This is a genomic window from Aliirhizobium smilacinae (genome assembly GCF_006335145.1).
Lineage (GTDB): Bacteria > Pseudomonadota > Alphaproteobacteria > Rhizobiales > Rhizobiaceae > Neorhizobium > Neorhizobium smilacinae.
On the sequence record NZ_VDMN01000003.1, the window covers coordinates 171,847 to 282,403 of the forward strand.

115 protein-coding genes, 1 tRNA gene, 1 other RNA gene and 3 pseudogenes (2 of these 120 running past the window's edge) are annotated in these 110,557 nt (G+C 59.2%); 75 read left to right on the forward strand and 45 right to left on the reverse strand.

Going from position 1 to position 110,557, the window contains the following annotated elements; genetic code table 11:
• Positions 1 to 720: the 3' portion of a ferrochelatase gene (gene hemH, locus FHP24_RS15475; RefSeq protein ID WP_139677132.1), read on the forward strand. 315 nt of this gene lie to the left of the window's left edge; only the last 720 of its 1,035 coding nucleotides appear in the window; its start codon lies beyond the left edge, outside the window; its stop codon occupies positions 718 to 720.
• Positions 721 to 742: 22 nt separating this feature from the next.
• Positions 743 to 1,432, forward strand: coding sequence for an SDR family NAD(P)-dependent oxidoreductase (locus FHP24_RS15480; RefSeq protein ID WP_139677133.1), 690 nt, complete (start codon positions 743 to 745; stop codon positions 1,430 to 1,432).
• An 11-nt stretch (positions 1,433 to 1,443) separates the two neighbouring features.
• Here the strand turns inward: FHP24_RS15480 and queC are convergent, their stop codons facing one another.
• Positions 1,444 to 2,154, reverse strand: a complete 711-nt coding sequence (queC, locus tag FHP24_RS15485; protein ID WP_139677134.1) for a 7-cyano-7-deazaguanine synthase QueC — start codon at positions 2,152 to 2,154, stop codon at positions 1,444 to 1,446.
• Positions 2,155 to 2,293: 139 nt separating this feature from the next.
• On the opposite strand from queC, the gene FHP24_RS15490 reads away from it, so the two are divergent.
• Positions 2,294 to 3,325, forward strand: a complete 1,032-nt coding sequence (locus FHP24_RS15490; protein WP_139677135.1) for an SPFH domain-containing protein — start codon at positions 2,294 to 2,296, stop codon at positions 3,323 to 3,325.
• A 4-nt stretch (positions 3,326 to 3,329) separates the two neighbouring features.
• The gene (locus tag FHP24_RS15495) at positions 3,330 to 3,794 is read left to right on the forward strand and encodes an NfeD family protein (RefSeq protein ID WP_139677136.1); all 465 of its coding nucleotides are present in this window, start codon (positions 3,330 to 3,332) and stop codon (positions 3,792 to 3,794) included.
• Between the two features lie 152 nt (positions 3,795 to 3,946).
• Here the strand turns inward: FHP24_RS15495 and FHP24_RS15500 are convergent, their stop codons facing one another.
• A complete protein-coding gene (locus FHP24_RS15500; protein WP_139677137.1) occupies positions 3,947 to 5,818 on the reverse strand; it encodes a M3 family oligoendopeptidase in 1,872 nt (623 codons plus the stop codon).
• A gap of 194 nt (positions 5,819 to 6,012) precedes the next feature.
• Here FHP24_RS15500 and FHP24_RS15505 point away from each other — a divergent pair.
• From FHP24_RS15505 to FHP24_RS15510, 3 genes and pseudogenes are all read left to right on the forward strand, one after another.
• A pseudogene (locus tag FHP24_RS15505) lies at positions 6,013 to 7,198 on the forward strand (sigma-54-dependent transcriptional regulator); the annotation flags it as partial.
• 155 nt (positions 7,199 to 7,353) lie between these two features.
• Positions 7,354 to 7,566 (forward strand): annotated as a pseudogene (locus FHP24_RS29425) (helix-turn-helix domain-containing protein); the annotation flags it as partial.
• 177 nt (positions 7,567 to 7,743) lie between these two features.
• The gene (locus FHP24_RS15510; RefSeq protein ID WP_246091771.1) at positions 7,744 to 9,630 is read left to right on the forward strand and encodes a DUF882 domain-containing protein; all 1,887 of its coding nucleotides are present in this window, start codon (positions 7,744 to 7,746) and stop codon (positions 9,628 to 9,630) included.
• 50 nt (positions 9,631 to 9,680) lie between these two features.
• Here FHP24_RS15510 and FHP24_RS15515 read toward each other — a convergent pair whose 3' ends face one another.
• The 4 genes from FHP24_RS15515 to FHP24_RS15530 form a co-directional block, all read right to left on the reverse strand.
• Positions 9,681 to 10,952, reverse strand: coding sequence for a flavin monoamine oxidase family protein (locus FHP24_RS15515; RefSeq protein ID WP_139677140.1), 1,272 nt, complete (start codon positions 10,950 to 10,952; stop codon positions 9,681 to 9,683).
• Positions 10,953 to 11,034: 82 nt separating this feature from the next.
• Positions 11,035 to 11,313 carry a DUF2312 domain-containing protein gene (locus tag FHP24_RS15520; RefSeq protein ID WP_139677141.1) on the reverse strand — a complete coding sequence of 93 codons (279 nt, stop codon included), beginning with the start codon at positions 11,311 to 11,313 and terminating at the stop codon, positions 11,035 to 11,037.
• 192 nt (positions 11,314 to 11,505) lie between these two features.
• A complete protein-coding gene (locus tag FHP24_RS15525) occupies positions 11,506 to 11,814 on the reverse strand; it encodes a DUF1244 domain-containing protein (protein ID WP_139677142.1) in 309 nt (102 codons plus the stop codon).
• Positions 11,815 to 11,837: 23 nt separating this feature from the next.
• Entirely contained in the window at positions 11,838 to 12,629 is a 792-nt protein-coding gene (locus FHP24_RS15530; protein WP_139677143.1) for an N-formylglutamate amidohydrolase, read from the reverse strand.
• A 322-nt stretch (positions 12,630 to 12,951) separates the two neighbouring features.
• Between FHP24_RS15530 and FHP24_RS15535 the strand changes: the two genes are divergently transcribed.
• The 3 genes from FHP24_RS15535 (at position 12,952) to FHP24_RS15545 (ending at position 15,371) form a co-directional block, all read left to right on the forward strand.
• The gene (locus FHP24_RS15535; protein WP_112454589.1) at positions 12,952 to 13,335 is read left to right on the forward strand and encodes a DUF1036 domain-containing protein; all 384 of its coding nucleotides are present in this window, start codon (positions 12,952 to 12,954) and stop codon (positions 13,333 to 13,335) included.
• Positions 13,335 to 14,774, forward strand: coding sequence for a pyruvate kinase (gene pyk / locus FHP24_RS15540; RefSeq protein WP_139677144.1), 1,440 nt, complete (start codon positions 13,335 to 13,337; stop codon positions 14,772 to 14,774). The genes FHP24_RS15535 and pyk overlap by 1 nt, the downstream gene beginning before the upstream one ends.
• Positions 14,775 to 14,846: 72 nt before the next feature.
• Positions 14,847 to 15,371, forward strand: coding sequence for a GNAT family N-acetyltransferase (locus tag FHP24_RS15545; protein WP_139677145.1), 525 nt, complete (start codon positions 14,847 to 14,849; stop codon positions 15,369 to 15,371).
• 10 nt (positions 15,372 to 15,381) lie between these two features.
• On the opposite strand, the gene FHP24_RS15550 is transcribed toward FHP24_RS15545, so the two are convergent.
• The 6 genes from FHP24_RS15550 to FHP24_RS15575 all read right to left on the reverse strand — a co-directional run bounded on the left by FHP24_RS15550 (position 15,382) and on the right by FHP24_RS15575 (position 19,210).
• Entirely contained in the window at positions 15,382 to 16,428 is a 1,047-nt protein-coding gene (locus FHP24_RS15550; protein WP_139677146.1) for an alpha/beta fold hydrolase, read from the reverse strand.
• Positions 16,429 to 16,450: 22 nt separating this feature from the next.
• A complete protein-coding gene (locus FHP24_RS15555; protein ID WP_139677147.1) occupies positions 16,451 to 17,077 on the reverse strand; it encodes a hypothetical protein in 627 nt (208 codons plus the stop codon).
• Between the two features lie 93 nt (positions 17,078 to 17,170).
• A complete protein-coding gene (ykgO, locus tag FHP24_RS15560) occupies positions 17,171 to 17,296 on the reverse strand; it encodes a type B 50S ribosomal protein L36 (RefSeq protein WP_132271586.1) in 126 nt (41 codons plus the stop codon).
• 129 nt (positions 17,297 to 17,425) lie between these two features.
• Positions 17,426 to 18,505, reverse strand: a complete 1,080-nt coding sequence (locus FHP24_RS15565; protein ID WP_139677148.1) for a 5-(carboxyamino)imidazole ribonucleotide synthase — start codon at positions 18,503 to 18,505, stop codon at positions 17,426 to 17,428.
• Positions 18,502 to 18,996 (reverse strand): 5-(carboxyamino)imidazole ribonucleotide mutase, encoded by a 495-nt coding sequence (purE, locus tag FHP24_RS15570; protein WP_139677149.1) that lies wholly within the window; start codon positions 18,994 to 18,996, stop codon positions 18,502 to 18,504. The genes FHP24_RS15565 and purE overlap by 4 nt, the downstream gene beginning before the upstream one ends.
• A 10-nt stretch (positions 18,997 to 19,006) precedes the next feature.
• Complete coding sequence (locus tag FHP24_RS15575) at positions 19,007 to 19,210, reverse strand: YdcH family protein (RefSeq protein WP_139677150.1); 204 nt, start codon at positions 19,208 to 19,210, stop codon at positions 19,007 to 19,009.
• Between the two features lie 229 nt (positions 19,211 to 19,439).
• Here FHP24_RS15575 and FHP24_RS15580 point away from each other — a divergent pair, with 229 nt between their 5' ends.
• A complete protein-coding gene (locus FHP24_RS15580; protein WP_139677151.1) occupies positions 19,440 to 19,616 on the forward strand; it encodes a YdcH family protein in 177 nt (58 codons plus the stop codon).
• Positions 19,617 to 19,776: 160 nt separating this feature from the next.
• Here the strand turns inward: FHP24_RS15580 and FHP24_RS15585 are convergent, their stop codons facing one another.
• Positions 19,777 to 20,544 carry a sulfite exporter TauE/SafE family protein gene (locus tag FHP24_RS15585; protein ID WP_139677152.1) on the reverse strand — a complete coding sequence of 256 codons (768 nt, stop codon included), beginning with the start codon at positions 20,542 to 20,544 and terminating at the stop codon, positions 19,777 to 19,779.
• Between the two features lie 129 nt (positions 20,545 to 20,673).
• Here FHP24_RS15585 and FHP24_RS15590 point away from each other — a divergent pair, with 129 nt between their 5' ends.
• Positions 20,674 to 21,327 carry a thiamine phosphate synthase gene (locus tag FHP24_RS15590; RefSeq protein WP_139677153.1) on the forward strand — a complete coding sequence of 218 codons (654 nt, stop codon included), beginning with the start codon at positions 20,674 to 20,676 and terminating at the stop codon, positions 21,325 to 21,327.
• Positions 21,328 to 21,334: 7 nt separating this feature from the next.
• On the forward strand, positions 21,335 to 22,414 hold the full coding sequence (locus FHP24_RS15595; RefSeq protein WP_139677154.1) for a tetratricopeptide repeat protein: 1,080 nt from the start codon (positions 21,335 to 21,337) through the stop codon (positions 22,412 to 22,414).
• On the opposite strand, the gene FHP24_RS15600 is transcribed toward FHP24_RS15595, so the two are convergent.
• Complete coding sequence (locus FHP24_RS15600) at positions 22,411 to 22,755, reverse strand: DUF1648 domain-containing protein (protein WP_180356019.1); 345 nt, start codon at positions 22,753 to 22,755, stop codon at positions 22,411 to 22,413. The two genes, FHP24_RS15595 and FHP24_RS15600, sit on opposite strands and share 4 nt — an antisense overlap.
• A gap of 188 nt (positions 22,756 to 22,943) precedes the next feature.
• On the opposite strand from FHP24_RS15600, the gene FHP24_RS15605 reads away from it, so the two are divergent.
• From FHP24_RS15605 to FHP24_RS15620, 4 genes are all read left to right on the forward strand, one after another.
• Positions 22,944 to 23,744 carry an inositol monophosphatase family protein gene (locus FHP24_RS15605; protein ID WP_139677156.1) on the forward strand — a complete coding sequence of 267 codons (801 nt, stop codon included), beginning with the start codon at positions 22,944 to 22,946 and terminating at the stop codon, positions 23,742 to 23,744.
• A gap of 121 nt (positions 23,745 to 23,865) precedes the next feature.
• Positions 23,866 to 24,915, forward strand: coding sequence for a flagellar motor protein MotA (locus tag FHP24_RS15610; protein WP_139677157.1), 1,050 nt, complete (start codon positions 23,866 to 23,868; stop codon positions 24,913 to 24,915).
• Positions 24,916 to 24,918: 3 nt separating this feature from the next.
• Positions 24,919 to 25,950 carry a peptidoglycan -binding protein gene (locus tag FHP24_RS15615; RefSeq protein ID WP_139677158.1) on the forward strand — a complete coding sequence of 344 codons (1,032 nt, stop codon included), beginning with the start codon at positions 24,919 to 24,921 and terminating at the stop codon, positions 25,948 to 25,950.
• A gap of 3 nt (positions 25,951 to 25,953) precedes the next feature.
• Entirely contained in the window at positions 25,954 to 26,172 is a 219-nt protein-coding gene (locus FHP24_RS15620; RefSeq protein ID WP_139677159.1) for a hypothetical protein, read from the forward strand.
• Positions 26,173 to 26,183: 11 nt separating this feature from the next.
• On the opposite strand, the gene FHP24_RS15625 is transcribed toward FHP24_RS15620, so the two are convergent.
• Both FHP24_RS15625 and FHP24_RS15630 read right to left on the reverse strand, forming a co-directional pair.
• Positions 26,184 to 27,440 (reverse strand): glucoamylase family protein, encoded by a 1,257-nt coding sequence (locus tag FHP24_RS15625; RefSeq protein WP_139677160.1) that lies wholly within the window; start codon positions 27,438 to 27,440, stop codon positions 26,184 to 26,186.
• Between the two features lie 22 nt (positions 27,441 to 27,462).
• Positions 27,463 to 29,250 carry an ABC transporter transmembrane domain-containing protein gene (locus FHP24_RS15630; RefSeq protein WP_394344636.1) on the reverse strand — a complete coding sequence of 596 codons (1,788 nt, stop codon included), beginning with the start codon at positions 29,248 to 29,250 and terminating at the stop codon, positions 27,463 to 27,465.
• A 276-nt stretch (positions 29,251 to 29,526) separates the two neighbouring features.
• On the opposite strand from FHP24_RS15630, the gene rpmE reads away from it, so the two are divergent.
• Both rpmE and FHP24_RS15640 read left to right on the forward strand, forming a co-directional pair.
• Entirely contained in the window at positions 29,527 to 29,748 is a 222-nt protein-coding gene (gene rpmE / locus FHP24_RS15635; protein ID WP_003506183.1) for a 50S ribosomal protein L31, read from the forward strand.
• An 89-nt stretch (positions 29,749 to 29,837) separates the two neighbouring features.
• On the forward strand, positions 29,838 to 30,362 hold the full coding sequence (locus tag FHP24_RS15640; RefSeq protein ID WP_139677162.1) for an AAA family ATPase: 525 nt from the start codon (positions 29,838 to 29,840) through the stop codon (positions 30,360 to 30,362).
• Here FHP24_RS15640 and rcdA read toward each other — a convergent pair whose 3' ends face one another.
• From rcdA to FHP24_RS15655, 3 genes are all read right to left on the reverse strand, one after another.
• Complete coding sequence (gene rcdA, locus FHP24_RS15645; protein ID WP_139677163.1) at positions 30,363 to 30,875, reverse strand: protease adaptor protein RcdA; 513 nt, start codon at positions 30,873 to 30,875, stop codon at positions 30,363 to 30,365.
• Positions 30,876 to 31,303: 428 nt separating this feature from the next.
• A complete protein-coding gene (locus tag FHP24_RS15650) occupies positions 31,304 to 31,495 on the reverse strand; it encodes a DUF1192 domain-containing protein (protein WP_139677164.1) in 192 nt (63 codons plus the stop codon).
• Positions 31,496 to 31,497: 2 nt separating this feature from the next.
• Positions 31,498 to 32,769 carry an MFS transporter gene (locus FHP24_RS15655; protein WP_139677165.1) on the reverse strand — a complete coding sequence of 424 codons (1,272 nt, stop codon included), beginning with the start codon at positions 32,767 to 32,769 and terminating at the stop codon, positions 31,498 to 31,500.
• A gap of 202 nt (positions 32,770 to 32,971) precedes the next feature.
• Between FHP24_RS15655 and FHP24_RS28755 the strand changes: the two genes are divergently transcribed.
• Positions 32,972 to 33,133, forward strand: a complete 162-nt coding sequence (locus FHP24_RS28755; RefSeq protein ID WP_180356020.1) for a hypothetical protein — start codon at positions 32,972 to 32,974, stop codon at positions 33,131 to 33,133.
• Here the strand turns inward: FHP24_RS28755 and FHP24_RS15660 are convergent, their stop codons facing one another.
• The 5 genes and pseudogenes from FHP24_RS15660 to FHP24_RS15680 form a co-directional block, all read right to left on the reverse strand.
• The gene (locus tag FHP24_RS15660) at positions 33,134 to 34,051 is read right to left on the reverse strand and encodes a PhzF family phenazine biosynthesis protein (protein ID WP_139677166.1); all 918 of its coding nucleotides are present in this window, start codon (positions 34,049 to 34,051) and stop codon (positions 33,134 to 33,136) included.
• 184 nt (positions 34,052 to 34,235) lie between these two features.
• Positions 34,236 to 35,261: a class I fructose-bisphosphate aldolase gene (locus tag FHP24_RS15665; protein WP_139677167.1), complete on the reverse strand. Its 1,026-nt coding sequence runs from the start codon at positions 35,259 to 35,261 to the stop codon at positions 34,236 to 34,238.
• A 194-nt stretch (positions 35,262 to 35,455) separates the two neighbouring features.
• Positions 35,456 to 36,658 carry a phosphoglycerate kinase gene (locus tag FHP24_RS15670; protein WP_139677168.1) on the reverse strand — a complete coding sequence of 401 codons (1,203 nt, stop codon included), beginning with the start codon at positions 36,656 to 36,658 and terminating at the stop codon, positions 35,456 to 35,458.
• 133 nt (positions 36,659 to 36,791) lie between these two features.
• Positions 36,792 to 38,615 carry a potassium/proton antiporter gene (locus tag FHP24_RS15675; protein ID WP_139677169.1) on the reverse strand — a complete coding sequence of 608 codons (1,824 nt, stop codon included), beginning with the start codon at positions 38,613 to 38,615 and terminating at the stop codon, positions 36,792 to 36,794.
• Between the two features lie 785 nt (positions 38,616 to 39,400).
• A pseudogene (locus tag FHP24_RS15680) lies at positions 39,401 to 40,764 on the reverse strand (transposase).
• A 181-nt stretch (positions 40,765 to 40,945) separates the two neighbouring features.
• Here FHP24_RS15680 and FHP24_RS15685 point away from each other — a divergent pair.
• Complete coding sequence (locus FHP24_RS15685; protein ID WP_139677170.1) at positions 40,946 to 41,479, forward strand: hypothetical protein; 534 nt, start codon at positions 40,946 to 40,948, stop codon at positions 41,477 to 41,479.
• A gap of 193 nt (positions 41,480 to 41,672) precedes the next feature.
• Here FHP24_RS15685 and FHP24_RS15690 read toward each other — a convergent pair whose 3' ends face one another.
• The 4 genes from FHP24_RS15690 to tkt all read right to left on the reverse strand — a co-directional run bounded on the left by FHP24_RS15690 (position 41,673) and on the right by tkt (position 46,469).
• Positions 41,673 to 41,909 carry a hypothetical protein gene (locus FHP24_RS15690; RefSeq protein WP_139677585.1) on the reverse strand — a complete coding sequence of 79 codons (237 nt, stop codon included), beginning with the start codon at positions 41,907 to 41,909 and terminating at the stop codon, positions 41,673 to 41,675.
• A gap of 139 nt (positions 41,910 to 42,048) precedes the next feature.
• Entirely contained in the window at positions 42,049 to 43,044 is a 996-nt protein-coding gene (locus FHP24_RS15695; protein WP_180356021.1) for a GGDEF domain-containing protein, read from the reverse strand.
• A gap of 358 nt (positions 43,045 to 43,402) precedes the next feature.
• Positions 43,403 to 44,413 carry a type I glyceraldehyde-3-phosphate dehydrogenase gene (gene gap / locus FHP24_RS15700; RefSeq protein ID WP_139677171.1) on the reverse strand — a complete coding sequence of 337 codons (1,011 nt, stop codon included), beginning with the start codon at positions 44,411 to 44,413 and terminating at the stop codon, positions 43,403 to 43,405.
• Between the two features lie 82 nt (positions 44,414 to 44,495).
• Positions 44,496 to 46,469: a transketolase gene (gene tkt, locus FHP24_RS15705; protein WP_139677172.1), complete on the reverse strand. Its 1,974-nt coding sequence runs from the start codon at positions 46,467 to 46,469 to the stop codon at positions 44,496 to 44,498.
• A gap of 322 nt (positions 46,470 to 46,791) precedes the next feature.
• Here tkt and FHP24_RS15710 point away from each other — a divergent pair, with 322 nt between their 5' ends.
• From FHP24_RS15710 to FHP24_RS15760, 11 genes are all read left to right on the forward strand, one after another.
• A complete protein-coding gene (locus FHP24_RS15710; RefSeq protein ID WP_139677173.1) occupies positions 46,792 to 47,064 on the forward strand; it encodes a DUF4164 domain-containing protein in 273 nt (90 codons plus the stop codon).
• A gap of 12 nt (positions 47,065 to 47,076) precedes the next feature.
• Positions 47,077 to 47,454: a cell division protein ZapA gene (locus tag FHP24_RS15715; protein WP_139677174.1), complete on the forward strand. Its 378-nt coding sequence runs from the start codon at positions 47,077 to 47,079 to the stop codon at positions 47,452 to 47,454.
• Between the two features lie 63 nt (positions 47,455 to 47,517).
• Positions 47,518 to 47,676, forward strand: a non-coding RNA gene (gene ssrS / locus FHP24_RS15720) — 6S RNA.
• Between the two features lie 118 nt (positions 47,677 to 47,794).
• Entirely contained in the window at positions 47,795 to 49,294 is a 1,500-nt protein-coding gene (locus FHP24_RS15725) for a sensor histidine kinase (protein ID WP_180356022.1), read from the forward strand.
• Positions 49,291 to 49,734 carry a response regulator gene (locus tag FHP24_RS15730; protein WP_139677175.1) on the forward strand — a complete coding sequence of 148 codons (444 nt, stop codon included), beginning with the start codon at positions 49,291 to 49,293 and terminating at the stop codon, positions 49,732 to 49,734. The genes FHP24_RS15725 and FHP24_RS15730 overlap by 4 nt, the downstream gene beginning before the upstream one ends.
• Positions 49,735 to 49,743: 9 nt before the next feature.
• Complete coding sequence (locus FHP24_RS15735) at positions 49,744 to 50,775, forward strand: sensor histidine kinase (protein WP_139677176.1); 1,032 nt, start codon at positions 49,744 to 49,746, stop codon at positions 50,773 to 50,775.
• 207 nt (positions 50,776 to 50,982) lie between these two features.
• Positions 50,983 to 52,269 (forward strand): hemolysin family protein, encoded by a 1,287-nt coding sequence (locus FHP24_RS15740; RefSeq protein WP_139677177.1) that lies wholly within the window; start codon positions 50,983 to 50,985, stop codon positions 52,267 to 52,269.
• Entirely contained in the window at positions 52,269 to 52,868 is a 600-nt protein-coding gene (locus FHP24_RS15745) for a 5-formyltetrahydrofolate cyclo-ligase (protein ID WP_139677178.1), read from the forward strand. Before FHP24_RS15740 ends, FHP24_RS15745 begins: the two co-directional genes overlap by 1 nt.
• A 2-nt stretch (positions 52,869 to 52,870) precedes the next feature.
• Positions 52,871 to 53,695, forward strand: a complete 825-nt coding sequence (locus tag FHP24_RS15750) for a TIGR00282 family metallophosphoesterase (RefSeq protein WP_139677179.1) — start codon at positions 52,871 to 52,873, stop codon at positions 53,693 to 53,695.
• A gap of 96 nt (positions 53,696 to 53,791) precedes the next feature.
• On the forward strand, positions 53,792 to 54,148 hold the full coding sequence (locus FHP24_RS15755) for a hypothetical protein (protein ID WP_139677180.1): 357 nt from the start codon (positions 53,792 to 53,794) through the stop codon (positions 54,146 to 54,148).
• 159 nt (positions 54,149 to 54,307) lie between these two features.
• A complete protein-coding gene (locus FHP24_RS15760; RefSeq protein ID WP_139677181.1) occupies positions 54,308 to 55,159 on the forward strand; it encodes an MBL fold metallo-hydrolase in 852 nt (283 codons plus the stop codon).
• A 27-nt stretch (positions 55,160 to 55,186) separates the two neighbouring features.
• Here the strand turns inward: FHP24_RS15760 and FHP24_RS15765 are convergent, their stop codons facing one another.
• Positions 55,187 to 55,699, reverse strand: a complete 513-nt coding sequence (locus FHP24_RS15765) for a pyridoxamine 5'-phosphate oxidase family protein (protein ID WP_139677182.1) — start codon at positions 55,697 to 55,699, stop codon at positions 55,187 to 55,189.
• A gap of 137 nt (positions 55,700 to 55,836) precedes the next feature.
• On the opposite strand from FHP24_RS15765, the gene FHP24_RS15770 reads away from it, so the two are divergent.
• Positions 55,837 to 56,583, forward strand: coding sequence for a YebC/PmpR family DNA-binding transcriptional regulator (locus tag FHP24_RS15770; RefSeq protein WP_139677183.1), 747 nt, complete (start codon positions 55,837 to 55,839; stop codon positions 56,581 to 56,583).
• Between the two features lie 55 nt (positions 56,584 to 56,638).
• Here FHP24_RS15770 and FHP24_RS15775 read toward each other — a convergent pair whose 3' ends face one another.
• Positions 56,639 to 57,640 (reverse strand): LLM class flavin-dependent oxidoreductase, encoded by a 1,002-nt coding sequence (locus tag FHP24_RS15775; RefSeq protein WP_139677184.1) that lies wholly within the window; start codon positions 57,638 to 57,640, stop codon positions 56,639 to 56,641.
• A 103-nt stretch (positions 57,641 to 57,743) separates the two neighbouring features.
• On the reverse strand, positions 57,744 to 59,099 hold the full coding sequence (locus FHP24_RS15780; RefSeq protein WP_180356023.1) for a methyl-accepting chemotaxis protein: 1,356 nt from the start codon (positions 59,097 to 59,099) through the stop codon (positions 57,744 to 57,746).
• A 181-nt stretch (positions 59,100 to 59,280) separates the two neighbouring features.
• Here FHP24_RS15780 and ruvC point away from each other — a divergent pair, with 181 nt between their 5' ends.
• The 10 genes from ruvC (at position 59,281) to FHP24_RS15830 (ending at position 64,090) form a co-directional block, all read left to right on the forward strand.
• Positions 59,281 to 59,790 (forward strand): crossover junction endodeoxyribonuclease RuvC, encoded by a 510-nt coding sequence (ruvC, locus tag FHP24_RS15785; protein ID WP_139677186.1) that lies wholly within the window; start codon positions 59,281 to 59,283, stop codon positions 59,788 to 59,790.
• Positions 59,791 to 59,856: 66 nt separating this feature from the next.
• A complete protein-coding gene (locus FHP24_RS15790) occupies positions 59,857 to 60,120 on the forward strand; it encodes an AbrB/MazE/SpoVT family DNA-binding domain-containing protein (protein ID WP_139677187.1) in 264 nt (87 codons plus the stop codon).
• Positions 60,101 to 60,526, forward strand: coding sequence for a type II toxin-antitoxin system VapC family toxin (locus tag FHP24_RS15795; RefSeq protein ID WP_139677188.1), 426 nt, complete (start codon positions 60,101 to 60,103; stop codon positions 60,524 to 60,526). Before FHP24_RS15790 ends, FHP24_RS15795 begins: the two co-directional genes overlap by 20 nt.
• A 13-nt stretch (positions 60,527 to 60,539) precedes the next feature.
• The gene (ruvA, locus tag FHP24_RS15800) at positions 60,540 to 61,154 is read left to right on the forward strand and encodes a Holliday junction branch migration protein RuvA (protein WP_139677189.1); all 615 of its coding nucleotides are present in this window, start codon (positions 60,540 to 60,542) and stop codon (positions 61,152 to 61,154) included.
• Between the two features lie 55 nt (positions 61,155 to 61,209).
• Entirely contained in the window at positions 61,210 to 61,470 is a 261-nt protein-coding gene (locus FHP24_RS15805) for an AbrB/MazE/SpoVT family DNA-binding domain-containing protein (RefSeq protein WP_139677190.1), read from the forward strand.
• Complete coding sequence (locus FHP24_RS15810) at positions 61,467 to 61,865, forward strand: PIN domain-containing protein (RefSeq protein WP_139677191.1); 399 nt, start codon at positions 61,467 to 61,469, stop codon at positions 61,863 to 61,865. The genes FHP24_RS15805 and FHP24_RS15810 overlap by 4 nt, the downstream gene beginning before the upstream one ends.
• The gene (gene ruvB, locus FHP24_RS15815) at positions 61,862 to 62,902 is read left to right on the forward strand and encodes a Holliday junction branch migration DNA helicase RuvB (protein ID WP_139677192.1); all 1,041 of its coding nucleotides are present in this window, start codon (positions 61,862 to 61,864) and stop codon (positions 62,900 to 62,902) included. The genes FHP24_RS15810 and ruvB overlap by 4 nt, the downstream gene beginning before the upstream one ends.
• A 31-nt stretch (positions 62,903 to 62,933) precedes the next feature.
• Positions 62,934 to 63,422, forward strand: coding sequence for an NUDIX hydrolase (locus FHP24_RS15820; RefSeq protein ID WP_342782348.1), 489 nt, complete (start codon positions 62,934 to 62,936; stop codon positions 63,420 to 63,422).
• Positions 63,423 to 63,477: 55 nt separating this feature from the next.
• Complete coding sequence (locus FHP24_RS15825) at positions 63,478 to 63,699, forward strand: hypervirulence associated TUDOR domain-containing protein (RefSeq protein ID WP_139677194.1); 222 nt, start codon at positions 63,478 to 63,480, stop codon at positions 63,697 to 63,699.
• Positions 63,692 to 64,090, forward strand: coding sequence for a hypothetical protein (locus FHP24_RS15830; protein WP_246091775.1), 399 nt, complete (start codon positions 63,692 to 63,694; stop codon positions 64,088 to 64,090). Before FHP24_RS15825 ends, FHP24_RS15830 begins: the two co-directional genes overlap by 8 nt.
• Here FHP24_RS15830 and FHP24_RS15835 read toward each other — a convergent pair.
• The 3 genes from FHP24_RS15835 to FHP24_RS15845 form a co-directional block, all read right to left on the reverse strand.
• Entirely contained in the window at positions 64,084 to 64,965 is an 882-nt protein-coding gene (locus FHP24_RS15835; RefSeq protein ID WP_139677195.1) for an NAD-dependent epimerase/dehydratase family protein, read from the reverse strand. The genes FHP24_RS15830 and FHP24_RS15835 overlap by 7 nt on opposite strands.
• On the reverse strand, positions 64,962 to 65,789 hold the full coding sequence (locus FHP24_RS15840) for a glycosyltransferase (RefSeq protein WP_139677196.1): 828 nt from the start codon (positions 65,787 to 65,789) through the stop codon (positions 64,962 to 64,964). Before FHP24_RS15840 ends, FHP24_RS15835 begins: the two co-directional genes overlap by 4 nt.
• Before the next feature lie 153 nt (positions 65,790 to 65,942).
• The gene (locus FHP24_RS15845) at positions 65,943 to 67,163 is read right to left on the reverse strand and encodes an NAD-dependent epimerase/dehydratase family protein (protein WP_139677197.1); all 1,221 of its coding nucleotides are present in this window, start codon (positions 67,161 to 67,163) and stop codon (positions 65,943 to 65,945) included.
• A gap of 121 nt (positions 67,164 to 67,284) precedes the next feature.
• On the opposite strand from FHP24_RS15845, the gene ybgC reads away from it, so the two are divergent.
• From ybgC to glmM, 10 genes are all read left to right on the forward strand, one after another.
• A complete protein-coding gene (gene ybgC / locus FHP24_RS15850; RefSeq protein WP_139677198.1) occupies positions 67,285 to 67,734 on the forward strand; it encodes a tol-pal system-associated acyl-CoA thioesterase in 450 nt (149 codons plus the stop codon).
• A gap of 328 nt (positions 67,735 to 68,062) precedes the next feature.
• Complete coding sequence (gene tolQ, locus FHP24_RS15855) at positions 68,063 to 68,782, forward strand: protein TolQ (RefSeq protein ID WP_139677199.1); 720 nt, start codon at positions 68,063 to 68,065, stop codon at positions 68,780 to 68,782.
• Between the two features lie 26 nt (positions 68,783 to 68,808).
• A complete protein-coding gene (gene tolR, locus FHP24_RS15860) occupies positions 68,809 to 69,267 on the forward strand; it encodes a protein TolR (RefSeq protein WP_139677200.1) in 459 nt (152 codons plus the stop codon).
• A 9-nt stretch (positions 69,268 to 69,276) separates the two neighbouring features.
• On the forward strand, positions 69,277 to 70,458 hold the full coding sequence (locus tag FHP24_RS15865) for a TonB C-terminal domain-containing protein (protein WP_139677201.1): 1,182 nt from the start codon (positions 69,277 to 69,279) through the stop codon (positions 70,456 to 70,458).
• Positions 70,459 to 70,488: 30 nt separating this feature from the next.
• Complete coding sequence (gene tolB / locus FHP24_RS15870) at positions 70,489 to 71,796, forward strand: Tol-Pal system beta propeller repeat protein TolB (RefSeq protein ID WP_139677202.1); 1,308 nt, start codon at positions 70,489 to 70,491, stop codon at positions 71,794 to 71,796.
• 201 nt (positions 71,797 to 71,997) lie between these two features.
• Complete coding sequence (pal, locus tag FHP24_RS15875) at positions 71,998 to 72,531, forward strand: peptidoglycan-associated lipoprotein Pal (protein ID WP_139677203.1); 534 nt, start codon at positions 71,998 to 72,000, stop codon at positions 72,529 to 72,531.
• A gap of 198 nt (positions 72,532 to 72,729) precedes the next feature.
• Positions 72,730 to 73,764: a tol-pal system protein YbgF gene (gene ybgF / locus FHP24_RS15880; protein WP_139677204.1), complete on the forward strand. Its 1,035-nt coding sequence runs from the start codon at positions 72,730 to 72,732 to the stop codon at positions 73,762 to 73,764.
• A gap of 14 nt (positions 73,765 to 73,778) precedes the next feature.
• Positions 73,779 to 75,134 (forward strand): tRNA lysidine(34) synthetase TilS, encoded by a 1,356-nt coding sequence (tilS, locus tag FHP24_RS15885; RefSeq protein ID WP_180356024.1) that lies wholly within the window; start codon positions 73,779 to 73,781, stop codon positions 75,132 to 75,134.
• Between the two features lie 102 nt (positions 75,135 to 75,236).
• The gene (ftsH, locus tag FHP24_RS15890; RefSeq protein WP_139677206.1) at positions 75,237 to 77,171 is read left to right on the forward strand and encodes an ATP-dependent zinc metalloprotease FtsH; all 1,935 of its coding nucleotides are present in this window, start codon (positions 75,237 to 75,239) and stop codon (positions 77,169 to 77,171) included.
• Between the two features lie 233 nt (positions 77,172 to 77,404).
• Positions 77,405 to 78,760: a phosphoglucosamine mutase gene (gene glmM, locus FHP24_RS15895; RefSeq protein ID WP_139677207.1), complete on the forward strand. Its 1,356-nt coding sequence runs from the start codon at positions 77,405 to 77,407 to the stop codon at positions 78,758 to 78,760.
• Between the two features lie 12 nt (positions 78,761 to 78,772).
• Here glmM and FHP24_RS15900 read toward each other — a convergent pair whose 3' ends face one another.
• Positions 78,773 to 80,608, reverse strand: a complete 1,836-nt coding sequence (locus FHP24_RS15900) for a glycoside hydrolase family 15 protein (RefSeq protein ID WP_246091777.1) — start codon at positions 80,606 to 80,608, stop codon at positions 78,773 to 78,775.
• A gap of 229 nt (positions 80,609 to 80,837) precedes the next feature.
• Here FHP24_RS15900 and FHP24_RS15905 point away from each other — a divergent pair, with 229 nt between their 5' ends.
• The 5 genes from FHP24_RS15905 (at position 80,838) to FHP24_RS15925 (ending at position 86,780) form a co-directional block, all read left to right on the forward strand.
• Positions 80,838 to 81,677 carry an outer membrane protein gene (locus tag FHP24_RS15905; protein ID WP_139677208.1) on the forward strand — a complete coding sequence of 280 codons (840 nt, stop codon included), beginning with the start codon at positions 80,838 to 80,840 and terminating at the stop codon, positions 81,675 to 81,677.
• 72 nt (positions 81,678 to 81,749) lie between these two features.
• The gene (locus FHP24_RS15910) at positions 81,750 to 82,343 is read left to right on the forward strand and encodes an NAD(P)H-dependent oxidoreductase (protein WP_139677209.1); all 594 of its coding nucleotides are present in this window, start codon (positions 81,750 to 81,752) and stop codon (positions 82,341 to 82,343) included.
• 204 nt (positions 82,344 to 82,547) lie between these two features.
• On the forward strand, positions 82,548 to 83,729 hold the full coding sequence (locus FHP24_RS15915) for a phosphoserine transaminase (RefSeq protein ID WP_139677210.1): 1,182 nt from the start codon (positions 82,548 to 82,550) through the stop codon (positions 83,727 to 83,729).
• 93 nt (positions 83,730 to 83,822) lie between these two features.
• Positions 83,823 to 85,418, forward strand: a complete 1,596-nt coding sequence (serA, locus tag FHP24_RS15920) for a phosphoglycerate dehydrogenase (RefSeq protein ID WP_139677211.1) — start codon at positions 83,823 to 83,825, stop codon at positions 85,416 to 85,418.
• A 288-nt stretch (positions 85,419 to 85,706) separates the two neighbouring features.
• Positions 85,707 to 86,780, forward strand: coding sequence for a Tim44 domain-containing protein (locus FHP24_RS15925; protein WP_139677212.1), 1,074 nt, complete (start codon positions 85,707 to 85,709; stop codon positions 86,778 to 86,780).
• 5 nt (positions 86,781 to 86,785) lie between these two features.
• On the opposite strand, the gene FHP24_RS15930 is transcribed toward FHP24_RS15925, so the two are convergent.
• Complete coding sequence (locus tag FHP24_RS15930) at positions 86,786 to 87,220, reverse strand: DUF1810 domain-containing protein (protein ID WP_139677213.1); 435 nt, start codon at positions 87,218 to 87,220, stop codon at positions 86,786 to 86,788.
• Between the two features lie 98 nt (positions 87,221 to 87,318).
• Here FHP24_RS15930 and FHP24_RS15935 point away from each other — a divergent pair, with 98 nt between their 5' ends.
• The 5 genes from FHP24_RS15935 to FHP24_RS15955 all read left to right on the forward strand — a co-directional run bounded on the left by FHP24_RS15935 (position 87,319) and on the right by FHP24_RS15955 (position 91,371).
• Positions 87,319 to 88,440, forward strand: a complete 1,122-nt coding sequence (locus FHP24_RS15935) for a mechanosensitive ion channel family protein (RefSeq protein WP_139677214.1) — start codon at positions 87,319 to 87,321, stop codon at positions 88,438 to 88,440.
• A 135-nt stretch (positions 88,441 to 88,575) separates the two neighbouring features.
• Positions 88,576 to 89,772, forward strand: coding sequence for a tRNA 2-thiouridine(34) synthase MnmA (gene mnmA / locus FHP24_RS15940; protein ID WP_139677215.1), 1,197 nt, complete (start codon positions 88,576 to 88,578; stop codon positions 89,770 to 89,772).
• Between the two features lie 156 nt (positions 89,773 to 89,928).
• Positions 89,929 to 90,005 (forward strand) — tRNA-Met (locus tag FHP24_RS15945).
• 58 nt (positions 90,006 to 90,063) lie between these two features.
• Complete coding sequence (locus FHP24_RS15950; protein ID WP_139677589.1) at positions 90,064 to 90,732, forward strand: pseudouridine synthase; 669 nt, start codon at positions 90,064 to 90,066, stop codon at positions 90,730 to 90,732.
• A gap of 12 nt (positions 90,733 to 90,744) precedes the next feature.
• Positions 90,745 to 91,371, forward strand: a complete 627-nt coding sequence (locus tag FHP24_RS15955) for a class I SAM-dependent methyltransferase (RefSeq protein WP_139677216.1) — start codon at positions 90,745 to 90,747, stop codon at positions 91,369 to 91,371.
• A 42-nt stretch (positions 91,372 to 91,413) separates the two neighbouring features.
• Here the strand turns inward: FHP24_RS15955 and FHP24_RS15960 are convergent, their stop codons facing one another.
• Positions 91,414 to 92,775 (reverse strand): amidase, encoded by a 1,362-nt coding sequence (locus FHP24_RS15960; protein WP_394344631.1) that lies wholly within the window; start codon positions 92,773 to 92,775, stop codon positions 91,414 to 91,416.
• A 174-nt stretch (positions 92,776 to 92,949) separates the two neighbouring features.
• Here FHP24_RS15960 and FHP24_RS15965 point away from each other — a divergent pair, with 174 nt between their 5' ends.
• Both FHP24_RS15965 and FHP24_RS15970 read left to right on the forward strand, forming a co-directional pair.
• The gene (locus FHP24_RS15965) at positions 92,950 to 93,246 is read left to right on the forward strand and encodes a hypothetical protein (protein WP_139677217.1); all 297 of its coding nucleotides are present in this window, start codon (positions 92,950 to 92,952) and stop codon (positions 93,244 to 93,246) included.
• 138 nt (positions 93,247 to 93,384) lie between these two features.
• Positions 93,385 to 93,789, forward strand: a complete 405-nt coding sequence (locus FHP24_RS15970) for a DUF983 domain-containing protein (RefSeq protein ID WP_139677218.1) — start codon at positions 93,385 to 93,387, stop codon at positions 93,787 to 93,789.
• A 448-nt stretch (positions 93,790 to 94,237) separates the two neighbouring features.
• Here the strand turns inward: FHP24_RS15970 and treY are convergent, their stop codons facing one another.
• The 5 genes from treY to FHP24_RS15995 form a co-directional block, all read right to left on the reverse strand.
• Positions 94,238 to 96,775, reverse strand: a complete 2,538-nt coding sequence (treY, locus tag FHP24_RS15975) for a malto-oligosyltrehalose synthase (RefSeq protein WP_139677219.1) — start codon at positions 96,773 to 96,775, stop codon at positions 94,238 to 94,240.
• Positions 96,776 to 96,783: 8 nt separating this feature from the next.
• The gene (gene treZ / locus FHP24_RS15980) at positions 96,784 to 98,598 is read right to left on the reverse strand and encodes a malto-oligosyltrehalose trehalohydrolase (RefSeq protein WP_246091778.1); all 1,815 of its coding nucleotides are present in this window, start codon (positions 98,596 to 98,598) and stop codon (positions 96,784 to 96,786) included.
• A 97-nt stretch (positions 98,599 to 98,695) separates the two neighbouring features.
• Positions 98,696 to 99,397: a metallophosphoesterase family protein gene (locus tag FHP24_RS15985; RefSeq protein ID WP_246091808.1), complete on the reverse strand. Its 702-nt coding sequence runs from the start codon at positions 99,395 to 99,397 to the stop codon at positions 98,696 to 98,698.
• Between the two features lie 71 nt (positions 99,398 to 99,468).
• Positions 99,469 to 100,263: a nucleotidyltransferase family protein gene (locus FHP24_RS15990; RefSeq protein ID WP_139677592.1), complete on the reverse strand. Its 795-nt coding sequence runs from the start codon at positions 100,261 to 100,263 to the stop codon at positions 99,469 to 99,471.
• A gap of 165 nt (positions 100,264 to 100,428) precedes the next feature.
• Complete coding sequence (locus FHP24_RS15995) at positions 100,429 to 100,650, reverse strand: hypothetical protein (protein ID WP_139677221.1); 222 nt, start codon at positions 100,648 to 100,650, stop codon at positions 100,429 to 100,431.
• 154 nt (positions 100,651 to 100,804) lie between these two features.
• Here FHP24_RS15995 and FHP24_RS16000 point away from each other — a divergent pair, with 154 nt between their 5' ends.
• A complete protein-coding gene (locus FHP24_RS16000; RefSeq protein WP_139677222.1) occupies positions 100,805 to 100,993 on the forward strand; it encodes a DUF3008 family protein in 189 nt (62 codons plus the stop codon).
• Between the two features lie 92 nt (positions 100,994 to 101,085).
• On the opposite strand, the gene hutX is transcribed toward FHP24_RS16000, so the two are convergent.
• Positions 101,086 to 101,604 (reverse strand): heme utilization cystosolic carrier protein HutX, encoded by a 519-nt coding sequence (hutX, locus tag FHP24_RS16005; protein ID WP_139677223.1) that lies wholly within the window; start codon positions 101,602 to 101,604, stop codon positions 101,086 to 101,088.
• 9 nt (positions 101,605 to 101,613) lie between these two features.
• Complete coding sequence (locus FHP24_RS16010) at positions 101,614 to 101,961, reverse strand: antibiotic biosynthesis monooxygenase family protein (RefSeq protein WP_139677224.1); 348 nt, start codon at positions 101,959 to 101,961, stop codon at positions 101,614 to 101,616.
• 162 nt (positions 101,962 to 102,123) lie between these two features.
• Between FHP24_RS16010 and FHP24_RS16015 the strand changes: the two genes are divergently transcribed.
• The 3 genes from FHP24_RS16015 to FHP24_RS16025 are packed head-to-tail and all read left to right on the forward strand — an operon-like array spanning position 102,124 to position 104,875.
• Complete coding sequence (locus tag FHP24_RS16015) at positions 102,124 to 103,011, forward strand: heme/hemin ABC transporter substrate-binding protein (RefSeq protein ID WP_394344637.1); 888 nt, start codon at positions 102,124 to 102,126, stop codon at positions 103,009 to 103,011.
• Positions 103,011 to 104,096 (forward strand): FecCD family ABC transporter permease, encoded by a 1,086-nt coding sequence (locus tag FHP24_RS16020; protein WP_139677226.1) that lies wholly within the window; start codon positions 103,011 to 103,013, stop codon positions 104,094 to 104,096. The genes FHP24_RS16015 and FHP24_RS16020 overlap by 1 nt, the downstream gene beginning before the upstream one ends.
• Positions 104,093 to 104,875, forward strand: a complete 783-nt coding sequence (locus FHP24_RS16025; RefSeq protein WP_139677227.1) for a heme ABC transporter ATP-binding protein — start codon at positions 104,093 to 104,095, stop codon at positions 104,873 to 104,875. Before FHP24_RS16020 ends, FHP24_RS16025 begins: the two co-directional genes overlap by 4 nt.
• Positions 104,876 to 104,884: 9 nt before the next feature.
• Here the strand turns inward: FHP24_RS16025 and FHP24_RS16030 are convergent, their stop codons facing one another.
• Entirely contained in the window at positions 104,885 to 105,241 is a 357-nt protein-coding gene (locus FHP24_RS16030) for a YbaN family protein (RefSeq protein WP_139677228.1), read from the reverse strand.
• 188 nt (positions 105,242 to 105,429) lie between these two features.
• On the opposite strand from FHP24_RS16030, the gene galE reads away from it, so the two are divergent.
• The 6 genes from galE to FHP24_RS16060 all read left to right on the forward strand — a co-directional run.
• The gene (galE, locus tag FHP24_RS16035) at positions 105,430 to 106,419 is read left to right on the forward strand and encodes a UDP-glucose 4-epimerase GalE (RefSeq protein ID WP_139677229.1); all 990 of its coding nucleotides are present in this window, start codon (positions 105,430 to 105,432) and stop codon (positions 106,417 to 106,419) included.
• A gap of 13 nt (positions 106,420 to 106,432) precedes the next feature.
• Positions 106,433 to 106,828, forward strand: a complete 396-nt coding sequence (locus tag FHP24_RS16040) for a VOC family protein (protein ID WP_139677230.1) — start codon at positions 106,433 to 106,435, stop codon at positions 106,826 to 106,828.
• Positions 106,829 to 106,838: 10 nt separating this feature from the next.
• Positions 106,839 to 107,531, forward strand: coding sequence for a uracil-DNA glycosylase (gene ung, locus FHP24_RS16045; protein ID WP_139677231.1), 693 nt, complete (start codon positions 106,839 to 106,841; stop codon positions 107,529 to 107,531).
• A gap of 146 nt (positions 107,532 to 107,677) precedes the next feature.
• Positions 107,678 to 108,607, forward strand: a complete 930-nt coding sequence (locus FHP24_RS16050; protein ID WP_139677232.1) for a ring-cleaving dioxygenase — start codon at positions 107,678 to 107,680, stop codon at positions 108,605 to 108,607.
• A gap of 55 nt (positions 108,608 to 108,662) precedes the next feature.
• Positions 108,663 to 109,283: an alpha/beta hydrolase gene (locus FHP24_RS16055; RefSeq protein WP_139677233.1), complete on the forward strand. Its 621-nt coding sequence runs from the start codon at positions 108,663 to 108,665 to the stop codon at positions 109,281 to 109,283.
• Between the two features lie 87 nt (positions 109,284 to 109,370).
• A protein-coding gene (locus FHP24_RS16060; RefSeq protein WP_139677234.1) for an aldehyde dehydrogenase family protein crosses the window boundary here: on the forward strand, positions 109,371 to 110,557 show its 5' portion. 238 nt of this gene lie beyond the right edge of the window; only the first 1,187 of its 1,425 coding nucleotides appear in the window; it begins with the start codon at positions 109,371 to 109,373; its stop codon lies beyond the right edge, outside the window.

Sequence of the window (110,557 nt, forward strand, 5' to 3'; positions counted from 1 at the left end):
CGGCTGAAGGACCTGCCCAATGTCGTGGTCGACTGGGGCATGCGTTACGGCAGCCCGTCGATCGCGTCGAAGATCGATGCGCTGAAGGCGCAAGGGTGCGACCGCATCGTGCTTTTCCCGCTTTATCCGCAATATGCGGCAGCAACGACCGCGACCGTCAACGACAAGGCGTTCGAGCATCTGATGAAGATGCGCTGGCAGCCGGCGGTGCGCACCGTGCCGACCTATCACGATGATCCGGCCTATATCGAAGCGCTCGCCAATTCGGTTCGCCAGACACTGTCGACTCTCGACTGGGAACCGCAGCTGCTGATCACCTCGTTCCACGGCATTCCGCAATCCTATTTCAAGGCTGGCGATCCGTATCAGTGTTTCTGCCAGAAGACGGCCCGTCTGCTGCGCGAGGCGCTCGGGTATCGCCAAGATCAGCTGCGCATCACCTTCCAGTCCCGTTTCGGGCCGGAAGAATGGCTGCAGCCCTATACCGACAAGACGATGGAAGGGCTGGCTGCCGAAGGCATCAAGCGCGTCGCCATCATGAACCCCGGTTTTGTTTCCGACTGTCTGGAAACACTTGAGGAAATCGCCGGCGAGGCCGGAGAAATCTTCATGCATCACGGCGGCGAGAAATTCGTCCACATCCCCTGCCTCAACGACAGCGAGGGCGGCATGAACGTGTTGGAGACCGTGGTGCGCCGCGAGCTGCAGGGCTGGGTGTAAACCCACGAACACGGAGCGTGAGATGAAAAACGCAATCGTCACCGGCGGCGCGGGCCTGATCGGAACAGGGATCTGCGAGGCGCTTGTCGCCCGTGGTTTCGACGTTGCTTCTTTCGATCTCACCGTCTCCACTCATCCCTCCGACGGTGTCCGCGGTATCGAGTGTGACGTCGCCGACGAAGCATCCGTGGACATTGCCATAGCCGAACTCGGCTGGGATCAGATCGACCTGCTGGTCAACAATGCCGGCGCTACCGCCGGCGCGCTCGGGACCTCGATCCTTGATATGTCCTTTGCCGACTGGCGCCGTGTCATAGACAGCCATCTCACCGGCGCATTCCTGATGACGCGGGCGGTTGTGCCGCTGATGCGGACAGGCGGATCCATCGTCAACATGGCCTCGACCCGTGCTTTCATGTCGGAACCCAATTCGGAAGCCTATGCCGCATCCAAGGGCGGACTGGTGGCGTTGACGCATGCGTTGGCCGTCAGCCTCGGCCCGAAGATCCGGGTCAATGCAGTGGCTCCGGGCTGGATCACTAATGACATGGATCTGAGCGAAGAGGACGAGGCACAGCATCCAGTCGGCCGGGTCGGGCGACCGAAGGATATTGCCGATGCCGTGCTTTATCTGGATGGCGCGGGTTTCGTCACCGGTCAGGTTCTGACGGTCGATGGCGGCATGACAAAGAAGATGATCTATACCGAATAAGCCACCGGCTTTTAACGCACTTCCTCGGCCTTGAAACCTTCTGTCGCGGACTTCCAGAAATCCGGGTCCTCGTAGTCTGTCGGATCATCGACTCCTGCCAGATGGAAGGCCTCGCGGCGCTCGACGCAGGTGCCGCAGCGGCCGCAGTGACGTTCTCCGCCTTTGTAGCACGACCATGTTTCGCCAAACGGGGTGTGGTGTTTTGCGCCGTCTGTCACGATATCCGCCTTGGAGCCGGTGACGTAAGGGGCGAGCAGTTTCACCGAAGCATAACCTTCGAGCGCGTGGCGCTGCATCGTGTCGAAGCTTTCGATGAAGCCGGGGCGGCAATCGGGATAGATGAAATGGTCGCCGCCATGGACTGCAATCGCCACCGCATCCACCTGGCGGGCGGCGGCAACGCCGAAGGCGATCGTCAGCATGATCGCATTGCGGTTCGGCACGACGGTGATGCGCATCGTCTCTTCGGCATAATGACCGTCCGGCACATCGAGGTCGCCGGTCAGCGCCGAGCCGGTGAGCTGGCTGCCGATGGCGCGCATGTCGATGATCTGATGGAAGACGCCGAGGCGCTTTGCAGCGGCTGCAGCAAATTCCAGTTCTTTTCTATGGCGCTGGCCGTAATCGAAGGAGATCAGGCCCATCAGGTCGCCTTTGGCGTCGATGTTATGGGCAAGTGAAACGGAATCCAGTCCGCCGGAGCAGACGACTAAGGTCTTCATGATTGGTGTCCTTGTTTTGACCGGGTAGGCTGCGACCGGTGATGCGGGTGCCTTCTAGACCAGCTTCCTGTGCTTGTGAATGCCGCTTCGGTTGAATAGGATTGGCTGGATTTCAAGAGAATTCATAAGGGAGGCATTTATGAGCTTGGGCGGCTTTGATATTTTCGTCATCGGAATCGTGGTCCTGGCGATCCTGCTGCTGTTCGCATTGGTGAAAACGGTGCCGCAGGGATATTGCTACACGGTAGAGCGCTTCGGCAAATATACGCGCACGCTCGAGCCGGGCCTGAATATCCTGACGCCGTTCATCGAACGGATCGGCGCGCGCATGAACGTTATGGAACAGGTGCTCGACATTCCGACGCAGGAAGTCATCACCAAGGACAATGCCAGCGTTGCTGCCGATGCCGTGGCCTTCTATCAGGTGCTGAATCCGGCTCAGGCCGCATATCAGATCACCAATCTGCAGAACGCCATCCAGAACCTCACCATGACCAACATTCGCTCCGTCATGGGCTCGATGGATCTCGACGAATTGCTGTCCAACCGCGACATCATCAACGAACGGCTGCTGCGGGTCGTCGATGAAGCGGTGCATCCCTGGGGCATCAAGGTCACCCGTATCGAGATCAAGGATATCCAGCCGCCGAAGGACCTGGTCGAATCCATGGCGCGACAGATGAAGGCGGAGCGCGAGAAACGCGCCCAGATCCTCGAAGCCGAAGGATCGCGTAACGCGCAGATCCTCAGGGCGGAAGGTGCCAAGCAGGCCGCCGTGCTGCAGGCGGAAGGCGAACGCGAGGCGGCATTCCGCGAGGCCGAGGGCCGTATACGTCTGGCAGAAGCCGAAGCCAGGGCGACGCAGGTGGTCTCGGAAGCGATCGCGGTCGGTGATGTACAGGCGATCAACTACTTCGTTGCGCAGAAATATACCGAAGCGCTGATCGAGATCGGCAAGGCCAACAATTCCAAGATCGTTCTGATGCCGCTGGAAGCCTCGTCGCTGATCGGTTCGCTCGGCGGTATCGGGGCCATCGCCAAGGAAGCGTTTGGCGACGGCAATGGTCCGGCACCTTCGACGCCGCGCCCGGCAGCGACACGCCCGGCGCGCAGCACGCCGACGGTGACGGCCGTCGTGCCGCCATTTACGCCTCCGACTTCCGAGAGGTGACGTGATGGTGGTCGAACTCTGGAACAGCCTCGGACCATGGGGCTGGTGGATCGTCGGGCTCATCCTGCTCTGCCTCGAACTGATGGTGCCCGGCGTATTTCTGATCTGGATCGGCGCGGCTGCCGTCGTGCTCGGTGCACTGTCGCTGGCTTTGTGGGATTCCGCCTTCTGGGGCTGGCATGTGCAGCTTCTGCTGTTTGCCGTGCTTTCGGTGGTTTTCGCGGTGCTGGGCAGACGGTTCTACAATGGCAAGGGCGCAAAGAGCGACGAGCCCTGGCTCAACCGCCGCGGCGAAAGCCTGATCGGCCGCACGGCAACACTGTCGGAACCTATCCTCGAAGGGCGCGGGCGCATCAAGCTGGACGATACGATGTGGCTGGTCATGGGCCCGGACCTGCCGGTCGGCTCACGCGTACGGGTGGTGGCGTCCAGCGGCCGAGATCTCACGGTGGAGCCGGTGGTGAGATAAGCGCCCCAACACCCTCATTCTTGTGACAAGCACAGGAGTGAGGGACTTGGAGTGCGCCTTAGCCGCAAGTGGACGTTGGAGTTTTCCAACTTTGTGGCGTCCGTCGTGCATTCAACGGCCGGGCTTCACCCGGCCGTATTTCGTTTCAGCTCTCAGGCCAGTTCCTTGTCCAGTGCATCCAGTTCGTCGATCAGGCCTTCGATCATCGACAGGCCCTTGGACCAGAAGGTCGGGTCGGTGGCGTCGAGACCGAAGGGTTTCAGCAGTTCCGAATGGTGCTTGGTGCCGCCTGCCTTCAGGAGTTCGAAATACTTGTCCTGAAAACCTGGTGCCGCGTTCTGGTAGACCGCGTAAAGCGAGTTCACCAGGCAGTCGCCGAAGGCATAGGCGTAAACATAGAAGGGCGAGTGGATGAAGTGGGGGACGTAGGTCCACCAGCTTTCGTAGCCTTCCGAGATTTTGATCGCCGGGCCGAGGCTTTCTGCCTGCACGGAGAGCCATAGCGCCCCGATCTGCTCGGATGTCAGTTCGCCTTCCTTGCGTGCCGTATGGACCTTGCGCTCGAACTGGTAGAAAGCGATCTGGCGCACGACCGTGTTGATCATGTCCTCGACCTTCTGGGCGAGCATTGCCTTGCGCTCACGCTTGTCTTTCGTCTTTTCGAGAAGCGCGCGGAAGGTCAGCATCTCGCCGAAGACGGAAGCCGTCTCGGCCAGCGTCAGCGGCGTCTGGCACATCAGGGCGCCCTGGTCGGCGGCCAGAACCTGATGCACGCCATGGCCGAGTTCGTGGGCGAGCGTCATCACGTCGCGTGGCTTGCCGAGATAGTTAACCAGGACATAAGGGTGGGCAGACGGCACGACCGGATGAGCGAACGCGCCCGGTGCCTTGCCGGGACGGGCAGGGGCATCGATCCATTCCTCATTGAAGAAGCGGCCGGCAATATCTGCCATTTCCGGGGCGAAAGCGCCGTAGGCTGAAAGCACCGTCTCTTTCGCCGTTTCCCACGAAATGACGGCCTTGGGGCTTTCCGGCAGCGGCGCGTTGCGATCCCAGTAGTTCAGCTGATCCACGCCGAGCCATTTCGCCTTCATCGCATAATAGCGATGCGAGAGGCGCGGATAGGCGTCCTTGACGGCGGCGGCCAGCGCATCGACCACTTCACGCTCGACGCGATTGGCCAGATGGCGGCTGTCGGCGATATCGTCGAAACCGCGCCAGCGATCTGAAATTTCCTTGTCCTTGGCGAGCGTGTTGGTGATCAGGGTGAAGACGCGCAGGTTTTCACCGAAGGTTTTCGACAGTGCTGCAGCGGCCTTGGCGCGAACGGCCGGGTCGGCTTCCTGCAGCATGTTGAGCGTGACTTCGAGTGGTTGCTTTTCGCCGTCGATATCGAAACGAAGCTCCGCCATGGTTTCGTCGAACAGCCGGTTGAAGGCAGCGGCCGAGGTCATGGATTTTTCGAGGAAAAGCTGCTCCAGCTTGTCATCCAGCTGGAAGGGCTTGTCCTTCCGCAAGTCCACGATCCAAGGGCGATAATGTCCGGCTGTCGGATCGCGGTCTATGCAGGCGTCCATCACGGCATCGTCGATGCGGTTGAGTTCGAGCGCGAAGAACAGGAGATGCGAGGAGATGTCGGTAAGCTTGGCCTGCGCATCGCCGAAGAACTTGCCGTTGGCGGGGCTTGATGTGTCGGAGAAATAGGTGAGCCCGGCGAAAGAGCCGATCTTGCCGAGCAGATCGTCGAGCGCTTCATATTCGTTCAGCGCTTCGCCGATGCCGCCGGCACCGGTCTTCGTCGCGGCCTCTGCCAGCTTGCCCTTCCATTTCGCTTCAAAGGCAAGCGCATCCATTTCCGATTTCTTCAGGTCGGCGACAAAAGCCGGATCATCCTTGGCGGCATAAAGATCGGAAAGCTTCCAGACCGGCAGGAGACCAAGTGCCGGGTCATTGGCGGAACCCGCTTCGCCATTTCCCGCGGGAGATGCAGCCAAGACCGGTCGGAGCTGCGTAATGCGTTTCATAATGGTCTTTCCTTTCACTCAAATGGGTGCCCGAGGGGTAGCATTTCAGCCCTGATGTCGCCACCCGTCCGTTTTCCGTTCAGACGGTTAAAATGTGAGCTTTTCTCAAAAGGGGATGTTCAAGCCTTTCTGGCACAACCTGAAGCATAAGAGCCCGCAAAGGGTGCACGATGAACGTTGCCGGGAGTTCAAGCATGTCTGCTCATATCCTCGTGGTCGATGACGACCCCATTCAGCGCCGCCTTCTCAAAAATGCCATCGAGCGGCAGGGTTATGTCGCGCATATGGCCGAAAACGGAAAGGCCGCGCTTGATTTCCTCAGCCGCACAAGCGGCGAGGTGAATGTCATCGTGCTCGATCTGATGATGCCGGAAATGGATGGCCTGACATTCCTTGCGGCACTGCGCGAGATGGGCGTCCAGATACCGGTGATCGTGCAGACCGGGCAGGGCAGCATCGAGTATGTGGTCCAGGCAATGCGGGCAGGGGCTTTCGACTTCGTGGTCAAGCCGGTCTCGCCGGAGCGGATCGCAACCTCGATCGGCAATGCACTGAAGCTCGATCACCGTGAGGGCAAGGCCAAGGTCGGCCGTCGCCGGGCCGGTGTGGTCGGCTTCAACGACATCGTATCGGCAAGCCCCGACATGCTGCGGGTCATCGATCTGGCGCAGCGCGCCTCCCATTCCAACATTCCGGTGGTGCTTGAGGGTGAATCCGGCGTCGGCAAGGAGATGATCGCGCGTGCCATCCAGTCGGGCAGCGATCGCGCCGGCAAGCCGTTCATCACCGTCAACTGTGGCGCCATTCCTGCCAACCTCGTCGAGAGCATCCTGTTCGGTCATGAAAAGGGTGCGTTTACCGGTGCTACCGAACGTCACACCGGCAAGTTCGTCGAAGCAGACGGCGGCACGCTTTTCCTGGATGAAATCGGTGATCTACCGCTCGAAGTGCAGGTGAAACTGCTGCGCGCCGTGCAGCAGGGCGAGATCGAAACCGTCGGTGCCGGCCGTGTTCACAAGGTCAATGTGCGGCTGATTTCGGCAACCAACAAGGATCTTATCGAAGAGGTTCGGGCCGGGCGGTTCCGTGAGGATCTCTATTATCGTCTCAACGTTTTCCCAATCACCATTCCGGCGTTGCGTCGCCGCAAGGAAGATATCCCGCATCTGGTCCGGGTTTTCGCCGAACGGTTCTCGGTCGAACAGAAGCTGCCGACCAATCTCGGCGTCAGCGCCGGTGCACTTGCACTGCTGACCTCCTATGATTGGCCGGGCAACATCCGTCAGCTGGAAAACGCCATCTTCCGCGCCATTGTTTTGGCCGAAGGGGACGAGCTGACCGAGCTGGATTTCCCGCAGATCGCCGCGCAAGTGCCTGAATTCCGCAGCCCGGAACTGGCGGCCACCGCTGTTGCCTCGGCATCGCCAACTCCGATTTTCCGTCCGCTTGGCGAGGATCCAAGCTTTCCGCAACCGATGCTGCCGCCGCGCACGATGCGGCCGGATCCTCGGGCGCTTCTGGCTGCTGCCTATCCGGCGTCAGACAACGTCATCGTCAGCACCGATGATTCGGGAGAGGTGCGAAAACTTGCCGATGTCGAGGAGGAACTGATTCGCTTCGCGCTCAAGTTCTATCGCGGTCAGATGAGCCAGGTTGCGCGCAAACTCGGCATTGGCCGCTCGACTCTCTACCGCAAGCTCAAGGATTACGGAATCGATCCGGATGATCCGCTAAAGGAAGCCGCTTGATTAGGGAGTGTTAATTTTCAGGCAAGCAAACGATGGCAATTTGTGTCAATCTCTCTTTAGCACATCATTGACTATATGAGAGATGCTTGTACATGTGTGGCAAATTTGCCATCGTGTGACCGCAATTGTCAGCCAAATGGGACAGCGAGGGACGTTGTCTGCAGGACGGGGATCGCTTTGCCTGATTTGAATGCAAAAGAAACGCCTGAAGGCACGAGCGTTCGCCGCTTCGTTCTCAAGGCTTTCCAGTCGCTGACAAAGCGTGCCGCTACAGGTGCGGCGCTGGCGCTCGTTGCCGCCTCCATTTGGCCCGGATCGGTTAGCCAGGCGGCTGCCGAAAACAGAAGTCTCAAGCTTTATTTCATCCATACCGGCGAAAAGGCCGAAATTACCTTCAAGCGTAACGGCCGATTCGATCCCAAGGGTCTGCAGCAGATCAACAACTTCCTGCGCGACTGGCGCAAGAACGAGCCGACGAAGATGGATCCGCGTCTTTTCGATCTCGTTTGGGAAGTTTATCGCCGCAGTGGCGCCAAGGATTATATCCACGTCGTATCCGCCTATCGGTCTCCAACGACCAACGGGATGCTGAGAGGGCGCTCGCGCAACACGGGCGTGGCGAAGAACAGCCAGCACATGCTCGGCAAGGCGATGGATTTCTATATTCCCGGCGTGAAGCTTGCGACCCTGCGCGCGCTTGCGATGCAGATGCAGGTCGGTGGCGTCGGCTTCTATCCGACATCGGGTTCGCCTTTCGTACATCTGGATGTCGGCGGCGTGCGCGCATGGCCGCGGATGTCGCGCCAGGAGTTGGTGCAGATTTTCCCGAAGGGCAACACGCTGCATCTGCCGGCGGATGGTCAGCCTCTACCGGGCTATGATCAGGCGCTTGCCGATTACAAGAAACGGGTCGGCTCCAATTCGATCGAGATCGCATCGACGGCAGGTGGTGCACCGGCGGCCGAGCGCAAGCGTCGCGGCTTCCTGGCTACTCTCTTCGGCGGCGGTGCCGACGAGGAAGAGGATAACGGCGAAAGCAGCGCGCCGGTCGCGGCATCGCCACGGCCGTCAGCGCCCGCAAGCAGGCCAGCTGACGCAGAGGACGAGGCACCTGCCACTCCGCTGCCGGGTGTGATGGTCGCTTCGGCCGAGCCACGGCAGCAACAGCCTGAAACCATTACTGCGCCTGTTCCGGCCTCACGTCCTGCATTCAGGCAGGATGGCCCGGGTGCGCTTGCAACGGCGCTTTATTCACAGCAGCGCAATCCGGCCCAGGAAGCTCTGGCCTTGCAGGCTGCAGCTTCGGCAAACAGCCGGCCTGAAGGCGAGGATTTCGCCGATCTGACGAAATATTCCGTTCCTGTGCCGACCCTGCTCGGTTCGCGCGGCCTGAAGGCCGATGCGGACACGTCGACGATGATGGCGTCGCTCGGCGATGTCCCGGCTTCGCTGCAGGATATGTCGGGCGTTCCTCTGCCGGCTCATCGGCCGGCGGTTGCTCAGGTTGCATCAGTGATCCCAACGCCGCAATTGCAGTCGCCGCAGCCGGTGCGTGACGAACAGGCTCTGACGCCTGAACTCGTTGCAGCCCTTTCGCGCAGCGTCGATGACGAGCGCAGGCCGGCAGCAAGCATTCGTCCGATCAGCGAAAACACCCGCGCGGCCCAGTCCGCTCCGGTGCCTGCCCCTGCACAGACCCGCAAGCCGGTGGAAGTGGCAGCACTACCGCAGAAGGTTATTCATGCGCCTTCCGCCGCCGGGCAATTCGGTGATGGTTTCGACACACCCAAATGGGTCGCAGCTGCTGCTGCTGCCGTACCGACCAAGGGTGGCCGATCGACGAAACCTGCCATGGCTCCTGCCTCCGGTAATCTGACCAAGGATGCATTGGAAAAATGGGCGCTGGACAACAAGCGTTCAGGCGATGTGGTGTCTGTGAAGGCGCCACGTGTAGTGACCCGGACGCTCAACAGCGAATATTCGGCTGCCTATGCCAATGAAGGCTTCAAGCCGGTTTCGGCTGCGGTTGCCGTCGATCCGAGCCGCTTCAGCGGATCCAACTGACATTCTTTGAATGATGGTCTCACTGCTGGGAATGTGTCCGGTTGACCGGGCTATTTCCTTAGAATCTGCAGAACCGACTGCGCTGCGTTTTTGCCGGCGACAATCGCTCCCTCGACGTAACCGGGGAAGGATGGCGACAGTTCTGAGCAGGCGAAGTTTAGACGCGGCATTCCCTGCAGCAAAACGGCTTCCGCATCCGTCGCGTCGATGTCGGTGATGACGTCGCTATAGGCGCCGTCACTCCAGGCATCATTCACCCAGTCGCGTATGTTGACCGAAGCGGGATGTTTCGCTTCTTCCCCGAGAGCCATCGCAAGTTCCGCGGTGACGAAGGCTGCAAGTTCCGCCTGCGGTTTTTTATGCCACAACGAGGCGAGCGGGCCTCCGAGGAAGACAACTATACCGGCATAAGTGTCGTGGCTGGCGTCGCAGGCATACATGCCTTGTGGATCGCTCCACATCACCGACCCGCTGAGATTTCGGTCCCGCCAGAATGGCCGTTGGTAGCCAACCTGCAGTTTGATGGCGCAGCCCGGTTCCCAGGCCGCCAGTGCCTTGCACAGCTGATCGGGCAGAGGCGGCGAAATTTCGATCCGGCGCGCCATGACCGGCGGGACCGCGAGGATGACCTGCCTTGCCGTCAGTGCGCGACCCTCGACGTCGACCTCCGCCATATCCTCCATCATCGTGATCGAGGTGGCCGGCGCCGACAGTCTCAGGCGGTCGCCGAGGCTTTCGGCGAGCTTTTCCGCCAGTCCGTGCATGGTGTCGCCCAGGAACATTTCGAGCTCCGGGTAAACATTGGTGATCCTGCGGTCGTTCGATACGAGATAGGCGAGTGCGACCTCTTCCGGTGCCCGGCACCAGAGGCCTTTTACAAGTCTGCGAAAGGAGCCGGTCACGTCGGCGGGTATTTCCGTCTGCCGGTCGATCCATTGCCCGACGGTCAGGCGGGCGAGCGCGGGATCGGTCATGTCGAGCGCCAGCATCTCCTCCCGCAGTCGCTCGACAGCGTTCCAGATGGTTTCGCCTCGTTCAGGCGATATGGCAGGCCGATAGGATTGTTCTCCCTCGACATGGGAAAAGACGGTGCGCGCGCCGTACCGCTGCACAGTTTCCATCAGATGCGTCATGTCCCGGCAGAGGAACTGGCCACCGGTGTCGATGCGAATGCCGCTCGGCAGATATTCCGACTCGACGCGCCCGCCGACCCGGTTGCGGGCCTCGATGATAATGACATCGAGGCCTGCCTCTATCAGGTTTACGGCTGCGGTGAGGCCGGTAAAACCTGCGCCGATAACGATGACGTCGTGATCTGCCATGAGAAACTCGGGAAACGAGAAATTGGCTGTGTCAGGCGGAAAAGAAAAAGCCCGCCTTCGAGGGCGGGCTTTGAAAAGCGGATCAGGCGGCTTCTTCCTCTTCGGTGCCAGCGCCCGGGATCATGCCAAGGGCGCTGAGGTAGGTGTCGAGGATGAGATCCTCTTCCATGCGCTCCTGATCGTCCTTCTTGCGAAGGGCGATGACCTTTTTCATGATCTTGGTGTCGTAACCCATCGACTTCGCTTCGCCGTAGACATCCTTGATATCGTCGGCAATCGTCTTCTTTTCTTCTTCAAGTCGTTCGATGCGCTCGATAAAAGCGCGGAGCTGGTCGCGGGCGACGCCATGAGCATCAGACATCGGTGTCTCCTGATTGTGAAATGTCTCTCAGAGCATTTCCGCTTTTCTTCGAAACGCGAAACCGCTCTCTCTCTTTATTCAACGCAATTCCGAAGGCAAAACCGGTTTCCCATTTTGCTGGAATTGCTTGTGTGCTGGTCAAGTGCCGAAAAGCAGGCGCGAGGTCAAGTGCAATCAATCATCGTTGTGATTTCAGCCATGAGGCGGCTTGTTGATCTCGAATGCGGCTTTTTGAGCGTCGTCCGCTTGCCCCTGGTGAAGGTTCTTCCAGTCCTCGTAGGGCATGCCGTAAACGACCTCGCGCGATGCGTCCTTGGAAATATCCAGGCCCGCGTCAGCGGCTGCGTCGCGGTACCAGTTGGACAGGCAGTTGCGGCAAAACCCGGCCAGGTTCATCAAGTCGATATTCTGCACGTCGGTACGCTGGCGCAGGTGCTCGACGAGCCGGCGAAACGCTGCCGCCTCGAGTTCCGTCTGCTGTTCCTTGGTGAGCTCAGTCATGGGAACATCTCCTGTTGTTACCGTTAGGCAGGGTAGGGGCCGGTTCGCGACGGGAAAACATGGTATTCGTGCAATGTGGGGTCTGTGTTGAGCGCGGTAAAGATCGGCGCTAGCCTTCTCGCCCACGCATCCATGCCTGCTTCGTCACCGATCAGGTCCTGCCGGACCTCGAGAAGTGTGTGTGGAATGCCGGGAACCATGCAGTGGCGGTACATCGTGTCGCCCTTCAGTGCGCCGTCATAAGGTTCGTTGTCGCCGACGACGATATCGCCCGCCTCCCGCAGCATTGAAAGCAAGGGCAGGACCGCCCTGTCATCACTGTCCCACAGCACGGCAGTATGCCAGGGCCGCGCGAAATTCTTCCAGAAGGGGGTGAAGGAGTGCAGCGAAAGCACCAGTGGAGCCCGGCCGGAAGCCGATGCCCTGGCGAGTGTCTGCTCGACGGCGCGATGGTACGGCCGGTGATAGGTGTCGAGACGGATCTGCCACTCCTCGTCGGTCATCGGGTGATTGCCGGGAATGATCGCGCCGTCGGAAATCTTCATCACCAGCGTCGGATCGTCCTCACCACGGTTCGGGTCGATCAACAGGCGTGAAAAACAGCCAAGCACGGCCGGAACGCCGAGCATCGCGGCCAGCCTGCGTGTCAGTCCCTCGACGCCGATGTCAAAGGCGATGTGCCTGAGGAAGGCACTGTCGGGCAGGCCGAGGCTGCCATATTGCGGGGGAAGGCGGTTCATGGCGTGGTCTGCTAGAAGCACCATGCCTTTGTCATAGTCGCCGTCTATGATCTCGAACGGTTGGAAATTCTGCATGCTCACGGTCATTTCAAACGATTATGTTGTGGGTCTGGTGATCGCATGGCCCCCGATCCGGCGCAAGAGCGGAGGCTTCTACCTGTCAAAAAGCAAGCCTGGGCAGGGGGATGCAACAATTTTGGGTAGGCCTAGCGGCAGGGCGACGCAATCAACTACAGCTTCGTTGACTTTCTGGCCGTTGCGCGCGAGAAAGTGCCTCCACGATAACCATGGAGTCCTGACGGAAACCGTGCCGATAAAATCGATTAAAATTTATTTTCGTTCGCTCCTTTCCGTTCCGGCGGGTGCTTTCGCCTTTTGCGTAGGTGCACCGCTTCTCATGGCTTCTCCGGCTCATGCAGATTTTCGCGTGTGTAATGGCACGCAGAATCTGGTCGGGGTGGCTATAGGTTATCGTGCCCAGGACGGTTGGAATACCGAGGGATGGTGGCAGGTCCCTGCTTCCACCTGCGCTACTCTGATCGAAGGGGAACTGCAGTCACGATACTATTATCTATATGCCGAAGATGCCGCCCGAGGAGGGCGGTGGACCGGCAATATCAATATGTGCGTCGCCGAGAATGAGTTCAAAATCGTCGGCGTCAATGATTGTTTCACCCGTGGCCACCAGCGCATGGGTTTCAAAGAGTATGATACGGGTCGTCAGGGAAGCTGGATGGTCCAGCTTTCGGACACGCCCGGTTCGCAAGAAGGCCAGAATTGATGAGGCGTAACCGTAAAGTAAAGATCCTAGCCACGCTCGGTCCGGCATCGTCGGATGAGGCAATGATCCAGAAGCTCCACGAGGCAGGCGCCGACCTGTTCCGTATCAACATGAGCCACGCCAGCCATGACATGATGCGCACCTTGATCGAGCGTATCCGCTCGGTCGAGAAGAAGTCGGGACGGCCGATCGGCATTCTCTGTGACTTGCAGGGACCGAAGCTTCGCGTCGGCAAGTTTGCCAACACGAAAGTAACACTGGCTCCGGGCCAGACATTCACGCTCGACAATAACGAGGCGCCGGGCGATGAAACGCGCGTCTATCTTCCCCATCCGGAAATCCTCGAAACCGTAAAGGCGGGCGATCGCCTGCTGATCGATGACGGCAAGCTGGCGCTGAAGGCTATAGAGGCCGACGGCAAGAAGATCGTTTGCACGGTCGTTGCCGGCACCAGCATTTCCGACCGCAAGGGCGTCAGCCTGCCCGATACGATCCTCACCGTCGGTGTATTGACCGACAAGGATCGCGCCGACCTCGATGCGGTTCTGGCCACCGACGATGCAGACTGGATCGCCCTGTCATTTGTACAGCGCCCGGAAGACCTGGTGGAAGTCCGCAAAATCGCGCGCGGTCGCGTCGGCATCATGTCGAAGATCGAAAAGCCGCAGGCGCTTGAGCGTATCGATGAAATCATCGAGCTTTCCGATGCCGTCATGGTTGCCCGTGGTGACCTTGGCGTGGAAATGCCGATCGAAATGGTGCCTGGTATCCAGAAGCAGCTGACCCGTGCCTGCCGCCGTGCAGGCAAGCCGGTTGTAGTTGCAACGCAGATGCTGGAATCGATGATCACGGCTCCGGTTCCGACCCGCGCGGAAGTCTCCGACGTGTCGATCGCCGTATTCGAAGGTGCCGATGCCGTCATGTTGTCGGCTGAATCTGCCTCCGGTCAGTATCCGGTCGAGGCTGTCTCGATGATGGCGTCGATTGCCCGTCAGGTGGAGCAGGATCCGCTCTATCCGAGCATCATCTACGCACAGCGTGCAACGCCGGAAGCCACAGGTTCCGACGCGATCTCGCTTGCTGCCCGCCAGATTGCCGAAACGCTTCAGGCTGCAGCGATCGTCACCTACACACAGTCCGGCACAACCGGCCTGCGCGCCTCGCGCGAGCGCCCGAACGTGCCGATCCTGGCGCTGTCCCCGAACATCAAGACGGCTCGCCGTCTCGCTGTCTGCTGGGGCCTGCATTGCGTGGTGACCCATGACGCGATCGATCTGGACGATATGGTGAACCGCGCGGCGCGCATCACCGTAACGGAAGAGTTCGGCAAGCCCGGCGACCGCATCATCATCTCGGCCGGTGTTCCGCTAGGCACGCCCGGCTCGACCAACATGCTGCGCATCGCCTATATCGGCGCAGATGGCCAGACCGGCGCATAATCGGACTGACATATTTCTGAACTACCAGACGGTCGGAGCAATCCGGCCGTCTGGCGTTTAGGGTGTCATTGCATGAGTGATCCATTGTCTTCCTTCATCCCCCTGATCGAAACCGAACGTCTGAGATTGCGCGCGCTACGCATGGCGGATTGGCCGACCTATGCGGAGTTCATGGCATCGGATCGAGCCGTCCATATGGGCGGGCCACACGCCCAGACGGCGGCCTGGGGCATGTTCTGTTATGATGTCGCGCAGTGGCCTTTGATGGGGCATGGTTCACTGATGATCGAGAACCGTGCTAATGGGTGCTGCGTCGGCCAGGTCTGTATCAATGCCGGTCCTCTGTTTCCCGAACATGAATTGGGCTGGCTGCTTTATCCCGGTTTCGAGGGACGGGGATATGCTTCCGAGGCTGCCATTGCGTTACGCATGTGGGGTTTTGAGGTGTTGGGATTGAAAACGCTGGTGAGCTATATTCACCCCGACAACACGCAGTCTCGCCGGCTGGCCGAAAGGCTTGGCGCGGTGCTGGATGAGGTGGCGGAGCGGCACGATCCCATGGATCTGGTTTACCGGCATATCAGGACGACGGCCTGAGACCACGTTTCTACTTACTCTCGATCGTCATTCCCACGGTGAACGGGCTCTGAACTCCCGATTGTGTGAGGCGAGCTTCGGCCATCCTTGCCAATGCCTGCAGGTCACGATCCATCCCGGCGATCCTTTCTATTGCAGCTACCGCCACGTCGGTGACGACGTAGTCCGGCTTGTGTCCAAGGCCATGGATAACCACCAGCTCGGAGCCGGCAATGTCACGCGCCAGACCTCTCGAGTGAATCTCTTCGAGCACGATCGGATCACTGTCGCCGGTTATGATGACTGTGGGTGCCTCGATCTCCGTGTAGCGCGGAGCAATTCGTGTGACGTAATTCTGGAGGTTGGCGACATCGATCGCATTGTTGCGGAAGTTTTCCGGGCGTAGCACCAGAGCCGGTGCGCCTTCTTCGATATAGCTGTCACGACGCATGTTCGGGCTGAATACGGACTTGGTCGCTTCATCCATCAGAGCCATGCCCGCTGGCAGGCTAAGCAGCCGAGTGAACCACCAGCCCAGATAAGGCGCGGCCGAAACATTGTAGTACCAATCGACGCCGCCCGGCCAGGGATGTGTGGCGGGTGCCAGAAACAAAAGCCCTGAGGTTTTTTCGGGATGGAAGACGGCAAAGCTTGCGGCGATCGCGCCGCCGAAGGAATGGCCGACGATGATTGCCTGGTCGATACCCTTCAACTCCATCAGCCTGGAGATGGCGGCGGCCTGGCCGTCGGGAAAGCCGTTTTCCGGGCCGCCACGCTCCGAATAGCCATGGCCGGGTCTATCTACAAAGAGAAGCTCGGCGCGGCCATCCAGTGCCTTGCGGAAGGCTGTTTCCTGATCCCTCAAATTGCCACTTGCGCCGTGGATGAAAACGATCGGCGGCAAGGCAGGGGTCGGTGGTGCGGGCAGGTGCAGGGCGTTGATCCTGTAGCCGCCAATGTCCGTCAATTCGCCATGTCGCGGAAATTGCTGTTCGATCTCCCTGCTCTTCCAGGCGGTAAAGCCCAAGGCAGCGGCAACGGCGATGGCGATGGCGAATAGGGTGATTGGTACAATCATGCAGGAATGGCCGGAGAATCGTTCAGGTACGGTTGCCGGCGATCTTTTCCGACAGTTTCGATAGGGCTTCCTGCGCGTCCCGATCGGCCGGATAGACGCTGAGATATCGTTCCCAGGCCTTCAATGCCAGATCGTCTTCGTCGGCTTCCATAAGGATACCAGCCATCCCGGCAAGCGCACCGAAGTGGCGAGGCTCGCGTTTCAACACTTCGGCGATATCGGCCATCGATTTGCGCCGGTCACCCATCGTGTAATGCAGCGTCGCGCGGCGATTCCAGCCCTCGGTAAAAGCAGGGTCCAGAAGGGTGACGCGGTCGAGGAAATCGAGCGCAGCAGCGTTCTTCTTTTCCTTGATGGACTCTGCGGACCACTGCATCAGCAGATTGACCGTGGCGCTACCCGAATCGTTCATCTCCGCGATGATCTGGCCGGCAATGCCCTTGGCTTTTTCCGGATTACGTTCACGCTTCAGTGCGTCGAACAACGTGTCGATCGGATTTGCGGTCGAAGAGGCGGACGGATTCGCGTCTGCTGCAAGTGCCTGAGGCACCGCTGTCGGAGGCGGTTCGGCCGGCTGACCCTGTGCATACACAGATGAGGCCAGGACGGCCAGAGCGAGAATCGGGGTGCTTAAAAGCAAATGGCGCATCCGGATAAATTAATCCGGATGCGCCGAAGGTCAAAGCCGAATTGTCGCGCTATCGACAAATTGATTGCCGGCGAGAAAACTCGCCTGCCGCAATCAGCCCTGACGGGCCTTGAAGCGCGGGTTCAGCTTGTTGATGATGTAGATGCGGCCCTTGCGGCGAACCAGACGGTTATCGCGGTGACGAGCCTTCAGCGCCTTAAGCGAGTTCTTGATCTTCATTGTACTGGTCCAGCAGTCTGTGGGCTCAAAGAGCCGCTTGTCTCTAACAATCGAAAGCGCGCCATCTAGTCCCTAAAGGAAGAGGCGCGCCTCAGGTTGGCGTGCAGATAACCCGCGGCTTTCTCCATGTCAACCTTGTGACGAGGTTTTCCGGCCCTTCAATTCGGTGACATGGCCCATCTTGCGGCCCGGACGGGCTTCCGTCTTGCCGTAGAGATGGACAAGCACGTCCTTGGTTGCGAGCCAATCCGGTACGGCCAGGATGTCGTCGCCGATCAGGTTGGTCATCACGCAGTCGGAATGCCTGTCGGGGTCACCCAGCGCCAATCCGGCCACGGCACGCATGTGCTGCTCGAATTGCGAAATGACGCAGGCAGCCTCCGTCCAGTGTCCGGAATTGTGAACCCGCGGGGCAATTTCGTTGGCGATCAGCGTGCCGTCCGCCATGGCGAAGAACTCCATGCCGATCACGCCGACATAATCCAGCGCCGCAAGCAGCTTTTCAGCGGCCTCGCGGGCGGTGGAGGCGGTCGTGGCAGGAATGTTCGCCGGCAGGGTGGATGTGTGCAGGATGCCGTTGCGATGGACGTTTTCGGCCAAATCATAGCAGCGGATCGTGCCGTCTTTGGCGCGTGCGGCAATGATCGATATTTCGCGTTCGAAGGGGACGAAGCTCTCAAGAATCAGCGGTACGGAGCCCAATGCCTCGTAGGCACCCTCAGGCGAGTCGTCGATCGAGCGGAAAACACGCTGGCCCTTGCCGTCGTAACCCATGCGGCAGGTCTTCAGCACGCCCTGGCCGCCGAAATCGGCGAGCGCCGTTTCGAGGTCCTGTTGGCTGTCGACAGCATGGAAACGTGCGGTCTCGATGCCGCAGCCGTTGAGGAAGCGTTTCTCCACCAGCCGGTCCTGCGCGACTTCAAGCGCCTTCGGCGGCGGATAGACCGGCACGGAGCGCTGCAGAGCCTCTGCGGCCGCGACAGGCACGTTCTCGAATTCGTAAGTGACGACATCGCAGCGTTTTGCCAGTTCGGCGAGTGCTGCGGGATCGTCATAGGCAGCGGTGATCTGCTCGTTGGCGACCTGGGCGGCCGGACAATCCGGCTGAGGCTCCAGAATGATGGTGGTGAGATTCAGCCTTGCGGATGCCATGGCCAGCATGCGGCCGAGCTGACCGCCGCCGATAATACCGATCGTCTGAGCCTTCATGCTTCATCCATCGGGTATTCGGCAACGGCTGCGCTCTGGCGGGCGCGCCATTCGTCCAGACGGTAAGCGATGTCGTCATCCGAGAGTGCCAGAACGGCGGCTGCGAGAAGCGCTGCATTGACGGCCCCGGCGCGACCGATTGCCAGCGTGCCGACGGGGATGCCTGCCGGCATCTGCACGATGGACAGAAGACTGTCCTGACCGGAGAGTGCCTTGGACTGAACCGGTACACCAAAGACCGGCAGCGGCGTCATCGAGGCGGCCATGCCGGGCAGGTGGGCTGCGCCTCCCGCGCCGGCGATAATGACCTGAAAGCCAGCGTCGCGTGCGCCCTTAGCGAAATTGAACAAGCGTTCGGGCGTGCGGTGTGCGGAAATGATCCGCGCTTCATAGTCGATCTCGAGAGCGTCGAGTGTTTCGGCGGCGTTCTTCATGGTCTCCCAGTCGGACTGGCTTCCCATGATGATGGCGACGGGCGGTGTCTCGGCCATTTCAGCGTTCCTAAGCGATGATGTCGGGCAGGATCTGGTCTTCGATCTGGGTCATCCTGTCTTTTATGGCGAGCTTTTTCTTCTTCATCCGCTGCACGCGCAGCGCATCGCAGCCGACCTTTATCATGGCATTGATCGCGGCGTCGTAGTCCTCGTGCTCCTGCCGGAGCTTTGCCAGCGCCAGCCGGTTGTCCGCCTGTTCCTGATCGGGCATGTCTTCAAGTCCCCATATCGATCCGGGCTTTTGACCCGGCCCGGCTTAATGCGCAAGCTCCTACCACCAAACCGCGTTAACTGGAAGTTAGCTGAAGCCACGAATTTGCCTCGCTCTTGTCACGAAATCTCCTTCGACAAACGCAGAAGATCGTGTCACACTCCCGTCGTAAACCTGAAGCTTCGGCCGACGGCATGGCCGGAGCAGGCAATAAGGAAGGACATGCCACATGACCATCCAGGCTCATATAGCATCGCTTGAAAAGAAGCACGGCGATCTGGAGGATGAACTCCAGTCGATTCAGTCGGCTCCATCCTCGGACGACCATGAGATCGCCGAACTCAAGCGCCGTAAGCTGCGTCTTAAAGACCAAATGCAGCGCCTCAAGGCGACAACCCGCCACTAGAGGCAGCTAATAGAGCCTGCCGAGGATCTCCATGAGGATTTGGGAGAGATCCAGTAACGGCAAAACAATCAAACCTTTTCTGGTCGTGGTCGTAAGGGCCACGGCCAGAATCGTTTCTGGGGGCAGGATATCTCTTCGTGCCGTATTTATGGTGAGGAGATCAGAACGGCAGACCGTCCCAGAGCAACTTGATGCCGGCGAGGAAGGCGAGGCCGTAGGTCATCGGATAGAAGGTTTCCGCCTTGAGATGCTTGACGACGGCTGCACCGAGCATGGTGGAGACGAGGGCGACGGGGAGAAGTGTCGCAGAAAGCGTCAGGTTATTGCCATCCAGCGCACCAAGAAAGAAATAGGGAATGACCTTCACGGCGTTGACGATGGCAAAGAAGCGGATGCTGGCACCGGTGTAGTTTTTCGGATCAAGCTGCATGGGCAGGACATAGATCTGGAACGGCGGTCCGCCGGCATGGGCGACGAAGCTTGCGTAACCCGACAGTGATCCCCAGAATGTTGCTGCGACCGGGCGGTGAGGGAGAGGGGCGGCAATCGTCCCGCGGCGGCCATAGACCTGCCAGAAATAGCGAGCGGCGAAGAGGATGGTTGCCGAGGCGATCACCACCTTCAGCGCATCATCCGAGACATAAGCCGAAGTCGCCCATCCGAGCGCGATGCCGATCACCCCGCCGGGCATGATCATCAGCAGCGTCTTCGGATCGTTGAATTTGCGCCAGGACCAGAGCGCGACGGCATCCATGAGAATGAGGATCGGCAGGAAAATCGCCGCCGCCTGAACCGGATCAACGACAAGCGACATGATCGGCACACCCAGCAGGCCGATGGCGCCGCCGATACCGCCCTTGGACAGGCCAACGAGCATGACCGCCGGAACGGCGGCGGCGAAAAATGAGAGGCTGGGCAGATCTATCATCGGGCGGGAGACTGCTGGTGGTTGATCCTTCAATCTGTCCGGTCTATCGAATTGCGCAAAGGAAAACGAGTGCGGATGCTGGATGATCGTCAATCCCATCGCCGCACCGTCCAAAAGACGGGAAGAAACATGACTGAACCGGAAAACCGCTGCCGCCTCGTGCTGATCGTGCCCGATGAAGCCGATTCGGAGCGCCAGGCAGGTCAACTGCAGCAGGCGCTCTCCGGCGGAGATGTCGCCTCCGTCATCGTGCCGCAGTATGAGCTTGACGATCAGGCGTTTCAAAAGCGGGCAGAAGTGCTTGTCGAGATGGCCCAGAATGCTGGTGCCGCCGCCATCATTGCCGGCGATAGCCGGGTCGCGGGCCGTGCGAAGGCTGACGGGCTTCACATGTCCGGTTCAATCGAGGAACTGGGCGAAGCGATCGAGAAGTTCACGCCCAAGATGATCGTCGGCGCGGGCGGCGCATCGGAGCGGCATACAGCGCTCGAGATAGGCGAATTGCGGCCGGATTATATTTTCTTCGGTCGCTTCGATGGAGACATCAAGCCGGAAGCGCATCCGAAAAATGTCGCGCTTGCCGAATGGTGGGCGTCGATGATCGAAATTCCCTGCATCGTCATGGGTGGCAATGATGCCGAATCGGTCGTTGCCGTTGCCGAAAGCGGTGCGGAGTTCGTGGCCCTTCGCGGTGCCGTGTTCGAAAGTGCCGATGGTCCCGCTGCGGCGGTTGCGAAGGCCAACGCAGCGCTGGACGAAAAAGCGCCACGGTTTGAGGGTTGATGGTCGCATGCCATCAACGACACGCCTGTTTCGCAATCCGGTTAAAGCAATAACTGCCATGCTGATTTCAGCGGCTGCGGTAACTTCCGTACATGCCCAGTCGAGCCGGGTGGTGACCCGCCCGGTCGGGCCGGATGCCGGTAAGATGGAACAGAAGCAGCAGCCGGATGGCATCGTGCCTTCGGGCGGCGTCGAGCTCTACCGGCGAATGGGGGCCGCATTGCCGGCTCCGCCAAAAGAAAAGCACTACGACGGTAAGGTCGATGACGCTTACGGTGCGTACCAGCGCGGCATGTACATCACCGCCATGAGCATGGCGCTCGAACGGGCGCAGAAGGGCGATGCGGCTGCGCAGACGCTGGTTGCTGTAATGATGACCAAAGGGCTCGGGCTCGCCCGCGACCCCAAGGGTGCCGCGTTCTGGTACGGCCAAGCCGCCGAAGGCGGCGACGCCGCAGCCATGTTCGAATACGCGCTCCTGTTGATGAAGGGGCGTGATGTTACAGCCGACAGGAAAAAGGCTGACGAGTACATGCGCCGTGCGGCGGAGGCCGGAAATTCCGCCGCTCAGTTCAACTGGGGTCAAATCCTGATATCGGGCAACCCCGGTGAAAAGGGGATGGAGCTGGCGCTGCCGTTCTATGAAAAGTCCGCCGAACAGGGGGTTGCCGATGCGCAATATGCCGTCGCGCAGCTTTATATCTCGCTGAGGGAAGTCGCTCCGACTAAAAAAGCGCGGGCTCGCGACTGGATGCAGCGGGCTGCCAAGGCTGGTTACGATACCGCCCAGCTCGATATGGGAATATGGTACGTCAACGGCGTTGGTGGCGATCGGGATTACGACAAGGGTTTCGAATGGCTGAGGATTGCCGCCATGCGCGGCAATGTCGTGGCTCAGAACAAGCTCGCCTATCTCTACATAAACGCGCTCGGCACGCGGCCCAATCCTGTGGAAGCCGCCAAGTGGTATGTTCTGTCCCGCCGCGCAGGTCTGCAGGACGCCGGGCTTGAGGATTTTTATCTCGGTATCAACGAAGATCAGCAGAAACAGGCGATCGACGCTGCCAACAAGTTCAGGCGGAATTAACCCTGGAGCGCCTGCAGCGCGAATAATGCGCTGCGGATGATGAAGCCGTGGCCCACTGCGAGCGCAAGGATGACGAAAAGCCAAATCGCGGTATAGAGCCCCGGCCTGTTCAAGGCCTTGGGGTTGATCGACGGAGACACGACAAAGACGGCGATTGCAAACAGCATTGCGCCGGGCAGCAGGAAGAGCGCGATTGCCGGGCGGGCGAAGTTGTCGGGATTGCCGGAAAAATCGAAATGGATCGGCAACATCACTTCCGGCGGCAGGGCTGACCACAGGCCCAGCGACAGGAATGTCATGGTGATGAGCATGCCGAGGCTGATAAAAAGAGGGATAGGCATGCGCATGGGGCGGTCTCCAATGTCGGGTTCGCCTTCCTTTCGCAGGCTCTGCCACGAATGACAACACTGCCGTTTGACCGCACGACTTGAATTTACCGGCAATCTGTGGTCTTGAAGCCGCCCAATCAACAAAATCAGTCTAGCCCGCTCTCCCGGTCATCCGGATTCCGGGGTTCAAGGATTCCGAAATGGCCCGTTCAGCACTTCTCAATGTCATGGTGCAGGCTGCCCTGAAGGCAGGCAAGTCGCTTACCAGAGATTTTGGTGAGGTACAGAATCTGCAGGTTTCGGTGAAGGGTCCTAGCGATTTCGTATCGCAGGCGGATCTGAAAGCGGAAAAGATCGTCCGTGACGAACTTTTGAAGGCTCGCCCGACCTACGGCTTCCTCGGCGAAGAGGGTGGCGAGGAAAAGGGGACCGACGGCGCGCATCGCTGGATCGTCGATCCGCTGGATGGCACTACCAATTTTCTGCACGGCATTCCGCAGTTTGCCGTCTCGATCGCGCTTGAGCGCAACAACGAGATCGTCGCAGGCGTGATCTTCAATCCGGCGACGGATGAACTGTTTACCGCCGAAAAGGGCGGTGGTGCGTTCCTCAACGATCGCCGTATTCGCGTTGCTGCACGTCGCGTACTCTCCGATTGCGTCATCGGCTGCGGCGTGCCGCACCTTGGCCGCGGCAATCACGGCAAGTTCCTCGTCGAGCTGCGCCACGTGATGGGTGAAGTCGCGGGTGTGCGCCGGATGGGTGCTGCCGCTCTCGATCTGGCCTATGTTGCTGCCGGCCGTCTCGACGGTTTCTGGGAAGCCGAACTTTCTCCCTGGGATGTCGCCGCTGGCCTGATTCTTATTCGCGAGGCCGGTGGTTTCACGTCCGATATGAAGGGCACGACGAACATGTTCGAAAGCCGCACGGTCATCGCCGGTAACGAACTGATCCAGAAGGCACTCGTGGAAGTGGTCAACCGGCCCATTCCCACCCGCTAAGTCCTGTCAGAAAAAACAGTGTTCGCTGATTGATAGTGCACTGTTTTCCAACGCTTGCGCACTTCAATTCGTCGCAATTTTACACTAGCCTCCGCTCAACTTAGCGGAGTCGGGGCGTATTATGGCGAATGCGACGGTGGAAGATCTGGACGAGTCGGAAACGGGCCGCGGCGGCTACAAGCACAAGCTCTCCAATCCCGCATCGTTCCTCTGGACGATGCTCATCTTCCTTATCCTTGTCGGCTTCGTGGCGTCGATCCTGTATCGGCAGGCGGCACACGCGTTCCAGACCAATCCCGGCCTGAATGGCCTGATCCTCGGCGTTCTGGCGATCGGCATCCTGCTTGTCTTCGTCCAGGTTCTCAGTCTGGCGCGGGAAGTGAGCTGGTTCAATTCCTTCCGCGCTGCCGGCGGCAATGCCGATAAGGTCGGGCGCGAACCGCGGCTTCTGGCGCCGATGCGAACGCTGATCGGCCGCCGCCGCAAGGTGTCCCTGTCGACAGTCGCCTATCGCTCGATCCTCGATTCGATCGGGACGCGGCTGGACGAATCGCGCGACACCTCGCGCTACCTCATCGGCCTTCTCGTTTTTCTCGGCCTTCTCGGCACGTTCTGGGGTCTGATCGCGACGATCGGCTCAATCAGCGACGTCATCGGGGCGCTCGATCCTTCATCCAGCGGTTCGAACGACATTCTCGGTGCGATCAAGAGCGGGCTGGCGCAGCCGCTCGCCGGCATGGGCACGGCATTTTCGTCCTCACTGCTTGGTCTTTCCGGATCTCTGATCCTCGGTTTCCTTGACCTGCAGGCGGGCCGTGCGCAAAACCGCTTCTATACGGAGCTGGAAAACTGGCTCTCCTCCGTCACCGACGTCGGATATGACGGGCCTATTTCTGATGGTGCGTCCGCTGGCTCGCTGGACGAGCTCAAGGCGCTGACTGCCGAGCTGCGCAAGCTTGCCGCGGTGCAGATGAGAGCAAGTCAGGATGGCGCCGGCAATGACCGCTCGGCAGCCAGTATCGCCAATCTTGCGGAAGGCATTCAGGGTTTGGTCAAAAACATGCGCAACGAGCAGCAGATGCTGCGCGACTGGATCGAAGCGCAACAGGAAGAATCGAAGGCCATGCGCCGCACCCTTGATCGGCTTTCCGACAAGATCGGGGGGAAATAAGCGATGGCGCTCGCCAAGAACCGCCGTCGCGAACGCACAGTCGATTTCTGGCCGGGGTTCGTGGATGCGCTTGCCACGCTCCTTATGGCCATCATGTTTCTGCTGACGGTCTTCGTGCTGGCGCAGTTCCTGCTCAGCCGCGAAATCACGGGCCGCGACGAGGTGTTGAACCGGCTGAACAGCCAGATCGCCGAACTGACGAACCTGCTGGCGCTGGAAAAAAGCGGCAGCCAGGATCTGGAAGACCAGCTCGCCAATCTGCAGTCATCGCTGGCTGCGGTGGAAAGTGACCGTTCGCGGCTGCAGCAGCTTCTCAATGATGGCGCAGGTGCCAGCACGACGGCGAATGCGCGGGTCGGAGAACTGACCAGCGAGTTGAACAATCAGCAGCAGATCAGCCAGCGGGCAGCCAGCCAGATCGAACTCCTGAACCAGCAGATTGCGGCACTCCGCGCCCAGATCGCAGCCGTCGAACAGGCACTTCAGGCATCCGAGGCGAAGGACGCAACCTCACAGGCACAGATCTCCGATCTCGGCCGGCGTCTGAACGTGGCCCTTGCCGCGCGCGTGCAGGAGCTCAACCGTTACCGTTCCGATTTCTTCGGCCGTCTGCGCGAGATCCTGTCGGACCGGGAAAACATCCGCATCGTCGGCGACCGTTTCGTCTTCCAGTCGGAAGTGCTGTTTCCGGTCGGAGGCAACGAGCTGGACGATGCCGGCCGTGTGGAGATGGACAAGCTGGCGATGGCTTTGCTTGAACTTGCCAAGGAAATTCCGGCGGAAATCAACTGGGTGCTGCGGGTCGATGGTCATACCGATAATTCTCCGCTCTCCGGTACCGGTCGTTACCGTGACAACTGGGAGCTTTCGTCCGCCCGTGCGACTTCGGTCGTGAAGTATCTGATCTCGAAGGGTGTTTCAGCCAACCGCCTGGTCGCGGCAGGTTTTGGTGAATTCCAGCCGATTGCATCGGGCGACACGCCGGAGGTGAGGTCGCAGAACCGCCGCATCGAACTCAAGCTGACGGAACGCTGACCGATGGTTTCGTACAGACAGGATCTCGACGCCTTGATAAAGGCGGTGGCGGACAGTCCACGCCGTGACAACACGGCCTATCATCAGGCAATGGCCGAAGCGCGCGAGATGTTCGACCAGGCGGAAACCGCACTTGGCGGGCCTGTGACCGTCAGGACCAAGACCAAATTGAAGCCGAACGGCAAATATGTGGTGAAGTGGGTTTTCGAGCGCGCCGAATGAGTGCTCCTACATCAGGCCGTGTAATGACCTGATGTGAAACCCAGTCTTTCCAGTCCACGGCGAACTTCCGGCGCCTTCATGAACAGGTTCCATAAAAGGCCGGAGCGGTGGTTCTCGATCATCGCCACGATCGGTCCCTGGTCGATGGCGATATAGGTCGGTGCAAGCCAGTCAATTGCCGGCGCGAAGGCATCGACGAAGCCGAAACTGCCGAACAGTTTTCCGTCCTCATATCGCAGCATGGCGCGCAATCCCTCCTCCACCTCCTTCGGCAGGAAGGGGAAACTCGACAGCGCGGCGCTCGGGGCTATGGCACCCATGTCGGATGTCGGTGAGTTGGCGTTGTAGCCATTCGGCGCTTCCGACGCCGTGAGGCCCCAGACATCGTATTGCTTATAGGCCGGGACGCTGAGGCAATAATCCCGGTTGATCTTCGTATGCGCCACGGCCTGCTGCCAGTAATCAGCATAGCGGTCGGAGAGACCGTGCGGATCGAGCGCGCAGAAGGAATATTGCGACAGGAAAAGCGGGCCGCCGAGAGGTTCGCCAAGGGGGAGCTCGGTGCCGAAATAGCTTTCACCGTTTTTCATCGCGCCGGAGCGCGCCCAGCCCGTGTGGTAGCTTTCCGGCTTGATCGGGTGCGTAACCGAGCCCGCCGCCAGAACGTAGGCCGAAAGCGACTCGTTCCAGCCCTTTATCGGCAGGTTCATCGTCCAGTTATGGATCGGGCTCCAGTGCCAATAAAGCGGGCCGTCATCCTTGCCGCGGGTGAACCAGTTCCACTCGACCTCGTCGAACAGGCGCGTGACAGTTGTCCTCAAGGCCAGCTCGGCTTCCGATGTGCCGGTGAAATATTCCCTCGCGCAGATCAGGCCCTGAAGCAGCAGGGTGGTTTCCACAAGGTCGCCGGCATCGTCATATTGCGAGAACTGAACGGTCTCACTGCTGGCGCCGTCGACCATATGCGCAAATGCGCCGTGATAGCGTGTCGCAAGGCTCAAGCGTTCGAGAATGAGGACGATACGCTCCAGAGCCTCGGCGCGGGTCACCCATTGCCGTTCCGCCGCAACGAGTATCGCCATAAGCCCGAAGCCGGTGCCGCTGATGGAGACCATGTTGGTGGCGATTGCGCCGTTCACCCAGCGCTTGTCGTAGATCAGCTTGCTGTCGGCATGCGCCCCTTCCCAGAAATACAGGAAGGTCTGGTACTGGACACGGTCGAGCAATGTCTCGAGAGGGGCATTCGGGTCCAGTGGCTCGACGATCATGCGGTCCTGTCCTGTTGGGTGATCAGATCGCCGTCGCGCTGCGATGTTCCAGATCATGGAACTGGAGACGCGCCAGCTTGGCATAAAGGCCGCCCTTGGCAACGAGGCTTTGATGCGTACCTTCCTCGACGACGCGGCCGTCTTCCAGGACCAGAATCCGGTCGGCTTTCAGAACGGTCGCAAGCCGGTGGGCGATGACGAGCGTCGTACGGTTTTCCATCAACCCGTCGAGGGCGCGCTGAACCAGCGTTTCGCTTTCGGCATCGAGCGCCGAAGTCGCCTCGTCGAGCAACAGGACCGGGGCGTCTTTCAGGATGGCGCGAGCAATCGCGATGCGCTGCCGCTGGCCGCCGGAAAGCGTGATCCCGCGTTCACCGGCCATCGTGTCGTAACCCTGATCGAGTTTCGCGATGAACTCGTCGGCCTGTGCGGATATGGCGGCGGCGCGTACTGCTTCGCGGGTGGCGCCCGGCATGCCGAAGGCGATATTGTCGTGGATGGATGCTGCAAAGATCGTCACGTCCTGCGGGACGATCGCCAGGCGCGAACGGATGTCGTCGAGCCGGGCATTGCGAAGGTCTATCCCGTCGAGCATCACAGAGCCGGACTGCGGATCGTAAAAGCGCATGAGAAGTGAAAAGATCGTGCTCTTGCCGGCGCCGGAAGGGCCGACGATCGCGACCGTTTCGCCGGCCTTCACCTTCAAAGACAGGCTGTTGAGCGCGATGGCGCTGATGCGGGCGGGATAGGCGAAGGAAACCTGGTCGAACTCGACCTCGCCACGCGCCGGTGCAGGCAGGGCGGCTGGTGTTTCCGGGTCCTTGACGGCCGGGATTTCGTGCAGCAGTTCGGTCAGTCGTTCGGCGGCGCCACCGGCGGCGGAAAGTTCGCCCCATACTTCGGAAAGCTGGCCGAGCGAACTGGCGGCGATCACCGAATACAGCACGAATTGGCCAAGCGTGCCGGCGCTCAGATCACCGGACAATACGCTCTGTGCTCCATACCAGAGAACGCCGACGATAGAGCCGAAGACGAGGAGAATGGCAAAGCCGGTTAGGAGCGCGCGGGAGCGGATTGCGATGCGAGCAGCGTCATAGGCATTTTCGACGGCAAAGGCGTAACGGTCGCTGGCCATCTGCTCGCCGCCGAAGGCCTGGACTGTGCGGGTTGCGGCCACGGTTTCCGATGCAAAGGCCGAGCTTTGCGCCAACGTATCCTGTGCGGCGCGCGAGCGACGGCGGACGGTACGGCCGAAACCGACGATCGGGAAGACGATAAGCGGGATTGCGCCGAGCACCATCGTGGAGAGCCATGGGCTGGTGTAGATCATCATGCCCATGGCGCCGAGACAGAGGATGGTGTTGCGGAGTGCCTGCGAAGCTGCCGAGCCGAATGCGGACTTGATCTGCGTCGTATCCGCGGTCAGGCGCGAGACGATTTCACCCGACTGGTTGACGTCGAAGAAGGAGGCGGAGAGGCGGGTGACATGGGCGAAGACTTCGCTTCGCAGATCTGCCACCACCCGTTCGCCGATGGTGATGACATAATAATATCGCATCGCGCTGGCCAGCGCCAAGAGAATGGCGAGGATCAGCAGCATGCCGAAATAGTTGTTTATGAAATGGCCATCGGATGACGCGAAGCCGTGATCGACCATGCGACGGACGGCGAGCGGAAGCGCAAGTGTCGTTGCGGCGGCGAGGACGAGAAAGAACAGAGCCGAAGCGACCAGTCTTCGATAACGGGAGAGATAGGGGATCAGGCGGGCGAGGGGCTTGAGGCTGCGATTCTTCTTTTCGGTCTCAGACATGTCTGCCACGCGGATCTCCTGCTAGCGAACCGTAATTTTCTACGATACGCAGACTCTAATATTTCAGCGTCCATTGTGCGCCATTGATGTCGGACAAAGAACGCGATAGGGGCCACTCATCTTGGCCCTGCGGGTACTTGTGCTAGTCGCGACCTTCCTGTATAGGCTCCGCATCGAATTGGGAAGCCGTGACCGACGGGTCTGCGGCTTCATTCATTAAAGAGGGTCGGTGATCGCAAAAGCGGCATGGAGACCCCTCAAAGCAGGAATATCGACATGAAGGCTGACATTCATCCCGCTTACCACACCATCAAGGTTGTTATGACTGATGGCACCGAGTACGAAACCCGTTCGACCTGGGGTTCGGAAGGCGCAGTCATGAACCTCGAAATCGACCCGAAGTCGCATCCGGCATGGACCGGCGGCAACCAGCAGCTGATGGACCGTGGTGGTCGCGTTTCCAAGTTCAACAAGCGTTTCGGCGGCCTCGGCCTCTAATCCCCGAATCGTTGGCGGACCTAAAAAAGCCTGGCGAAAGCCGGGCTTTTTTCGTTTTGTGTCATGGCGGAAACGACGGGGAGCGTGCCATGGCTGAGACGACTGCGGATGCGGCTTTTCGTCGGATCGCAATCATGGGAAATGGCGGTTCGGGCAAGACCTGGCTGGCCAAAAAGCTGTCGCTTTGCCTTGATCGTGCTCCGGTTCATCTCGACGATGTTTACTGGCAGCCCGGTCCGCATGGCATCGCACGGGACAAGTCGATCGTGATCGAGGAGATACGGCAGCTCTCGCATACATCGAAATGGCTGATGGAAGGCGTCTATGGCTGGCTGATCGATGTGGTTCTTCCGAGGACGACGCTATTGATATTTCTCGACCTGCCGGAAGATGCGTGCATCGCAAATGTGAGATCGCGCGGCAAGCAGCGGGGAGAAAGCGACGAGAGCTTCGATGAGCTGATCGACTGGGTGTCGAAATACCGCGAGCGGCGCAACAACTGGAATTCGTTCGAAAGCCATTCGCTGATGTTCGAGCAGTTTTCGAACGAAAAAGTGCGGCTCAGAAGCCGCACCGAACTCACCGATTATGCCGAAAAGCTTTCAGTCCGCTGATCAGTTACCGAATGCGGTCTGCAGCAGGTTGAACTGGGCGCGGACGCTGTTTTCATTGTCCGGTACCGAAACGGCGTCCGAAGGCCGGTAGATCTCGCGATCGAGAAGCGCCACGCGATTCTGCAAGCGCAACGAGCGCTCGACGAGATCACGGAAACCTTCAGGAAGCTCGTTCCAGCCCGGTGCGTTGCGATCGACGTTGAAGCCGTCGAGGCGGACCTTGTTCTTTTCGGCCAAGACCTGATCGCGGGACATCTCGCCATTGTTGACGGCGCGCTGCAGCAGCAGCCAGGATGCCATCTGCATCAGCCGGGTCGTCAGCCGCATGGATTCTGCAGCGTAGAGTACAGAAGCGATACGCGGCAGGACCTTCGATGCGGCGCGGCCCGTTCCGTCAAGATAAGTCGCAGTTTCTTCGACCAGGGCCATGCCCTCTGAGTATAGTGTCTTGAACTGCGATGAATTTGCGGCGCGGCCGGCAAAGTTGACGGTATTCAAACCCTGTTCCTGCATGAATGTCATCCTGCTAACGCAATCACGATGAGGCAATGGCGACGTGGGGTGAAAAGTTCCATCGTCGCCCTCATTGACTTGAACATGATCTTTATAATGGAAATCCGCAAGGCGTTTATTAAGGAAAGGTTAATACCCACAAGAAGCGGTAAACCGATGCGGATGTTCTTGTTTTGGAACAGATTTCCGCTAATCGCAAGATGGGCTGAAAAGGGTGTCTCGGCGCTTCAGTAAAGCGGTTTTGAGCCTTGCTCAAAAAAGAAGAGCCGCGGAAAGGCGGCTCTCAAGGTAAAACAGGGAGAAATCAGACCATTCGCCGGGTGGTGAAACTGTCTGAGTCCAGGAAGCCCGGACGTCTCGATAATGTCTATTAATGATTAATATCCACTTAAAATCCCCAGGAGATACTTGGGTATTTGTCGTTAGACTCATTTCTTAAAGAGACTGTCAGCTGCCATTCGGCCGGCTTGTTTCTTCATTTTGTCCGCCTCCAGTCTCTCGATCTCCTGCCTGAGAAGGTCGATGCGGGCATCGAGATCACCCACCGACAGAATCGATAGATCCGAGCCTATCTCGTGGGCGATTTTCTTTGCTGGGCGATCGTCGTCGAAAAATGTCATCCTCAGTTCCTCCGGTCTTCGCTCGTTCCCTCGGCCGGTACCGACCGTGGATCAAGCGCAATCCCTTCCGGCGTCGTCATCGGCGAGGTGGCGGCAGGAGCCACGCTATAGGCGTCGCGATGTTCTGCAGGTACCGGTGCGCGCTGGCGGCTGCGGAAGATGGCGTAGGCGGTGATCAGAATATGCGCGATCGCGGTGACGAGGAAGAGCGCATAGGGTCCCGCCCAGCTCATGACCGGGCCGCCGAGGGTCGGGCCGATGATCGTGCCGATGCCGTAGAGCAGCAGGAGGCCACCGGAAACCTTGACGAAATCTTCCGGCGCAGCGAAGTCGTTCGCGTGGGCGACGGCGATCGGATAAAGCGCGTTCGCTGCGGCGCCGTAGATCGCCACAAGAACGATGATCCCATAGGCATCGGTCGGCCGTACCATGGCGACGACAAGTCCTGCCAGTGCGGCGGCTGCGGAGAGGCCTGCCAGAACATGGCGTCTATCCATGCGATCGGAGAGCCGACCTGCAGGAAACTGCATGATCGCGCCGGCAAAGATGGTGATCGTTACCATCGCTGCGACGGCTCCTTGGGAGAGGCCGGCGCGGCTGGCAAAGACTGCAGCAAGAGTGCCGTAAGCGCCATTGGCGATGCCAATCAGCAGGATGCCTATGCAGGATATCGGTGAGTTCCTGAACAATCCCCTCAGATCCAGCTTGGCGCGTTTGAGCGGTTGCGGCGAGGCGGCCTTGGACAAGGTCGTGGGCAGGGCTGCAACGCTGTAGAGGATGCCGCAGATCATGAATAGCGTCGTCGTCGTGACATCCGAGAAGGGGACCAGCATCTGGCCGCCGACGACGCCGAACAGGGTGATGGATATGTAGAAGGAAAAAATCGTGCCGCGGTTTTCCGGCGTCGCACGCTCGTTCAGCCAGCTTTCGATGATCATCGACGTGCCAGCGGTGCAGAAGCCGGTGATTGCCCTCAAAGTGAGCCATGCGGCCTGATCCACCAGCAGGCCTGTCAGCAACACGTTCAGGCAGATCAGCGCGAGGAAACCTGAAAAGGCGCGAACATGGCCGATCCTGCGCACCACATTCGGGGCGACGAAACAGCCGATGACGAAGCCGGCAGCCCAGGTCGTGCCAAGAAGGCCGAGCGTCTCGTTGGAATAACCTTCCAGAGTGCCCCTCAACGGCAGCAGCAGCCCTTGAAGGCCGTTGCCGAGGAAAAGAAAGAGCGTACCGGTTAAAAGGGCGAGGACGGGAAGAAGATTTCGACTCATCGGCTCACAATAGGTTCGTGTCAAACAATCGGTTGCGCCGTTTCCGCCGGCCAGACATGTTGCGCCTTGCCGAGGAGAACGGTAACGAAGGGTAGGGCGTTCAATTGATTTATATGTCTGCCCCTCCCCAAGCCTATCTGTGGTGTAGTTTAAAAATGTCTACCCTGTGGCGACCAGGGAAAAGACCTTCGCCGGATGATAAATGACCAAAGCAATTTCCATCCTTCTCATCCTCGCCATGGGTGTCCAGATCATCAAGCCGCTCGGCTTTCCCGGCCTCAAGCGACGCACGGATTTCTGGAAGCTGGCGCTTTTCGCATTCGCGATCTGGACCGTTGCCCTGTTGGGGCGTGAGTTCTTCTGATCAATATTCGACACTGCCGCGCATGACGAAGACACATCGGCCGCTGATCCTGACATCGGTGACCTTGCCCTGCTGCTTGATGATGTCGAGTTCTATGACGCTCCTGCGGCCCATCTCCACGCCCTGCTCGATAGTCAGGCGGGTGCGGATATCGGCCTCGGGCATATTGGCAACCAGATAGGCGGCAAGCGCACCTGATGCACTGCCGGTTGCCGGATCTTCCGGGACATCGTCCAGTGGGGCGAACATGCGCGCACGGATATGGTCCGGCCGTGACGGATCGCGGACATAGAGAAACACGGAAAAGCCCAGGCCATTGCCGGGATGGCGGGTCGCTGCTTGGCGGAAAGCGGAGAGGTTGGGGCGGGACCGACCGAGGGCATCCAGGCCATCCAGTTCGGCAAGCACGAAACCGAGGCCGACGGAGGCGAAGATCGGCTCATGCGGATCGGTGCGGACATGTGCTGTATCGATCGAAGCGCAAGCAGCTACCAGATCTGCCGCAACTGTATCTCCGGTTTCAAGTGATCGCGGTGCGCGGATGGAGGTGGCGGTGACCATCCCGCCTTCGCGCTTCAAATCGACCTCGACGAGACCTGCAGCCTCCTCGAAGCGGAGGTTGTCCCCGACGGGTTTACCGAAAATGCTCGCGTTCTGGCCGAGAACATAGGCTGTGCCGACATTCGGGTGGCCCGCGAAAGGGACTTCCATCGTCGGTGTGAATATCCGGACACGGGCGCTGTTGGCGGAGTCCTCAGGCGGTAAAACGAATGTGCTTTCCGAGTAACCGAATTCGGTTGCGATCTGCTGCATCTGCTCTGTAGTCAGGCCGCGGGCATCGGTGATGACCGCAAGCGGATTGCCGGTAAAACGTTCGGCGGTGAAGACATCGACGGTGACGAATTCGACGGTGGGCATGGCATTCTCCAACTCAAGAGAAGCAATGCTAGGCGGGGGCGATGCGGCTCACCAGTCAAACTTTGTGATGGTATCAATTAACGGAAAAACCGCGCCGTTGCCGACGCGGTTTTCTCCCTCCCTGCAGCATCCGCGCCCTTTGGGGCTGCGGACCGGCTGCAACGATTGCGATGAGACAAGCGGATTACGCTGCCTTCTCGAGATCCTTTTTCCAGCTGCCATTGGCGGCAAGCGTGTTCATCTCGGCGCGGTGCTGGAAAGCGCGCTGGCCGGCTGCGACGTTCTCGGACTTGCCGCCCCAGGCCTTGAGGGCGGTTTCCTGCAGCGCGCGGCCATAGGAATAGGTCAGCTTCCAAGGCAGGTCGTAACCGGCAACCATGGCCGACAGGTGGGCCGTTGCTTCTTCCGAGGTCTGGCCGCCGGAGAGGAAGGCAATTCCCGGTACGGAGGCAGGTACGGTCGCCTTCAGCACCTTGACCGTACGTTCGGCGACTTCCTCGACGGACGCCTTGCGGGCCTTGATGCCGTCGATCACCATGTTCGGCTTCAGGATCATGCCTTCGAGATCGACGCGGGCGTCGAACAGATCGGCGAATACGGTCTGCAGCACGTGCTGGGTTACTTCGGCGCAGCGGTTGATGTCATGGTCGCCGGGCGTGCCGTCCATCATCACTTCCGGCTCGACGATCGGTACGATTTCAGCCTGCTGGCAAAGTGCTGCATAACGAGCGAGAGATTGTGAGTTGGCCTTGATCGAACCCCAGCTCGGACGGTGGTCACCGATGGTGATGACGCCGCGCCACTTGGCGAAACGCGCACCGGCTTCGCGATATTTGCGCAAGCGCTCATAAAGGCCATCGAGGCCTTCGGTAATAAATTCATGCGGGTGCAGGGCCATCGGCTTCGCGCCGATATCGACCTTGATGCCGGGGATGGAGCCGGCGGCGGTCATGAGGTCAACGAACGGGGTGCCGTCGGCTGCCTTCTGATAGAGGGTTTCCTCATAAAGGATAACGCCGGAAATGCAGTTCTTCATTGCAGATTCAGTGCGGAACAGCATCTCGCGGTAGTCGCGGCGGCTCTCTTCGGTGGATGCGATACCGATGCTATCGAAGCGCTTTTTGATCGTTCCGGTGGATTCGTCGGCGGCCAGAAGGCCCTTGCCGTTCGACACCATCTTGAGTGCAATATCTTCCAGACGTTCGGTCATTAGTCGATCTCCAACACTTGATATCTGAGCGGATACCAGATGTGGAGCGGAAGTAAATCCGGTGCTAAATATTTGAAACGATTGAATTCAATTCAATCGTTTAAAATATCTAAATATTTTAAACGGGTCTTGAAACGCGAATGCGCGGAGTTATCTCCGCGCATTCTAGTTGTGGTAGAGATGGAAAACGCCGCTCAGGCCGTCTTGGAGAGGACCGCCACGCCGGGCAGTTCCTTGCCTTCCATCCATTCGAGGAAAGCGCCGCCGGCGGTCGAGATGTAGGTGAAGTCATCGACAACGCCTGCATGGTTGAGGGCTGCGACGGTATCACCACCACCGGCGACCGACACCAGCTTGCCGGCCTTCGTCTGTTCAGCGGCGAACTTGGCGGCAGAGACGGTTGCTGTATCGAACGGGGTGATTTCGAAGGCGCCGAGCGGGCCGTTCCAGACCAGCGTGGACGCCTTGGCGATCCATTCGTTGATGGCTTCGACCGACTTCGGCCCCACGTCCAGCGCCATGGCATCTGCCGGGATGGCTTCGATGGCAACGGTCTCGTTTGCGGCATTGGCCTTGAACTCGCGGGCGACGACGGCATCGACCGGGAGGACGATGGCGCAGCCGGCGCTTTCTGCTTCAGCCATGATCGCCTTGGCGGTTTCACCGAGATCATGTTCGCAGAGCGACTTGCCGACATTGATGCCTTGTGCCGCGATGAAGGTGTTGGCCATGCCACCGCCGATGACGAGCGCGTCTACCTTCTTCACGAGGTTCTGCAGAAGGTCGATCTTGCTGGAGACCTTTGCGCCGCCGACGATGGCAACGACCGGACGGGCAGGGGCGCCGAGACCCTTTTCCAGGGCTTCGAGTTCAGCCTGCATGGTGCGGCCGGCATAGGCGGGCAGGTGATGGGCCAGGCCTTCGGTTGAGGCATGGGCGCGGTGGGCGGCGGAGAAGGCGTCGTTGACGTAGATATCGCCGTTCTTGGCAAGCTCCTGCGTGAATTCCGCGTCGTTCTTTTCCTCGCCCTTGTGGAAGCGGGTGTTTTCGAGCAGCAGGATATCGCCGTCCTTCATCGAGGCGACGGCCTTTTCGGCGTCTTGGCCGATGCAGTCGGCAGCAAAGAGGATCTTGGTGCCGAGCACTTCATTGACGGCCGGAATGATCAGCGAGAGCGACATGTCGGCGACCGGCTCACCCTTGGGGCGGCCGAAGTGGGCAAGCAGGATGACCTTGGCGCCCTTTTTCGACAGTTCAAGGATCGTCGGGGCAACGCGCTCGATGCGGGTCTTGTCGGTCACCTTTCCATCGGCAACCGGTACGTTGAGATCGACGCGTACGAGAATGCGTTTGCCTGCGGGGCTGCTGATGTCGTCAATAGTCTTGAATGCCGGCATGGGCTAATCCACTCCTTGAGTGCTGAAATAGGACCGAACGCCCGCAGGCGACCGGCCGCTGAAACTGGGCGGACCATACTATGGTTGCGGCCCGACGCAAGGGTGCCAAGAGCCGCAGTTTCCGGTCCGTGATCTAATGTTGCGGCGGCGGTATCGGCCTGCCGCGGTATTTGCGGATAAGATCGCGCACGCGGTGGGCGATGTCGCGCATGTTGATGAAAATCGGCAGCTTGGTCGTCGGTTCCACCGGCTCCAGCGAGACGCCGATGGAGCGGATGTGGTTCATTTCATCGACTTCGCGGACGATGAGAATGATGGAGCCGAAGCGCATCCGGTCAGCATATTCAGCCTTGCCACCGAGCCGGGCGACCATCAGTTCGCCGACCGTCACGCTCTGCTCCGTGGCTGACAGCAGGCCGGGGCCATACGCGGCGTCGAGTTCCTTGGCGGGGCGGGTGGGCGAAATCGCAAAGGCGCCAAAAAATTCCTCGTCGTTCTCATCCAGAGGCACGCGAGCCGCGAACAGCCGGTCGAGCAGCTTTGTGTAGGTTGGGGCGACGAAGAGATAGACCTGATCGCTTTCCTTCAGCCGGCCGGCATATTGATAACGGATGCTCTTGCCGTCGCGGATGACAAGCGACGGCATGGCCCATCGCGGAATGCGCTCGCCGCTCAGGATGGGGCTGTCCTTGATGACGCGATAGGAAACGAGTTCGTGCTGGGCGGCGCCCGGAAGATCAAGCTCGATCTTTTCCACCGCGCCTATGCGCGGGGGGATGATGAGGCCGAGATAGTTGGCCACCGGTTTGATCGTCCAGCCCTGTACCAAAAGCGAGACAAGCACGATGATGAAGGTGACGTTGAAATAGAGTTCGCCGTTTTCGACCCCGCTTAAGAGCGGCATGATGGCAAGCAGTATGGATACCGCGCCGCGCAGGCCGACCCAGGCGACGAAACCGATTTCCTGCTGGGTGAAGTCATAGGGCAGCAGGCTCAGCCATACCGCAATCGGGCGGGCGGCGAAGATCAGGAAAAGTGCCAGGCCGACAGCGGGCAGGAAAATGCTCGGGAATTGCGATGGCGTGGCAAGCAGGCCGAGCACCAGGAACATGATGATCTGCGCGAGCCAGGTCAGCCCTTCGTTGAAGCGCTTGATCTGCTGCTTGGCGAACATTTTTCGATTGCCCGCATACATGCCGGCGACATAGACGGCGAGGAAGCCGCTGCCCCCCAGCGCACCGGTAAAGGAAAAGACCAGAAGCGCCAGCGTCAGCACAAAGATCGGAGCCAAGCCACGGTCGGAGGTGAAGCGGTTGAGAATGGCGACTATCATCATGCCGCCGAGAATGCCGAAGATGACCCCGAGCCCCATTTCCTCGAAGAAGGTGAGGAAAAAATGCAGGTCGATGCCGGAAAGGCGCTGGCCGGTCCCGATCAGTTCGGCAATCGCGATGGTCAGGAAAATAGCCATAGGATCGTTGGTGCCGGATTCGACCTCGAGCGTGGAGCGCACCTTGTCGCGGATGTTGATGCCACCGATGCGCAGTAGGAAGAAGACGGCTGCTGCATCGGTGGAGGCGACGATCGATCCCAGAAGCATGCCTTCCAGCCAGCCGAAACCGAGAAACAGCGCGGCGGCGAAGGCGAATATGCTGGCGGTCAGGAGGACGCCGACGGTCGCCAGTGTGATGGCCGGTATTGCCGCGATCCGGAAGGAATGGACGGGCGTGATGAAGCCGGAATCGAACAGGATGACGGCCAGAGCCAGCGAGCCCAGCATGAAGGTAAACGGATAGTTGGAGAACTGTATTCCTAACCCGTCGACACCAGCCAAAAGGCCGATCGCCAGGAAGACGAGAAGAAGCGGTGCGCCGAAGCGAAAGGCGAGGAGGCTTGAGAAGGCGGAAACCAGCACCAGAAGAGTGCCGATCAGCAATACGATATAAAACGCCTCCAACGGCCTCGACCTCTTTGTTTGCCACGCTGCTTCCGGCTCGTCGGCAACACCTGAGGGCCGCGAAACCGTTTAAAGGCCGCGGATGCTGTGTCTGAGCGGGGGCAGATCCGGCGAAGCCGGAGCGAATCGTTACGGGTGGCAATTAGGCAGGAACAATTCCGGCAAGAGAAGGGCGGAGTGGAAAAAAGAGGGTCTCATGCCTCGGCGCTTTCAGCTTTTCAACGATCGATGAGCCCACACGAAGGCGGAACCACATTGGGTTAGATAAGGTGGCTCCGCATTCGCAAGGCCTTCCGCATTTTCTCAGGACTTCCGGTCTTGCGGATGATCCTCGAGCCTCGGTTGTGTGAGAAAGCCATGAAGCGTTGGGACGCTTGAGCCGCTTTGCGGCGATTGCGAACATCAATTCCAGATTAATCCTTCTGAAGGAGAATCACAGAAAGCGTGATGTCAATTCAGGTTTACGGAGGCTTGTTATGGTGGGCGGACTTGCCGAAGCCGTACCTTATCTTGTCGTTCTTGTGGCGTTCGGCCTCGTTTGGATCGTTGTGTCACGATACAAGTCGATTCACGATGTTCCGCGCAAGCAACAGGCATTGCTCGGACTAGGCTGGCTTGTTCTAGTTTACTTGTTTATTCTTGCTGTGTCCGAATGACCGCTTAGGGCCGATATCGTTGAAAAACTCGCTGGATTGGCTGCTATTCCGCTCCCTTCTGACCTCTGAGCGGAATAGGTGTGCCATTCAACCCCGCGCTTCAGCGCAGGTTGTCGATCATTGCCGCTCTCAAGCGACAATGACACCATGCAGTGGCTTGAGTTTCGCCAGCCTCCTTAGGTTTTGCGCGGTTGCCGCAAGCAGGAATTCGTCTCGCGCACCGCATGGTCCCCGAAGTCTCAAACGCGCCATCCTCAGTATGCGTTTGAGGTGTGCAAACAGCATCTCGACTTTCTTTCGGCGATGCCGTGACCGCTCGTATTCCGGCGTCGCAGCAATTGCTCGGGCGACATCACGGGCATCTTCATTGAGATCACGCGGTATCTTACGCATCGGCATGTTGGGACAGCAGCGAGGCTTCAGTTCGCAGCGATCACAGTCCTTCTTGCTGGCACGGTAAAGCCGCGTCCCCTCCGCCGTGATCCCTGATCGGGGTGTCGCATAGGTTCGACGGAACTGCTTCAGCTCCTTGCCCGCAGGACAGATGTAGCGATCATGCTCTGCCTCCCATGTGAAGTCGGAACGCGAGAAAGTGCCGTCCGTCCTGTTCGATTTGTCGAAGACTGGGATATGTGGCGCAATCCTTCGCTCCTTGACTAGCCATGCGAGATTGTCGGCAGAACCATAGGCACTATCGGCCGCGAGGTAATCAGGCCGCAAACCGAACCGGTTCTCCGTTCTGTCGAGCATCGTGCGGGATGCTCTGACTTCCGCTTGGCGGATTGCCCGTGTCGCCTCCACGTCCAGAATGACGCCGTGGTCTGTATCGATCAGGTAATTGGTGGCGTAGGCGAAGAAAGCATGGCCTTTGTGGGCACCGGTCCATTGAGCGGCCGGATCGGACGGAGAGATGAACTTTGGCTTGACCGGCGAGGCAGCGCCGAATGCAGCATCATCGAGAACAGCAAGATATTCCTGCACCGAACGGCCAGCGTCTTCTCTGGCTTCCCACTCCGCTCCTGGGACAGAACGTTGCTTGTTGGCATCTGCCGCAATCAAGCTGGCATCAACGGCAAATCCTTCCGCGCCCACCAGTCCTTGCGCAAGGCAGCGCTCCACCACTGTCTCAAACATATGTCGCAGGATGTCGCTTTGCCGGAACCGACCATGGCGGTTTTTCGAGAAGCTGGAGTGATCGGGTACCTTTCCGTCAAGTCCGAGGTGGCAGAACCAGCGATAGGCGAGGTTAAGGTGAACCTCTTCACATAGTCGCCGCTCTGAGCGGATACCCATGGAATAGCCGATGATCAGCACATCAGTTCAGGATCAATCGAAGGACGGCCAGTGCTGCTGTAGAAAGGCTTCAACTGCGTTCTTACGCTGCCGAGTTCGAGATGGCGGTCGATCCCACGCAACATGTGGTCGAGGGGAACGTGATCATCAAGGCAGAAGTCGTAGAAGAGCTGCGCCGGAGCTGTCTGGCATCCCATCATCGCTCAATCCTCCGCAAATCAATGCAACGATTGAATCACGACATCGGTGGTCCAGCAATGCTGATCTTCCAACTTGCGACCGAACGCAGACCCGCATTGTGAGGTCGATGGATTTCAACTTTATCCTGTGTAATGGTCTGCCCAAGTCCTACCAAATTCTGATTTAACCGAGTTCATTTTGATGCCCGATAACGATAGTCAAATCCGCTTAGAAAGTTGCCTTCAGGTACTGGTGGGTTTGCCATTGAGTATTGCCCGCAACGCTGCGGACATGAAGATTTTCCATTTTGGGGAGCTTCAGCCGCATCCTTCAGGCCGAGGAACTGTCGGTCCTTACGCACTACATATTCAATGCCCGTGGCGTCTGGTTGCTAAGGAGACTGTGTTTACGGGGACATCGGATCGCTTTGTCGGTCCTGCTGAAGGAACAGAGGTAAATGATGACGATCCTAAATCGGGAAACCTGCAACTCATCAGAATTGCATCGCTTCTGAAAGGCTACGACGAGACAACCAAGTCCTTCGTGAACACCGCAGAGCAACTCATCGTTATCGCGGCCTACGCAGACAACCTTGGTGGGGCTGACTTGCTGCTATCAGGCGATTACCGCCTCCAGATTTTTCCAGACGGCTCGCTTGAAGAGGATTGGCGCTTTGTCGAGTTGCAGGGGCGTCATATCGTGATCGAAGGCGGTCGCGTGCGGATTGACGAATAGCAATCTGACCATGGCGGCCGCTGGCGCGAGTTTTTCAACGGTATCGGCCGAAAGCTGCCAAATTACCTCGGCAGCACTGCACTGGGATCGGATGATGCAGTTTGTTTGTGTCCGAAAATCAAAGCCTGGTGCCAGGCCTCATTGAAATCCGGTCAGCATTGTGGTGCGACCTCTCCGACTTCGTTGCAAGGCTTCACGAAGCGATGAATTTCACTGTCACGCCGCGCTGGCGAAAGTAGGCCTGCATCAGTTTTCTGCCTGAACGATTGTTCTGAACCAGTTTGGCCGGGTCGAATACGGCCTCTTTCAGCCCTGCATGCGTCAAGGCTGCCTTAAGGGTCGCAATATGCAGATCGATATCTGCGTTGTCCGCCTGGAGCGATTCATAAATGCGGTCTGTTGCATCTGCTACGGTCGGTTCGCTCACGATTGCACTCCTGTTGCTGTTTGGCTGGCGCTTAGCACATTTTTCGCCCTGACCACTATCGTGGCGACGAATGTCCACATCAATGCGTGACGATGGAGTGGGACTGTTACAGTCAAGCCTCGTTCAGGTCGGCAAAATTTTCTCAGGCAACGTCCGCGATCGGGTCGGATATCGGCAATAGCCGAAAACCGTTCTTGCCGGCCGCTTTTACCGCATAAAGGGCCTTGTCCGCTTCGGCGAAAATGTCCTTGGCGGCAATGCCCGGCAGGATCATTGCGGCGCCGATCGAGGCGCTGACCTTGAACTTGTTCGCAGAGGATCCAACCCACCATTCGAGCTTGTCGACGACGCGTTGGCAGACGTGTTCGAGGTCGTTCACCGATCCGTAATCGTGGATGACGGCAAACTCATCGCCGCCGAGGCGGGCGATGAGGGTTGCGTTTGGCACGGCCTGCGAGATTCGTCGGGCAGCCTCCCGCAGGCAGTCATCGCCGGCCTGATGTCCAAGTCTGTCGTTGACGGCCTTGAAGCTGTCGAGATCGATCAGCAGCAGGGCTTTGCGTGCCGAAGCGCCGGAAGCCACCACCTCGTCCAGCATGCTTTCGAACTTTGCCCGGGATGCGAGCCCGGTGACTGCATCCGTTTCGGCCAAAATGCGCAGCTGCTCGAACAGGGTCTTTTCGGCGGTAATATCCTGCTTCATTCCGAACAGGCGTACCGGGATCCCATCCTGCCTTTCGACGATCGCCGTGATCCGGATCCATCTGAGGTCGCCCGTGGCGCTGTTGATCTGGGCGTCGAGGGTGAAACCTTCGCCATCCCGGATCGCGGCGTTGCGGACCTCGGTCAGCTTCCTGCGGGACTCGGGCGTATAGAGCGCGACAGTTGCGGCCCTTGTCAGCGGCGATCGCGGTTCCAGTCCGAACAGTTCATAGACGGTGTCCGTCCAGGTGATCGTCTCGTCGGGGAGGGTACATTCCCAGATACCGATGCGGGCGGCTTTGAACGATTTGTCGAACAGGTTCTGGAGCTGATTGAACTGCTCCGAATTCTCGGAAGTCGGCGGACGTGGCCCATCGGAAGCCAACTTCATTGCGTCGAGAGAGGTTTCGCAATGAGATTGCAAACGATTCGGCATCAATCATCTTCCTGCTTGCCGAGTTCATCTCGGCGCTCTAGCTTTCTGCAGCATGCGGCGAAATCGTTTCACTTCTGTTGCTGAAATCGATGTCGACATTCACAAATTCGCGCTCGCTAATGAAATTTGATACGAAAGCGGTGAGAGTTCGAGAGATGTTGATGCTTCAGGTTGCGAGGTTCTGGAGCGAAATCTTTTCACGAGTGCCGCCGGCAAAAACAGAGCGCTCAGAGCCAGGGCCATGACGGTGCGTTCGAACTACCGCATCCATCTCGATTTCGTTGGAGACCGGATAAACAAAAGCCCCCTGCTTCATGGAAGCAGGGGGCTCGGTGTTGCAGGCGTTTGCGCCTTCGATTTAGAGCAGCTTGCCCAGCGCGACCGAGGTGTCGGCCATGCGGTTGGAGAAGCCCCATTCGTTGTCGTACCAGGACAGAACGCGGACGAAGTTGCCTTCCAGCACCTTGGTCTGGTCGATCGCGAAGATCGAAGAGTGGCTGTCATGGTTGAAGTCGCGGGAAACCAGCGGCTCTTCCGTGTAACCGAGGATGCCCTTCAGCTTGCCGTTGGCGGCAGCCTTGATGGCTTCGTTGATTTCGGCGACCGTGGTGTTCTTCTTGGCGACGAACTTGAAGTCGACGACCGAGACGTTCGGGGTCGGCACGCGGATCGAGGTGCCGTCGAGACGGCCCTTGAGGTGCGGCAGAACCAGGCCAACAGCCTTGGCTGCACCTGTCGAGGTCGGGATCATGGACAGGGCTGCAGCGCGGGCGCGGTACAGATCCTTGTGCATGGTGTCGAGCGTCGGCTGGTCACCCGTGTAGGAGTGGATCGTGGTCATGAAGCCGTGGTCGATTCCGACGGCGTCATCCAGCGCCTTGACGACAGGAACCAGGCAGTTCGTCGTGCAGGACGCGTTGGAGATGACCAGATGGTCCTTGGTCAGCTGGTCGTCGTTGACGCCGAAGACGACGGTCAGGTCTGCGCCTTCGCCCGGTGCCGAGATGATGACGCGCTTGGCGCCGGCCGTCAGATGGGCGGCGGCCTTGTCGCGGGAGGTGAAGATACCCGTGCATTCGAGCGCGATATCGACGCCAAGTTCCTTGTGCGGCAGCTGGGCCGGATCGCGAACAGCCGTGACCTTGATCGGCTTGCCGCCACCAACGGTGATGGTGTCACCATCGACCTTCACTTCGGCCGGAAATTTGCCGTGGATCGAGTCGTAGCGGAGCAGATGGGCGTTGGTTTCAACCGGGCCGAGGTCGTTGATCGCAACAACCTCGATGTCCGTACGACCGGATTCGACGATGGCGCGGAGGACGTTACGGCCGATACGGCCGAAACCGTTAATGGCAACCTTTACAGTCATATGAGCTTTACTCCCTAATGATGGGGCTGTGTTCTAACGCGAGTTGGGACTGCCCTACTTTGATCTAGGGCAGTCCCTGGCATTAAATTTTTGCTTCCGCAGCGGCGACGACGGCGTCAGCCGTGATGCCGAAATGCTTGAAGACATCCTTGGCCGGGCCGGAAGCGCCAAAGCCCTTCATGCCGACAAACGTGCCTTCCGGACCGATGAACGCATCCCAGCCTTCGCGAACGCCGGCTTCGACGGCAATCTTGACCGGCGATTTGCCGAGGATTTCGGCGCGGTAGGCGTCCGGCTGTTCAAAGAACAGTTCGGTCGACGGAACCGAGACGACTCGGACGGTCGTGCCTTTTTCGCCAAGCGTCTTGGCCGCAGCGACGGCGAGTTCGACTTCCGAACCGGAAGCGAAGATCGTCACCTTGGCATCAGCATCGCCGGACAGCGTATAGGCGCCGAGCGTAGAGAGGTTCTTCTCCGAATATTCGGTGCGAACGGTCGTCAGGTTCTGGCGGGTCAGCGCCAGGCCCGACGGGCGATCCTTGGTCGAGATGGCGATCTGCCAGCATTCTGCTGTTTCGACCGCATCGGCCGGGCGGAACATCATCAGGTTCGGGATGGCGCGCAGCGACGCCATCTGCTCGACCGGCTGGTGGGTCGGGCCATCTTCGCCGACGCCGATCGAATCATGCGTCAGGACGTGGATGACACGAATGCCCATCAGCGAGGCAAGGCGGATCGGCGGGCGGCAATAATCCGAGAAGATCATGAAGCCGCCGCCATAAGGGATCAGGCCACCATGCAGCGCGATACCATTCATGGCGGACGCCATGCCGTGTTCGCGGATGCCCCAATGCATGTAACGGCCGGCGAAATCCGTCGGCGTGATCGAATGCATCTGGCTGGTCTTGGTGTTGTTCGACGGCGTCAGGTCGGCAGAGCCGCCGATCGTTTCCGGCAGGAAGCCGTTGATGACTTCAAGCGCGTCTTCGGATGCCTTGCGGGTGGCGATCGTCGGCTTGGTGTCGGCGAGCTTCTTCTTGTAGTCGCTGATGGCGGCGTCGAAGCCGGCCGGCAGGTCGCCGGCAAAACGACGGTCGAACTCGGCCTTCTTGTCGGATTTTTCGAGGCGGCCTTCCCATGCCTTGACGGCATCGGCAGAACGCGTGCCAGCGGCGCGCCATTCGGAAAGGACGTCGTTCGGGACGACGAAGGGTTCGTATTCCCAGTTCAGCGCCTTGCGGGTGGCGGCAATTTCTTCGGCGCCGAGCGGCGAACCGTGAACTTTGTGGCTGCCGGCCTTGTTGGGCGAGCCGAAGCCGATGACGGTCTTGCAGGCGATGAAGGTCGGGCGGTCCGACTTGTGGGCCTGCTCGATGGCGTCGGCAATCGCTGCCTGGTCGTGACCGTCGATCTCGATCGTGTTCCAGTGGACCGCCTTGAAGCGGGCGATCTGGTCGGTCGAATCCGACAGCGACACGGCGCCGTCGATGGTGATCGAGTTGTTATCCCAGAACAGGATCAGCTTGTTGAGCTTCAGGTGGCCGGCAAGCGCAATCGCCTCGTGGCTGATGCCTTCCATCAGGCAACCGTCGCCGTTGATCACATAGGTATAGTGATCCTGCAGGTCGGCGCCGAATTCTTCGCGCAGCTTGCGCTCCGCGATCGCCATGCCGACGCCATTGGCAATGCCCTGGCCGAGCGGACCTGTGGTCGTCTCGATGCCGGTTGCATGGCCATATTCCGGGTGGCCGGCGGTCTTGGAGCCGAGCTGGCGGAAACCTTTGAGATCTTCCACCGTCATGTCCGGGTAACCGGTCAGATACAGGACGGAATAAAGCAGCATCGAGCCGTGGCCGGCCGAGAGGACGAAGCGGTCACGGTCCGGCCAGTTCGGTTTCGTCGGGTCGAACTTCAGGTATTTGGAGAACAGGACCGTTGCCACATCGGCCATGCCCATCGGCATGCCTGGGTGGCCGGAATTCGCCTTTTCGACGGCATCCATGGCGAGGAAACGGATCGCATTTGCCATCCGGTCGTTTTGTTCGCGAGAAGTCATGGCTAATCCACTGTATCCGAGTGTCGGTCAGAGGCCCGTTCAAGGGCCATTTGAGGGAGCGCCTGATCCATATCAGGTGGCGCGAGCAAGTCAACAAAAGCGGGAGCAGAGCTGTCAGATAATGAGCATGTTCACTACCCGCCGCCCAATATGTAAGCAGTCACGCCTAAAAACGATATAAGGCGCTTGATCCACAAGTCGATGATGCCCGGACGGCCGTGGTTTGTTGACCGGCTTTAAAGCGGTGCTTAATCTGTTTTACCTAATGGCGAGGTTTGGCTGCGCGATTCGGCCTGGCTCGCATTCTCACGGGATATAATGGATGCCGGCAGAAAAGACGGTTGAGGTGGCGCTTTCGGAACTCCGCGCAGCGGTAGGTGGTCTCGAAAACGCCGTGGATGCCCGTATCGAGCGTCAGCGCGAGAACCGCGACGTCGATGGCGAAGTCCGTCGCGTTCACGCCGACCGTGCCCGTCTGGCCCAGGAACTCGACCAGTCGCAATTCCGCGCCAATCGGCTGGAAGAAGTCAATCGCGAAGTCTCTCGTCGATTGGTAACCGCCATGGAGACGATCCGCGCCGTGCTCGATCGCTGACTGGAGGAACTCATGGCTCAAATTACAGTCACGATCGACGGCAAGGCCTATCGCATGGCCTGCGAGGAAGGGCAGGAGGATCACCTCACCCAGCTCGCCGACAGGCTCGATCGCTATGTCAATCATCTCAAAGGTCAGTTCGGCGAGATCGGCGATCTGAGGATCACGGTCATGGCTGGCATCATGATCATGGATGAGTTGTCTGAAATGACCCGCAAGGTTTCCGCACTTGAGGCGGAGCTGGATTCGTTGAAGTCCAACCGCGACGGGTCGCTTGAAGTACAGCAGCGCAACGAGCAGGTGCTGGTTTCGACCATTGGCGAACTGGCTGCGCGGATCGAGGGACTTGCAGCAAAGCTCAACGGGCGCGCACCGGCCGAGATCAACTGATCGTCTCAAAAAATTAGATCGCTTGCCACTGGCGCTGCATGCGGATCAAACATATATTGCCGTTGCGATCTATGCTTCACGACAGGAACCACAATCCCTGGGGCCATACTCGATCCAAAGGGAGCTGTCCCTGACCAGGCCCGTGGGCTTGGACATATGGCGCCCACCTACGTTTGTAGGCACCCAGGATCGTAAAAATCCATCGGTTGCCGTGGATCGCACTTTCTCCTTCTTCTTTTCCCAATTGTTGTGCGTGCTTTCCGGCACCGGCCGGATATGCATTGACAATGCCGGCTTTGCGGCCAAGTTCAACCGTCCATCTCAATAGACGGTTTTGTTCATGCCCTTTTCGAATGCCAAGTTCGCCCGGTCCTCGCTTCTGATGCTGCTGATCGGTGCGGGGCTGCTGCTTGCGATCGTGCTGTCGTCGTTTTTCCTGTCGAGCATGACCCGGAACTATTTCGACGAGGTCACCAAGTTGAGGGCGGTGCGCTCGGTCGCTGCCGACATGCTGGTCCTGCTGAATTCGGCGGAGTCCGGCCAGCGCGGTTATCTGCTGGTGCAGAACGAGGTTTTTCTGGAACCCTACCAGAAGGCGCTCGAGGCTCTTCCGGCGCAGGTCGACCGGCTCGATCGTGTCGCGACCAACCAAAATATGGTCAATATACCGCTTGAGGATATTCGCCGGCTGATTGCCGAAAAAGTGACGGAGATGCAGTCCACCCTGAACCTTGCAACCGAAGGCAGGGTCGCAGACGCCGTTGCCATCGTGCGCAATGAATCCGGTTTCGTCGTCATGCAGCAGCTTCGGCAGACGATCGGTGACGTGGTGCAGGAACTGGACGGGCATCTGATAAAAGGCATCGGCGATATCCGCGAAAGTGCGGGAACGCTGCAATATGTTACTCTCGGCGGCGGATTGATGATCATTCTCGTCGTTGGCGGTGCGATTGCAGTGGTGATGCAGCATGTTCGGGAACTCGATCATTCCCGCGCCGAGGTCGAAGAGTTGAACGTCGGGCTGGAAGAGCGCGTCAACGAGCGTACCGAAGACTTGATGCAGGCCAATCGCGAGATCCAGCGGTACGCCTATATCGTCTCGCATGATCTCAGAGCCCCGCTCGTCAATATCATGGGTTTTACCAGTGAACTCGACACCTCCCTCAAGTCGATCAGCAGTTACGTGCTGGCGGATGGAGCGAAGCCGAGTGAAGACGAGGTGCGCGAGGCGCGTCTCGCCGTTGAGGAGGATCTGCCGGAGGCGATCGGCTTCATTCGTTCTTCGACGAAGAAGATGGATGCGCTGATCAACGCTATTCTCAAGATATCGCGTGACGGCCGTCGCGAGTTGAAGCCCGAGCGCATCGATCTCGGGGAGCTTCTGGAAGCGACAGCCGCGAGCGTGCATCATCAGGTCAGCGATTCAGGCGGTGAAGTCAGTATCTCGGTCAATGCGTCCCGTGGCATTTTGACCGACCGGTTCTCGATGGAGCAAATTTTCGGCAACCTGTTCGACAATGCGGTAAAGTACAAACATCCGGAGCGCCCGCTCAACCTGACGATCAAGGCGTTTCCGATGGGACGCAGTGCAGTCCGGATCGAGGTGGCGGATAATGGTCGCGGGATTGCGCCGGAGGACCATGAGCGCGTGTTCGAGCTTTTCCGCAGGGCAGGAGTTCAGGACAAGCCGGGTGAGGGGATCGGCCTGGCACATGTGCGATCGTTAGTTAGAAATTTAGGCGGTGAAATTACTGTGACATCCACGCTGGGCGGCGGTGCGACGTTTGTTATCCGACTGCCCATGGATTTGTCCCAATATGTTAGGAGTAGCGGGCCATGAAAGCTGCCGGCAAGGAAGTCACTATCGTCATGATCGAAGACGACGAGGGGCACGCCCGTCTGATCGAGAAGAATGTACGGCGCGCAGGCGTCAACAACGAGATTATTCCGTTCACTAACGGGACCGATGCGCTTGACTTCATCCTTGGCCCCGATCGATCGGGGACCGTTAGCAGCGATCGTCATCTACTGATCCTTCTCGATCTCAACCTGCCGGATATGTCGGGTATTGACATCCTCGAGAAGGTGAAGTCCAACCCTCATGCGAAACGCCTGCCAGTAGTGATCCTCACGACGACGGACGACGAGCGGGAAATTCAGCGCTGTTACGATCTCGGCGCGAATGTCTATATTACCAAGCCAGTAGAATACGATAGTTTTGCACACGCCATCCGACAGCTGGGCCTGTTCTTTTCCGTGATGCAGATACCCGGACAGTAATGAGAAAAAATGCCGCGAACGATCCTGTATGTTGACGACGATGTCGCCCTGGCCCGTCTCGCGGCACGCCATCTCGGCCGTGCCGGCTACGATGTGATCGCTGCCGTCGATGGCGCCACCGCCATGGCGGCGTTCGAAAAGGGCGGGATCGACGCAGTCGTTCTCGACCACTATCTCCGGACCGAGACCGGAATGGATATCTTTCACCGGCTGCAGGAACGGGGCTGCTCTGCTCCGATCATCTACGTCACCGGATCCAGCGACGCGACGATCGCCATCGAGGCGATGAAGAACGGCGCTTCCGACTATGTCATCAAGACGGTGGGCGACGAGTTCTGGCCTCTGATGCAGAATGCGATCGGCCAAGCGATCTCGACCGCGGAACTGCGCCAGGAAAAAGAGAAGGCAGATCTGGAGATCCGCCTCGGCAAGGAGCGCGCGGAAGTGCTGCTCGCCGAAGTCAATCACCGCGTTGCCAACAGTCTGGCGCTGGTTGCCGCGCTGATCCGCCTGCAGGCCGGCAGCAGCAAGAACGAAGACGTGAAGGCGGCACTGGCAGAAACGCAGGCGCGCATTACCGCCATCGCCGGCATGCATCGCAGCCTCTACACGTCCGACGACGTTCGGCAGGTAGAGATGGACAAGTATCTCGGGACGCTGGTGACCGAGGTGCAGGGCACCGTGGCCGATCGCCAGGGGCCGTCGATCCGGATCGCTGCCGATTGTGTGGCGCTGACCTCCGACAGGGCCGTTTCCGTCGGTATGATCGTCACCGAACTGCTGACCAATGCCTTGAAATATGCCTATCCTCCCGGCACGGAAGGCGAGGTGAGGGTGACGCTTGCTCTTCAAGATGATGGCAAAGCACTTCTGGCTGTCGAAGACGATGGTATCGGCTGGACGGAGGGAGACAGCCCGAAGGGAACCGGCCTCGGCAGCCGTATTGTCAAGTCCATGGCCTCGACACTGGGATCCTCGATCGAATATGTGCCGCGGTCCGTCGGAACACGCGCCGAAATGACCATCGATCTTTCCGTCTGATCCGCTGGCCCCTTCACTTGTTCCAGCCATTGCAATACATTGCCGCCGACCTTATGATTTCCACTCATAGGTGAAGGTGCGCAGTTCCGAGAACCGGTCCACGGTTTTCCGAACTGCGCGCGAGATCACATCTGGAATTCAACGGTAGCCGCCATAAGCGGTCAACGTTTTTGTGCGCAGGATATTGTCCCAGCCTAAGAGCACCTTTTGTTAACCGAAATTTTCATCGTCGTTGCACTCACCGTCCTGAACGGTGTTTTGGCAATGTCGGAACTTGCCGTCGTGTCATCCCGTCCGGTCCGTCTCAGGATCATGGCAGAGCAGGGCAACCGTGGCGCAGCCACAGCCATCAAGCTCGCCGAGGACCCGGGCCGCTTCCTTTCCAGCGTACAGATCGGCATCACACTTGTCGGCGTTCTCTCCGGCGCCTTTTCTGGAGCAACGCTCGGTACACGCCTGACCGGCTGGCTCGAAGCGCAGGGCATGTCCGAAAACCTGGCGGACTGGCTTGGTGTCGGCGGTGTCGTTGTCATCATCACCTACATGTCGCTCATCCTCGGCGAACTTGTGCCGAAGCAGATCGCATTGCGTGCGCCGGAATCCGTCGCGGCGCGTGTCGCGCCGGCCATGAAGCTTGTCGCGACCTTCGGCGCTCCGATCGTCTGGTTCCTCGATATTTCCGGCCGTTTCGTGCTGGCCATTCTCGGTCAGCGAGGCGAGTCCGACGACAAGGTGACGGACGAGGAAATCCGCACCGTTCTCGCCGAAGCACAGAGTGCGGGCGTGATCGAAAGCGGTGAATCCGAGATGATTTCCGGCGTCATGCGCCTTGCCGACCGCACCGCGCGCGGCCTGATGACGCCGCGCCGCGATGTCGAGGTGATCGATACCGAGGATGAACCGGAAGAGATCCGCGCCCAGCTTCGGGCGACGACGCGTTCGCGCCTGCCGGTTCGCAAAGGCAGTTCCGACGAAATCCTCGGTGTGTTGTTCGTCAAGGATGCCTATGATTTCATGGCCGGGGGACGGCAGTTCGACATTCAGTTGGCGATGCGCGACGCGCCTGTCGTGTCCGACCTGACCGGTGCGCTCGACGTCATCCAGGCCTTGAGAAAGGCGCCGGCGCATATGGTTCTCGTTTATGACGAATACGGTCATTTCGAAGGGATCATCAGCTCCGGTGACGTGCTGGAAGCGATTACCGGCGTTTTCCAGGAGAATTCGAGCGAGGAGCCGGCCATCGTCGCGCGTGACGACGGGTCCTTCCTCATCGCCGGCTGGATGCCGGTCGACGAGTTTGCCGATCAGATGGGCATCGCGGTCGATGAAGATCCCGGATACGAAACCGTTGCCGGTTTCGTGCTGGACGAATTGAAGCACCTGCCGGAACTGGGCGAACGCTTCACGGCCCATGGCTGGACATTCGAAGTCGTCGATCTTGACGGACGCCGGATCGACAAGCTGCTGGTCTCTCGCGCAACAGAGAAGTCCTGATGCCGGGCCGATCGATAAAATCCGTGCTGCGGGCCGAAAGGCTCGCAGCACGCGATGCGCTCGATGTCGCGGAACGCGTGGAAAAGAGCCTGTTGCTTGCATCCCATGGCATGGGTGCGATCGATCTGGATGGCCCGACGGTCGTGTCGGGTTTTCTTCCGATCCGTTCCGAGGTGGATGTCCGGCCGTTGATGGACCTTCTCGAAGACCGGGGCGCGCGGATCTGCGTGCCTGTCGTGCTCGACAAGCAGACCATCGTTTTCCGCGAATTCGTGCATGGGGCCGAACTGGTCTCGGGCGTCTTCGGCACCGTCGGGCCGGGGCCTGAAGCGGTCGAACTCGATCCTCAGATCATGCTGGTGCCGCTTGCTGCTTTCGATGCGCGAGGCCATCGGATCGGTTACGGCGGGGGCTATTATGACCGGGCAATTCACCGTTTGCAGCAAAAAGGCATTAACCCGCGGTTGATCGGCATTGCATTCGACTGCCAGGAAGTGGCATCAGTTCCCGATGAACCTCATGATATAAGGCTTCACGGGATACTGACGGAAAGCGGTCTTCGCGATCTGTCCGATGAGGCCATTGCGAAGATTGGATAGGAATGCGCCTTCTCTTTTTAGGTGACATGGTCGGCAAGACCGGCCGCACAGCCGTATGGGAAAAGCTGCCGGGTCTGATTTCCGACCTGAAGCTCGACTTCGTTATCGTCAACGGCGAGAACGCGGCCGGCGGCTTCGGCATTACGGAAGATATCTTTCTCGAGACGATCAATGCCGGTGCCGACGTCGTCACCACCGGCAATCACGTATGGGACCAGAAGGAAGCCGTCGGTTTTGCCGGTCGCCACGACCAGTTCCTGCGGCCCGCGAATTATCCCGCCGGCACGCCCGGCAAGGGATCGGGTGTCTTTTATGCCCGCAACGGCGCTCGCGTGCTGGTGGCCAACATCATGGGCCGCGTGTTCATGCATCCCGAGCTCGATGATCCCTTCAAGAGTGCCGAGGCAATCCTTGCCGCGGCACCTTTGAAGGAGCAGGCGGATGCGGTGATCTTCGATTTCCATGCCGAGGCAACCAGCGAAAAGCAGTGCTTTGGCCATTTCGTCGATGGCCGTGCCAGCCTTGTCGTAGGTACCCACACGCATGTGCCGACGGCAGACTGCCAGATCCTGAATGGCGGCACCGGATACATGTCCGATGCCGGCATGTGCGGGGATTACGACTCGTCGCTCGGCATGGACAAGGAAGAGCCGCTCAACCGTTTCATCTCGAAAATGCCCAAGGGGCGTTTCGAGGCGGCAAGCGGGCCGGCGACGCTGTGCGGTCTCGGGATCGAGATTTCGGATTCGACCGGTCTCGCTGAAAAGATCGAGCCGCTCAGGGTCGGACCGCGGCTTGCCGAGACGATCCCAAGCTTCTGGCGTTGATTGGATAGGCCGGGATCCCCATGTTAAGATGATGGCTCAAGACGCCCTGCCGCGATTGCGCGGCGGGAGCGAGCCGCTCTTGATGGAGGAAATCCGATGGTCGATCCGGTTGCCCGCATTTCTGCCACGTCCGCTTCGGCGGCAACCATGACTGAAAGCAGCCTCTCCATCGCGGAGCCGGACAATGCCTGGGCAGATGCTCGGCAATCCCATATCAACGCGGATCTTGCGGCTTTGAAAAAAAAACGAGATGAAGGTGATGAAGGCGGGAACGAGGACGTTCCAGACACGCTCGACGATCGTCATCCACACAAGCGCCAGGACGCTGTTGCTGCGGTAGACACCGACGAGGAACAGCCCGAGGACCGCAGGTTGTCGGGCGAGAGTGAACGTATCGGCACACGAAATTTCGATGACGACACGCCTTTCGGTCTTCGCGTCATCATCATCTGAGGGTGTGAAGCCGCATGTTTCCACTTTTCCAAAGACCAATGTGCTTTGAAGCTATGACGGAATTGTGAGGCCGCGGCGGTGATGTCCGCTGGACGCGCTTTCATGCTTCCCGCATCTTTCGTTGCGGAATGGGCATGAACACGGTTCTCGGAGTGTTGCATGAAGCTGCGAACTCTCGCATTCGGTCTTTCGGCTTTTCTTCTTTCCGCATTTTCACCGGCCCTTGCCCAGGATGGCGGCCTTCCGATCAGCCAGTGTCAGGCGATTGCGCAAAAGCTTCCGAACGTGCGGTTCGCTAGTTTTCAGTCGTCGGATGTCCAGCCCGTTCAGGCGCAGCGAAAGCTCAGTCTTGCCGAACGGGAAGAGGTGAAGATCACCTTTGTCGGGCATTCCACCTATTTCATCGAAACGCCTGATGGTGTCGGGGTCGCGACTGATTATAGCGGCGTCTACCAGCCCTATCGGATGCCCGATGTTGTGACGATGAACCGGGCGCATTCGACCCACTACTCGCTGAGTCCTGACCCCGCGATCAAACATGTGCTGCACGGTTGGAGCGATGTGCCGGGTGAAAAGGCCAGACACCAGGAGATGATCGGCGACGTTTATATCCGCAACGTCGTTTCCGACATCCGAAACTGGGGCGGCGGCATTGAGGAAAACGGTAATTCGATCTTCATTTTCGAAGTTGCCGGTCTCTGCATCGGTCATCTCGGTCATTTACATTTCGAGCTGAACGAGGCGCAATACACCGAGATCGGTCGCCTCGACATTCTTATGGTGCCGGTTGATGGCGGATTGACGATGGGGGCTGACAGCATGAGCCGGGTGGTGCAGCGGCTGCGGTCTTCGCTGATCCTGCCTATGCACCGGTTCGGACCGCCGCTCGACACTTTCCTTGCCATGTTCGACGGAAAGTTCGACATCGCCTACGCAAAAGAAAAGACCATCAGGGTGTCGATGCGGTCGCTGCCGAAAAAGCCGACAATCCTTGTGCCGCAAGGGCTTTGACAGCCCCGGCGGCATTCCTGATCCTACTTAGTGGAAGGCGGAGAAGGTGAGGTGCTGCTTGACGCCGACCTCCGGCATCTTCTCGTCCTTCATGTTGGCCTTGGCGATTTCCCAGCCGAATTTCAGCGTGCTGTTCGTTGATGCCCAGATTTCCGCATCCTCGACCTTGAACGCAAGCATGGTCAAAAGCGGATCGTCCTTGCCGTGTTCATACCAGGCGGATGTGACCGCGCTCCAGTATTCGTCGCGCTTGACGGGATCGAGCCGGACCTCGATCAGCCCCGACAGATAGGCGTGGTAATCATGGTTCTTGCCCGTAAGGCAGAAATGCGCCCGGCCGCCGGCGCCTATGGCGCGCACGATGTCAGTATCCGCCTTGGTGAAAAACCAGATCGTGCCGGTCTTCTGATCGACATTCGGGGCCATGGGCTGGAAATGTGTCTGCGTACCTTCCAGGCCGAGCATGCCGGCGTGGACGCCGTTGATCTCATCCCAGAGCTGGCGTTCGGGGGCCTCGCGTGCTTCCGTCAGACTTGCCATCGTTTTTTCTCCTTTTGTCCTGTCGATTGGCAAACGGTATGGCGTGGGCTTTGTTCCTGCGGGAAAATACCTTGAATGGTGGCGTTATCGAAATTATAAGGCGCCATTCCCACACAGGCTAAACTATCAGGGGTGCCATGGCTGGCCATTCACAGTTCAAAAACATCATGCACCGCAAGGGCAAGCAGGACGGTATCCGTTCCAAGATGTTCTCCAAGCTCGCGCGCGAAATCACTGTCGCCGCGAAGACCGGTTTGCCGGACATAACGATGAACGCCGCGCTGCGCCTCGCCGTGCAGAATGCCAAGGCGCAGTCGATGCCGAAGGACAATATCGATCGTGCGATCAAGAAGGCATCGGGCGCAGACGCCGAGACCTATGATGCGGTCCGCTACGAAGGCTACGGCCCGGGCGGCACGGCGGTTATCGTCGAAGCGCTGACCGACAACCGTAATCGCACCGCATCGAACGTCCGTTCGATCTTCACCAAGGCCGGCGGCGCGCTGGGTGAAACCGGCTCGGTTTCGTTCTCCTTCGATCACGTCGGCGAAATCACCTACAAGGTTTCGGTCGGCGATGCCGACAAGGTGATGGAAGCGGCAATCGAAGCCGGTGCAGATGACGTTGTTTCCGATGAAGAAGGCCACACGATCTATTGCGGCTTCGAGGACATGAACGAAGTGTCCAAGGCGCTGGAAGCGGTGCTCGGCGAAGCCGATACCGTCAAGGCGATCTGGAAGGCGCAGAACACGATCGAAGTGGACGAGGAAAAGGCCCAGTCGCTGATGAAGCTGATCGGCAACCTGGAAGACGACGACGACGTACAGAACGTCTATTCGAACTTCGAAGTCTCCGACGAAGTCATGGCCAAGCTTTCGGCCTGAGCTCTATCCGACGATATAATTTGAAACGGGCCGGTCTTGCCGGCCCGTTTTCGTATCAGCCTGTTACCTTTTCCATCATCGGCAGCGAGGCGAACAGTTCGACCGAATGGAGGCGGGCGTCTATGTCGTGGATCGGCATGGAGACGATCAGCTCGTCGGCTTCGGTTTCTGCCAGGAATTCCTTCAGTTGAGCTTCTATCGTCGGCACGGAGCCGACGGCCGCGTAACGCAGTGTATGCTCGACACTCATCTTTTCCATCGGCGTCCAGAAGCCGTCCATGCTGTCCAGCGGCTTGGGGAAACGGGTGCGGACATTCTTGCGAAGATTGACGAATTGCTGCTGCGACGAGGTGAACAGCTTTTCGGCCTCTTCGTCGGTATCGGCGGCAACACCCATGACGCCGACCATGACATAAGGCTTGTCGAGTTGCGCCGATGGCTGGAAACGTTCGCGATAGATGGCGATCGCATCCATCAGCATGTCGGGCGCGAAATGGGAGGCAAAGGCGTAAGGGAGCCCCAGGGCGGCTGCGAGATGGGCGCTGTAGAGGCTGGAGCCGAGCAGCCAGAGGGGCACATTGGCTTCCGTGCCGGGCACTGCGATGATCGCCTGGTTCTCGACAGGAGTGCCGAGAAGATGCTTCAGTTCGACGATATCCTGCGGAAAGTTTTCTGCGCCTGCATCCATGTTGCGCCGTAACGCGCTGGCGGTGCGCATATCGGTGCCGGGTGCGCGGCCGAGGCCGAGATCGACACGGCCGGGCAACAGCGCTTCCAGCGTGCCGAACTGTTCGGCGATGACCAGAGGCGAATGGTTGGGCAACATGACGCCGCCGGAACCGACGCGGATCCTTTTTGTTGCCGCACCCACATGGGCGATGACGATGGAGGTGGCGGCGCTGGCAATGCCGGGCATACCATGGTGTTCGGCGAGCCAGACACGATTGTATCCCTGCTCCTCGGCCTTGATTGCCAGCTGGCGGGATTGCTCGAGCGCATCGCGCACCGAATAACCTTCGCCGACCGGCGAAAGGTCAAGTATCGAGAACGGAATCATGGAACTACCTTGGATAAGGACAAATGGGTTGTTCCTATCTAGGGAGCCGAATCCGCCGATGCGACCCTCGTGCCAAGAAAAGCATGACGAAATTTTTCCACTTTTAGGTCTTTATCAGCCTCAGGTGGCTGCGATGATGGGGTGGGCGCGTGTCCGGCGGAGTGTGGTCGTCATGCAACACGGTCACCGGAATGAACCGCCCGCAATGCCGGTTGATCACGGCAATCTCCTGCGCCATGCGCTCGAGCGCGGCCTCCAGTGCGTGGTCTAGCGAGCGGCGCTGACTTGAGTATTTCAGGGCGCCGTCGAGGATGATACCGCTGCGGGCAAGCATATCGGATGACATCGTGGATGCTTCGGATATGGCTGCGAGCTTGTGGTCGATGGTTTCGAAACTCTCGACGAGATGCTGCTCCTGCCGCGAGATATGTTCGGCCTGCGAACGGGTCTGCTTGAGGCAGACGTCGACGTCGCGTTCCAGAATTGAAGCTTGTTTTGCTGCTGTCGCGCTTGTTTCGGCCATGTCGCGCAGTTCGGACGCAAAGATCTTTAGCGTTTCCTGCGGAGACGCCATGTTTGCGGCCGCGACGCTGGCGTTGACGGAAAGCATGTTTGTTCGAAAGGCGACGTCCCGCATCAATGCGGCGATTTCCCCAATCTGCTTCTCGGCTTTATGCAGTCCTTCGGACACATCGCCATCCGTTGCGGTGGTTGTGCGGTGCTGTTGCCGATCAGCTCTGGCGTTGGCGGCAACTGCTGCGAGTTCTCTCAGCGCGGCATCCTGTTCCCGTAGCAGATCGCCAATGTCGCGCAGGCCGTTGCCCGCGACCGAGAGGGCCGGAACCTCATCGGGTAGCAGCGACCGCTCCTGCGCGAGCCGGATACGCGCCTCCGCGCATTCGCCATGAAGGGTTCCTGCAGAGTATATGATGGTTGTCAGGCTTTCGTTGAGCGAACCCACGGCTCTGTTGAAATCACCACGCAGGCCTTCAAAGCCATCGGAAAACGGTGTGTCGAGGCTTACGGAGAGATCGCCCGTCGCCAGCCGCCGCAGGCCGGCATCCAATGCGTTCAAGGCATCTTCCGAGGCTTTCTGACGGACCGCGCCGGCTTGGCCGTTCTGGACGCCGGTCGCCGGCAATCCCACAATTTGGAGCCGCCGTTGCGGTGATGTTGTATCGTGAGAAACGGGCAGCAACCGCGGACGGATATCTGCGCTTTTTTCGGGTCCGGCACCAAGAGACAATCTGGTCGGCGCCGGTCGCGTTGCGTGACCGCCGGCGATGCGGGTGGCCATCATGGCCGTCGCTATCGAAAAAACGATGACGCCCGCTGCCAAGGTTGCCGTCATGGCTGGGGACATGCCCGGAGAAAGAGCGGATGCAATCATTGCCAGCAGGCCATTCTGCAAAACAAGCAGGACCGTGATCTTCATGAACAAAACTTGGCGTTCAGACATCGCCCTCTCTCCCTCTCGTATCATTCGAGAACACCCAGAACGCGGAAAAGCCGCCGCCGTTGCACAGGTCCGGACAGTTGATAGACATATGGTTATCAGGACGTTAACCAGTCTGATTTCGATGTTTCCGTTTCGTTCATATTTCGGTGGCTATCAATGCCGGGTGACGGTAAGGTGGGATATGGCAGACATCATTCGAATCATCGGCATCGATCCCGGACTTCGGCGCACGGGCTGGGGGGTCATCGACACGATCGGCAACAGCCTGCGTTTCGTCGCATCCGGCACCGTGACGTCCGATGGAGACCTCGATTTAGCCTCGCGTCTTTGCCAGCTGCATGACGGATTGGCGGAAATGGTGCATGCCTACAAGCCGGATGAGGCGGCGGTCGAACAGACCTTCGTCAACAAGGATGCGGTCGCGACGCTGAAGCTCGGTCAGGCCCGTGGCGTGGTCATGCTGGTGCCGGCACGCGCCGGACTGCCGGTTTCGGAATACGCGCCGAATGCGGTGAAAAAATCGGTGATCGGTGTCGGCCATGGCGACAAGAAGCAGATCCATATGATGCTCAAGATCCTGATGCCGAAGGTGGAGTTTAAGGGCGACGACGCTGCGGACGCGCTCGCCATCGCCATCTGCCATGCCCATAACCGTGGTGGAAACCGGATGCGCCAGGCACTGGCCGGGTGAGCGGGGATGTATTTGTTCTTGACTTGTTCTCGTAAGGGCAATAAGTAATACCGCAGAGGTATTACCATGCGTGTCACCGAAAAAGGCCAGGTTACGATCCCGAAAGACATCCGTGACCGACTGAATATCGGGCCGGGTTCAGAAGTGGATTTTATTGCCGACGACAAGGGCGCGCGGCTCGTGGTCATCTCAAACGAGCCCGAAATGTCGGGTAGCGATTTCGAAACATGGCTCAAAAGCCGCTCAGGCAGCTTTGATACCGGCGGCATGACTGCCGACGAATTTATGGAATTTCTAAGAGGGGCGCGCGATGATCTCGGTCCTCGTTGATACGAATGTTCTTATCGACGTGTTTGGCCCAGAGACTCGCTTTAAGGAATGGTCTGCCCAAGTCATTCTCGATCTTCGCTCCGCAGCGAGATTTATACTGACGCCAATTGTTTGGGCAGAGTTGGCAACCATGGCTCCCACGGAAGATGCGCTGGCGTTTATGCTGGCGCGCCTGGAGTTTGTGAGAGAGCCATTGCCTTTTGCTGCGGCATACCAGGCAGGCCTCGCTCATGCTGCGTACAGGCATGCGGGCGGTTTGCGCGAGCGTACCTTGCCAGATTTCCTTATCGGAGCGCACGCAGCTACGCGCTCCCACCGGTTGTTGACCCGAGATTCCACGCGCTACCGAAGCTATTTCCCGCATCTTGAAATCATCTCTCCCGAAACGCATCCTCTTTCTCTCTAACGGCGGACATTTCATGATCGGCAAGCTCAAAGGCACTATCGACGAGATCGGCGACGACTATGTGCTCGTTGACGTGCATGGCGTCTGTTACGAGGCCTTCTGCTCGTCGCGCACGCTGTCGCGCCTCAATGTCGGCGAAGCGGTCATCCTGTTCATCGAGACCTATGTGCGCGAGGACCAGCTGAAGCTGTTTGGTTTCGTTTCGGCGTTGGAGCGCGAATGGTTCGGTTTGCTGCAGAGCGTACAGGGTGTCGGCTCCAAGGTGGCGCTTGCCGTTCTCTCGACTTTGACGCCGGGTGAGCTCGCAAATGCGATCGCGCTGCAGGACAGGACCGTCGTGTCGCGCGCACCGGGTGTCGGCCCAAAAGTGGCGGTGCGGATCGTTACCGAGTTGAAGAACAAGGCGCCTGCCTTTGCCGGCGAGGCGGCCGCCAATATCGGCTTCAAGCAGGAGCTTGGCGAAGGTGTTGCCTCCGCGCCCGTATCGGATGCGGTTTCGGCGCTCAACAATCTCGGTTATTCGCGCGACCAGGCGGCAAATGCCGTTGCGGCCGCGATGAAGACGGCGGGCGAGGGGGCGGACAGCGCCAAGCTGATCCGGTTTGGTCTGAAGGAGCTGGCGCGATAGCGTCCTTTCGTGCTACTGATTTCCTTACAAATCGAAATTTGTAAGGAGGTTTGGTGTGACTGTATTTTATGGAACTCTGACCTCCAAAGGCCAGACCACGGTGCCGTCCGAAGTGCGGGATATCCTGAACCTCAAGCCAGGAGATAAAATCCGCTATGTTGTGCGGAACGGTGAGGTGGCAATGAAGGCGAAGAACAGACGCCTATCCGACCTTTCCGGACGTTTTGCGGATCCAGCGCGAAGTGTCCTTTCGGATGACGATCTTCGTGACGCGATCGTGGATGCTGCGACTGAACACTTGGCAGGTGAACGTTGATAGGCCTCGACACAAATATTCTTCTCAGGATCGTTCTTCAGGATGATGCCGAGCAATCGAAGAAGGTCTCCCGCTTCCTTGAGAGGCTCGAAACCGAAGGGCCTGGCTATATTAACTGCATATCTCTGATGGAATTTGCCAGGTTCTTGCGGCACCGCCTTAGGGTCGAAAGAGCAGAAGTTGCTTCAGCCATAGGTGATCTGCTGGAGTCCCACGATCTGATTGTTGAAGACGAGCATCTGGTTGAGGAGGCCTTGGCTTTGATGCTCGATAACCCGATTGAATTCGCCGACTGCTTTATAGCACTTCGTAATCGACAGGCAGGGTGCGACAAGACAGTGACCTTCGACAAAAAGGCCGCGACCCGTGTGCCCGGAATGGAATTACTCGCATGACTGACGAAACCCGCCTCATCTCGCCGGAAAAGCGGGGCGAAGATCTCGATACGGCGTTGCGCCCTCAATCCCTGGACGAGTTTACCGGACAGGCGGAGGCCCGCGCCAATCTGAAGATCTTCATCGAGGCTGCCAAAAACCGTGGCGAGGCGCTGGATCACGTGCTGTTCGTCGGCCCGCCCGGTCTCGGTAAAACGACGCTGGCGCAGATCATGGCGAAGGAACTCGGGGTGAATTTCCGCTCGACCTCCGGTCCGGTCATCGCAAAGGCGGGAGACCTTGCGGCGCTTCTGACCAATCTCGAAGAGCGCGACGTGCTGTTCATCGACGAAATCCACCGGCTCAATCCGGCGGTCGAGGAAATTCTCTATCCTGCGATGGAAGACTTTCAGCTCGATCTGATCATCGGTGAAGGGCCGGCTGCGCGATCGGTGAAGATCGACCTTTCGAAATTCACGTTGGTTGCCGCCACCACCCGTATAGGCCTGTTGACCACGCCGCTGCGCGATCGCTTCGGCATTCCGGTGCGACTGTCCTTTTATACGGTCGAGGAGCTGGAAGGCATTGTGCGCCGGGGCGCGCGGCTGATGGGGCTCAAGATGACGGATGACGGCGCCCGCGAAATCGCTCGCCGTGCACGAGGCACGCCGCGTATCGCCGGGCGTCTGTTGCGTCGCGTGCGCGATTTTGCCGAAGTGGCCCGCGCGGAAGCCGTGACCAAGGAGATCGCCGATGAGGCGCTCATCCGTCTCAACGTTGACCATGCCGGCTTCGACCAGCTCGACAAACGTTATCTCAACATGATTGCCGTGAATTTTGCCGGCGGACCGGTTGGGATCGAGACGATTGCCGCCGGGCTTTCGGAGCCGCGGGACGCGATCGAGGACATTATCGAGCCCTACATGATCCAGCAGGGTTTCATCCAGCGCACCCCGCGTGGGCGTGTGCTGACGTCCGTTGCGTGGAAACATCTCGGCCTGCAGCCGCCGAAGGACATGGAAGCGGCGCAGTTTCGAATGAGTCTGGAAGATGAGTAAGAAGGACAAGCCGCAGGATCTTCGCATCCGGATGAAGTTCAAGCCGAAGCGCATTTTTCAGATGCGCATTGCGGGCCTGGCGTTTCGGGATGGATATGTGCTCGTGCATCGTGCCGTTCACGAGAGTTTCTGGACGTTTCCGGGCGGGCGCGCCGAAATGGGCGAGACCTCGGAAGAAACGTTGAAGCGCGAGATGGTCGAGGAGCTTGGCGTCACGGCCGAGGTTGGACCGCTGCTCTGGGTGGCGGAGAACTTTTTCCATTACGAGGACAAGGATTGGCACGAGCTCGGTTTTTATTACCGCATGGAACTGCCCGAGAGCTTTCCGTTCCATCCGACCGAGATCGTTCACCGCGTGGTCGATACCCATGAACTCGAGTTCAAATGGGTGCCGGCAACGACGGAAGCGCTTCGAGCTCTTGATATCCCTCCTTATTTCATTGCTGAAGAGATCGAGACATTGCCGACTTCGCCACGCCATATCGTCCAACGGGACGGCGATCTCGATCTGAAAGACTGATTTCGGAACATCATCCGGCTGCATGAGTTTGCCTTGGAGCAAAAAGGAGCCATGCATGCAGAAGATTCAGGTCGGAAATGACGTCGAGTGGAAATGGGGGCGCTCCAAGGCGGAGGGTCAAGTTACCCAGAAATTCACCGCGGATGTCGAGCGCCGCATCAAGGGAAAAACGATCAAGCGCAAGGCGGATAAGAACGAGCCGGCATTCCTGATCAAGCAGGATGACGGCGACCGCGTGCTGAAAAGTCAGTCGGAGGTGAAAAAGACCCATGGCTGATAAGGATCTCGATAATCGTCCACCGGTCGAGGTTTCGGCTGCCGCGGAAAAAGGGCTGAAGTTCAGGGCCAAATTTCGTCGCGGTGGAACGACCGTCGGCATTGCCCGCGCCCGCGATCTCCAGCATCGCAAGTCGCTTTCGGATCTGACCGTCAAACGGATGGCGAGCTATTTCGCTCGGCACAAGGTCGACAAGCGGGCCGAAAATTTCGGCAACGACGAGGACCCGTCGACCGGCTATATCGCTTGGCTTCTCTGGGGCGGCGATGCCGGCCAGAAGTGGGCGGAAGAACAGGTGAAAGCCGTAGAAGCCCAAAAGAAAGAAAAGCGTGACCATGGTCGTCACGGCAAAGATGGCAACGTACAGCGACACGTGTCACATCATCAGTGATCGGCTCCAAGCTGGCGTGCCAAAGTCGCCATCGTCTCGTCGAACTGCCGTAATCCGCCTGGTTTCCAGCCGATGCGGCGGAGTTTTTCGGTATCCATGACGTTCGCGGAAAGTGCCGCGAACGCCACGAGTGGTGCAGAAAGGCCCAGTTTTTCGACGATCATCCGCGTATCGACGGTGACGTCGGACAAGTTGAAGCTTTCTCCGTTGATGATTTGTGCATCGGATTCTAGCATCAGGCGTACCGCCTGCGCGACATCGGCGCCGTGGACTTCCGTGCCGGCCCGTGGTGCGAGCGGCTTGCCGGCAAGAGCGTCGGCCATCAGGTCGTCCCACTTGTTCGGGCGAAGTTCGCCATACACTCCCGTGGCGCGTAGCGATGACGTAACGAAGCCTTGGCCGGACAACTCAGCCAGCGCCTGTTCACAGGCAAGCTTGATTTCGCCGTAGAGTGAAGTCGGTGAAAGCGGAAGAGCCTCGGTCAGTATCGTTCCCGAAGGCAGACCATCATAGACGGCTCGGCTGGAAAGAAATGTGGTCCGTTTGACGCCTGCTTTCTTCGCTGCCTCGAACAGCTTTATCGAGCCTGTGAGATTAACATGCCGAAACCGCTGCGGATCGTTGCCTTCACCTCCCCTGTATTTGCCGGGCAGATGATCGAATGCGGCGTGCACGAAGGCTTCGATATCCTCGAAGGCCTTCGTCTGATCGAGTTTGGGATCAAGCTGCAGTGGACGGAAATCCAGCGAGTGTGAAAACATGCTTTTCGATGGTCGCTTGCGTGCGCCGACCACGACGTCGTATCCCGCCGCCAGCAGACCCTCGACGATATAGCGTCCCACCAGGCCGGTGCCGCCGGAGACGAGCACTTTCACGCAACATCTCCGGGTTTCGGGAGCGGCGGGCCGGGGAGGCAGGAAATATCGGGGATATTTCGTCCCTCGTGGAAGGCATGCCAGAGATCGATCAGCGGGCGAAGCCGATCAGATTTGGGATGATCCCTCTCCCATGGCTTTTCGTACTGGTAGTGGAGGATGGCGATGCTTTTCCAGTCCCATAGTGCCGGCATGTTGAACCACACATATTGCAGCATGTTCATGGTGATCGGCAGGCCGTGCCAATCGGGAAAAAAGCTTTCGAGAAAAGTCTGGTCGGTGCGCCGCCAGAAGGCATCGGGCTGATCGAGTGCGGCAAGCATGTTTTCGAACGTCTCCGCGCAGGGTTTGGCGACAAAAACGCCAGAGTTCAACCGATGAAAATTGGCGAGGCTCTCGTAAACATTCGGCGCCGCGGAAAACTGCGGGTAGTCGAACAGCTTGTCGATATTCTTCAGCACGATTACGTCGGCATCTAGGAAAACGACGGTGCGATATTCCGTAAGTTGCCAGAGGCGCAATTTGCAGAAATTGTCGAGCGGCGTGTGGAAATCCGGCTTGTTGCCTTTTGTGAAAGGCGCCGCGCCGTGCAGGTTCTTGCGCGCATGGCGTTCGTTGAAGGCTTCGGACAAGGGAAGGTGCGAGACTTCGATGAGACGGCAGCCAAGCGATTGGAGATTGCTCAGTGCCTCGGTGCTGACCGCGCCGGTGTGAAGTATGACGATGTCGGCCGGAGTTGCCGTGCGCTTCAAGGAGTGGACGAGGGCAGTGGCGCCGATGATGTAATCGGCATTTGTGACGAGGGTGACGAAGGCTTGTCCCATGGTTTTCGATCGTTCTCCCGGACCGCTTCGGTCGTCATGCTGGGACTTGTCCCGCGCATCTGCCGTCGTTGAAATTCGTTTACGTGGATCAATCCTCGGGACGAGCCCGAGGATGACGGAAAGCAAAGTTTCTGCCGTATGGCAATCAGTCCCTTACGATACCGACTTCAGGCGCATGCCTTCGGGATCTCGCTCGACCGTTGCCGCTATGTCCTTGGTCCAGGCGGAAACGGCCGGAACGCGAGTCCGGTCAACGCGGTAGGCGTATTTCTTTGCAACATCGACGATCTCTGAAAGCAGGCCTTGGCCAAGCGTCGTCGGCTTCAGGCCGAGTTCGAGGAATTTCTCGTTCCTGACGACCAGATCGTTTTCCGGAGCCTCCTTGCGTGGGTTAGGAAGCCAGGCGATCTCCGTTCCGGTCATCTTCGAAATCATCTCCGCCAGGTCACGCACGCGGTGGGTCTCGGTCATCTGGTTGAAGATCTCGACTCGGCCGCCGCGGGCAGGGGGATTGTTCAGCGCAATCTCGATGCAACGAACCGAATCCTGTACATGGATGAAGGCGCGGGTCTGGCCACCGGTGCCGTGCACGGTCAGCGGGTATCCGATCGCGGCCTGGATAAGAAAACGATTCAACACCGTCCCGTAATCCCCGTCATAATCAAAGCGATTTACCAATTGCTCGTGAATACGGGTCTGTTCCGTATGGGTGCCCCAGACGATGCCCTGATGCAGGTCGGTGATGCGCAGCCGGTCGTTCTTCGCGTAGAACTGGAACAGAAGCTGATCCAGGCATTTGGTCATGTGGTAGATCGAGCCGGGGTTTGACGGGTAGAGGATTTCCTGGCTGACCGTCTCGCCGCCCATGGTCTCGATGCCGACCGGCAGATACCCTTCGGGAATTGCCGCGCCGACCGTCGAATAACCGTAGACACCCATCGTGCCGAGATGAACGAGGTGTGTGTCGAGTTCGAGTTCGACCAGCGCGTTCAACAGATTATGGGTCGCGTTGACATTGTTGTTGACGGTGTAGTTCTTGTGGCGATCGCTTTTCATCGAGTAGGGCGCGGCGCGCTGTTCGGCAAAATGGACGATCGCGTCCGGCCGATGTTCCGCCAGCCAGTTCTTCAGGAGTTCGTAGTCCCTGGCGAGGTCGATCAGGTTGAAATGGATCCGGCGGCCGGTCTCGGCGTGCCAGATCCGGGTGCGTTCCTGGATGCTGTCCATCGGGGTCAGCGACTGTACACCGAGTTCCGTGTCGATCCAGCGACGGGAGAGATTGTCCAGAATATGGACCTCATGGCCCGCATGGGACAGGTGAAGGGACGTTGGCCATCCGATAAAACCGTCGCCGCCCATGACTGCAATCTTCATGAAAATCTCCAGTGGTGTTCTGATCTTTTCCTGTTACGGAGGAAATATGACGCCCTTTCAATGGTGGGGCAGCGTGCTCCCAATATCCAGATGACGATAAGGTTTTTCCAAGGCAGGCCTCATGAACGGTGATAATTTTCTTCTTTCCGGCGAACTGACCGATCATGGGCATCGCCTTGTGCAGCGCGTCTATTATGAGGACACGGACTTTTCGGGTGTCGTCTATCACGCACGCTATCTTCACTTTCTGGAGAGGGGCCGGACTGATTACCTGCGCTGCCTGGGTTGCGAGCAGAGCGTGCTTCTTGCCGCCGACGAGGAGGGCCTCGTCTTCGTCGTCCACCGCATGGAGATCGATTTCAAGCAGCCAGCGCGGATGGACGATGTCCTGACCATCACGACGACTACGGAAAAGGCCGGTGGCGCCAAGATGGTGCTCAATCAGCAAATCCGTCGTGGCGAAGCACTGCTGATCGCGGCAAAGGTGGTGATCGCCGTGATCAACAAACATGGCAGGCCGCGGCGGTTGCCGGAGACGATTGCGGAGAAATTTCTCGGGCGGCAGTCCTAGGGGGCGAAAAGGCCGATGCTGTTTCCAGTCGGGGTGCCGCCGCCGGGCTGCTCGGTCAACGCTCGACACAGGATGTTCCGGAGTCTTCCCAATGGGATAGGCGGTCGGTTTGTAACGCATTATTAACGATAATGATGTCTTACTTGGCGCTGAGGAATTTGTGCAACGCACGCCTTCCTTTGACCAAATTTGAAGGCGAGAAGCCAAGCTGGAAACCTAGGGTATCTTGGGGTTAGAGCAGCCTTCTCGCCGTTGAGATGCAATTACGCGAGCATGCGCTTGGAACCCGCCCGGTCATCAGCCGGGCGTTTGGATTCGGGGATAGTGGATGGAACAGGTAGCTTTGGAAGCCGCGACACATGACGTCAGTCTGTGGTCGCTGTTCATGCAGGCAGGACTTATCGTCAAGCTGGTCATGATCGGTCTGATCGGTGCGTCGGTCTGGACCTGGGCGATTGTGCTCGACAAGTATGTGAGCTTTTCCAAGGCGCGGAAGCAGTTCGACCAGTTCGAGCAGGTCTTCTGGTCCGGACAGTCGCTGGAAGAGCTTTACCGCACGCTCGGCGAACGCCAGAACAACGGCCTTGCCGCCATCTTCGTCGCCGCCATGCGTGAATGGAAAAAGAGCTTCGAGCGCGGTGCACGTTCGCCGATCGGCCTGCAGATGCGTATCGACCGGGCGATGGACGTGACCATGTCGCGCGAAGGCGAAGCCTACGAATCCCGTCTAGGCTCATTGGCGACGATCGGTTCAGCCGGTCCGTTCATCGGCCTCTTCGGTACGGTTGTCGGTATCATGACCTCGTTCCAGGCGATCGCCGGTTCCAAATCCACCAACCTTGCCGTCGTTGCTCCCGGTATCGCTGAAGCGCTGCTCGCAACCGCGATCGGCCTTGTCGCCGCTATCCCGGCCGTTATCGCCTACAACAAGTTCATGGGTGAAGCGGGCAAGCTGCATTCCCGCATGGAAGGCTTTGCAGACGAGTTCTCGGCCATCCTGTCGCGTCAGATCGACGAGAAGCTGCAGCCCCGCCAGGCCGCGCAATAAGCCGCGCGACGAAGGAGAGCTAGATCATGGGCATGTCTGCCGGAGGAGCGAATGCATCGGGTGGTGGTCGCCGCGGACGTCGCGGTCGTCGCCGTGGCGGTGTCATCAGCGAAATCAACGTCACGCCACTCGTCGACGTCATGCTGGTGCTGCTCATCATCTTCATGGTGGCGGCACCGATGATGACCGTCGGCGTGCCGATCGATCTGCCGCAGACGCAGGCGAAGGCGATGAATTCCGATACGCAGCCGATCACCATCTCCGTCAATCCGGCAGGTGAGGTTTATCTGCAGGAAACCCCGATCGCGATCGATGAAGTCGTTCCGAAGCTCGAGGCAATTGCCACGACCGGGTATAACGAGCGCATCTATGTGCGTGGCGACACGGCTGCCGCCTATGGCGTCGTGATGAAAGTCATGGCCCGCATTTCTGCCGCCGGTTACAAGAATATCGGCCTCGTTACCCTTCAGGAACAGGACAGGTAATCGGGTGCCATGAAGGGAAGTTTCGGCACATCGCTGGTTCTTCATACGCTGGTTCTGACCTGGGCGATGGTTTCGCTCAGTGCACCGGCGCCGATGACCGTTGCCGACGTCGAGGCGCTGCCTGTCGACATCGTACCGATCGAAGATACGACGATGATGCAGCAGGGCGACAAAAAGGCGCCGATGCTGGAAAAGCCCTCGGTCAAGCCGACCAACAATCAGAAGATCGTCGAAGGTGCCGAGAATGCCGGCGAGAACGACGTCGACCTGAAGACACCACCGACGCCGGCCAAGAGGCCTGTGCCGGTCGAAGCTGCGGCTGCTCCGAAACCTACGGAACGCCCGACACCAACTCCTACGCCCGAGCAGAACGAGGTCAAGGACATCGCGCCGGAAGAGACCGCGCCGAAGCCCACCGAAATGGCTGCGTTGCCGCAGCCGAAACCGGAGCCGACCCCGCCGAAGCCTGAGCCCATTCCTGCGCCGACGCCCGAGCCGACACCTGCTCCCACTGAGACCAAAGCGGAAGAACTGCCGCTTCCCGATTCCATTCCGCTGCCGGCTGCGAAGCCTAAGCCCGAGCCGCCGAAGGAACAGGCCAAGCCGGTAGAAAAACCTGTCGAGAAGCCTGTCGAGAAAAAGCCGGAAACGAAGCCGGCCGAAACGGCGAAGACGGATACCAAGGCCAAGGATACTGCCAAGCCGACCGATAAGAAGGAAGGCAAGAAGCAGGAGACTGCCAAGTCTTCCTCTTCGCAGAAGAGTGACTTCAATGCCGACGAGATCGCCTCGCTTCTGAACAAGCAGGAAGCATCCGGCGGCGGCGCCAAGCGTTCGGCATCTCCAGCCTCCACCGGCAGCACAAAGCCATCAACGGGCGCGAAGCTCAGCCTCAGCGAAATGGATGCGTTGCGCGGCCAGATCCAGAACAACTGGTCGACCATCGCCGGCATCGAAGGATTGCAGGGCATGGTGATCCGGGTGACGTTCAGGCTCGACAAGTCGGGAATGATCATCGGTGAGCCCGAAGTATCATCGACCGGCGGCTCCTCGATGGCGCGGAGGACGATGGAGGGTGGCGCGGTGCGCGCTGTGCTGAAATCGCAACCCTTCAAGAACCTGCCGGCCGAAAAATACGACGCCTGGAGCGAAGTTGCCGTGAATTTCGACCCTAGTGATCTGGGGCTCTAGAGAATCAAATAGCTGAAAGGCTTTAGCACTATGATCAGACGTTCCCTCATCGGTATCATGATGGCGATTGCCGGAATGGCGATGACGTTTTCTGCACCGGCGCAGGCCGCGGTGGAAATCAACATCAACAAGGGCAATGTCCAGCCATTGCCGATCGCGATCACGGACTTCCAGTCAAACAACGAGATGGGAGCCCAGATCGCTCAGGTCGTCGCTGCCGACCTGCAGCGCTCCGGCCTTTTTGCACCGGTCAACAAGGCCGCGTTCATCGAGAAGATCACCGATCCGAACAAGGCCCCGCGTTTCCAGGACTGGACCGCGATCAACGCCCAGGCGCTTGTCGTCGGTCGTGTCACCCGTGAGGCCGATGGTCGTCTTCGCGCCGAGTTTCGTCTGTGGGACACTTATGCCGGCCAGCAGATGACCGGCCAGCAGTTCTTCACCCAGCCGGATAACTGGCGCCGTCTCGCACATATCATCGCCGATGCAATCTATGAGCGGATCACCGGCGAGAAGGGCTATTTCGACACCCGCGTCGTGTTCGTTTCGGAAAGCGGTCCGAAAACTGCCCGCCAGCGTCAGCTGGCGATTATGGACCAGGACGGCTTCAACGTTCGCATGCTGACCAACACCAAGGATCTGGTGCTGACGCCGCGCTTCTCGCCGAGCCGTCAGGAAGTGACCTACATGTCCTTCGAAGGCAACCAGCCGCGCGTCTATCTGCTGCAGCTGGAAACCGGCCAACGCGAAGTCGTCGGTAATTTCCCTGGTATGACCTTCTCTCCTCGGTTTTCGCCGGATGGTCAGAAGGTGATCATGAGCCTTCAGCAGGAAGGCAATGCCAACATCTATACGATGGACCTGCGCTCGCGCACCACGACGCGATTGACCTCGACAGCTGCGATCGACACGGCACCGTCCTATGCGCCGGATGGTGGCCGGATCGCTTTCGAAAGTGACCGCGGTGGGCGTCAGCAGATCTATGTGATGAATGCCGATGGCTCCGGCCAGAATCGTATCTCGTTCGGCGATGGTTCCTATTCGACACCGGTCTGGTCGCCGCGCGGCGATCTGATTGCCTTCACCAAGCAGTCCGGTGGCAAGTTCTCGATCGGCGTGATGAAGCCGGACGGTTCGGGTGAGCGCATCCTGACCTCGGGCTTCCACAACGAAGGCCCGACCTGGGCGCCGAACGGACGCGTGCTGATGTTCTTCCGTCAGGGGGCCGGCGCCGGTGGGCCGCAGCTCTATTCGATCGATCTGACCGGTTACAACGAACAGATGGTCAAGACGCCGTCCTACGCTTCGGACCCCGCCTGGTCGCCGCTGCTCGAGTAGCGGGTAGCGCCCGGTGCTGACGTGTGAACGGCTGCAATCAAGAGTGAGGCAAGCTTGCCTCTTTCCCGCCCCATTCTCGGCAGAATGGGGCTTATACGGGACGCCGCAAGGTTTGGTTAACCATAGCCATTTGAATATGGTTAACCCAATTAGGTTAGAGTCTGGCAACTCTGAATTTCATGATCCAAGGAGAGACCGGCCATGAGCCGCATTGATACCCCGGCGATGAGCCGCATGCAGACACTCGCTCGCAACCCCGCCGTCATCGCGCTCACGCTGGCCCTGGCGCTTGCCGGTTGCGCCAACAAGAAGAACCTGCCGAACAGCGCCGGCGAACTCGGCCTCGGTGGTGCAGGTTCGGCGACGCCGGGCTCGAGCCAGGACTTCACCGTCAATGTCGGCGACCGCATCTTCTTCGATACCGACTCGACCTCGGTTCGCGCCGACGCCCAGCAGACGCTCGATCGTCAGGCTCAGTGGCTGGCCCGTTATCCGAACTACGCAATCACCGTCGAAGGCCATGCCGACGAACGCGGCACGCGCGAATACAACCTGGCACTCGGCGCACGCCGTGCAGCAGCTACCAAGGAATACCTCGCTTCGCGCGGCGTTCCGGCAAACCGCATGAAGACGATCTCCTACGGCAAGGAACGTCCGGTCGCCGTTTGCGACGACATCTCGTGCTGGTCGCAAAATCGCCGCGCCGTTACCGTTCTCGGTGGCGCCGGCATGTAATCTTGGTCTCGGGTTCAGGCCCGGCAAAGATGACAATTTGTTAAGAAAAGGTGGCCTTGCGGCCACCTTTTTTGTTTTTCCTTAGTTTGGCCCCGTTTCCCTTCATTTTGAACGTCGGCTTAGTTGCTTTTTGACGGCAGGTAATAAAAATCGGGTCTTGCGCCAATCCGGCGCAAATCAGAGAGCAGGACGAACGACATGAAGAAAATTGTCTTGGCAGCGATGCTAGGGCTGGCGGCAATGGCAGGTCCCGCAGGGGCCTTCTCACTCTCATTGCCGAAACTCTTCCAAGGCGAGCACAGTGCTCCGCAACAGCCACAGGCCGAAGAACGGCCGGTGATCCTGGCGCAGAGCAATGACGCCGTTCGTGGCCAGCAACTCCAGGAAGAGATCCGGCAGCTCAACGGCCGTATCGAGGAAATGAGTTATCAGCTGCTGCAAATGCAGGAGCAACTGCGCAAGACGCAGGAAGATAACGAATTCCGCTTCCAGGAACTGGAAAAGAAGAAGAGAAGCGATTTGGGCGACACGACCGGGCAACCGGCCGTGGCGTCCAGCCGCCCTTCCTCTTCTCAGCCGTCTACTCCGCCACAATCCTCGTCCAGTAGCGACGATGTCGCCCGGATCATCGAAACTCCCTCCGATAACGGAGCAGGCGGCGCTCCACAGGGCAATTCTGCGCCGGCTCCGACCACGCTCGGCTCGATGGAATTCGATCAGAACGGCAACCCGGTCGGTGCGAACCGCAACAATGATGCTCGAAATTCGTCGGCTTTGCCGGGTGTCGAGATGGGCAAGCCCCGTTCCGGCCAGACATCGCCGAGAGATCCGCAGCAGACAGCATCACTCGGCAGCGAAAGCGATGCCTACAAGATCGCCTACGACCATGTGCTGACGGGCGACTATCAGCTCGCTGAGACCGAGTTCTCCAGCTACATTTCCGCCTATCCGAAGAGTACCCGCCTTGCTGACGCAAATTTCTGGCTCGGCGAAGCGCAATATTCGCAGAGCAAATATAACGAGGCGGCGAAGACCTTCCTCAATGCGCACCAGACCTACGGCAAATCGCCCAAGGCGCCGGAAATGCTGCTGAAGCTCGGCATGTCGCTTGCCGCGCTGGACAATAACGAAACTGCCTGCGCGACCTTGAAAGAGGTGCCGCGCCGCTATCCAAGTGCCGCCAAGGCGGTGCTTTCGAAGGTCAGCAGCGAACAGAAGCGTCTCGGTTGCTGATAGGCGGCAGCGCCGTGCCCACTTTCTCAGATCAGAGCTCTTCTCCTTGTAAGGCTGCCGAGGCGCTGATTGCGCGACTGGCGGGCCCGAGCACGATCCTTGCCGCGGTTTCCGGCGGAAGCGATTCGATCGGCCTTCTTCTTGCTTTTCATCAGGTACTTGCTGCAGATGCGCGACATGGCCACAAGCTGGTGGCCGCGACCGTGGATCACGGACTTAGGCCTGAGGCTGCCGATGAGGCCGATGCCGTCTTCCGGCTTTGCGCAGAGCTGTCCATTCCTCACATCATCCGACGCTGGGATGGCGAAAAACCGAAATCCGGTATTTCGGCGGCATCCAGAGACGCGCGCTATCGATTGCTGATCGAAGCTGCCGATTCGCTCGATGCCGACGTCATCATCACCGGCCACACGCTCGACGACCAGATAGAGACGGTCAGCATGCGTGCTGCCCGCAGTGACTCGGAGTCCAATCTCGGCTTGGCAGGCATGGCTGAAGCCGTGCTTCTTGATCGGCGCCGCTGGTTGCTGCGCCCGTTTCTTGCGACGCGGCGTGAGGCAATCCGTGACTTCCTGCTTCGACAGGGCAGGGGATGGGCCGACGATCCGAGCAATGCCGATCGTCACTACGAGCGCGTTCGGGTGCGGGAAAGTCTGGTGGATCGGTCTGATGCGCTGCTGGAGGCCATTCAATCTGCAGCGCGGCGGCGTAGTCGGCTTGCCGAGGAGGCTGCCGAACTTGCCCGCCGTCATCTGCGCGTCGAGCACGGTGTTCTGGCCCGGCTTGCCCCCGAAGCTTTGAGCGAACAGTCCGAGACATTACGTCACCTGCTGGCAAATCTGGCTGCCATTCTCGGTGGGCGGCAGCATTTGCCTGCGGCCACGACGATGGATCGCGTCATGGCAATGCTCGATGGGCGCCATATGGGGCGAACGACGGCGGGGCGCGTGATGTTCGATCTCAGGCGACAGGGTCTTTTCATGCATCGCGAAAACCGGGATCAGGTCGTGACCAGGGTTGACGAAGGTGAAACTGTTGTGTGGGACGGACGCTACCGGATTGGAAACCTGTCGGATGATTTTGTCACGGTTGGTGCGAGTTCTGCGGACCGCAATCTGGCAATCGCACTGTTCCCCGACGCACCTCCGGCCATCGCCATGCGAGCTATGGGTGTGATGCCCGACATCACAGCTGCTGCGCCGTCATCGAACGGAATCAATAAAGCGAGTGTGATCGCCGAGCCGATCCTCGCCCCCTACGACCGTTTTTTGCCGCAGTTTGATCTTATTCTGGCGTCTGAGTTGGGACTTTCGTTCGGATGTGATGAGTTTCCCGCCGCTCCAATTAAGGTTTTCGAGCGGAAAAGCTAAACGGCGAGGTCGCCTTGCCTTGGCAAGGGCGTGACGCAACCTTATGTTATGGGCAAGTAAGGCGGTCGCTTCAGCGGCAGCCATCGCATTCCGGGGAGTTCGATGAACCCAAATTTCCGTAATTTTGCCCTCTGGGCTATCATAGCCCTCTTGCTGATCGCCTTGTTCAGCATGTTCCAGACGGCGCCGTCGCAGACCAGTTCACGCGAAGTTCCGTATTCGCAGTTTCTGAAGGATGTGGATACAGGTCGCGTTCGCGATGTCGTGGTGACGGGCAACCGTGTCCTGGGCACCTATGCCGAGAATGGCCAGAACTTCCAGACCTATTCGCCTGTAATCGACGACTCGCTGATGTCGCGCCTGCAGGAGAAGAACGTCACCATCGTCGCTCGGCCCGAAACGGATGGTTCGTCCGGCTTCCTCAGCTATCTCGGCACGCTGTTGCCAATGCTTCTGATCCTTGGTGTCTGGCTGTTCTTCATGCGTCAGATGCAGGGCGGATCCCGCGGCGCCATGGGTTTTGGAAAGTCCAAGGCCAAGCTTCTCACCGAAGCGCACGGTCGCGTGACGTTTGAAGACGTTGCCGGTGTGGATGAAGCCAAGCAGGATCTCGAGGAAATCGTCGAATTCCTGCGCGACCCGCAGAAGTTCCAGCGCCTTGGCGGACGCATTCCGCGCGGCGTGCTTCTCGTCGGCCCTCCGGGTACCGGTAAGACGCTTCTTGCCCGCTCGGTTGCCGGTGAAGCCAATGTGCCGTTCTTCACGATTTCCGGTTCGGACTTCGTCGAAATGTTCGTCGGTGTCGGTGCATCGCGTGTGCGCGACATGTTCGAGCAGGCCAAGAAGAACGCACCCTGCATCATCTTCATCGACGAAATCGACGCCGTTGGCCGTCATCGTGGCGCAGGCCTCGGCGGCGGTAACGATGAGCGCGAACAGACGCTCAACCAGTTGCTGGTCGAGATGGACGGTTTCGAAGCCAATGAAGGCGTGATCCTGATCGCCGCAACCAACCGTCCAGACGTTCTTGACCCGGCATTGCTGCGTCCAGGCCGTTTCGACCGTCAGGTCGTCGTGCCTAACCCGGATATCGTCGGCCGCGAGCGCATCCTCAAGGTTCATGCCCGCAACGTACCGCTTGCTCCGAACGTCGATCTCAAGGTTCTGGCTCGCGGTACGCCCGGATTCTCCGGCGCCGACCTGATGAACCTCGTCAACGAATCTGCCCTGATGGCTGCGCGCCGCAACAAGCGCCTCGTCACCATGCAGGAATTCGAGGACGCCAAGGACAAGATCATGATGGGTGCGGAGCGCCGCTCCTCCGCCATGACCGAGGCCGAAAAGAAGCTCACCGCCTATCACGAAGCCGGCCACGCCATCACGGCTCTCAAGGTTGCGCTTGCCGATCCGTTGCACAAGGCGACGATCATTCCGCGCGGCCGTGCGCTCGGCATGGTCATGCAGTTGCCGGAAGGCGACCGCTATTCGATGAGCTACAAGTGGATGGTGTCGCGGCTGACCATCATGATGGGCGGTCGTGTCGCCGAAGAACTGACGTTCGGCAAGGAGAACATCACATCCGGCGCGTCGTCGGATATCGAGCAGGCGACCAAGCTTGCCCGTGCGATGGTGACGCAGTGGGGCTTCTCCGACGTGCTCGGCCAGGTCGCTTATGGTGAGAACCAGCAGGAAGTCTTCCTCGGTCATTCCGTGTCGCAGTCGAAGAATGTCTCCGAAGCGACCGCACAGAAGATCGATACCGAAGTGCGTCGCCTCATCGATGAGGCCTATCAGGAAGCCCGTCAGATCCTTACCGACCATCACGATGGTTTCGTGGCGATCGCCGAGGGTCTGCTGGAATATGAGACGCTGACCGGCGAAGAGATCAAGGCGCTGATCAGGGGCGAAAAGCCGGCACGCGATCTTGGTGACGATTCGGCGCCGAACCGAGGTTCGGCCGTGCCATCGACCGGTGCCAAGAAGGACGAGCCCAAGGGCGGTGAGCCTGAAGCCGGCCTCGAGCCGCAGCCGCACTGAGTGAACTATAGGAACTGAACATGGCCGCCGTGGAGTGATCCACGGCGGCCATTTTATGTTAACGATGACTTATCCGGTCACGGGATATGATCGGCTTTGACGCTAATTTAAGTGCTTGGGCCGCGTGACTGTGGCATGAGCCGGATAAATGCCGATCCCAGAAGACGCGGCAGCGGGCCATAGGTTGATCCTGTCCCGCAGCGCGAGGATCGCGCGATGACGAAGGAGATTACATGGCACGCCGCTATTTCGGTACCGATGGTATCCGTGGGCATTCGAATGTCTTCCCGATGACGCCCGATCTCGCAATGCGGGTCGGCATTGCCGTCGGCACCATTTTCCGCAACGGCAGCCACCGTCACCGTGTCGTGATCGGCAAGGACACTCGTCTTTCCGGATACATGCTCGAAAACGCAATGGTGGCCGGTTTTACCGCCGCGGGCCTCGACGTTTTCCTTCTGGGTCCAATTCCGACGCCGGCCGTCGCCATGCTGACAAGGTCGCTGCGCGCAGACGTCGGCGTGATGATCTCGGCATCCCACAACCCGTTCGAGGACAACGGCATCAAGCTGTTCGGTCCCGATGGTTACAAGCTTTCCGACGAACTGGAGATGCGCATCGAGGATCTGCTCGACAGCGACCTTCATGCCCAGTTGGCGAAATCCGCCGATATCGGCCGTGCAAAGCGCGTAGAAGGTGACATTTACCGTTATATCGAGCAGGCCAAGCGCACGCTGCCGCGTGACGTTACACTGCATGGCCTGCGGGTTGCGATCGACTGTGCCAATGGCGCCGCCTACAAGGTTGCACCTCTGGCGCTCTGGGAACTCGGCGCCGAGGTTGTGACGATCGGTAACGAGCCGAATGGTACGAACATCAATCTCGACTGCGGATCGACCAGCCCGGAAGCACTGCAGAAGAAGGTTCACGAAGTTCGAGCCGATATCGGCATTGCGCTGGATGGCGATGCGGACCGCGTGATCATCGTCGATGAGAATGGCGAGATCATCGACGGCGACCAGCTGATGGCCGTGATTGGCGAAAGCTGGGCGCAGGACCAGCGCCTGACAGGTGGCGGCATCGTTGCGACCGTCATGTCAAACCTCGGTCTTGAACGTTTTCTCGACGACAAGGGGCTGACGCTTGCCCGCACCAAGGTCGGCGACCGTTATGTCGTCGAGCATATGCGCAATCATGACTTCAACGTCGGCGGCGAACAATCCGGCCATATCGTGCTTTCGGATTTCGGCACAACCGGCGACGGTCTTGTTGCGGCGCTGCAGATCCTGGCCTGCGTGAAGAAGCTTGGCCGACCGGTCAGCGAAGTCTGCCGCCGGTTCGAACCGGTGCCGCAGCTTCTCAAGAACGTTCGTTTTTCGGGTGGCAAGCCGCTTGAGGATCTCGTCGTGCGTCAGGCGATTGCCGATGCAGAAGCGGAACTCGGTTCCAAGGGCCGTCTCGTCATTCGCCCGTCCGGCACAGAGCCGCTGATTCGTGTGATGGCGGAAGGTGACGACCGCGGCCAGGTTGAGAAGATCGTCAACGGTCTGATCGACGTCATCGCAAACGTCCGGTCCGAAGCCGCCTGATATTGATGGCGGCTAAGGCCGCCACTCTCTGAATTTCCCGTCGAGAGCGCCATCGAGATAAAAGGCGGCGCTGATCAGGGCGAGGTGGGTGAGTGCCTGCGGGAAATTCCCGAGAAATTCGCCGCGAGGATCGAATTCTTCGGCATAGAGCTGGAGATGATTGCCGAACAGCAGCAGCTTTTCCATGTTGATCTCCGCTTCCTGCAATCGGCCGGCGCGGGCGAGGCATTCGACGAACCAGAATGAACAGGCGCCGAAGAAACCCTCTCTGCCGTCCAGCCCATCCTGCCATTTGTAACGCATGACGAGGCTGTCATCAGCCAGTTCGCGCGATATCGCGTCGAGCGTCGCAAGCCATTTCGGATCGGTGGCGCTGATGAAGCGGACGAGCGGCATCATCAGCATCGAGGCATCCAGTTGCGTGCCGCCTTTTGCATGGACGAAATGGCCGTGCTTCTCGTTCCAGAAATTCGCCCAGATGTCCTCGGTAATCGCATTGCGGGTTTCGATCCACCGGGCAAAAGGGGCAGCCAGCGATCTCTTTTGAGCAAGGCGCAATGCTCGATCGACGGCGACCCAGCACATCAGCCGGGAATGCAGATGTTCCTGCGGTTCGCTGCGCGCCTCCCATATTCCGGCATCCGGCTGCTGCCACACGTCACAGACATGATCGACGACGTTGCGGACGTTCAGCCAGTTCTCATGTGAGATGGAGCCGCCGTATTTGTTGCTGATGTAAATGGAATCGAGCAGTTCGCCGTAGATGTCCAGCTGGATCTGGCCGGCTGCATCATTGCCGATTCTCACAGGGCGTGCGCCGCCATAACCGCGAAGATGATCGAGCGATTCCTCACGCGCCACCCTTGAGCCATCGAGATTGTACATGATCTGGACATTACCGTCGGATCGGTCTGTCCGCTCGCTGATCCAGCGGCCAAAGGCATTGGCTTCATCGAGGTAACCGAGACGCATCAGCGCATAGATCGAGAAGGATGCGTCACGGATCCATGTTGCGCGGTAATCCCAGTTGCGTTCGCCACCCGGAGCCTCCGGCAGGCCGAAGGTGCCGGCTGCGGCAATGGAGCCGTATTCGGCTGAGGTCAGCATTTTCAATGTAAGCGCAGATCGGGTAACCGAGGCGCGCCAGCGACCGCGATAGGTGGATTTTTTGGCCCAGCCCTGCCAGTACGCATTTGTCTCGCGAAGAACGGCGTCGATCTTTTGCGTGTCTGGCGCATTGCGCGTCTCGTCGCCATCCAGCGTGAAGTCGATCGTTTCGCCGCATTTCAACGAGAATTCCGCCAAGGCCGCTCCATGCTGGACATGGAAGTCCACTGCGGCTGACAGGCGAAGGGTGAAATCACCACAATGGAAAAAGACGTGGCCCTTGCCGGTCTTCACCTTCGGCGTGTTGCGGGCGTAATCGAATCGCGGCCAGCATTTCAGCTTGAAGGTCACCTTGCCACGCGTGACCGTCACGCGGCGGATCAGAGAGGATGGCTCATCCAGGTTTTGCGGCAGCGGCATGAAGTCGACAATCTCGGCGCTGTCGCTACTGCCGAGCCATCGGGTCAGCAGAACATTGCTTTCGGGAATGTACATCTGCAGGCGCCGTGCGCCGTCCATCTGCGGCGTCAGTTCGAACGCGCCGCCCTGATCGGGGTCGAGGAGAGCGGCGAATATGCTAGGGCTGTCGAGGTTCGGCCAGCACAGGTAGTCGATCGTGCAATCCTTGGCGACGAGCGCGATCGTGCGCATGTTGCCGATGGCGCCATGCTCGGCGATGGGTCGGGGGACATCGACGGTGTGTACCATCGATTTGCCCGCATCGTCTTTCGAATGCTTCAATGCCGGTCCTTTCGCGTTGCGCATGTCAACGCTGGAAAAGGATATCGGCTCCCTTGAAGTGATGCTGAACTTTGCGTGATGCGCCAAGTAACGCTTCTGTTTCGCAATGGAGCAGATTGGTAAACGGCTATGGTTAAGTGGGGCTTAACCTTTATCATTCATTCTCCATGCCAAATAGGGTGGTCGTGCGTGCGGCACGCCATGCATGACGAAGCTTGGAGAAGCGAACATGAAGATGCGCCTTGCAGCCACGGTTGCTGCGGCAATGCTGCTGGCCGGCGTTGCCCAGTCGGCAGACCTCTATCAGCCCCAGCCGGCGGAACCGATCATGGATGCGCCGGAAGTGACGGTGCAGGAAGCGACCGGATGGTATCTCCGGGGCGATGCCGCATATTCGTTCAACAAGCTTCGCGGCGCTGAATATTTCCAGGGATCGAACGCCAATCGTGTCGATTTCGACCGTGCGGAGTTGAAAGACAGTTTCGCGCTCGGCATGGGTGTCGGTTATCAGGTCAACAGCTACCTGCGCACCGACCTGACATTCGACTACCTCACCAAGTCCGACTTTCGTGGTGGGACCACCGGCGAGTGCGGCGTGGGCGTGCCCTGCACCTCGCGTGACGTTGCTTCGCTTCGCGCCTATTACCTGATGGCGAACGCCTATGTCGATCTCGGCACATACGGTCTGTTCACGCCCTATCTCGGCGCTGGTATCGGCGGCGGTTACGTAAAGTGGGGTAACCTGCGCAATACGATCTGCGACGACCCGGCGGCTGGCGGTGACTGCTACAGCAATGACCACAAGGGCAGGGCAAAATGGCGGCTGGCCTATCAGTTCATGGCCGGCACTGCGATCGACCTGACCTGTAACCTGAAGGCCGATGTCGGTTATCGCTTCCGTCACACTCTGGCTGGTGACATGTTCGGTTACGACGACAATGGCGGCCCTGGCAGCGACAAGGGCTTCTACAGCCACGAGGCGCGCGTCGGCGCCCGTTATATGTTCAACAATAACTGTGATGCACCTGTGGCCTACGAGCCGGCTCCGGAACCGATCGTCTACAAGTGAGTTGGTATCACGAACATCAAAGCCGCCTTCGGGCGGCTTTTTTGTTTCGAGCGATCACTCAGGAGGTTCCGCATGCATGCGCTTATCGTCTTACCGCATCCCGTTTCGACGTCGCTGTGTCATGAAATCGCGAGGCGTGTGGGGCAGGGCATAATTCATTCCGGTTCCGGCAATACATTCGAGATAGCCGACCTTACGGCTGAAGAGTTCGATCCGCGATTTTCTTCCGCCGACTTTGCTGCACATCGTCATAGCGGCGCGCCGTCAAAGGACGTTGTTGCCGAGCAGGAGCGAATCGATCGGTCGGATGCCCTGGTTCTGGTGTTCCCCATCTACTGGTGGGCGATGCCGGGTCTTCTCAAGGGGTGGATCGATCGGGTTTTCGCCAATGGTTGGGCCTATGATGACAGCGGCGAAAAGGTGATCAAGAAACTCGGCCATCTGCCGATCCATCTGGTCGGCATCGGTGGTGCAGATATCGGCACTTATGAGCGGCACGGTTATCTTACGGCAATGAAGACGCAGATCGACCACGGAATTTTCGACTATTGTGGCTCGCCGGTCGTCACTTCCAAACTTCTACTGGAATCGGACGGCCCTGACCAAACCGTCAACCTAAGCGCCGGATATACCATCGGCTCGGCGATTTTCCGGACAGGAAAATAGAATGATAACATCGTTATAAGCTGAGTTGTCCGGACCGTGGGAGACAGGCGGAGCAAATGCCTGCTTTCATGCATCTAGTGGAGGCGCGGCAAAATATCCGTCTTCTGCGACATGCGCCGCTTGACTGTGAAACGGGACGAATATATCCCAATCGGCGGGACACTCCTCCCCAACGAGGAGCCAATTACCTGGAAGGGTATACATATGGCCAATGCCGCCGCAAAACCGGACATCCGTCCGAACAATACTCATTTTTCTTCTGGCCCTTGCGCCAAGCGTCCCGGATGGTCGCTTGAAGCGCTTTCCGATGCCCCGCTCGGTCGTTCGCACCGCGCCAAGGTTGGCAAGGACAAGCTGGCACAGGCCATCAATCTCACCCGTGAAGTCCTGAACGTTCCGGCGGATTACCGCATCGGCATCGTTCCCGCCTCCGATACCGGCGCTGTCGAAATGGCGATGTGGTCGCTGCTCGGCGAGCGCGGCGTCGACATGGTCGCCTGGGAAAGCTTCGGTGCCGGCTGGGTCACCGACGTCGTCAAGCAGCTAAAGCTCAAGGACGTCCGCAAGATCGAGGCCGATTACGGCCTGCTGCCGGACCTTTCCACGATCGACTTCGACCGTGACGTGGTCTTCACCTGGAACGGCACGACGTCTGGCGTCCGCGTTCCGAACGCCGATTTCATTCCGGCAGACCGCAAGGGCCTGACGATCTGCGACGCCACCTCTGCCGCGTTTGCGCAGGACATGGACTTTGCCAAGCTCGACGTCGTCACCTTCTCCTGGCAGAAGGTTCTGGGCGGCGAGGGCGGTCACGGCATGATCATCCTCAGCCCACGCGCCGTAGAACGCCTGACGACCTACGTTCCGGCCTGGCCGCTGCCGAAGATCTTCCGCATGACTTCGGGCGGCAAGCTGTCCGAAGGCATCTTCAAGGGCGAGACCATCAACACGCCGTCGATGCTCTGCGTCGAGGACTATATCGATGCGCTCAACTGGGCAAAGACGGTCGGCGGCCTCAAAGGCCTGATCGCCCGCGCCGACGCGAACGCCAAGGTGATCTTCGATTTCGTCGAGGCCAACGACTGGATCGCCAATCTGGCGCAGGTCGACGAGACCCGTTCCAACACCTCCGTCTGCCTGAAGATCGCCGACGCTGATGTGGCCGCTCTCGATGCCGATGCACAGGCCGCTTTTGCCAAGGGCGTGACCTCGATCCTCGAAAAGGAAGGCGTTGCCCTTGATGTCGGTGCTTACCGCGACGCGCCGTCCGGTCTTCGCATCTGGGCCGGTGCCACGATCGAAGAGGCCGACATGAAGGCGCTGATGCCGTGGCTGACCTATGCGTTCGAAACGCAGAAGGCCACGCTTGCCAAGGCTGCTGCCTGATCTGATTTCCGGTGCCGCGCTTCTCTCGCATCGAGGGCGGCACCGTTTCATCCCGCATTCTCAAGACTGAACCCTTTTTCAGGAGCCCAGACCATGGCACCTCGCGTACTCGTATCCGACGAATTGTCGGAAACCGCCGTCCAGATTTTCCGCGACCGCGGCGTCGAAGTCGATTTCCAGCCGAAACTCGGCAAGGACAAGGACAAGCTTGCCGAGATCATCGGCAATTATGACGGTCTCGCCATCCGCTCGGCCACCAAGGCGACGGAAAAGCTGATCGCCGCCGCGACCAACCTCAAGGTCATCGGCCGCGCCGGCATCGGCGTCGACAATGTCGATATTCCGGCCGCTTCCAAGCGCGGTATTATCGTCATGAACACCCCGTTCGGCAATTCGATCACGACCGCGGAACATGCCATCGCGCTGATGTTCGCCGTTGCCCGCCAGCTGCCGCAGGCCGATGCCTCGACCCAAGCCGGCAAGTGGGAAAAATCGAAATTCATGGGTGTCGAAATCACCGGCAAGACGCTCGGCGTCATCGGTGCCGGCAATATCGGCGGCATCGTCTGCCGCAAGGCGATCGGCCTTGGCATGAACGTCATCGCCTATGACCCCTTCCTGTCGGCTGAACGCGCCCAAGAAATGGGCGTCGAGAAGGTTGAACTGGAAGACCTGCTCGCCCGTGCCGACTTCATCACCCTGCATGTGCCGATGACGGACAAGACGCGCGGTATCCTGGGTAAGGAAAACCTTGCCAAGACCAAGCCGGGCGTTCGTATCATCAACTGTGCCCGTGGCGGTCTGGTCGATGAGGCAGCGCTTGCCGAAGCCATCAAGTCCGGTCATGTCGCCGGTGCCGGTTTCGACGTGTTCGAAGTCGAGCCCGCCACCGAAAGCCCGCTTTTCGGCCTTCCCAACGTCGTCTGCACCCCGCATCTGGGCGCCTCGACCACGGAAGCGCAGGAAAACGTTGCGCTGCAGGTCGCCGAACAGATGTCGGATTATCTGATCAAGGGTGCGGTTTCCAACGCCATCAACATGCCGTCGATCACCGCTGAAGAAGCGCCGATCCTGAAGCCGTTCATTCGTCTTGCCGACGTTCTCGGCGCCTTTGTCGGCCAGGTTTCGGATGACCCGATCAAGGAAATCGAGATCCTGTTCGATGGCCAGACGGCCAACATGAACACCCGCGCGCTGACTTCCGCACTGCTTGCCGGCCTGATCCGCAACCAGGTGGCCGACGTCAACATGGTTTCGGCCCCGATCATGATCAAGGAAAAGGGCATCGTGCTGTCCGAGGTCAAGCGCGACAAGACCGGCGTCTATGACGGTTACATCAAGCTGACGGTAAAGACCGACAAGCAGACCCGCTCTGTTGCTGGCACCGTTTTCTCCGATGGCAAGCCGCGCTTCATCCAGATCAAGGGCATCAACCTCGATGCCGATGTCGGCGCCAACATGGTCTACATCTCCAATACCGACGTTCCCGGCATGATCGGTTTCATGGGTACGACTTTGGGTGACGCAGGCGTCAACATCGCCAACTTCCAGCTTGGCCGCGAAGTGGGCGGCGGCGATGCCATCGCGCTTCTCTATGTCGACGGCCCGGTATCGGAAGACGTTCTGGCCAAGTTGACCGCCAACCCGGCCGTGCGTCAGGCGCGTCCGCTGGTGTTCAACGTAGAATAAACTCATTCGCGACCATCGATTCCAGCGGCGGTCGTCTCGATTTTTCCTCCCAGGGAAGATGAAAAAAAGGGTCCGGTGCTACGCGCGCCGGGCCCTTTTTGTCTTCGCTGACGATTATGTGATCGGATGACGCTTAAAAACGCCCCTTGGTTGTATTTTCATCAATTGGCTCTCGTTGCCAAGTTCTGTAGCTACTAGGGCGGGAAAAATTGACGGAGGTCCTAAAATTTCCGCCATGGCTCCCCATATCAGGGCAAGGACCGCATCGGGCGGCCAGAGGAGAATTTTATGTTATCCAAGCTTCGGCGTTTCCAGAAACTCTTCGCGATCGTCACGATCGGAATGGCAGTTTCGCTAACTGCCGTCGATTTTGCGGAGGCGCGTCGCGCCGGCGGCGGTTCCAGCTTCGGCAGCCGCGGCACGCGCACATTCGCGGCACCGCCGGCCACCAGCACTGCACCGGGTGCAGCCAGTGGCATCAACCGCTCGATGACCCCGAACACGCAGCAGAATGCGGCAAGCCCTGCCAATGGCATGGGCGCGCAGGCAGCACAGCAGCGCCGTCCGGGCATGTTCGGTGGTATGTTTGGCGGCATTCTCGGTGGTCTTGCGCTCGGCGGCCTGTTCGGCATGCTGATGGGCGGCGGTTTCGGCGGTATGGCCGGCTTCTTCGGAATGCTGCTGCAGATCGCGCTGATCGCTGGTCTCGCAATGCTGGCCTTCCGCTTCTTTGCCCGTCGCCAGCAGCAGCAAGCAGCCGGTCCGGCCGGTAACGCCCGCAACAGCTACGGCTCTGATGATCAGGCACAGCAGCACAACAACGCCTATCAGCAGGCACCGCAGCAGAATCAGGGCGGTTTCCAGATCCCGAAGATCGGTTCGCTCGGCGGCGGCGCTGGCGGATTCGGTGGTGGCCATCAGGCTGCTCCGCGCCAAGCAGGCCCGGATACGGACGAAATCGGCATCACCAGCCGAGACCTCGGCCAGTTCGAAAAGCTGCTGACCGACGTGCAGGGTGCTTATGCAGACGAAAACTATGCCAAGCTGCGTGACCTCACCACGCCGGAGGCCATGTCTTATCTGGCCGAAGAACTGGGTGAAAACGCAACCAACGGCGTGAAGAACGAAGTTCGCGACGTAACCCTGCTGCAGGGTGATCTTGCCGAAGCCTGGCGTGAAAACGGTCAGGAATTTGCGACGGTCGCAATGCGTTACTCCTCGGTCGATTTCCTGCGCGACCGCAAGACCGGCGAAGTTGCCGATGGCGATCCGAATGCGATCACCGAAACTGTGGAAGTCTGGACCTTCGTGCGCAAGCCGGCCAATGACTGGAAGCTTTCGGCAATCCAGTCTGCTGCCTAAGGCACTTATATGTTGAGGAGTTCGGCGGTCTTGCCGTCGTGCTCCCCGTTGTAGAAAATGTGAAGGGCTCGCTCGTAAGGTGAGCCCTTTTCGCTGACCAGATGAAAAAGGGTCATCGAGCTCCTGAATTTCATATCGTCCGTCGCACCGAGAATCTCGCCTGCACCGCGACCTTCGTGTGCCAGCATGGCTGAGGTGCATTCTCCAAGCCGCCAGCCGAGGAGGGGATGATCGAGATAGGCCACGGCTTCCGCCCGCGAGCGTATGGCGAAGCGCTGCGATGTGGCGGATTCACCCAGGCCGCTGATCTGCGGGAAGATATACCACATCCAATGGCTTCGCTTCTGCCCGTCACGCAGTTCCGCGATCACCTGATTGTAGATGGAGGCCTGTGCCTCGACAAAACGGGTCAGGTCAAAAGGGATAAACTGATCATTCATGAATTGCTCCTCACCCCAATTATGGCATGAAGTCGGAGAAAGATGATATTTTTGCGGCCGCACTTTTTTATGCTGCGCTGCACCCTAACTGAACGGCGATGGACCAGTTTATCGCAGAGTTCCGCCAATACACAGATTGGCTGCCAAACTGGATGGTGAGCCTCGGCGTTCTGGCCGTTGCCATCCTGATCGGTCTTGCCATTCACCGTCTGGCATTCCGTATTCTGACGCGCGTTGTCGAGAACAAGGATCTGTTCTGGCGCTCCATCGTGTCGAGGGGAAAACGGCCGCTGCGGCTCGCCATTCTCACATTCACGCTGTCCTTTGCCGCTTCAGTCGCGCCGCTTGCTGCGCGTCCGGCGGAAATCATTCGCCATATTCTGCTGATCGCGTTCATCCTCGTCCTCGGCTGGTCGACAAAGGCGGCGCTGCATATCTGGATGACCGTCTATCTGCGGCGCTTCAAGCTGGATGCGGAAGACAATCTGCTTGCCCGCACCCATGTCACCCAGTCACGGATTGCCGAACGCATTGCGGGCGCGATGATCGTTGTGCTGACCGTTGCCGCGATGCTGATGACGTTTCCGGCAGTGCAGCAATATGGTGTCAGCGTGCTGGCATCGGCAGGCGTGGCCGGTATCGTTCTCGGCCTGGCCCTGCAGCCGATGTTGAAAAACATATTTGCCGGTATCCAGCTTGCGATCACCCAGCCGATCCGCATCGACGATGCGCTGATTGTTGAAGGCGAGTGGGGCAATGTCGAGGAAATCACGGCAACCTATGTCGTGGTCAAGCTTTGGGACTGGCGGCGAATGATCCTGCCGCTTTCGTACTTCATCGAGAACCCTTTCCAGAACTGGACACGCGAAAGCTCGGCTCTGATCGGCACGGTGATGATCTATCTCGACTACACGATCCCTGTATCGGTGGTGCGCAAGAAGGTTGAGGAGATCGTCGCAGCATCGCCTTTATGGGACAGGCGTGTGGTGGCGGTGCAGGTGACGGATTTCCGCGAAAACGTCATGGAAATACGGATTCTCGCATCCTCAAGCAGCGCGCCGAAGGTGTTCGACATTCGTTGCGAGGTGCGTGAAAAACTGGTCGAGTTCGTTCAGCGGGAATATCCACAGGCGCTGCCGAAGGTGCGCACCGATCGCCATCTCGACGGCAACGGCGCAGCCGTGGTCGGCGCTGCGCAGCACTCGGCGTTGCAGTCCTGATGCGGGGATGCTTGCATGCGGTAAGAATAGTTTCTATATCCGCTCGACATTGCCCGGCCGGCGGACGATCCCGCCTCGGGCGCAACATGCCGCTGATCGCGTCAGGGCATCAGACATTGCAGCGAGAGTTGTCCCGTGAATACGCTGGATTTTGACAAGAAGCCGGAAGATACGCGCGTTGTCGTCGCCATGTCGGGCGGCGTGGATTCCTCTGTCGTGGCCGGGCTTTTGAAGCAACAGGGCTACGACGTTCTGGGTATCACGCTGCAGCTTTACGATCATGGCGCAGCGGTTCACCGCGCCGGTTCGTGCTGTGCGGGCCAGGATATCGACGATGCGCGGCGGGTTTCTGAAACGCTTGGCATTCCGCATTATGTGCTGGATTACGAAAAGCGTTTCCGCGAGACAGTGATCAATCCGTTCGCCGAAGCTTATGCGATGGGCGAAACGCCGGTTCCCTGCGTTGCCTGCAACCAGACGGTCAAGTTCGCCGATCTTCTGGCGACCGCGCGGGAGCTCGGTGCCGATGCGCTGGCGACCGGTCACTATATCCGTTCAGCCGCCAACCCGACGTCGGCAAATCCGAACCGGCGCGCGCTTTATCGCCCGATCGACAGCGATCGCGACCAGAGCTGGTTCCTGTTCGCCACGACGCAGGAGCAGATCGACTATCTGCGCTTTCCGCTCGGCGGCATGTCCAAGGCGCAGGTGAGGGAGCTTGCCGAAGAGATGGGGCTGGTTGTCGCCAAGAAGGCCGACAGCCAGGACATCTGCTTCGTGCCTGCCGGCAAATATGCCGACATCATCAACAAGGTAAAGCCGAACGCGGCGCTTGTCGGCGATATCGTGCATATGGACGGGCGCGTGCTCGGCCGGCACGAGGGTATCGTTCATTATACGATCGGCCAGCGAAAAGGCTTAGGCGTCGCGACGGGCGAGCCGCTTTACGTCGTCTACCTCGATGCGCGCTCGCGCCGTGTCATCGTCGGCCCCAAGGAAGCGCTCGATACGCACCGCGTCTACCTGCGCGACATGAACTGGATCGGTGATTCGCCGCTCGAAGACGATGCGCGCGACGGCTTTGCATGTTTCGCCAAGGTTCGCTCCACCCGTCCGCCGACGCCGGCTGTGCTGCATGTCGATGAGCGCGGTATCTATGTCGATCTCTCGATCGGCGAGGCTGGTGTCGCACCAGGACAGGCATGCGTGCTTTATTCCGCACCGGGAGCCGACGCTCGGGTTTATGGCGGCGGTTTCATCGAGCGCTCCGAGCGGGCGGAAGAGGCCGAGGTCTCGTTGAGGCAGTTGCTGGCACAGCCCGTGGCCGCTTGAGGTCAGGTATTTCCTTGCCTTGAAAGGCTTGGAAGACGCGGAAAACGAAGGTGCAAAACTCCTCCGTTTTTCTCCGTTCATATGCTTGACACTTCAGTGATACGGGCTTTATAAGCCGCACATCCAAACGGGCCGAGCCAATCGCACGGCCCTTGTGGCGGGGTAGCTCAGGTGGTTAGAGCAGCGGAATCATAATCCGCGTGTCGGGGGTTCAAGTCCCTCTCCCGCTACCATTCATCCCCAGCCTTGAGCGTGTGATCGTAATCAGCTTTCCCGGATGGCTCTATCGTGATGAATGTGCTTTCCGATGTCTCTCCCATCTACAATCCTCCGATGGACCCGTATGTCACGGTTCTTTACCGTGACCGCGATTTTCTGGTGTGCGACAAGCCGAGCGGCCTTCTTTCCGTTCCCGGACGTCATCCTGCCCTGAGCGATAGTCTTCTGACGCGCGTGCAGAAGGATTTTCCCGAAGCGCTGATCGTTCACCGGCTCGACAAGGATACATCCGGCATCGTGCTGATGTCGCTAAACCGCAAGGCGCATGCTTTTGTCGCGCAGCAGTTTGAGACGCGCACGACCAGGAAATCCTATGTTGCCGAAGTCTGGGGCAGGGTTGAGGGCGAGGAGGGGACAATCGATCTGCCTCTTGCCATCGATCCCGACAACAAGCCCCGGCACCGGGTCGATTACGAACACGGCAAGCCCGCACTGACGCGCTGGCAGGTGCTGGGTTTTGGCGAGAACAGGACGCGTCTTCGTCTGTTTCCGATGACCGGACGAACGCATCAATTACGGGTGCACATGAAATCGATGGGTCATGTTATTCTTGGCGATGAGTTTTACGCAGAGGGCGAGGCATTGGCTGCTGCGGATCGCCTGCTTCTCCATGCCGAGGAACTGACCTTCCGCAAGCCGGACGGGTCGGATGTCACGTTCACAGCCCCAACCCCGTTCTGAGACCGATCAGCCGTGCAGAAATTCGAAAAATCCGATCTGATTGTCGATTTCGTTGGCGGTGCGGTCGGTCACCGCTTCCGCTCGAACGAGGGTCGCAAGCAGGGGCTGGCGAAAGCCGTCGGCTTTTCCGGCAACAAGGCCCCGGAAGTCGTCGATGCGACGGCGGGTCTTGGCCGCGATGCGTTTCTTCTCGCCTCGCTTGGAGCACATGTCACGCTGATCGAGCGCTCCGAGGCAATGTATGCTCTGCTTGCAGAAGGGCTGAGGCAGGCTGAGGCGGAAGGCGGGCGCCATGCGGAGACGGTGGCACGGATGACGCTGATCCACGGCGATTCCTGCGCTCTGCTGCCGCAGTTGAAGCCGAAGATAGTTCTTATCGATCCCATGCATCCCCCTCGCGACAAGACCGCGCTGGTGAAGAAGGAAATGCGATTGATACGGGAGATCGTCGGTGACGACCCGGACTCCGCAGAACTGATGCGGGTCGCACTGGAGAGCGCTCAAAGCAGAGTGGTTCTGAAATGGCCGCTGCGTGCAGATCCGATGGCGGGCATTCGCAGGCCCAGCCACCAGATCGTCGGAAAAAGCACCCGCTATGATGTCTTCGTTACCGCGAAGACCACCGGAGATGTATCGTAACAACTTGCGGATCGGAGAGGTTTGGCTTCTCCGGGCAGGTCATTATCCCCTGATGACGTCTTCGTATTGAAGTGCCGTCGTCAGCAGCTTCGTATCGTCGCCGGCAACGCCTGACAGAAGGAAGCCGACCGGCATTCCGGCGTCGCCGGTGCCGCAGGGAATGGAGACGCCGCACCAGTCGAGGAAATTGCCGAAGCCGGTGTTGCGCAGCGTCTTGCCGTTGGTGGCGAAGAACAGGTCGTCATCGCCGAGCAAGGGATCGATCGCCGGTGCGACATGGGCGATGGAGGGGAAGGCCACGAGGCGTCCGGCAAGCAGCTCCTCGGTTTCCTGTGTCAGGCGGCGGCGGATGTCGAGAATGTCGATATAGTCCGACATCGTCGTCTTTTCACCGAGTCTGATACGGGCGACGACACGCGGATCGATCTCGTCGGCAATGGCGCCCGTCAGGCGTTCGCGATGCAGGGCAAAAGCTTCGGCCGTTACCAGCGCTCCACGGGCTTTGACGAGGTCGGCAATGGCATCGAATGCCGGAATGCGAATGCGTTCGATCCGGGCGCCGGCTTTTTCAAGTCGCGCGAGGGCTGCTTCGAAAGCCTCGACAACGCCGCTTTCAGCTCCGTCAAACACACCGTTTTCGGGAACCACGATATCGAGTTTCGTATCAGTATTGCGCATGACGTCAGGGCGGGTCGCGCCGCGCATGGCCGCATCCACCCAGATCGCATCCTGCACGGTTCGGCTGAGCGGCCCAAGGCAATCGAGGCTCTCTGCCAGCGGGAAGACGCCGTTCATCGAATACCGGCCGCGGCTTGCCTTGTATCCGACGATACCGTTGAAGGCCGCTGGGATGCGGATCGAGCCGCCGGTATCGGTGCCGATGGCAACCGGTACGAGGCCTGCCGCTACCGCAACTGCGGAACCGGAGGAGGAGCCGCCCGGCACACGGGGCACGTCCGTGCTTCTCGGATTGTGCGGCGTGCCGTAATGCGGGTTGATGCCGATGCCGGAAAAGGCGAACTCGCTCATGTTGGTGCGGCCGATCGCGACCATGCCGGATTGCCGTACGAGATCGACAACGGCTGCATCTTTCGTCGCCGCTGCGTTATGCGACAGAACGGTCGAGCCTGCCGTGGTCGCCAGTCCCTCTATGTCGAACAGGTCCTTCCAGGCAATCGGAATGCCGTCCAGCCAGCCGAGCGCGCGGCCTTCCGAGACACGCTTCGCGGCGGCGGCCGCTTCGCTCATCGCGCGATCCTTCAGGAGCGAGACGAAAACGGATTTGTCAGGGTGGCGATCGATGGCATCGAAGACGGCTTCGGCTATTTCGACCGGGCTCATGATGCCCGAATGGATCAACATCGACAGTTCGGCAACAGACATGCCGGAAACGGGTCTTCTCACGGATGCTTCCTTGAATGGGCTGGCTTGAATGGACTGACTTCATCGGACTGGTCGATATCCAGATTTATCCGATATCTTTCGCAAGGGTAGCGGAATTATCCGTCGGGCCCTATTTCATTGCCATACTCACCGAGAAAGATCGCGCAGCCGATCTTTGTGTTCAAGGATGACGCCATGAAACCGGCCCTTGTCTTATCCATTTTAGCCCTCGCTCTTGCTGGCTGTTCGGCCTCGGCCACAACTGTCGGCTATAATTTTAACTCGGGAGCAGGTCTCGCTCCCATACCCGGCAGCATTACCTATGGCGGCCAGCCACGTACCAGGCTGACCAAATCCCCGATAGGCAGCACGTTCTCTCATGAATTTACCAACCAGTTGGGTAGGGAGGTTCACGAAACCTACATGATCGAACCGGATCGGAGCCTGAAAATCGTCGATCGGTACGTCAAGCGCGAACGGATCTGGGACTGATCTCCAACTGAAGTTGCATTTTTGATGGATGCACCTTTTGGGATGGGCAGATTGACGCGCTACATCTTGTTGCCTTGATGATTGCTAATGTTCGGCGGTAGGCATTCTCCAGAAGATATTCGAGAGGAAGCCGGATCCATGGGACATGACGCGCACTGGCCGACACTTTCGCCCTCTACCACCGGCTTGCGTGGCCGTTGCCCCCGTTGCGGGCAGGGCCACCTATTCGACGGTTTCCTATCCATGAGGCCGAGCTGTGAAGTCTGCGGACTGGATTATGGATTTGCGGATCCTGCGGACGGGCCTGCCTTTTTCGTCATCTGTTTCGCCTGCGTGCCCAGCGTTGCGCTTGCTGTTCTGATCGAGGCGATTTACCAGCCGCCGTTCTGGATGCACCTGTTTACCTCGCTTCCCTTCCTGCTTCTGACCTGCGTGCTGCCGCTCAGGCCGCTTAAAGGCTGGCTGCTGTCCAGTCAGTATTTCGACAAGGCGGAACATGGAAAGCTCGACCGGAATTCAGGTTTGAGGCGGGATGGGCCTTAGGCCTCCGCAGCGCTTCAAATAATTTGAAAATGACCGTCAAACAGCGTGTCAATCCGGGAACCTTTTGGAGTTGTGACCGTTCACTTTTGCGACATCAAAAGGAGAACGTCATGAACAGCATCATCTGGTTGGTCGGAGCAGTCGTGATCGTCATCGCGGTTCTCAATCTCGTCGGTTTTGCTTGACCGAAGGCGACTAGCCTTGCGGTGTTTAAACCTTTTCAGGAGAGTATCATGAACAGCATTGTCTGGCTCGTCGGAGCCGTTGTCATCGTCCTCGCTATTCTTTCGTTCTTCGGTCTTCGTTGATCACACAGAACAATTGCGGCGAAACAGAAAACCGCTGGACTGTAAAGTCCGGCGGTTTCTTTATGTCGGTCTCAGAGTAGTTTCCGCGCAATTTAGGACGTGAAACCGGTTCACAGTTTTGCTGGAATTGCTCTCTCCGATCACTCAGCCGTTAAAACCGCAAATGGGTGATCTGCGAAGGCCCAGTTGACCGATGCGTCATCACCGAAGTCAAAGCTGCGGCCCGTAAATATGTCCCGGTAACGCCGTCCGCCAAGAGATGGAGGCAGGGCTACACGCGTTTCCGCCCAATGCGAGGAGCGCGATGAGTCGAGATCGTGCAGTGCTTCCAGTACAAGCCGGGGGGCAAGGACCAGAACCGCATTGCGATCATCATGGCGGGCAAAGGCGACGATGTTTTTCGCGCGGACGCCGTTGGTTTCCAGCGGAAGATATTTTCCTTCTCGGAAGAGGTTTGGCAGATCCCTGCGAAGTTTTGAGATCGCACCGATCACCTGCTGCTTCAGGCGACCACTCAGCCATTCGTCCTCGTCGATGGAGTTGAGCTTTCCGCCCGCCGAAAACTGTCCCGCCAGTGCCTCGAAATCCGGTTCCCGGCGGTTGTCGGGATCGACCAGCGACAGATCGCTTGTTTCGCTCCCCTGATAGATGTCCGGCACGCCAGGTGCGGTCAGTTTGATCAGTGTCTGGGTGATGGAATTGACGCTGCCGGCGCGGGTGAAGGGGCGAAGGGTGGCGGTGAAATCGCCGAGAAAGTCCTGGTTGTCATGCGAGAGCATCGTGTGAATGTAGTCGTGCACAGCCGCTTCGTAGTCCGCATTTCCATCCGCCCAGTTCGTCCGGAGTTTCGCCTCGCGAATCGCCTTTTCGGCGAAGGCCTGAAAACGCTCCTCCAGCAGCGCAAGGCCTTCGGCATCGCCGGGCGAAAGGTCGGATGGCCAGACGCCGGCAAGCGCCTGGTACAACATCCATTCCACCGCCGGTTCCGGCGCGGGGCCATCGTCAAGCTGCTTTACGGCGGCACTGTTTGTCCGCCGCCAGCGCTCGACGGCATCTGCCCAGACCTGCGGCGCCTCGCTCAATGCATGAAGCCTTGCGCGGGCGTCTTCTCCACGTTTCGTATCGTGCGTGGACGTGCTGGAGATGGCGTCCGGCTGCAGCTTCTGTCGTTCGATCATCTGTGCATGGAAACGGTCGAGCGAAAAATCCCGCGACAAAGGTTCCGCACCGACCTCGTTCAGCGCGATCAAGGCGTGGTGGCGGAAGAACAGCGTGTCCTCGACCGACTTTGCCATCAGCGGCCCGGTGAGCTGCTGGAAGCGGGTACGGAATGTCGATGCCTTGTCCGAGAGTGCGGTCGGAACGTCTCCGTTCAGGATGCTCGTCAGGAAGGGCAGGGCGGTGAGATCTGCGGGTGACGGGGATCGCTTTATGTGAGCGATGACTTTTTCCAGCATCTGCCGGCCTTCGGGCGGCATACCGGCTTGGGTTCCGTAGGTGCGATAGACGGGGAAGGTGACGAGCAACTCCCGCAGCCCCGCCTTGATCGTTTCGGGCGAGAGGGATGTGGTGTCCGGCAGTTCCTCATGTATCGATTCAGCAAGCTTGACGAGGGTGGCAAGTTCGCCGGCGAAGTTGTTGTCCGCCATCAGCAATTTGGCGGCGCGCAGCTCCTTTTCCATATCCGGAACGGTGCCGATCACGGCTGCATAAGCGGCATCGAGCTGGCTCAGCTTTTCCCCGTCGACCAAAGCATCGGAAAGGGTTGCGATGAATTCGTAACCGGTCGTGCCGGAGATCGGCCAGTCGGGCGAGACATCCTCACCTTCGCCGAGGATCTTTTCGACCGTGATGTAGCAGTCGGGGCCGGCTTCCTGCCGCAGGCGTTCGAGATAGGCCTTGGGATCGACAAGCCCGTCGACATGATCGACGCGCAGGCCATCGACAACGCCTGCGCGGACGAGATCCAAGATGAGGCGATGGGTATCATCGAACACGACGTCATCCTCGACGCGGATACCTGCGAGCCCGGTGATCTCGAAGAAGCGGCGATAGGAGAGGTCACGCGGCGCGTCCCGCCAGGATGTCAGCCGATAGGATTGCCGGTCGTGAAGTTCGGCGATGGCTGCTCTGTCGGTAAGCTGCAGAACTTCCGACTCGCTTCCCACATAGGTTTCCGGGTTGAGGGGATAGAAAGTTTCGTAATAGGCCAGCGCCGGCTTTCCGGTCCTCGGGTGCGGCTTTACCGAAATTTCGTCGGCCTCGAGCACCTTTTCGAACGTATCGCCAAGGAATGGCAGGGTGAGGCGCCGGGACCAGTCGATGTCGAAATGGCGAGCATAGCCGCTGTTTTCGCCATGCTCGACCACATCCCGCCACCATGGGTTTTCAAGCGAGGCGGCCATGTGGTTCGGCACGATGTCGAGGATCAGGCCCAGGCCTTCGGCCTTGAGCGTCGCCACCATGCGATCGAAACCTGCACGGCCGTCGATCGCGGGGTCGATCTCGTTGGCGTCAGTGACGTCATAACCGTGGGTCGAACCGGTCGTGGCGGTGAAGACCGGCGAGGCATAGAGATGACTGATTCCGAGGCGCTTCAAATAGGGCACTAGGCTGGCTGCGCGGTCGAAGGTCATGCCATTGCGGAACTGGATGCGGTAGGTGGCGGTCGGGATCATGCGGCGGCTCACAGGGCTTCGAAGCTGACAAGGATGGAATTGGGCGTAAGTTCGGTCACCCGGTCCGGATGATCTTTTTTCGGCCAGGCGTAGAACGCTCTGCCCTGCATGTCGGGGACAGCTTTTGCCGTCTCACCGATATTGATCACCAGTGCGAGCCTGCCCTTCGGGAATTGCCAGGAGACGGCGAGAAACCCTTTATCAGTCTCTATCACCTTGCCGGTGCCGCCGGGCGCGGATCCGAGCAGCGGCACAACGATCTTGCTTCTCTGGCTCAGGAGATCCCTGGTGAAGTCGAGCCAGTCGCGGTTCTCTGCAGACTTCAGCTTGCCCCAATCAAGTCTGGATGCTTCGAACGTCTTTTTCGCATTCGGATCCGGTACCGTTTCGCCTTCGTGGCCGGCATGGCCCTCGAATTCCCTTGCCCGGCCCTCACGCACGGCCCTGGCCAGATCGCCGTGGAAATCGGTGAAGAACAGGAACGGGTTCGTCTCGCCATATTCCTCGCCCATGAAGATCAGCGGGATATGCGGGGAGAACAGAAGCATTGCGAGCAGCACTTTGGTCCGGTCATCGCCGGCAAGCGAGATCAACCGTTCGCCCTCAGCGCGGTTGCCCACCTGGTCGTGGTTCTGGATGAAATCGACGAAAGCGACCGGCGGTTGTCCGGTGCTGTCCACACCACGCTTTTCGCCCGATTGGGGCGAAACTTCTCCCTGATAGGCAAAACCCTCAGCGAGGCACCGGGCGACGAGCTTTTCCGGGCTTTCGGCGAAATCCTTGTAATAGGCGTGGGTCTCGCCGGTGGCGAAAACATGAACGGCATTGTGCAGATCGTCATTCCATTCGCCGGTGAAAAGCGGCGCCGAACCGTCCTCGTCGCGGGGATGGAGGAAGGTGACGTTGCGGCAGTCTTCCGTGGTGAGGTGGATCGGGCGGTCGGTGATCTCGGTGCGTATCCGTTCGGCGATCTCGATCAGCGCGTGTTTTTCGGATGTGTCCTCGATCTGGTCGATCGCATCGAAACGCAGCCCGTCGAGATGAAATTCCTCCAGCCAGTATAGCGGCGCCTCGGTGATGTAGCTGCGCGCTGCATTGACATCATAGGCAATGCCGGCACCCCAGGGCGTCTTCCGTTCCTTGTGAAAGAAGTCGGGCGCCAGCAGCGGCAGGTAATTGCCCTCCGGCCCGAAGTGATTGAGGACAATGTCGAGAACGACGGATATGCCATGACGGTGGGCGGTATCAACGAATGCTTTGAAATCCTCGGGTGGGCCATACGTAGAATGCGGGGCATAGAGCAGCACGCCGTCATATCCCCAGCCGCGCTTGCCGCCGAACTGCGAGAGCGGCATGACCTCGATCATCGTAATGCCGAGATCCGCAAGATAGGGCAGTTTGTCTATGGCTGCGCGAAACGTGCCTTCCGGCGTAAATGTGCCGATATGGAGTTCATAGATGACGGCTTCTTCCCAGGGGCGACCCTTCCAATCGGTGTCCTGCCAATCGTAATTGGTTGGATCGATGACGAGTGAAGGGCCGTTGACGTCATCCTTCTGGGCGCGTGAGGCCGGGTCAGGCACAACCATCCCGTCGGCGAGTACGAAATTGTATTCCGTTCCTGCGGACACCCCTGTCGCAAGAAGCTCGAACCAGCCGTCGCGGCTGGCGGTCATCTCGGTGTCTTCGCCATCGAGGCGGAGCATGACCACATCTTGTCCGGGCGCCCAGAGGCGGAAGCGCACTTCGCCGACTGCAACATATTCCGCGCCCCATGTCTTTGGAAAAACACGAAACTCCGTGGCCGCGTTGTTATCCATCATGTGACCCGGTCCCCTGTTGTCAAACGAAACCGGCAAACGGAAAACGCGCCCGGTAGTTCCATACCGGCCGCGTTATTTGGAAGGCTTGAAGCCTCATTCAAAGATCCAGCAGCGCGTAGGCCTTGCCGGTCGGCTTCTGTATGTGGGAGGCGACGTTGTAGACCGGGGCTCCGCCGGGGGTTCTGCCCTCGTAGGTGCCGCGATGGGCGTGACCATGGACCACGGCCTTCACCGGGAAACGATCGATGGTTTCCGCCAGGCGCGACGAGCCGAGGAAGGGGAAAATTTCCGGGGGCTCACCCTCGACCGTCTGCTGGATCGGCGCATAATGAAGGACGACCATGGCACGTTCCGAGCGAACCTGCCGCAACGCGTTTTCGAGCCGCATCGTCTCCTCGACGCTTTCAGCCACCATCGCCTTGATCGCTGGCTCACCGAAGGAGCCGAGCATGTAACGGCCGAAACCGCCGGCAAAACCTTTGACACCGGCAAAACCGACGCCATCGATCTCGACCGCCTGGCCTTCGAGCAGATGCACGCCGGCATCCTTGATGATCGCTTTCACCTCGTCGACATGGCCGCATTCGTAATCGTGGTTGCCGAGCACGCCGACCATAGGGATGGAGCAGGAGCGTAGGTCGGCCGCCAGGATTTCGGCCTCTGCCGGTTTGCCGAGATCGGTGAGGTCACCGGTCAGCACAAGGATATCGGCTTCCTGCGATATTTCGCTGAAAAGCTCCTTGTAGGAGACCGAGCCGTGTTCCTTGACATGCAGATCGCCAACGGCGGCTATGCGCAGCGTGCCGTTGGCTTTCTTTGCCGTATTGGAATTGTCTTTATTGGAATTGTCTTTTTTATCCGGCGCCTTGGTCACGCAGGGCCTCCTTCTCTGGTTTCCTCGTCCACGCCCTCGCGAAGATCGCCTTCGCCGCCAACATCGGCGAAACCCCATTCCTTCACGTCGATCTCGAAATCGACCCGGCTGAACATCCGGCCACGACAGATCTTCATCTGCGGCAGCGGCAGTTCGCGCTGCGCCTTCAGCCGGTCGAGCAGCTCGTCCAGCAACCAGTCCGGCACCTTGTCGCGCTCGGTTGGGTAGATCCAGCGGAAGTTGAGGAGGTGGATGAGCAGCACTTCCCAGTGCACTTCCATGTGGTTGAGAAGCCGGTCCCAATCGATCTGGTCATGGGCGCGCAGGATCATATGGACGATGTCGCCGCCATCGTAACGGTGGCGCAGCTGCACGAAACATTTCGACCAGATCAGCTCGGTCGGCGCGATGATGCGCACCTTGTGGCCGTTCATCTCGATCTGGTTGGCGTTTTCGAACCAGCTCTCGCTGATCGGCATCGTGCCGTTCGAGGCCGCAAAAATGACGTCGCAAAAATGACGACCCTTCTTGATCTTGCCGAGCCAGCGATCGTCCTCAACTTCGATCTCGTAACCCTTTTCCTGGAAATGGGCGAGAATGCGGGCGTAATCGCCGGCCTTGCAGAAGATATCGAGATCCTTCGTCGGGCGGGTGATGCCCGTATAGGCGCTGATCGCGAAGGTGCCTGCCAGCAGGAATGGGATGTGGCAGGCGACCAGATCTTCGAGCGCTTCGGACACGAATGCTTCTGCATCCGCGTCGGCAAGTGTCGGGGCGGCCTTTACCTCCATCCCCGGCATCAGGTGCAGGGGATGGGTGCCGCGTTCCCTATCCGGTTCGGTCGTCGGCCCCGACTTCGTCGTCGGTATCGTGTCGGCGTCCATGGCTGCCTCCGTTCATTCGTTGCCTCAAGCAACACGCAAGACGGCAAAGAAGTTCCGCCGAGGCGTGGCCGGCTACCCCTTCTCGGGGTTGTCGGCATTTGCCATCGGGCTGGCGTGGCCATCCGGTTGATCGCCGTCTTCGCGCTGGTCGACATCCTCCAGGTCGGTCTCGACGAGATAGGTATCGATATTGCCGAGCCGTGCGGCTTCCTTCAGCGCTTCCGGGTTGGTGGTATCGCGCTGTTCGCGGTCGATGCCGCCGATCTCGCCGGTTTTCGAAGCGTTCGTGCTCATGGCCTGTTCCTTTCAGTTATCTGTCCCGTCCGGAGAAGATCTGCAGACGTCGACAGACAACCTTTCGCAGGAACGGAGGTTCCACGCTTGTCGATTGGAACGAAAAGCCATGTCAGGCGGTTGGTTTGCCAGCAACTGAATGACGGAGGCAGATATGCCGGCAAAATCGAAAGCACAGCAGAAAGCAGCAGGCGCGGCGCTCGCCGCCAAGCGCGGCGATGTCAAGAAAAGCACGCTCAAGGGCGCGTCGAAGGAAATGGAAAAGTCGATGAGCGAAAAGCAGCTGGAGGATTTTGCCTCGACCAAGCGCAAGGGCAAGCCGGAGCACGTCGCGCATCACTGATATCACGTTTTCCGGTCCGAACCCGGACTTCCCGGAAAGGCGGGTGCAGCAGCAGGCACCCGCCTTTTTCATTTTCATTCAGCCTTGAGATTTCAGCTGTATTTGGCGCGCAGGGCCTCGAATTTTGCAAGCTGCCCGGTCAGCAACTCGCGTGCTTCGTCACGCTTGACGAAAACCTTGAACATCGGTGCGCCCTTGCCATTCATGAACCAGACGGAACAGGAGCGGCGACCGTGGAATGCGCGATCGACGAATGTGATCGAGGCGCAATTGTCTTTCTTGATGTGACCACCGATTGGGCTGTCGCTGTGGATGTTGAACCATCCATGGCTTTCCGATCCGGTTGGCAGCTCGCCGTCGATTTCAGCCACGACGTCTTCCGTATGGACGAGGAAGAGCACGACGCCCCAAGTGGTCAGCTCGGTCCAGATGTCGTCGAAGCTTTCCTTAGGCGCGATGACGGCCGAGCCTTGGGGAAGGATTTCTAGGATTTCTGCGGTGGTCACGTTAGCTGCGGCCGCGATCGACTCGACGATGCCGTCGGGCTTTTCGGCCAATGCCGCCAGTGCGCGTTCGCGACGGTCCGGCGTGATTTCGGAAATAGCGTTCATGCTGAAACCTCAGGCCGCATCGGCGGCGCGAACGCCGTTCTTGTCTTCGTGGATGATGACTTCGAAGCCTTCGAAATGCGGGCCTGAAAGATATTCGATCTTGCCGCGGTTATTGCCGGCATTGGCATGAGCGGCACGGAATTGTTCCGACGTCGTCCATGCCTTGAAATGCTCGAATGTTTCCCACACGGTGTGGGATGCATAGAGGGAGTGATCCTCTGCCTTGGGACCTTTCAGCATATGGAATTCGATGTAGCCCGGCAGTTCGGCGAGGCGGCCCTGCCGGTCGCGCCAGACGGCTTCAAACGCCTCTTCATAACCCGGCACGACCCGAAAACGGTTCATTGCAATATACATCGAAAACTTCCCTCACTTAAGTTTCACTTGCCAGTCAAGATATCTGCCGGCTCTCACCTTGAAAAGCCAAAAAAACTTGCGTAGTCAACTCAAGTTATTGAGTTTTGAAGCATTGCCCAGTCTTGTTTTCCCCGGATCTGCGGCAAAGCCAAAGGGTGGATCATCATGGCTTCTCGTTCCAGGTTCGGACGTCTGTTTGCGGTAATTCTGGTTGGATCGGTGTTCGGTGCGAGTGGCGTTAGCGCCGCCGACAAGGGGAATCCCGAGGCCAAACGCATCGTTTCCATCGGTGGCACGATCACCGAAATCCTTTACGATCTCGGCGCTCAGGACCGTATCGTTGCCCGTGATTCCACCAGCTTCTATCCGGCGGATGCCAATTCCAAACCAGATGTCGGTTATATGCGCGCCCTTTCCGCAGAAGGCATTCTCGGCCAGAAGCCGGACCTGATCCTGATGGAGGAAGGCTCCGGACCGCCGCCGGTTCTGGAAATCTTCAAAGCCAGCGAAGTGCCGATGGTGGTCATCCCGACGCCGCCGGAAGCCGGCAAGATCGGCCAGAAAATCCGCGACGTGGGTGCGGCCGTCGGTCTTGCCGACAAGGCCGAGGTTCTGGCGACGAAGACCGAAGACGGATTGAAGGCGGTTGCCGCGGATGTCGCCAAGATTTCCGGGGACAAGAAAAAGGTACTGTTCGTGCTTTCGGTCTCCAACGGCCGCCTGATGGCCGGTGGTGCTGATACCGAGGCCGGCGCGATTATCGAGATGGCAGGCGGCATCAATGCGGCACCGACAATCAAGGGCTATAAGCCGTTCTCCGACGAGGCCGTGATCGCGGCAGCGCCGGATGTGATCCTTGCCATGTCCCGCGGCGATCACTCGATCACGCCGGAGGAGATGTTCGCACTTCCTTCGATGCAGACGACGCCTGCTGCGGCCAACAAGTCGCTGGTTTCGATGGATGGGCTGATGCTGCTCGGTTTCGGTCCGCGCACCCCTGAAGCGGCGCGGGCGCTTGCCGCGAAAATCTATCCGGGCGCTATCAACTGATGAAAGCGCTCGCCATGCCTTTCCGGCGCACGGGTGAGGGGGACAGAACGTCTCGGGGCGTGCTCGTGCTTTTTCTGCTCGTCATATTGCTTGTTCTGGCTTGCCTGATCTCGCTGCATGTCGGACCGACGGGTGTCGGCATTGGCGATCTGTGGGCTTATGCGACGGGCAAGGGCGATAGTCTGACGACACAGGAGCGCGTCATCCTTGAAGCCGTTCGATTGCCGCGCACGGCGCTTGGGCTGTTGGTCGGGGCAGGGCTCGCCGTTTCCGGTGCGATGATGCAAGGTCTGTTTCGCAATCCGCTGGCCGATCCCGGCATTGTCGGCGTGACGTCGGGGGCGGGGCTCGCGGCGGTGAGCGCTATCGTGCTCGGCGGAGGTGTGCTTGCACCCGTCGCACTGGCGCTGGGAAACCAGTTCCTGCCGCTGATGGCATTTTTCGGCGGTTTGCTGGTCACATGGGTTCTTTATGCGATCGCCACGCGTGACGGACGGACTTCGACCACCGCGCTGATCTTGTGCGGCATTGCCATCGGGGCGCTGGCCGGTGCCTTCATGGGCCTGCTGATCGTCATGGCGGATGACCGGCAGTTGCGCGACATCACATTCTGGAGCCTCGGTTCGCTGGGTGGCGCCACTTATGGCCGTGTATTGTCGGTTCTGCCGTTCATCGCTTTCGTCATGGCGATCATCCCGTTTGTCGCCAAGGGGCTCGACGCGCTGATTCTGGGGGATGCCGCTGCCTTTCACATGGGCATTCCGGTACAGAGGTTGAAGCGGATCGTCATAGTTGCGGTCGCCGCGGCCTGTGGCTCGACCGTAGCAGTCGCAGGAGCGATCGGTTTTGTAGGTATCGTCGTGCCGCATCTGCTTCGGCTCGCGATGGGGCCGTCCCACCGCTTCCTGCTGCCGGGTTCGGCGCTTGGCGGTGGCGCTCTGCTTCTGATCGCAGACAGTGTGGCGCGTACAGTCGCGGCACCGGCCGAACTGCCGATCGGCGTCATTACTGCCCTTTTCGGTGCACCTGTCTTCCTGTTCCTGCTGATCGGCAAGAACGGTATCGGCATGCGGGATTTGCCATGATCATTGCAGACAATGTCACAGTCAGCCGCTCGGGCCGCAAGCTGATCGACAGTATCAGCATCGATCTGAAACCCGGCCAGTTCACCGTCGTTATCGGTCCGAATGGTGCCGGCAAGTCGACGCTGATGAAGGTTCTTTCGGGCGAGATGACGCCGGATAGCGGTCTTGTCTCCTACTACGGGACGAGCGTCGATCTCTGTCAGCCAGCCAATCTGGCGAAACGCCGGGCGGTGCTGCCGCAGGCGACCCAGCTTGCCTTTCCGTTTACCGCACTTGAGATCGCCCGCATGGGGGCGGTTGCGCATGGGGCGCTCAATCCCAACGAGGAGGCGCGCAAGGCGCTGTCGCGCGTCGGACTTCGCGGCTTCGAAAGCCGGCCTTATCCTTCGATGTCCGGTGGCGAGCAGCAGCGGGTGCAATTCGCCCGCGCTCTGGCACAGGTGCCGCAGCCGGTCGTCGATGGGATCCCGCGCGCTCTGTTCCTCGATGAGCCAACGGCGAGCCTCGATCTCGGCCATCAGATATCGGTGCTGGAGACGGCGCGAGATTTCGCCTCTGCCGGCGGCATGGTGCTTGCTATCTTGCACGACCTCAATCTGGCGGCGGAATTTGCCGATCATCTGGTGGTGCTGCATCACGGCCGCGTGGTTGCCGAAGGGCCATGCCACGAGACTGTCAGCGACGAAATGATCGCTTCCGTTTATGGTATAGCCGGCGCGGTCGGACGCGTTCCGGCATCGCATATCCCCTACATTCTGCCGCAATCGCGCAATCGCTGATCGTCGCGTTCACGCATTCGGTCGGGTCAGCATGAAGATGGCCGGCCCGATCATCAGGGCTGCAACGAGGGCGGCCAGCCACAGTGACGGATGCGAGCCGAACCAGAAACCGGCATAACTGACGGCCATCAGCGAGATCGCCGTGATCTTCGCCCGGCGCGAAATCGCCCCGCGTTCCCGCCAGTTCCTCAGCGACGGACCGAATGTCTTGTGGTTCATCAGCCACGCTTCCAGCTTCGGCGACGACCTTGCGAAACACGCGACGGCGAGCAGGAGAAAAGGTGTCGTCGGCAGGACCGGCAGGAACGCACCGATTACGCCGAGCGCTACGAAAAACCAGCCGAGACAGAGAAAGACGTAACGCATGAAGGGCCTATGGCAAAATCCTGAACAGGATAGACAAGTTTGATTGCCGCGTCTTCATGTCAAGTGTCAACTGCTTGTTCTGGAATGAGACGGCAATTTTTAGCTGCTGTGCATGCGCAGCATACGCCCTTCCCATTTGATCCCGGCCAGCTATATTGCCGCCGGTTTCAACAACCTCTGAGGACATGATGTCGAAGAAGAAAGTGCTCGTCGTGGGCGGTGCCGGTTATATCGGATCCCATACGTCCCTGGTTCTGGCTGAAAGAGGTTACGAGCCGATCGTTTTCGACAATCTCTCGAACGGGCATGCGGAATTCGTTCGCTGGGGCGAACTCGAGCAGGGCGATATCCGAGATCACGACCGGCTCGACGAAGTATTTGCCAAGCACAAGCCGGAGGCGGTGCTGCATTTCGCGGCTCTCATCGAGGTGGGTGAATCGGTCAAGAACCCGGTCGGTTTCTACGACAATAACGTCGTCGGCGCGCTGACGCTGATGTCGGCGGCGATGAAGGCCGGCGTGAAGGCGTTTGTTTTTTCCTCCACCTGCGCAACCTACGGCTTGCCGGTGCAGGTGCCGATGGACGAGACGCATGGCCAGGCGCCGATCAACCCTTACGGTCGCACCAAATACATCATCGAACAGGCGTTGAAGGATTACGGCCAGTATATGGGCCTGAAATCCGTGATGCTGCGCTATTTCAACGCTGCCGGCGCCGATTTCGAGGGTCGGATCGGCGAATGGCATACGCCGGAAACCCATGCGATCCCGCTCGCCATCGAAGCCGCTCTCGGTCGCCGTCAGGGTTTCAAGGTGTTCGGTGACGATTACGATACGCGCGACGGCACCTGCGTGCGCGATTATATCCACGTGCTCGATTTGGCGGATGCGCATGTGCGCGCCGTCGATTACCTGCTTGCAGGCGGCGAGATGGTCGAACTCAATCTGGGTACCGGCACCGGCACGACGGTGAAGGAACTGCTCGGCGCGATTTCCGAGGTTTCCGGCAAACCGTTCCCGGTTGAATATGTCGGTCGCCGCGAAGGCGATTCCACCTCGCTGGTTGCCAACAACGACAAAGCGCGCGAAGTGCTCGGCTGGGAGCCGCAATATTCGCTCAACGATATCATCAAGTCCGCGTGGGACTGGCATTCACGCTCCAACCACGTGATGAGTTAAGGAAAGCATGTCCATGGCCAAGATGGTCCATTCGATGATCCGTGTTCTCGAAGAGGCGCGGTCGGTCGATTTTTACGAAAAGGCCTTTGGTCTCAAGATCGCCAGCCGCGTGCCTTTCGACGGGTTCACGCTGATCTATCTCTCGAACCCGGAAACCGGGTTCGAGCTGGAACTGACCGTCAATGCCGGCCGCACCGACGCTTATGACCTCGGCAACGGTTACGGCCATCTGGCGGTGACGGTCGAGGACATCGACGCGGAATACAAGCGTTTCACAGATCTCGGCCTCACCGTTGGCAAGCTCGTTGAGATGCCGCATGAGGGCAAGCCTTTTGCGCGCTTCTTCTTCGTTACCGATCCGGATGGCTACAAGACCGAAGTCATCCAGCGCGGCGGCCGGTTTCAGTAAGGAAAAGACGATGGCTGAAGGTGAGATCAAGCTGGAAGAGAGCTGGAAGTTCGCTCTCGAGGGCGAGTTTGCAGAACCCTATATGGCTGATCTGAAACGCTTTCTCGTGGCTGAAAAGCAGGCGGGAAAGCGAATCTTCCCAAAGGGTTCGGAGTATTTTCGCGCACTTGACCTTACCCCGCTCGACGAGGTGAAGGTGGTGATCCTCGGTCAGGATCCCTATCACGGGCTGGGGCAGGCGCATGGCCTGTGCTTTTCGGTGCAGCCCGGCGTCCGCACCCCGCCTTCGCTCGTCAATATCTACAAGGAAATGCAGGCCGATCTCGGTATAGCGCCGGCAAAGCACGGCTTTCTCGAAAGCTGGGCGGAACAGGGCGTGTTGCTCCTGAACAGCGTGCTGACGGTGGAAGAGGGGCAGGCGGCTGCGCATCAGGGCAAGGGCTGGGAGAAATTCACCGATGCTGTCATCCGCACGGTGAACGACGAATGCGACGGGATCGTCTTCATCCTCTGGGGCTCCTATGCGCAGAAGAAGGCCGCTTTCGTCGATCAGGAAAGGCATCTGGTTCTGAAGTCCGCACATCCGTCGCCGCTCTCGGCGCATAACGGCTTTCTCGGCTCGCGGCCCTTCTCCAAGACGAACGAATATCTGCAATCGATCGGCAAAGATCCGATCGACTGGCAATTGCCGGAAAATGTCTGATCAGTGAACGGTTCTGATCTTTCGTCAACTATAAGCGAACAATCCGTTCGGATGTGTCTATCTATCCAATCCGTGTCAGATCAACCAAATATCACCCCATGAACAGCGGGCCGCACGGGCGGTCTGCGAGAGACAAGGGGTTTGACATGATTACCCAGATCAAGGGCCTCCATCACGTCACGTCGATGGCCGCAAGCGCTTCCACCAACAACAAGTTCTTCACCGACACGCTCGGCCTGCGCCGGGTGAAGAAGACCGTCAACTTCGACGCACCTGACGTCTACCACCTCTATTACGGTGACGAAGTCGGCACGCCCGGTTCGGTGATGACCTACTTTCCGTTCCCGCATATCGCGCAAGGACGCCCCGGAACCGGCGAGGTCGGCACGACCGTGTTCTCCGTTCCGCAGGGCTCTCTCGGTTACTGGACCGATCGCCTGACCAAAGCCGGTGCCGATGGTCTGAAAGCCGACGAAGCCTTCGGCGAAAAGCGCCTGCATTTTGCCGGCCCGGATGGTGACGGTTTCGCGCTGGTCGAGGTGAAGGATGACAACCGCGCCCAGTGGACTGGCAACGGCGTCAGTGCCGATGAAGCGATCCGTGGTTTCCATTCGGCATCGCTTCGTCTTCGTGACGAAGGCGCCACCGGCGAGCTTCTGACCTTCATGGGTTACGAGCAGGTCGACACCAGGGACGGCGTCACTCGCTTCGGTATTCCTGGCGGCAACGGGGCCGACTTCATCGATGTCGAGACGATGCCGAACATCAACAGTGCCCGCCTCGGTGCCGGTTCCGTCCACCACATCGCCTTTGCCGTCGAAAACCGCGCAAAGCAGCTCGAAGTGCGCAAGGCGCTGATGGATACAGGCTATCAGGTCACGCCGGTGATCGACCGCGACTATTTCTGGGCGATCTATTTCCGCACGCCGGGTGGTGTTCTGTTCGAGATCGCCACGAACGAGCCGGGTTTCGACCGCGACGAGGATACCGCGCATCTGGGCGAGGCGCTGAAGCTGCCGACCCAGCACGAGCATCTGCGCAAGGCGCTCGAACAGAATCTTGAGCCGATTGCATAGACGCGACTTCAGGGCAGGGCGTCGTTGCCCTGCCGTCTTCATTCAGGAGATATCAATGAGTTACGACAGTTATCTGCACCGGGTACGCCCCGGTGCGCCTGGATCGCCGATCCTGTTCGTCTTTCATGGCACGGGCGGTGACGAGAACCAATTCTTCGATTTCGCCAGTCGTCTTCTGCCGGGTGCGACCGTGGTTTCGCCGCGTGGCGACGTTTCAGAACATGGTGCGGCACGCTTCTTCCGCCGCAAGGCGGAAGGCGTCTATGACTGCGACGACCTTGCACGCGCCACCGAGCGCATGGGCGATTTCATTGCCGCCAACCGCGAACGATACGAATCTTCGACCGTGCTGGGTCTCGGCTTTTCCAATGGCGCGAATATTCTCGCCAATATCATGATCGAGAAGCCCGGTCTCATCGAAGCCGGCGTGCTGATGCATCCGCTGATCCCGTTCCAGCCGGCCGAGCGAACGGTGACCGAGAAGGCGCATGTGCTGATCACGGCCGGTGAGCGCGATCCGATCTGCCCGGTGCCGGCAACGCTCGAGCTTGCCGAATATTTCAAGCGGCAGGGCGACGTCGTGACGCTCGACTGGCATTCCGGCGGCCATGAGATCCGGCCGAACGAGATCGAGGCGATCAAGATCTTCCTTGCGCCCTATGGCGGGCAGGGCTGATCTTGCGATCTGTCCTTATCAGGCTTGCGGAAGCGCATGAACTTGGCAGATAGTGCCGGGGTCAAAGCGGCAAGCCCGGAGGACGACATGAGCAATCACCTGAAATTCTTCATCAATGGCGAATGGGTGGAGCCGGTGGTCCCCGTCGCACTCGATGTCATCGATCCGTCTACGGAAGAGGCCTTCACGCAAATTGCGGTCGGCTCTAAGGCGGATGTGGACAAGGCCGTGGCGGCGGCCAAGGCTGCGTTTCCGGCCTTTTCCCGATGGACTCAAGCCGAGCGTCTTGCGCTCCTGAAACGCATCCTCTGGGAATATGAAAAGCGTGCCGAGGATATTGCGCAGGCAGTCAGCCGGGAGATGGGCGCGCCGATCGCCTTTGCCCGCGATTCCCAGGTCGCAGCGGGGCAGGGGCATCTTAGTGCGACGATCACGGCGCTCGAAACCTACAAGTTTACCGAGGATCGCGGCACGACCCGGATCGTCAAGGAGCCGATCGGCGTCGTGGCGCTGATCACGCCGTGGAACTGGCCGCTCAACCAGATTACCTGCAAGGTCGGACCGGCAATCGCGACCGGCTGCACGATGGTGCTGAAACCTTCCGAAATCGCGCCGATTTCCGGCGTCATCTTTGCCGAAGTGATGGAGGCGGCGGGCGTGCCGAAGGGCGTGTTCAACATGGTCAACGGCACCGGCCCGGATGTCGGGCAGGTCATGGCCGGCCATCCGGATGTCGACATGGTATCGTTTACCGGCTCGACGCGGGCCGGCATCATCGTCGCTAAGACGGCGGCGGATACGGTGAAGCGCGTGGCGCAGGAACTCGGCGGCAAGTCGGCCAATATCATCTTGGCCGACGCCGATCTCAAGCAGGCCGTGGCCGATGGCGTGACCGGATGTTTCGGCAATTCCGGCCAATCCTGCGATGCGCCGACCCGCATGCTGGTGCCGCGCGATCGGCACGACGAAGCGTTGGTGGTCGCCAAAGAGGCGGCCGAAAAGCTCGTGACCGGCGATCCACAGGCGGATGGCATCAATCTCGGTCCGGTTGTCAGCAAGGTTCAGTTCGACAAGATCCAGCGGCTGATCGAAGCGGGTATTTCCGAAGGGGCGACGCTGGTGACAGGTGGTCCGGGGCGGCCGGAGAATTTGAACCGCGGCTATTACATTCGCCCGACCGTGTTCGGCAATGTCACCAACGACATGACGATCGCGCGGGAGGAGGTTTTCGGGCCGGTACTCTCCATCCTGCCTTATGACAGCGAGGAACAGGC

Bases quoted from the DNA above. Each gene is read 5' to 3' on its own strand.
- FHP24_RS15480 (WP_139677133.1), top strand. From the start codon at position 743: ATGAAAAACGCAATCGTCACCGGCGGCGCGGGCCTGATCGGAACAGGG.
- queC (WP_139677134.1), bottom strand. From the start codon at position 2,154: ATGAAGACCTTAGTCGTCTGCTCCGGCGGACTGGATTCCGTTTCACTT.
- FHP24_RS15490 (WP_139677135.1), top strand. From the start codon at position 2,294: ATGAGCTTGGGCGGCTTTGATATTTTCGTCATCGGAATCGTGGTCCTG.
- FHP24_RS15495 (WP_139677136.1), top strand. From the start codon at position 3,330: ATGGTGGTCGAACTCTGGAACAGCCTCGGACCATGGGGCTGGTGGATC.
- FHP24_RS15500 (WP_139677137.1), bottom strand. From the start codon at position 5,818: ATGAAACGCATTACGCAGCTCCGACCGGTCTTGGCTGCATCTCCCGCG.
- FHP24_RS15515 (WP_139677140.1), bottom strand. From the start codon at position 10,952: ATGGCAGATCACGACGTCATCGTTATCGGCGCAGGTTTTACCGGCCTC.
- FHP24_RS15520 (WP_139677141.1), bottom strand. From the start codon at position 11,313: ATGTCTGATGCTCATGGCGTCGCCCGCGACCAGCTCCGCGCTTTTATC.
- FHP24_RS15525 (WP_139677142.1), bottom strand. From the start codon at position 11,814: ATGACTGAGCTCACCAAGGAACAGCAGACGGAACTCGAGGCGGCAGCG.
- FHP24_RS15530 (WP_139677143.1), bottom strand. From the start codon at position 12,629: ATGCAGAATTTCCAACCGTTCGAGATCATAGACGGCGACTATGACAAA.
- FHP24_RS15535 (WP_112454589.1), top strand. From the start codon at position 12,952: ATGGCTTCTCCGGCTCATGCAGATTTTCGCGTGTGTAATGGCACGCAG.
- pyk (WP_139677144.1), top strand. From the start codon at position 13,335: ATGAGGCGTAACCGTAAAGTAAAGATCCTAGCCACGCTCGGTCCGGCA.
- FHP24_RS15545 (WP_139677145.1), top strand. From the start codon at position 14,847: ATGAGTGATCCATTGTCTTCCTTCATCCCCCTGATCGAAACCGAACGT.
- FHP24_RS15550 (WP_139677146.1), bottom strand. From the start codon at position 16,428: ATGATTGTACCAATCACCCTATTCGCCATCGCCATCGCCGTTGCCGCT.
- FHP24_RS15555 (WP_139677147.1), bottom strand. From the start codon at position 17,077: ATGCGCCATTTGCTTTTAAGCACCCCGATTCTCGCTCTGGCCGTCCTG.
- ykgO (WP_132271586.1), bottom strand. From the start codon at position 17,296: ATGAAGATCAAGAACTCGCTTAAGGCGCTGAAGGCTCGTCACCGCGAT.
- FHP24_RS15565 (WP_139677148.1), bottom strand. From the start codon at position 18,505: ATGAAGGCTCAGACGATCGGTATTATCGGCGGCGGTCAGCTCGGCCGC.
- purE (WP_139677149.1), bottom strand. From the start codon at position 18,996: ATGGCCGAGACACCGCCCGTCGCCATCATCATGGGAAGCCAGTCCGAC.
- FHP24_RS15575 (WP_139677150.1), bottom strand. From the start codon at position 19,210: ATGCCCGATCAGGAACAGGCGGACAACCGGCTGGCGCTGGCAAAGCTC.
- FHP24_RS15580 (WP_139677151.1), top strand. From the start codon at position 19,440: ATGACCATCCAGGCTCATATAGCATCGCTTGAAAAGAAGCACGGCGAT.
- FHP24_RS15585 (WP_139677152.1), bottom strand. From the start codon at position 20,544: ATGATAGATCTGCCCAGCCTCTCATTTTTCGCCGCCGCCGTTCCGGCG.
- FHP24_RS15590 (WP_139677153.1), top strand. From the start codon at position 20,674: ATGACTGAACCGGAAAACCGCTGCCGCCTCGTGCTGATCGTGCCCGAT.
- FHP24_RS15595 (WP_139677154.1), top strand. From the start codon at position 21,335: ATGCCATCAACGACACGCCTGTTTCGCAATCCGGTTAAAGCAATAACT.
- FHP24_RS15600 (WP_180356019.1), bottom strand. From the start codon at position 22,755: ATGCCTATCCCTCTTTTTATCAGCCTCGGCATGCTCATCACCATGACA.
- FHP24_RS15605 (WP_139677156.1), top strand. From the start codon at position 22,944: ATGGCCCGTTCAGCACTTCTCAATGTCATGGTGCAGGCTGCCCTGAAG.
- FHP24_RS15610 (WP_139677157.1), top strand. From the start codon at position 23,866: ATGGCGAATGCGACGGTGGAAGATCTGGACGAGTCGGAAACGGGCCGC.
- FHP24_RS15615 (WP_139677158.1), top strand. From the start codon at position 24,919: ATGGCGCTCGCCAAGAACCGCCGTCGCGAACGCACAGTCGATTTCTGG.
- FHP24_RS15620 (WP_139677159.1), top strand. From the start codon at position 25,954: ATGGTTTCGTACAGACAGGATCTCGACGCCTTGATAAAGGCGGTGGCG.
- FHP24_RS15625 (WP_139677160.1), bottom strand. From the start codon at position 27,440: ATGATCGTCGAGCCACTGGACCCGAATGCCCCTCTCGAGACATTGCTC.
- FHP24_RS15630 (WP_394344636.1), bottom strand. From the start codon at position 29,250: ATGTCTGAGACCGAAAAGAAGAATCGCAGCCTCAAGCCCCTCGCCCGC.
- rpmE (WP_003506183.1), top strand. From the start codon at position 29,527: ATGAAGGCTGACATTCATCCCGCTTACCACACCATCAAGGTTGTTATG.
- FHP24_RS15640 (WP_139677162.1), top strand. From the start codon at position 29,838: ATGGCTGAGACGACTGCGGATGCGGCTTTTCGTCGGATCGCAATCATG.
- rcdA (WP_139677163.1), bottom strand. From the start codon at position 30,875: ATGCAGGAACAGGGTTTGAATACCGTCAACTTTGCCGGCCGCGCCGCA.
- FHP24_RS15650 (WP_139677164.1), bottom strand. From the start codon at position 31,495: ATGACATTTTTCGACGACGATCGCCCAGCAAAGAAAATCGCCCACGAG.
- FHP24_RS15655 (WP_139677165.1), bottom strand. From the start codon at position 32,769: ATGAGTCGAAATCTTCTTCCCGTCCTCGCCCTTTTAACCGGTACGCTC.
- FHP24_RS28755 (WP_180356020.1), top strand. From the start codon at position 32,972: ATGACCAAAGCAATTTCCATCCTTCTCATCCTCGCCATGGGTGTCCAG.
- FHP24_RS15660 (WP_139677166.1), bottom strand. From the start codon at position 34,051: ATGCCCACCGTCGAATTCGTCACCGTCGATGTCTTCACCGCCGAACGT.
- FHP24_RS15665 (WP_139677167.1), bottom strand. From the start codon at position 35,261: ATGACCGAACGTCTGGAAGATATTGCACTCAAGATGGTGTCGAACGGC.
- FHP24_RS15670 (WP_139677168.1), bottom strand. From the start codon at position 36,658: ATGCCGGCATTCAAGACTATTGACGACATCAGCAGCCCCGCAGGCAAA.
- FHP24_RS15685 (WP_139677170.1), top strand. From the start codon at position 40,946: ATGCCCGATAACGATAGTCAAATCCGCTTAGAAAGTTGCCTTCAGGTA.
- FHP24_RS15695 (WP_180356021.1), bottom strand. From the start codon at position 43,044: ATGCCGAATCGTTTGCAATCTCATTGCGAAACCTCTCTCGACGCAATG.
- gap (WP_139677171.1), bottom strand. From the start codon at position 44,413: ATGACTGTAAAGGTTGCCATTAACGGTTTCGGCCGTATCGGCCGTAAC.
- tkt (WP_139677172.1), bottom strand. From the start codon at position 46,469: ATGACTTCTCGCGAACAAAACGACCGGATGGCAAATGCGATCCGTTTC.
- FHP24_RS15710 (WP_139677173.1), top strand. From the start codon at position 46,792: ATGCCGGCAGAAAAGACGGTTGAGGTGGCGCTTTCGGAACTCCGCGCA.
- FHP24_RS15715 (WP_139677174.1), top strand. From the start codon at position 47,077: ATGGCTCAAATTACAGTCACGATCGACGGCAAGGCCTATCGCATGGCC.
- FHP24_RS15725 (WP_180356022.1), top strand. From the start codon at position 47,795: ATGCCCTTTTCGAATGCCAAGTTCGCCCGGTCCTCGCTTCTGATGCTG.
- FHP24_RS15730 (WP_139677175.1), top strand. From the start codon at position 49,291: ATGAAAGCTGCCGGCAAGGAAGTCACTATCGTCATGATCGAAGACGAC.
- FHP24_RS15735 (WP_139677176.1), top strand. From the start codon at position 49,744: ATGCCGCGAACGATCCTGTATGTTGACGACGATGTCGCCCTGGCCCGT.
- FHP24_RS15745 (WP_139677178.1), top strand. From the start codon at position 52,269: ATGCCGGGCCGATCGATAAAATCCGTGCTGCGGGCCGAAAGGCTCGCA.
- FHP24_RS15750 (WP_139677179.1), top strand. From the start codon at position 52,871: ATGCGCCTTCTCTTTTTAGGTGACATGGTCGGCAAGACCGGCCGCACA.
- FHP24_RS15755 (WP_139677180.1), top strand. From the start codon at position 53,792: ATGGTCGATCCGGTTGCCCGCATTTCTGCCACGTCCGCTTCGGCGGCA.
- FHP24_RS15760 (WP_139677181.1), top strand. From the start codon at position 54,308: ATGAAGCTGCGAACTCTCGCATTCGGTCTTTCGGCTTTTCTTCTTTCC.
- FHP24_RS15765 (WP_139677182.1), bottom strand. From the start codon at position 55,699: ATGGCAAGTCTGACGGAAGCACGCGAGGCCCCCGAACGCCAGCTCTGG.
- FHP24_RS15770 (WP_139677183.1), top strand. From the start codon at position 55,837: ATGGCTGGCCATTCACAGTTCAAAAACATCATGCACCGCAAGGGCAAG.
- FHP24_RS15775 (WP_139677184.1), bottom strand. From the start codon at position 57,640: ATGATTCCGTTCTCGATACTTGACCTTTCGCCGGTCGGCGAAGGTTAT.
- FHP24_RS15780 (WP_180356023.1), bottom strand. From the start codon at position 59,099: ATGTCTGAACGCCAAGTTTTGTTCATGAAGATCACGGTCCTGCTTGTT.
- ruvC (WP_139677186.1), top strand. From the start codon at position 59,281: ATGGCAGACATCATTCGAATCATCGGCATCGATCCCGGACTTCGGCGC.
- FHP24_RS15790 (WP_139677187.1), top strand. From the start codon at position 59,857: ATGCGTGTCACCGAAAAAGGCCAGGTTACGATCCCGAAAGACATCCGT.
- FHP24_RS15795 (WP_139677188.1), top strand. From the start codon at position 60,101: ATGATCTCGGTCCTCGTTGATACGAATGTTCTTATCGACGTGTTTGGC.
- ruvA (WP_139677189.1), top strand. From the start codon at position 60,540: ATGATCGGCAAGCTCAAAGGCACTATCGACGAGATCGGCGACGACTAT.
- ruvB (WP_139677192.1), top strand. From the start codon at position 61,862: ATGACTGACGAAACCCGCCTCATCTCGCCGGAAAAGCGGGGCGAAGAT.
- FHP24_RS15820 (WP_342782348.1), top strand. From the start codon at position 62,934: ATGAAGTTCAAGCCGAAGCGCATTTTTCAGATGCGCATTGCGGGCCTG.
- FHP24_RS15825 (WP_139677194.1), top strand. From the start codon at position 63,478: ATGCAGAAGATTCAGGTCGGAAATGACGTCGAGTGGAAATGGGGGCGC.
- FHP24_RS15830 (WP_246091775.1), top strand. From the start codon at position 63,692: ATGGCTGATAAGGATCTCGATAATCGTCCACCGGTCGAGGTTTCGGCT.
- FHP24_RS15840 (WP_139677196.1), bottom strand. From the start codon at position 65,789: ATGGGACAAGCCTTCGTCACCCTCGTCACAAATGCCGATTACATCATC.
- FHP24_RS15845 (WP_139677197.1), bottom strand. From the start codon at position 67,163: ATGAAGATTGCAGTCATGGGCGGCGACGGTTTTATCGGATGGCCAACG.
- ybgC (WP_139677198.1), top strand. From the start codon at position 67,285: ATGAACGGTGATAATTTTCTTCTTTCCGGCGAACTGACCGATCATGGG.
- tolQ (WP_139677199.1), top strand. From the start codon at position 68,063: ATGGAACAGGTAGCTTTGGAAGCCGCGACACATGACGTCAGTCTGTGG.
- tolR (WP_139677200.1), top strand. From the start codon at position 68,809: ATGGGCATGTCTGCCGGAGGAGCGAATGCATCGGGTGGTGGTCGCCGC.
- FHP24_RS15865 (WP_139677201.1), top strand. From the start codon at position 69,277: ATGAAGGGAAGTTTCGGCACATCGCTGGTTCTTCATACGCTGGTTCTG.
- tolB (WP_139677202.1), top strand. From the start codon at position 70,489: ATGATCAGACGTTCCCTCATCGGTATCATGATGGCGATTGCCGGAATG.
- pal (WP_139677203.1), top strand. From the start codon at position 71,998: ATGAGCCGCATTGATACCCCGGCGATGAGCCGCATGCAGACACTCGCT.
- ybgF (WP_139677204.1), top strand. From the start codon at position 72,730: ATGAAGAAAATTGTCTTGGCAGCGATGCTAGGGCTGGCGGCAATGGCA.
- ftsH (WP_139677206.1), top strand. From the start codon at position 75,237: ATGAACCCAAATTTCCGTAATTTTGCCCTCTGGGCTATCATAGCCCTC.
- glmM (WP_139677207.1), top strand. From the start codon at position 77,405: ATGGCACGCCGCTATTTCGGTACCGATGGTATCCGTGGGCATTCGAAT.
- FHP24_RS15905 (WP_139677208.1), top strand. From the start codon at position 80,838: ATGAAGATGCGCCTTGCAGCCACGGTTGCTGCGGCAATGCTGCTGGCC.
- FHP24_RS15910 (WP_139677209.1), top strand. From the start codon at position 81,750: ATGCATGCGCTTATCGTCTTACCGCATCCCGTTTCGACGTCGCTGTGT.
- FHP24_RS15915 (WP_139677210.1), top strand. From the start codon at position 82,548: ATGGCCAATGCCGCCGCAAAACCGGACATCCGTCCGAACAATACTCAT.
- serA (WP_139677211.1), top strand. From the start codon at position 83,823: ATGGCACCTCGCGTACTCGTATCCGACGAATTGTCGGAAACCGCCGTC.
- FHP24_RS15925 (WP_139677212.1), top strand. From the start codon at position 85,707: ATGTTATCCAAGCTTCGGCGTTTCCAGAAACTCTTCGCGATCGTCACG.
- FHP24_RS15930 (WP_139677213.1), bottom strand. From the start codon at position 87,220: ATGAATGATCAGTTTATCCCTTTTGACCTGACCCGTTTTGTCGAGGCA.
- FHP24_RS15935 (WP_139677214.1), top strand. From the start codon at position 87,319: ATGGACCAGTTTATCGCAGAGTTCCGCCAATACACAGATTGGCTGCCA.
- FHP24_RS15950 (WP_139677589.1), top strand. From the start codon at position 90,064: ATGAATGTGCTTTCCGATGTCTCTCCCATCTACAATCCTCCGATGGAC.
- FHP24_RS15965 (WP_139677217.1), top strand. From the start codon at position 92,950: ATGAAACCGGCCCTTGTCTTATCCATTTTAGCCCTCGCTCTTGCTGGC.
- FHP24_RS15970 (WP_139677218.1), top strand. From the start codon at position 93,385: ATGGGACATGACGCGCACTGGCCGACACTTTCGCCCTCTACCACCGGC.
- treY (WP_139677219.1), bottom strand. From the start codon at position 96,775: ATGATCCCGACCGCCACCTACCGCATCCAGTTCCGCAATGGCATGACC.
- treZ (WP_246091778.1), bottom strand. From the start codon at position 98,598: ATGATGGATAACAACGCGGCCACGGAGTTTCGTGTTTTTCCAAAGACA.
- FHP24_RS15990 (WP_139677592.1), bottom strand. From the start codon at position 100,263: ATGGAGGTAAAGGCCGCCCCGACACTTGCCGACGCGGATGCAGAAGCA.
- FHP24_RS15995 (WP_139677221.1), bottom strand. From the start codon at position 100,650: ATGAGCACGAACGCTTCGAAAACCGGCGAGATCGGCGGCATCGACCGC.
- FHP24_RS16000 (WP_139677222.1), top strand. From the start codon at position 100,805: ATGCCGGCAAAATCGAAAGCACAGCAGAAAGCAGCAGGCGCGGCGCTC.
- hutX (WP_139677223.1), bottom strand. From the start codon at position 101,604: ATGAACGCTATTTCCGAAATCACGCCGGACCGTCGCGAACGCGCACTG.
- FHP24_RS16010 (WP_139677224.1), bottom strand. From the start codon at position 101,961: ATGTATATTGCAATGAACCGTTTTCGGGTCGTGCCGGGTTATGAAGAG.
- FHP24_RS16020 (WP_139677226.1), top strand. From the start codon at position 103,011: ATGAAAGCGCTCGCCATGCCTTTCCGGCGCACGGGTGAGGGGGACAGA.
- FHP24_RS16025 (WP_139677227.1), top strand. From the start codon at position 104,093: ATGATCATTGCAGACAATGTCACAGTCAGCCGCTCGGGCCGCAAGCTG.
- FHP24_RS16030 (WP_139677228.1), bottom strand. From the start codon at position 105,241: ATGCGTTACGTCTTTCTCTGTCTCGGCTGGTTTTTCGTAGCGCTCGGC.
- galE (WP_139677229.1), top strand. From the start codon at position 105,430: ATGTCGAAGAAGAAAGTGCTCGTCGTGGGCGGTGCCGGTTATATCGGA.
- FHP24_RS16040 (WP_139677230.1), top strand. From the start codon at position 106,433: ATGGCCAAGATGGTCCATTCGATGATCCGTGTTCTCGAAGAGGCGCGG.
- ung (WP_139677231.1), top strand. From the start codon at position 106,839: ATGGCTGAAGGTGAGATCAAGCTGGAAGAGAGCTGGAAGTTCGCTCTC.
- FHP24_RS16050 (WP_139677232.1), top strand. From the start codon at position 107,678: ATGATTACCCAGATCAAGGGCCTCCATCACGTCACGTCGATGGCCGCA.
- FHP24_RS16055 (WP_139677233.1), top strand. From the start codon at position 108,663: ATGAGTTACGACAGTTATCTGCACCGGGTACGCCCCGGTGCGCCTGGA.